Raw genomic sequence first — 111,237 nt, 5'->3', positions numbered from 1 at the left:
CCGCGGCACCTGGGGCAATGGCGGCATGCCGGCCGGCGTGTTCCGCTGCGCCGACGGCGAGTTGATGCTGGTGGTTGGCAATGACGGCCAGTTTCAGCGCACCTGCGCCGTGCTCGGCGAGCCCGAGCTCGCGAACGATCCGCGCTTCGTCAGGAACAACGACCGCGTCGTCCACGGCAAGGAGATCATGGCGATCTTCGCCGGCCTGTTCCTGAAGCAGCCGGTGGCCTACTGGCTGGAGAAGCTGGAGGAGGCGGGTGTGCCGTCAGGTCCGATCAACAATTTCGAGCAGGTGTTCTCCGACCCGCACGTCCAGTCGCGCGGCATGCGGGTGAAGGTCGAGCACCCCTTCAAGCCCGATCTTTCGCTGGTCCGCAACGCGCTGACCCTCTCGGAGACGCCGATCGAGACCTACCGCGCTCCGCCGCTGCTAGGGGAGCACACCGAGGAGGTGCTCGGCGGCAAGCTCGGCTATGATGCGGGCAAGATCGAGCAGCTGAAGCAGCAGGGCATCATCTAGCCGGAGGGAGCGCGAGCCTCGGCGCGACCGTGCGACAGCCGAGGACGCACGTGCGATGCCGGGGCTTGCCTGAAGCTTGCCCGCAATCCCCAGATAATCCCGATCCGTAGTCGCACAGGCTTCCGCTTTGCGTCCGACTCTGATTCGATCTCTCCACTTGAGTTCGGGAGGGAAGCGAATGTCCTACACGATCGGGTTCCAGGCCAAGGACCAGAACGCGATTCTGGCGACCGAGGCGGCCACCGCCAATCAGGCCATCGCCATCATTGCCGCGCTGCGGCAGAGCGCCGACGAGATAAAGTTCATCCGATCGCCGCAGGAAGGCGAGATGGGTATCGAGATGCTGCTGCTGCTCGCCAAGGAAGAGGCCGAGGAGATGCCGCAGCGGGTGTAACCGCTGTCGCTGCTGAATTAGACGCGGAACTCCGAAGGTCCTGCCGCGCAAGCGGGACCGAGCTCGGCTCCCGACCGATATTCATTGATCAGCGCGCATCCCGCGCCAGTGCGCGCGGCTTTGCCTCGACCTTTCCCGCCGTCAGCGCCATCGTCGCGACGCTGACCACGCGCGCGACCACGTCCTCGACGTCGTCGAGATCGCATTTGCCTTCCGACAGCTTCGTCAGCCGCTCGCTCTCGCGGATGGTGTGGTGCGCCATCGCGAGCGCGAAGTTGAGGCCCCAGTAGATGTCGACGTCGCTGCGCTCGGGCAGGGCGCGGCGCATCGCGCCGGCGAATTTCCGCAAATGGTCGATCTCGCGGTTCTTGATGCGGCGGATCGGCGGCACGGATTCGATCGAAGCGCGGATCATGAAGCGCGCTGCGGTGGAGCGCTGGTTCTGCGGGCCAAGGCAGCCGCGCAAGGTCGGGCCGACCAGGGCCCGCAAGATCACCTCGATTGGGGCGCGGCCGCCGCCTTGCTCTTCCGCCGCCTTCAATTCGCGCAGGCGCTCGCGGTTGGTGGCGATCGAGCGTGTGACGAACAGCTCCGCGATCAGCTCGTCCTTCGAGCCGAAATGATAGTTCACTGCCGCCAGGTTGACATTGGCCTCCGCGACGATGTCGCGCAGCGTCACGTCGCCGAAGCCGCGGTCGGCATAGAGCCGTTCGGCGGCGGCGAGAATGGCAGACCTCGTATGATCGCTGGCCATGGAAGCCCTCAGGGAGGGGAGTTGCAATTCAAACAGTTGTATGAAACTATCGTTTGAAGGCCGGGAAAAGTCAATCCGCAATCAGGACTCATTCGCAACTGCGATGGGTTCCGGTGCACCTCGCAAGTTTGCGCATTCGCGCTTGCGGGCCGCGCGCGGCGGGAGGACAGTCCGGCGCAAAACGGTTTGCGAGAGAGAAACGAGGAGCGTCCCATGGATTTTGATCTGTCCACCAAGCAGAAGGAATGGCTTGACCGCGTGCGGTCCTTCATGGCCAAGCACGTGCGCCCGGCGGTGCCGGTCTACGATCAGCAGGACAAGAGCGGCGACCGCTGGAAGGTCATCCCGGTCCTGGAAGACCTCAAGAAGAAGGCGAAGGCCGAAGGCCTCTGGAACATGTTCATGCCGCCGAACGAGCATGAAGATGATGAATTCCGTGGTGCGGGATTGACCAATCTCGAATACGCGCTCCTGTCCGAAGAGATGGGTCGCATCACCTGGGCCTCGGAGGTGTTCAACTGCTCGGCGCCGGACACGGGCAACATGGAAGTGTTCATGCGCTACGGCACCAAGGAGCAGAAGCGCAAATGGCTACGCCCGTTGATGGACGGCGAGATCCGCTCCGCCTTCCTGATGACGGAACCGGCGGTTGCCTCGTCCGACGCCACCAACATCGAGACCCGCATCGAGCGTGACGGCGACCACTACGTCATCAACGGCCGCAAATGGTGGTCATCGGGCGTCGGCGATCCCCGTTGCAAGATCGCGATCCTGATGGGCAAGTCCGATTTCAAGGCGGCCAAGCACCAGCAGCAGTCGCAGATCCTGGTTCCACTCGACACCCCCGGCATCAAGGTCGAGAAGATGCTCCCGGTGTTCGGCTTCGACGACGCGCCGCACGGCCATGCCCAGGTGCTGCTCGAGAACGTGCGGGTGCCGAAGGAGAACATCCTGCTCGGCGAGGGTCGCGGCTTCGAGATCGCGCAGGGCCGCCTCGGTCCGGGCCGTATCCATCACTGCATGCGCACCATCGGCAAGGCCGAGGAGGCGCTGGAGAAGATGGTGAAGCGGCTCGGCTCGCGTACTGCGTTCGGCAAGAAGATCGTCGAGCATTCGGTGTGGGAGCAGCGCATCGGCGAAGCCCGTACCAACATCGAGATGACCCGCCTTCTGTGCCTCAAGGCCGCCGACATGATGGACAAGGTCGGCAACAAGACCGCGCAGGCCGAGATCGCCATGATCAAGGTCGCCGCGCCCAACATGGCGCTGAAGATCATCGACGAGGCGATCCAGGCCTTTGGCGGTGCCGGCGTGTCGGACGAGGCGGGCCTTGCCAAGGACTACGCCCACATCCGCACGCTTCGTCTTGCCGACGGTCCGGACGAGGTGCACAACCGCGCCATTGCCAGGCTCGAGGTTCGGAAGTATGCAAACTCTCCCGGTCATTAGGCGGGAGAGCCTGGAGGCGCTCCCGGCTTGACGAAATGAGGGGCATGATCCGGTGACCGCTTGACGCAAGTGCGTCAGCGGTTACCGACTAGGATCATGCTCGACCTGAAATGGTCAGGACTGAAGAGGGAGCGTCACTGTGGCGGACGGCGTCAGGAAAGACGAAGAGTTCTCGGGTACCAAGCCGGTCGAGGAGCGGCATCGTTTCGACGAGCTGCGCCTCGAAGCCTGGATGCGCGAGCATGTCGAAGGTTTTGAAGGCCCGCTGGTCGTGCTCCAGTTCAAGGGCGGCCAATCCAACCCGACCTATCGCCTCAACACGCCGAACCGCTCCTACGTGATGCGCAGAAAGCCGTTCGGCAAGCTGCTGCCGTCGGCGCATGCGGTCGATCGCGAGTATCGCGTGATCGCAGCGCTCGGCAAACAGGGCTTTCCGGTCGCGCGTGCCTACGCGCTGTGCCAGGACGACGGCATCATCGGTGCCGCCTTCTACATCATGTCGATGGAGGAGGGCCGCGTGTTCTGGGATCCGACGCTGCCGAGCCAGGCGCCGGACGACCGGCGCAAGATTTTCACCAGCAAGATCGAGACGCTGGCGAAGCTCCACATGTTCGATCCTGTTACCATCGGCCTCGGCGACTTCGGCAAGCCCGGCAACTACTTTGCACGCCAGATCGACCGCTGGACCAAGCAATATCGCGCCTCCGAGACGCAGCACATTCCTGAATTCGAGAAAGTCGCCGAATGGCTGCCGAAGACGGTGCCGGAGCAGGCGCGCGTCTCCATCGTCCATGGCGATTATCGCCTCGACAACATGATCTTCCACGCGACGGAACCGCGCGTGCAGGCCGTGCTGGACTGGGAACTGTCGACCCTCGGCGATCCCATGGCCGACTTCACTTATCTGTTGATGCAGTGGATCATGCCGGGACTCGAGGGTGCCGACCTCAAGGCACTCAACATCCCAAGCGTGGAAGAGGCTGCGCAGATCTATTGCAACGTCACCAAGATGACGGTGCCTGATCTCAACTGGTATTTTGCCTACAATCTGTTCCGTCTCGCCGGCATCACCCAGGGCATCGCCGGCCGCGTCCGCGACGGCACCGCCGCCAACGCCAAGGCGCTCGAATCCGCCAAGCGCACCGTGCCGCTGTCGAAGGCCTCATGGGAATACGCGCAGAAGGCGGGCGCGGTGTAGGTAGAACGAAGGCGCGGCTGATGGCCGCGCCTTTTTGTTCTGGGGGGCGGCGTCATTCCCACTCGTTCGCTGTCATTGCCCGCGAAGGCGGGCAATCCAGTATTCCAGAGACGCCAGTGCTTGAATCGAGAAGCCGCGGCGTACTGGATGCCCCGGTCAACCCGGGCATGACAGCGGTGATGAGGCGACTCATTCCACCGTCATTGCGAGCCAACGGGTCCGCGCGAAGCGCGGCCCGATGACAGGCTCCGCGAAGCAATCCAGTGTGCCCTCCGCAGTGGCAGTCTGGATTGTTTCGTCGCAAGAGCTCCTCGCAATGACGAGGAGGCACCTCAGCCCTTCGCGCAATGCGCGATCAGCTTCTCCACGAAGCCTGCGCATTTCTCCAGCTCCGCCATCTCCACGAACTCATCCGGCGTATGCGCCTGCGCGATCGAGCCCGGGCCAATCACCACCGACGGGATATCGGTCATGCTGGAGAACAGGCTCGCCTCGGTGCCGAACGCGACCTTGGCATGGTCGTTGCGCCCCGCCAGGCTTTTGGCAAGCGTGACGATCGCGGCATCCGCTGGCGTGTCGAGCGCGGGATAGTCGAGGATCTCCTCGAAATCGATGCCGCACTCAGGATGTCTCGCTTTCATCGCCGGCTCGATCTCGGCCTTGGCCCAGGCGACGATCGCATCCGTCACCTCTCTGGATTCGGTGATGCCGATGCCGCGGCATTCGAAATCCACCGTGCAGGTGTCAGGGACGATGTTCAGTGCCGCGCCGCCGTGCACGATGCTGGTGAGCAGCGTCGAATGCGGAACGTCGTAGAGGCTGTCCGTCGATCGCGCGGCCGCAAGCTTCTCGGCGCGGCGGCGGATCTCGACGATCAACTCGGCTGCATATTCGATCGCGTTGACACCCTCAGGCGCGATCGAGGAGTGACGGGCGAGACCATGGAATGTCGCGCGCACGCCGTGCTTGCCCTTGTGGCCGATGATCACCTGCATCTGCGTCGGCTCGCCGATGATGGCGCCGAGCGGCTTGACCTTCTTCTTCGCGACCTCGCGCAGCATCGGCCGGACGCCGACGCAGCCGATCTCCTCATCATAGGAGATCGCCAGATGAATCGGTGTCGTCAGCTTCGCCTCCATCATCTCCGGCACCATGGCGAGACACACTGCGACGAATCCCTTCATGTCGGTGGTGCCGCGGCCATAGAGCTTGCCCTCGCGCTCGATCAGCCTGAACGGATCATGGCTCCAGTCCTGGCCCACGACGGGCACCACGTCGGTATGGCCCGACAGCACCAGGCCGGGACGATCCTCCGGCCCGATGGTGACCCACAGCGCGGCCTTCTGCCCGGTCTCGTCGACGATGCGGTCACCCTTGATGCCGAACGCGGCGAGATAGCTTTCGATATGGGCAATCAGGGGGAGATTGGTGCGATCGCTGACGGTGTCGAAGGCGACAAGGTCGGCGAGGAGATTTCGGATGCGATCGGGTCTAGAGCTTGGCATTGTCACGTTTTTGTCGGAGGAAGATGGAGGCTGAGGTGCCTGCACGAACCATACCAACGTGAGGCCGCCTCGGGCAAATCAACACCGCAGCCGTCATTCCGGGGCGATGCGCAGCATCGAGCCCGGAATCCATCGACCCGCAACACGCGCGGTGAAATGGGTTCCGGGTTCGCGACGTCGTCGCGCCCCGGAATGACGCGGGAGGTCTACCAAACCTTGCGCTGCCCGACGGGCGAAACACCCCAGATGTCGGTCAACGCGCCTCGCCAAAAACATTCCGCTTTACCGAAATTCGGAAACGGCGTATGTAACGCCCACTCCGGCCCAAGGAAGAGGGGCGTATCGCGATCGTCACGAACGCGGGCCGGACGGCGGTGGACGCAGGTGACATCGGCGCGAATGGCTTTCGCAGGGCGGGCGACCGTGAGCGGAGGCGTCGCGCACACGACCGGTGTTATCGGCGTACGGCAAAATCGTGTCGTCCTGGCGCCCGGGGTCTGTGCGCCAAGTCTTGCGGTGATGTGCGCTGCCCGACCGGGCACGCGCGTCAGCCATCCGCAAGGCGACGGGGGCAATAGTGCATCGCTCCCCGGGGAGAGCACGACATAAGCCGTCAAACCACTGCGCAGGGAAGGCCGGATGTTTGGCTCCACCTGTATGCCGCTGTGCAGCTTCTCGTAGCGCAACCTTCGCACAGTGGACCGTGGGTGCCCGGCCGGCACCCGGTCTTCCCTGTGCCCTTTCACTTGAGGGTGAGGCGACGAAACAAAGCTCGGGCGGGATGCGCCGCGAGGATGCGATCCCATGTCAGTCATTCAACAACAAGGTCGTGCCCCGAATGTTGCGCAGCAACGCCAAGAGCGTTGCAACGCGTCCGGGACACGAGAGCGTCCGTGCTAAACCGGCTTGCCCGTATACGGCATCGAGGCGGTGAGGCCTCCGTCCACCGGGAACGCCTGGCCGTTGACATACGATGCCTCGTCACTTGCCAGGAACAGTCCCATCGCCGCGAGCTCGTGCGGCTGGCCGGGGCGCTTGAGCGGATTGAGCTGGCCGATCTTGTCCTGGGTGCCGCGCTCCTTGGCGCGGTCGAAGATCGGCTTGGTCATGCCGGTTTCGATCAGGCCGGGGCAGACCGCGTTGATGCGCACGCCGGTGCCGGTGAGCGAATAGGCCGTGGTCTGAACCAGGCTGATCACGCCGGCCTTGCTGGCGGCATAGGGATGGCCGCTGGCGCCCGCTTTCAGGCCCGCAACCGACGCGGTCAGCACGATCGCGCCGGACTGCTGCTTGACCATATGCGGCATCGCGTATTTCACCGCGAGGAACGGCCCGATCAGGTTGACGCGCAAGATCTCCTGCCAGTGCTCCACCGTCTGCTCGGCGATCGGAATGAGACCGCCGGAAATGCCGGCATTGGCCCAGATCACGTCGAGCCGGCCGTGCGTCTTCACCGCCTTGTCGATGACGGCGATGACGTCCTTCTCGGAGCCGGCATCGGCGATCATGGCTTCCGCGATGCCGCCGGCCTTCTTCACCTCGTCGACGGTCTCCTTCACGGCCTCGGTGCGGTCGACCGCGATCAGCCTGGCGCCTTCCCGAGTGAACAGCAGCGCAGCGGCGCGCCCGATGCCGCTGCCGGCGCCGGTGATGATGACGGATTTGCCCTGCAGGCGGCCCATGCGTTGCTCCCTTTTGCTCGCGCGCGACGCTTGCCGCGCGACGGAATTTCAAACAAGATTTCAAACGGTAAAGTGTCTTGAGACACGTTCGCTACTGACGTACAGCGACATCAAACGAGATGGAAGGGTTTCGATGGCAGGTGCAGACAAGCCCAATGTGGTCGTCACGCGGTGGTGGTGGGTCCGTCACGCGCCGGTGCGCAATGACGGGGGCAACATCTACGGGCAGAGCGATATCGCCTGCGACACCAGCGATACCTATGTGTTCAATGCTGTTGCCAAGGTGCTGCCACGCACGGCGGTCTGGTATTCGAGCAATCTGATGCGCACCCACCAGACCGCCGAGGCGATCTGGGCCGCCGGCTTCCAAAGGCCTGCGTCGATGAAGTGGGAAGCGGATCTCGCCGAGCAAAACCTCGGCCGCTGGCAGGGTATGAACCGAGCCCAGTTCATCGCCAGCCGCCCCGTTGGTACGAGCTGGTTCGCCGACATCAACGAGCCCGCGCCCGGCGGCGAAAGCTTCATGGATCTCTACAACCGCACGCGCCGCACCATCGAGCGGATCAACAATGAGGCGGCAGGACAGGACATCATCGCTGTCGCGCATGGCGGCACGATCAAGGCGGCACTGGGTCTCGCGCTCGACGGCCAGCCGGAGCGCGGGCTCTCGTTCGACATCGACAATTGCTCGGTGACGCGGCTGGACCATTTTGCGAGTCCCGAGCGCACCGTCTGGCGGCTGCCGATGGTGAACCAGCAGCCGTGGATTGCGGATGCCGCGCATGCGGCGATGCACCAGCCGGCGGGGCCGGAAGTCAAGAAGCTCGCCTAAGTAACCTGTCATTCCGGGTTCGATGCTTCGCGTCGCTCCGGAATGACATGGAATTCGAAGATCAATCAGGGAGAGAAACATGACCTTGTTCGACATGAAGGGGAAAGTCGCCGTCATCACCGGCTCGACGCGCGGCATCGGGCTCGCGATCGCCGAGCGCATGGCCGAGCACGGTGCCAAGGTGGTGATCTCCTCGCGCAAGGCCGATGTCTGCGACCAGGTGGCGAAGGGCATCAACGACAAGTACGGCAAGGGCACCGCGGTCGCGATCGCCGCCAACATTTCCTCGAAGGAAAATCTGCAAAACCTGATCGACGAGAGCAACCGCGCCTTCGGCAAGATCGACGTGCTGGTGTGCAACGCCGCATCGAACCCGTATTACGGTCCGCTCGCCGGCATCTCCGACGATCAGTTCCGCAAGATTCTCGACAACAACATCGTCGCCAACAACTGGCTGATCTCGATGGTGGTGCCGCAGATGATCGAGCGCAAGGACGGCTCCATCATCATCGTCTCCTCGATCGGCGGCCTCAAGGGCTCGACCATCCTCGGCGCCTACGCGATCTCGAAGGCCGCCGACATGCAGCTCGCGCGCAACCTCGCTTGCGAATACGGCAAGCACAACATCCGCGTGAACTGCATCGCGCCCGGCCTGATCAAGACTGATTTCGCCAAAGCGCTGTGGGACAATCCGGAGAATTTGAAAGCCTCGACCTCCCGGTCGCCGCTGGAGCGCATCGGCATCCCCGACGAGATCGCCGGCGCCGCGGTGTTCCTGGGATCGAAGGCCGGCGACTTCATGACCGGCCAGACCATGGTGATCGACGGCGGCGCGACGATCAGTTGAGCGATAGAGCGTAGAAGAGGCACGCAGCCCACCCAATAACCGGTGTCATCGCCCGCGGAGGCGGGCGATCCAGTATTCCAGAGGCCTTCATTGGAGAGCTCGCTCTTACCACATCCGCCGCGGCGTACTGGATGCCCCGGTCAAGCCGGGGCATGACGGCGAATGTGAAGATGCAGCGTCACCGTGCGAGATTATGCGGACGCCGCCTCACTCCACCGCCGCGTAAACCAGATCCCGCACCAAGGTCCGCGTGTAGTCGCGCTGTCCGGGGCCCTGGCTCATGAACACCGCGAACAGATCCTCCTTCGGATCGATCCAGAAGAACGTGCCGGCAATGCCGCTCCAGAAATACTGGCCGACGCTGCCGGGGAAGGGCGCGATGCCGGCCTCCTTGCGCACGGCGAAGCCGAGGCCAAAGCCGTGGCCGGGCGAGAGCAGGGTGCCGTTGATCGCAACGCCTGGTCCGAGGTGGTCGGCGGCCATCAGCTCCAGCGTCTTGCGGCCGATGACCCTGTTGCCGTCGAGCGTGCCGCCGTTGCGTAGCATCAGGCAGAAGCGGGCATAGTCCATCGTGGTCGAGACCAGGCCGCCGCCGCCGGACTCCATCACCGGCTGCTCGAGCATGTTGAACAGCGCGACCTTGTCGCCGGTCCAGGGATCGGTCGCGAACGGCTCGGCGAGCCGGCCGGCATTGGCCTCCGGTGTCGAGAAGCCGGTCTCGGCCATCTGGAGCGGCGCGAGCACGCGCTCGGTGAGGAAGGTACCGAGCGTCTTGCCGCTGACGACCTCGATGATGCGGCCGAGGATGTCGGTGGAGCGGCTGTAGTTGAACGCCGCGCCGGGCTGGCAGACCAGCGGAAAGCTCGCCACCAGCGCGGCGTGCTCGGCGTTGCTGATCTTGCGGCTGCGGACGCGGGACTCCTGGTAGAGCTTGTGCACGGGGCCGTCGCCCTGGTGCTCGTAGGTGAGGCCGGAGGTGTGGCGGAGCAGGTCCTGCACGGTCATGGGCCGTGTCGGCGGCGCCAGCTCCAACTTGCCGTCCTTGACGACGCCGACCTGCTGGCTCGCAAATTCCGGGATGAATTTTGCGACGGCGTCGCTGAGCAGGAGCTGGCCATCCTCGACCAGGGCCATGATGCCGACCGAGACGATCGGCTTGGTCATCGAGAAGATGCGGAAGATCGAATCGCGCACCATCGGTGCGCCTGCCGGGCCTTGCTTGCCGAGCGCCTCGAACCAACCGATCTGGCCGCGCCGGGCCACCAGCACGGTGACGCCGGGAACGGTTCCCTTGTCGATCTCGCGCTTGAACGCGTCCGACATGGCCTGGAGACGGGGACGCGACAGCCCGAGCGTCTCGGGGCGGGCTTCCGGCACAGGCGGGGTCTGGAGCGCGGTCGTGGCCTGTGGGGCGGCTGTGGCGGTCGCTGTAGCGGTCATGGGCACTCCCGGTTGCTTTTCGTTATCGTCAACGGACTGTGGCCCAGAAACCCCGGCACAAACAAGCGAAGCCGGCGCGGTTCACCCTTGCAAACCGGCCGTCCCCTGTGCTTGAAAGCGCCCCTGATCCGCGGTGACGCGGGTTCGTAGGAGTGTAGCTCAATTGGTAGAGCACCGGTCTCCAAAACCGGGGGTCGCAGGTTCGAGCCCTGCCACTCCTGCCAGTAAAATCAGTTACTTAGATTAGATGCTGGCGGGATAGGGACAAGGCGTCCCACGTACGAGCAGCCAAGAGCCGGCCCAAATGTCCGAAGTCCCGCGCCGAGCCTGCGGGGCGTCGCTTAACGTGCGGGGGTCCGTTCCGCGTCGAGCGGAATCTGACTGAAATCGACGTTCCGGATGGGAACGCGGCGCAGCAGCGAAACGATGGTCCCGCCGAGCTCGAAATAGGTGCGCAGCCGCAGCGCGCGGGACGATCCCTTCAGCTCCGCATTCAGGCTCACGGGGACCTGGACGTAGGTGAGGCCGAGCTGGAGCAGGGAGATCAACGCACAGATCTGATAGCCATAGCCGTCGGCCTTGACCGCGATCTGGCGCAGCCATTTCACGGGATAGACGATCATGCTGTGGTAGTCGGACAGCCAGAAGCCGAACAGGCAGTTCAGGATGAACCGCAGCGAATGCGACTGGAGGGAGCGGTTGATGGAGCGGTCCGACTGGTTGTCACGATAGGTGATGACGATGTCGGCGGCGCCCGCCGCCTTGAACATCCGGGCGATCCCTTCGTTGTGAAAGGCGTGGTCGCCGGGGATGAGCGTGATGGCATCGAACTTCGCGCGCGACAGGGCGAATTCGAAGCCGGCACCGACACCCCGCCGCTCGGCGTTGTGATGCACGATGATGCGTGGCTCGCCGGCCGCGAACTCTTCCATGATTGCGCCGGTGGCGTCGGTGCTGCCGTCGTCGATCAGGAAGATCTCGAAATCATCGAGCAGCTCACGGGCGAGCGGCAGCACGCCGTCGATGGTGTCGGCGATTTTGTCCTGCTCGTTCAGTGCAGGGATGACGATCGTAAGCTTTTTTGCCGCCCTGGAAGGTGTCATCTTATGCCGCCGTTGCCGGCTACCCTTGACTGGTAGAACCCCGGCGCAACTCTAGGTCATCTGAGCCGGGCGAACAATGTGGCTCCCGGACATGATCCACACAACCCGACACGAAACCCGAGATGTGTGTGTTTCGCGCAACTAGTCGGAAAAATCGTAGAGACCGGTATCGCCAATGCCGAAGGCGCGGCGCAGCCGTCCGATGCGGCCTGCCATGTTCCGGCCCTCCGTCGTCGCCCTGAAGTGCGAATCGACCGGTTCGACCAGGCCGCCATCGACCAGGTTCCCAATTCGTCCCCGGAACAGATCTGGAACCTGCCTTTCAGCGATCTCCAAAACCGGGGCTCTCCGATCGGGCCGGTCGACGAGGCCGCGCAGGATGTCCAGGGAAACCGATTTATACACTGCGCCAAAGGCGAAAACGTAAGCCATGACGCAAAATCCGAATATCGACGCGGCGTCCCAATACTGAAATTGCGGGACGGCGAAAATTCCGAGCATCACGCTGAGACCATGCGAAATGACTGCGGCGATCGCGAGCAGGATCACGGGTCCGAGCGACCATGCGCGAGCGCGGGCCATGAGTTGCACGGCAGGCGCCAGCAGGGCGAAGACGACGGCGGCGACGAGTCCGACAGCGAAGGACATTGTGCCGCTCACCCAAGGCCCGTCGACAGACGAACAAGCTTGACGAGATGCGCGACCGCTACCCCCTTGGCCGTCGGGGCCAGCCGGCCGTCTGCCGTCACCACCAGCCCCGAGCTGATCAGGAGTTTCAGGCGGTTGTACGTGAAGGTGTCGAGATCGCCGCCCTGCATGTAGGCCGCAGCCCATTGCTCCAAGGTGAGGGGACGTCCGGTCTTGACCAGTGCCGTGAGCAGCGTCACGGTAAAGCCCCAGGCCAGCAGGCTGAAAAGGATGTAGCAAAACATCATCGCCGTCGCCAACAGGAGCAGACCGCCAAGCACGTCGTCGAGGTGGCGTCGACCTGGAAGCGCAATACAGGCGATCGCGAAAAGCACGACGACGCTGACGCAGCCCAGCCGGAAGCGGCGGCCAGATCCGCCGGTGGCGGCGATGCGCGCGTAACACAGCAACAGCAATGGAAAGGCGATGCTGAGACCAATCGCAGCGGCCTGCGCCGGGCCCGGTAGCATGTTCATTGCGTAAATCGCCCCGGACGCCTCTCAGGCCCAGCCAGAGCAAAAGTCTATAGGAGGTCGTATTTTTCCGGTCAAGAGAGCCCGGCGCCGATGCTCCTGAACCAGAGCCTCTTCAGGGACGTGGTGCCCAGCAGCGGCCAGGATTATTTCGTCGTCTCGATTTCCTGCTGAATGGCACCGATCATCCGCTCGACGGCGCGAGCAAGGCTGCCGCGGCTATAGCGCGAGGAGATCGGGATGAATCGCTATCGCGCTTCAGGTTGTTGCTTGAGTATGATCATTGGAGACGGCTGCGCGCTTTTCCGGATCATGCTCTGCCGCTAGCTCGCCGCTTCCAGACCGTCTCTGCAAGTGAGATGTCGGTCACCGAGTCGGCGCCGGAAGCCAGGGGCATTCTTCGTTCGACGATATCGGTGACGAAAGCGTCGGCCTGCCGCCTAAATGCCCAGCTGGCTGCGCGCACCAGCCGAGTGGATTGGCCGTTATGACCGACGATGACTTGTGCCTCCTGTTCGGCGAAGGGAGCGGGCAATTCAATGGTCACCGCACCGCGCTCAAAATCGATCGTGAGTCCCTCGCGCCAGGCACCTTCGGCTCCGTTCACGAGATCCAGCGTGCAAGCGATGCCGTCGAAGTCGAGGGTTATGCGCGCGGCTCCGGTGGTCTCGATCGAGCTTTCGGCGACCCTCGGCGATGGTCCGAGCACGTAGCGCGCCAGATTGATGATATGGCTGAAGACATTCAGAAAACTGTCGTAGCCGGGGCGCATCGCACGCGGCATCCAGTCGGGACCATCCTCCCAGAGTTCTAACCCGTCCGGCCGTGCTTCGCCGGTCATCACGAAATTGTCCTGCGCTCGGCCCGTGTCGCCGCCGAAGCACCAGCCTCGCGCGGCGACGATGCGTCCGAGCGACTGGTCTGCGCGGATGCGCGCCAGCTCGACCAGCGCGCGTGCCACGCCGGCGTCGTGTCGCTTCATATAACCGATGCTGTAGATGAGGTCCTGTCGCCGTGCGGCTTCGACCAGCGTCTCGGCATGAACCGTCGTGTAGGCCATCGGCTTTTCCGACAGCACGTGGCGGCCGCTGTTCAACGCGTCCAGGACGATCGGCCCGGTCGCGCGCCGCTTCGTCACGATGACCACGGCGGACACCTCGCTGTCCGCAAGCAGCTCCCGGTGCGTGCCGTACACCCGCGAGACGCCGAACTTCTGCGCCGCGGCGGCAGCGAGATCCGGCCGGAGATCGGCAATTGCGACGACGCGGCAGGCGGGATTGGCGGCGAAATTGGCGAGGTGGCACATCTGGCCGACCATGCCCGTCCCGATGATGCCAATGCCTGGCTTCACTGGCTATGATCCCTTGGAGCGCTTTCGGATGACGAGGAAATGCGCCGGCTGTCCCCAGGTGTTGATGAACGCTGGATCCGTCTGGGTGAGGGCGGTGACCGCGGACGCATCCCGTCGCCCGATCGCGCCAAAGATGCGATGGAAACTGTCGAGCGTTGCCGAGATGGATTCGATGTCGGCAGCATCGTCGGCGAGAATGTCCGCCGTCCGGATCGTCTCGCGCAGGGACGCGAGGCTCGCGACCACCCGCGGCAGGCTCTCGCCGAAGGGATCGTCGATCATCGCATCAACGTCGAGAACCAGCGCCTCGATCGATGCCGTGATCGCCTCCACTGCATCGGCCTTGCCGACCAGATAGAGCTTTCGTCCGCCAAGGAAGCTCAGGCGGCTGCGGTCGAGATGGCGTGCCGTGCGCCGCAGCTTCTCGTCGCCGGACAGAACCTTTTTGTGCCAGTAGACGTCCAAGCTGTCGCGATAGGCTGGCCATGCCGAATGGACGTCGAATCCCTGTTCATGCGCCGCCGTGCACAAGGCCGCCGCGTCGAGGAAGTACCGATGCCGGACGAAGGGATTTTCGAGCACGTCCATCAGCCAGGATTCGAAGCTGCGGGTGTGCGGGATGCTGTTCCATTTCGCATCGAACAGCATCGTCGCCGTTTCGCGCGCAGGGCGGCCTGTCAGTGCCTTGCCGGCCGCATGGATCGCCTTGAGCGCGAGCTCGAAGAAGCCGCCATGGCGCTCGTAATAGGACACGACGGCGTAACCGTCGGCGTTGAGCAGCCGGTGGAAGATGCCAAGCCAATTCTCGGTTGGCTGCACCGTGTAGATGAATCCTTCGGCATCGATGATGTCGAACCCGCGGTCGCTGCGGAATCCCTCGACATCCGCCAGTGCGAGCTCGCGGAGACGTTCGGTCAGGCCGAAATGCGCGAAATAGGCCTGGATCTTCGGGTGTGCATGCCGGTTCGGCTCGGCGAGCGTCATATTCGCGCCCCAGCCAGCAAACACCAGAGCGTTCTCGCCGGAATCAGGACCGAATTCGAGCACCTCGGCATTGCGGAACAGCCGCGGCGGCAGCACCAGCTTGTCCGAGAACAGTTCGCGCCGCTGGCTCGCGTAGGCTTCGAGCTCGGCGGACGACTTGAAATTTCCGAACGTCGGCAGAACGTCCTGACGTTCGTAGTAGTTGAAGAGCTTGTCCTCAGCCATGCCGCGACCCTGCGGCCGCCTCGAGACGATCGAGCTCGCTCCAGATGTCGGAGGGCGCGAAGATCGAAACGATGTGCAGCGGTCGCTTCACGTTCTCGCGCAGCCGGCTACTGACCTTGGCTTCGTTCTCCTCGTTCACGGCGAGCAGACAGACGAGCGGATCCGATTTGCCGGCGAGATCCTCCGGCGAGCGGATCGGAATGCCGGTGCCGGGCAGGAACAAGCCCTGGCGCTCCTTCTGGTCGTCGACCGAGAGGTCGACGAGATCCGCCAGCTCGTGGGCGTTGGTGAAGGTGCAGGCGCGGCAGCCGGCGCCATAGATGGCGATCTCGGCACCATTGGCCCGGGCCTTGGCGAGGATCGGACGGAGGCGCGCGCCATATTCCCGTGCGCGCTGACCGAATTTCTCGCCGACGCCGGACGGCGCAGGCGGCGGCGTCACGCGGCCCGCGGCACGACGGGCTGCGATCGCGAGGCTGCCGCCGCTGAAATTGTACTTCTTCACTGAAACCGCCTCGAAGCCGTGGCGCGCCAGCAGAGCGAGCAGGGTCGGTTCGGTGAAATAGCTGACGTGCTCCTCCCAGAGGACGGAAAGATCGCCCGCCGTCGACCCGGGCGCGAAATCAGGCACGTCGATGAACAGCAGCCCGTCGTCGCGCAGCGCGATCTTCACGCAGTCGAAGAAGTTCTCGAAATCGACGATGTGCTCCAGCACCTGGCGCGAGACGACGAGGTCGAACTTGCCGGCCTGGGCAACGGCGTCGTGACACAGCTCCGGGCTGATCATGTCGGAGTAGACCTTGATGCCGCGCTCGCGGGCGATCTTGCCCGACACGGGGTTGGGCTCCACGCCCACCAAGACCTTCGCGCCGCGCTCGCGCAGCTTGTCCATGAACAGGCCATCGTTGCATCCGATCTCGAACACGGACTGGGGCGTCGAGAATTTCGCGATGGTATCGAGCTCGTCGACCTGGTGCGGCTCCGGCTTCCAGCTGCTGAAATTGTAGTTGAACTGCCGATACAGGATGTCGGGATCGATCGGCTTGACGATCTGCGGCAGGCCGCACTCGCCGCACGCCAGCACCTCGAACGGATACCGCTCCTCCTGCTCGTTCCGGCTGTGCCGAAGCCGATGCGCAATCGGCATCAGGCCGAGGTCGATCACCGGTCGCAGGTTGGTCGAATGGCAGAGGCGGCAATGATCGGTCACTGATTATTCTCGCATTTGGGCAGGTCTGACGAGGCGACCTTCAATGGAAACCGGCGCGGCCGGCAACGAGACGGTCCCGGATACATCATATCCGGGTTGCGCGGAGCATTCCTCCGGCCGATGCGTCCTCGGCCAAAGCAGGTAGCAGCCGTCGATAGGTCTTGCAAGACGTGCCGCCGCCCATCAATCGGAGGTAGATGCGGCCGGCTATGTGCGCTCTCAACGGCCGCGAGCACGGCCGAGGTCAATGCCGTCGCTCATAGAGTGTCAAATTACCCCTGGTCTCCACTGCCACGAAATCCCGCTTGATCCGCTTCATGACCTCTTGGACGTAGGGATACTCCGGCCTGCGCTCCACCATGCTATCGTAAAACAGCCGGTCCGCCGGGTTCATCGAGCGATCCAGGAACCGCGCGTCAAAGGACACCAGGAACGGCATGAAATAGGCCAGTGGCGCCCGATGGGCCTGCGCCAGATAGGCCCAATCCCTGAGGGCAATGACCAGGACCCTCTCGTCTGGCCTGGTTTTGTCCTGGATGAATTTGGTATCAGCCTCGGTGATCTGGTCCAAGTCCTCCTGCCACGTGACTGGTGGGCTCGAGACGAATGGCCACCTCAGAAGGCTGGGATAAGTTGCATACGATCTCAGTCCGTACAGGTGTGGGTTATTCTTGTCCTGCACGAACAGCAGCGCAAGAATGGTAGCAACGGCCGCTGTTGCGCCGGCGGCTCTCTGGAACGACGGTTGCCACCCGGCTGAAAATTGACGGATCCACCAAGCCGAGACGATCACCAGCGGCAACGCGTTCTGGTGCCAGACAGCGTCCAGCGTTCGATTGACCCATTTGATCATCAGCGCGATGCCGATCATCGACAGTGTCAGAAGAAGCCCTGTCACGAACCGGTCCCGCGCGGACTCAGAGGGCCGTGACAGCCGAATTGAGGCCCAGCCGACGGTGATGCATCCGACGATTTGTAGCGGCAGATTGTAGATGATGCCCCAACCGAAGTCCCATTTGATGGGCGTGCTTCCCCAACCCGTCCCGTAGAGTACGAGGGGGCGGAAGCATTCGATCAGAAAGTCCAGGGAGAAGGCTCTCAAACCGAACAGCACCAGGCACATCAAGATTGCGGCGGCAATCGATGTGACCGCGAACACAAGTGCATTGCGATAGCTCGGAAAACCTCCGGCGATCGCGGCGACAAAGGTACCTGTCACAAGGAAGAACAGTCCGATCTCGGTCTGCCAGAGCAGCGAGAGGGCGCACATGATGGCCGATACGATCAGCCATGTGAGGCGCCCGGGAGCGGTACAGTGCAGGCTGATCGCGAGCGCAAAGACGATCAATAGAGGAAATCGCGTTGGGTAGGCAGACGGCGAGTAGAACTGATTGCCGGTGGAGAAAGCCAGCACGGCGAGAGCCGTGATGATAGCGATCGCGGCGAGTCTCGATCGGATCAGGTAGTTCAGAAGAAAGTAGGCCTGGATGTACGTCGCAAGCGTGATCGCGATGTTCAATCCGACCGCTCGCATGGCCGCCGATTTCCAGCCATCTCCCATGATGAGATGAAAGAACCAGCCGAGCGCGGGGCCATAATGCGAATGGAAGTCCAATCCCGGAACGAGACCGGGGGCGTAGCCATAGAGCGCCGGACCGATGAAGTAACTCACCTTATGCGCTTCGTCCCTCACGGCCGCCGTTACGCCTTCAAGGTCGGAGGGGATCAGCAGCAGGGCTAGGAATACGATCACGAGCAGATCGGCCACCCCCACGCTGAACCGGGTGTCGGTCGAGGGTTTTGCGGGAGGAAAGTAATTGTTGGCGCCTCGATTGAGGCCGACGGTGATGGCCGCGGCCGCCAGCAAGGCGATCGCGATCCCGGTCCTGCCCGCATCGTTGGCGGCGTGGAGTGCAAGGTAGACGAGACTCGCCGTGATGGCGCTCAGTGTGAGCGAGCCCGATGATCGATGCGTCGCATACAATGCAGCTGCGGCCGCAATCGGCCCGGACAGGAAGAACGAGCCGTAGAACGCCTTCTTGCAGAAGTCGCAATTCCTATCTGCCAAGGCCATATCGAAGCCTTCGACGAAATTCGATTGAAACGACGGAAGGTGACTTTTCAACAGCAGCAGCACCACGTAGGCGACGGCGCATCCCAGCAGGGCGGCCACGACGGCTCTGGCGGCGATCGAGTATTCCCTTGTGTATTGCACTAGGAGGTCTCGAGGCTGGCTACGATCGAAGTCGGGGAGCAGGCTGCGTCGAACACAGCCGAAAATCTAACTCTCTCTGAAATCACGTCCAGTCCCCATGCCTCAACTTCCCCTTGCGCCGCGCTTCTACCACCACAGCGTTCCTTGAACAATCCCGCGAAGCCCGTGGTTGCCTCCGGCACGGCATGTTCGCGGCCGGAATGACGGCCGCTGGAACTCTCCATGGCTGACGGCATGCCTGTTCATCTCGGACCAAAAGTCCGGGACGCGCGTGCCGGCTCGATCATCGTGACGCGTGGTCTAGCGAACTCCAGAGGCGGCACTTTCACATGCGGGGGCGGGGAGAGCCAGCAACCAGGCCGACGCACGGACGCCGGATCGGTTGCAAGGTGGCCGATACTCGGCTCTCGCCAAAGGCGCCGGCTCTCCGTCCTTCAGCTGCATCAGTTCACCGCGGCCTTCCGTGGCCGAGAGGCTGTTTCCGAGGACCGCTGTCAGCAACGCGACGAAGCCAATGTCGTCGGGCCGCGGAAGTCCCGGTGCGGCGCGATAACGCCAGGTCTCGCGACGGGGCGGACAAGGAAAGGTCTCGAGATAGGAAACCGGGCAGTTGCCGTTCACGACGAAATGAGGATCGGTGAAATCCCCGCAGTAATCCGTGTAGACAAACGACCGCTCGCGATTTTCGTCGCGCAAGATCATCTGTGCCACGTTCATATCATTGGCGCCAAGGCATCGTGAGCGGAACGAGAACACGTGCGAATTCTCGACCTGGAGCTTCACCACCTTTGGCTCGGGATCCGCGAGCAAAGCTGCTCGAACTTGCCGCAGCATGTCGCTACTGAACAATCCGTCGTAGAGCAACCATTTGGAATCGTGAGCCAACGAGAATGCGAAGATCGCGATCAAGCCCCCCGCGACCGCCGCGCGTACGCGCAATCCCGGAATTGCCTGTACAATAGTCGCCATCAGGATCAAGACGCCAAACTGCGAGGGAAAGAGCAGCCTCGACTCGCCCCGCGTCACGTCGCCATAGATTCCGGTAAGTGCGTAGGGCAGCGCGCCAATAAGGGCAATCGCGGCTCCCAACATCAGCAGCAGAAGTGTCGCGATCCTGGTCGAGCGGCTGTTCAGCACCCAGGGCGTCCACAATGCGGTCGAAGAGAACAGAGCAAACACGGTGATCGCGGCCAATGTCAGTACCGCGGAAACAGGACGCCCCAGCAGCGCGAACCCGTGAGAGTAGGCGTAGCTCAGGCCGCGCGGGAAGGCCATGAGATGAGCATAAAGCGCATTGCCTATGATCGTGAAATCGTTCGCGAAGCTATATTGTCCGGCGTAGTGACCGCTCTTCCCCAGAATTGTCAGTCGCAGAACGATCATGGCCGCAACAGCCAGCCAGAACGGTACAAGACGCGCGAGCTTCTGCCTCCAATGCTCGGAGCTGGACCACGCAAGCACGACGCGGAGCGGTTCGAGGGCGATCAGAGTCTCGAGCGACAACGAGAAAAGCAGACTAAATGGCGCGGCCCATCGAAACGCGCGGACTTTCGAATAGGACAGCTCATAAGACAGCAGATAGAAGAGCAGGAAGAAATCATAGACCGCATTTTGAGTCAGGCGAATTGCATAGAACGGGCTGAGCAAGAACAGAGCGGTAACGAGTGCCGCGATCATTCTTGTGAGAGCTGACCGCGATAGGACGGAATAGAGCAATACGCCGTTCACAAGATGGCAAGCGAGTCCAGCGAAGCGTGCGGCGACGTCGGGAGTATCGTTCAGGAGCCAGACGAACAGCGTCATGGGAATCGCGAAGCCGGCGTGTGCCGACTCCCACAGCACGCGGGCAACGCCGGCTGGACCCTGGGTCCAGTAGATGTAGTACACAGTCCAGTCGTCGCCGAAGACCTCACGCGCGAACAGCGCGGGCACGCTCATGACAAAGGCGAGAGCCAGAGCCACGTAGACATATCCAGCGCCCGCTCGCTCCCGTTCTCGGAGAGCCGCTGCTCTTGGACCTGCATTCACTCGAGAATCATCGAACCCGGCGGAATTGGCCATGGTCCTAAGCTTTGGCTCGTTTGTTCAGATATTCCGCGGCGAGCGCGCCGATCTTCGTGACATAGTCCTGGACCGCGGCAGCGTCGCTGCCGTCCGGGGCCCAGTCGGGAAATGCGGTGCGGGAGGGATCGAAAGGGCCGGCGGTGGTTTCGTGAAACACCAGCCACTCCGAGGTGATCAGGATCGAGTGGTAGACCTTCTCGGGCATCCGGTAATAGCAGAGGGCGCCCTGGCCGTAGGGGGCCATCTCGAGCACGTGGCGAATTCGGCCGTCGTCCTCGAAGATCACGACCTGCGCAGTACCCTCGATCAGGTGAAACGATTCAGGTTTGCCAAAGTGCTTGTGCGGCCGGACATAGGCCTCGCGATGATGCACGATCAGCATCTCGTGCAGGCCGGACGAGGGATCAGGATGCGTGCACAGCCGGCTGCGCAGACGCGGGTTGCCGGCGGCGATACGCTTCAGCTCCGCGATCGTGGTGTCGTCTGCCGTGACGATGGCGTCGTCCGAATAGTACACTTCCGGATTTTGCGCGCGCAACGAGGTCGGCCGGCGCTGGCCTGCTTCATTCGAAGAAGATGAACCCATGGTCGCCTCGATACCCGCATTTGTCGTAGATCCAGGCCCATGTTTCCGGACCGTGGAAGCTCAGGCAGGTGAGCTGCCAGTAAAGCAGATTTGCCTTCTCGCGCTCGTTGCGGAAGGACTCGACCATCAGATATTTCGAGGCGCCGCGTCCGACGCGCTCGATCTCCGACACGGCGCGAAAGACGTCCTCGAGCGGAAGATTGTGCAGCACGCCGAGCGACACCACGAGATCGAAGCTGTGATCGGGATAGGGGAGCTCGACGGCGCTGCCGACCGTCAACAGCGGCCGCACCTCTTCCTTGGCATTGGCGATGCCGTAGTCGGAGATGTCGATGCCGGCGATCCTGAGGTTGGGGACGAGCTGGGTGAATTCGTAGAGCAGGTAGCCCTTGCCGCAGCCGACGTCGAGCACGCTCATGCCGGGCTTGATGCCGTAGCGATCGATCAGGGTCTGGGCCAGCGGGCGCCACCGACCGTCATAGCTGTAGCCGCCATAGCCGTAGCGCCGGTCGCCATCCCAGTAGTCGCGTCCCCATTGCCGCGCCACGGTGGCGGATTCCGCCTTGTCGTGCTCGACCACGCGCTGGACGTAGTTCCGCTTTGTCGATGCGTGCATCGGCTGGAGCAGGTTGATCGCGGTCATGGGGGCCAACCGGTCCGCGGCATCGTCACAGGATCGTCGCGAACTTATTGACGAGCAGGATGTCCTCGACGGCCTGGATGTCTTTCTGCGACGACAGCGTGATCTCCTCGACCGCTGCGTGAAGGTCGCAGCCCTCGCGCAGCACGCGGTCGTAGATCTGCCGCCGCCGTGCCTCGTCGGGCGGCAGCATGAAAATGCTGTAGAGAATCAGACCATGCAGCCGCGGCAGCTCGTCCAGGATGTCCTCGAGCACCATGTAGCTGCCGGGCATGGTGTGCTCGGCGGCGCTGAGCAGATAATGCAGGTTCTTGCGCCGCGCGTAGTCGCGGATCACGATGTTCTGGACGTGCTGCGGTGTGCGGCTGCCGTTCAGCGGCCGGGCGCCGATATAGCCGCGATGGCCGGCTCTCTCAGCCATGGAAGCCTCCCGGCAGCTTGTATTGCATGCCGACCCGCGTCGCCGGCCGCAGCAGGATCGGCTCGAAGAACTCGCCGAAGCGCTTGTCCGCGTAGGGCGACATGATGCTCTTGAAGCGGCAGTTCATGCTCCAGCGCGTGCCGGCTTCCTCGTTGACGCGATTGCCGTGCATCAGGGTTTGGTTGAACAGCATCACGTGACCGTAGGGGATCTCGATGAAGGTCGCGTGCGGCTTGATCGTCTTGTACAGCTCTTCGGCGCTGCGCAGGCTGGCCATCCGGTCCTGCATGTCACTGTTGAGGGACGGCGGCAGCAGATACATCGATTTGGTGCGGCGGACATCGACCAGCGGCACCCACACCACGACCTCGAACGGCGAGTCGCCCGACCACACGTCGGAATGAGTTGCGAGCAGCGACGAGCTGTCTCCGGGGAGCTGGATGCTGAGATTGACGCGGCGCTGCATGCAGAGTTCGTTGCCGACGATGGTCTCGATCGTCGAGCGCGCCAGACGAAAGTAGGTCGGCCGGAACCACGGTTCGGCGTTGAGGCCATTGAAGACGTGTAGCCGCAGGCCGTTGAGATCATCCACGCTCACCCGCGTGTGAATGGTGTCGAGCATCGCGTAGGGATCGTTGCTGTGCGGCAGCTTGAGATAGTCCGCCGCGAGTTCGGCGGCACGACGCTGGATCCGGTCGAGCCCGGCCCGATCGTCGGCCGGCGTGGTGACGAAGCCATCGTCGATGAAGCGCTGCGCCAGCGCCTGCTCGTCGGCGTGCAGGAAGTCCGTGTCCGTCATGCAAAATACTCCCGGGCGGTCGCGCAAATATAGCTGATGTCGGAGGCCGAGAGGAACTGGTTGATGGGGAGGGTGAGGATCTGGTCCGCCTGCCGTTCCGTCACCGGGAACGCGCCGCGGCCATGACCCAGCTGCGCCGCTGCCGGCTGCAGGTGGATCGGGACCGGATAGTGGATCGCGGTCTCGATGCCCTTGTCGGCAAGATATTTCTGGAAATCGTTGCGACGGTCGGTCTGCACGACGAAGGTGTGGAAGGTGTTGAACTCGATGTTGCGGCAGGGCGGAATGAACAGCGGCAGGCCGGCGAGCTCGGTGCGGTATTGCGCGGCGTTGCGCCGCCGGCGTTCGATCACCGACGGCAGGTGGCGCAGTCGAATGCGCAGCACCTCGGCCTGAAGCGTATCGAGCCGGGACACGATCCCCCATTCCTGGACGTCACTGCGGTTGATGAGGCCGTGATTGCGCAGCCGGCGGATTCGCGCGGCGAGCTCCGCGTCGGCGGTGACGAGGAAGCCGGCATCGCCTGCGGCGTTGAGATTCTTCAACGGGTGGGCGGAGAAGCAGCCGAACGTGCCGACGGTGCCGCTCATCCGGCCGTCATAGGTCGAGCCGATCGCCTGGGCGCTGTCCTCGATCACGGCGAGCGCGTGCTTGTCCGCGATCGCCATCAGCGGGGTCATGTCGGCCATGCGCCCGGTCAGATGCACCGGCATGATTGCCTTGGTGCGCGAAGTGACGGCAGCCTCGACCGCGGCAGGATCGATGTTCTGGTCCGGTAGCACGTCCGCAAACACCGGCGTGGCGCCGACCGCGATGATCGCGGCGGTCGATGCCACGAACGAATTCGGCGGGGTGATCACCTCGTCGCCGGGGCCGATGTTGAGCGCCCGCATGGCGAGGATCAGCGCGTCGGTGCCGGAATTCAGCGTCACGACATGCGACGAGCCGAGATAGGCGGACAATTCCTCCTCGAGCTTCGCAACCGCCGCCCCGCCGATGAAATCGCCACGCTGGAAGACGCCCTCGACCGCCTGCATGATCTCGGCGCGTTCTTCCTCGAATTGCGCGGGAAGATTGACGTAACCGATGCGCCGGCGGGCGGTGTCAGCGTCCATGGCAGAACTTCCGGACGGTCTCGATGACGCGGTCCTGCTGGGCGCGCGTCAGATGCTGGTCGACGGGGAAGCTGATGACCTCCTTTGCGTGGCGGTCGGTGACCGGGAAGGTGCCGGGCGCGTAGCCGAGATGCTTGAGGCCTTCCTGCTGATACAGCGGGATCGGATAGTGGATCTTGGCTTCGATGCCGTTGTCCAGGCAGTATTTGTAGAGCTCGTCGCGGCGCTCGGCGAACACCATGTAGAGATGGTAGACGTGCTTCACGTTGGGCCGGCGCTGCGGAACGCGCAAGCCGGGCAGGCCGGCAAGGCCCGCGTCGTAGTAGGCCGCGTTCTCGATCCGGCGGCGCGTGATCTCGCCGGTCTGGCCGATGAGCCAGTTGCCGACCACGGCCTGAAGGGAATCGAGCCGCGAGTTGCAGCCGAGGATCGCGATCTCGTCGCGGTTCTTCATGCCGTGGTTGCGGATCAGCCGGAGCTTCTCGTTCATGCCGTCGTCATTGGTGACGACGACGCCGGCATCGCCCCAGACGTTGAGGTTCTTGAGCGGGTGCAGGGAGAAGCCGGCGGCGATGCCGTGGGTGCCGGAGCGCTTGCCGGCGAATTCCGACAGGATACCCTGGCAGGCGTCCTCGACCACAGGCAAATTGTGGCGCTGCGCGATCGGCATCAGCTTGCCCATGTCGGTGACCTCGCCGGTCAGCTGGACCGGCATGATCGCCTTGGTCTTCCCGGTGATGGCGGCCTCGACCTGGTCGACGTTCATGCAGAAGGAATCGTCGCAGTCGACCAGCACCGGGGTGGCGCCGGTTTCCGCGATCGCGCCGACGGTGGCGATGAAGGTGTTGGCGGCGGTGATGACCTCGTCGCCATGACCGATGCCGAGCGCCTTGAGCGGCAGCTTCAGCGCGTCGGTGCCCGATCCGACGCCGATGGCGTGGCGCACGCCGATCAGCTCGGCAAAGCGCTTCTCGAATTCGGCGACGGGCTTGCCAAGGGTGAAGTCACCGGTCGCCACCAGCCGGCCGATCTCGGCCAGGATCGGAGCGGGGTCGGAGAATTGCTCGAGCAGATATGAATATCGAACGTCGTACATGTGACCCGTCAGGTGGAATGAAGTTGAGGAGAGGAGGTGTGCGAGGCGGCGAGCGCATGCTCGATCGAGGTCGCAATGGCGCCAGCGGAAAGGCCATGCTTCTTCAACAGCGAGTCCTGCGAGCCGTAATTGTGCATGAAGCGATCCGGCAGCGACAGCCGCAGCATTGCGGGCAGGCCGGAGCCGAGCTTGTCGATCAGCGTTTCGGCGACCGCGCTGCCGAGGCCGCCGGAGGGCACGTGCTCCTCCAGAGTGGCCAGGAGCTTGATGCCGCGAATGGCCTGCAGCAGCGCGTCGGTGTCGAGCGGCTTCACCGTATGCATGTGCAGGATGCCGGCGCGAATGCCTTGCGCGGCCAGCAGGTCGGTCGCAGCGAGGGCGCGCTGGAGCATGATGCCGGTGGTCACCATGAGCACCTCGCCCGGCGGGCGCATCAGGATGGCCTTGCCGATCTCGAAGCCGTGCTCGGCCTTGGAGACGATGGCGTCACCGCCCTTTCCGAGCCGGATGTAGATCGGACCTTTCCAGTCGGGCGTCTGCTCCATCATGCGCGCCGCCTCGTCGGCGTCGCACGGGCAGACCACCGTCATGTTCGGCAGTGCCCGCATGATGGCGATGTCCTCGATCGCCTGGTGGGTGGGACCGAGCGGCGCGTAGACGAGCCCGCCGCCATTGGCGATCAGCCGCACCGGCAGATTGTGCAGGCAGAGGTCGACGGCCACCTGTTCGTAGCAGCGCCGGGTGAGGAAGGTCGCGATGGTGTTGACGTAGGGCACGAAGCCCTCCATCGCGAGACCGGCCGACATGCCGATGATGTGCGCTTCCGAGATACCCTCGATCAGATGGCGCTTGGGAAACTCCTTGCTCATCGCGCGCAAGGTGCCCGCGCCGGGATCGGAGCCGATGTAAAGCACACGCTCGTCGCGCGCGGCGAGCTTGTGGACCATGTTCATGGCGGTGTTGCGCATGGGGAGCCGATCAAAAATCGCCGACGGCGACGCGGATGGCGTCGAGCTCGCTGTCGGTCAGCTTGTTCTTGTGATGCCAATCGGCGTTGGATTCCGCAGCCGGCAGACCCTTGCCCTTGACGGTATGGCAGATGATCGCGGTGGGTTTGCCCGGAACGGGCGGGACCTGCTTCAGGACGGTGCGCAGGGCGCCGACGTCGTGGCCGTTGAGCTCCTGCACGGCGAAGCCGAAGCTGCGCCATTTGTCCGCAAGCGGCTCCAGTGGCAGCACGTAGTCGGTGGGCCCGTAACTCTGGAGCTTGTTGTAGTCGATCATCGCGATCAGATTGTCGAGCCCGTGCTTGGCCGCGCCCATGGCGGCTTCCCACACCGATCCCTCGTTGATCTCGCCGTCGCCGAGCAGCACGAAGGTCCGGTAGCTGCGCTCGCGCATGCGCGCGGCAAGCGCGAGGCCGACACCGATCGACAGGCCATGGCCGAGCGCGCCGGTCGAGGCCTCGACCCCCGGCACCATGCCGTATTCGGGATGTCCGCCCAGGATACTGTCGGTACCGCAGAAGCCGTCCAGCTCCGACAGAGGGAAGAAGCCGCGATCGGCCAAGAGCGCATAGAGCGCCAGACAACCGTGTCCCTTGCTGAGGATCGCGCGGTCGCGATTGGGATCGCGCGGATTCTTCGGATCAATCCGCAACACGTCGTCGTAGAGCACGCGGACCATCTCGATCAGCGACAGGGCCGGACCGACATGTCCGCGTCCGGCCGAGCGGACAGAACCGAGGACCAGGCGGCGCAAATAAAGGCTGCGCTCGTCCAGCGTGCAGGTGAGAGCGGCTTCAGCGTGGGGTGAGATCTGGATCACGTTGGCAAATCGTTTGATGGAGCCGGCGGGCTTTGTCGAGCTGGCCGGCAAGGCGGACCGTCAGATCGCCACCTTGCGCAACCAGAGCGCGCCGGGAGCGGCTTTCCGGCAAATAGGCATTCAGGACAATCAGGCACCAAATCGCCCCGAACACAGGATACAGTACGTCACGGCGGATCGCAAACGCGTCATCCCCAGCTTCGAAGGCGCGCGAAAGCCGTTCAATCAATCGGTTGGCGCCGGCCTCGGGCAGATCGCTGCCGGGATGTATCGCGGTGTCGGACACGAGCTTGACCGGATCGTCCCAGCCGAAATATTCGAAGTCGATAAATCGCAGTCTGCCGTCGTCGGCGCGCAGCGCGTTGTGCAGCCCGAAATCCGACGGGCTCAATGCGCGATGGGCGGGTGCGAGGTCCGTTGCGGGATCCAGGCCCAGTTCCGCATAGCGTCGACGGAGCTGCCGGATCGCGACGGCGGTGCTGGGAACCAGGCTGCCGTCCATGAACGCGCGCAGGTCCGGATGATCCTGCGATGCGCGCCGTAGTCCGTCCAGGCGCTGCTCGTACTGCGCGATGGCTTCCTCGGGCGAAAAGATGCTGGCTGACGCGTTCCGCAAATTCTGCGCGCCGTCCGCGTTGCGCAGCTTTTGCAACTCGATCAGGAAATCGGCCAGCTGGTCGGCATCATCGTCCTGGGGATGCAGGACCGCCGCATCACCGTCGAACCATTGATACAACGCGGAGAACGCAGCCGGATCTTTCGCGATCGGCCGAGGCGTCGACATGATGCCGTGGCGCGACAGAAACGAGAGCGCGTCATATTCCTGTCCCAGGCGATCACGTCCGTCGGACGGATAGTGCTTGAGGGCGAGGGGTGGTCCCTCCGCCATCTCCAGCCGAAACACCCGGTTGTTGCCGCCGGACCGCGCCGGTTGGGCGGCCGCGACCCGCGCGCCAGAGAGGCGGCTTCCGATCGAGGCCGCATCCTGGACGCTGATGTCCGGCTCGCTCATTGCGCGAACACTCCGCGGTGGATATCGGCCCAGCTCGCAATCGGCTCGCAATGATCAGGATGGGGAGGCCGCGACTGCGTGAACAGGATCGATCGCGTCGTCTTCGGAAAATGCGGCTGCTCGAACACATCGACGAGATCGTCAATGAAGATATCGAGCTGCAGGCTCGCAAGCCGCTCGACCTTGGCCGCCAGCGTGTCCTCGAAGTAGATATTGCCCACGGCCAGCGCCGCACCGGCGGCGTCGATGAGACCCGCACCCCTCAACCAGCCGCGCGCGGCCTCGCGCAGGTCGACACGGTCGGGATCCTGATGGCCGAACTGCGTCTTGTGGCTGACGATATAGACGCTCGTGCCGGCCTTGCGACACGTTGCGAGGAACTCGCGGACTCCAGGATAGATCTCAGCGCCGCCAATTCCCTTGCCATAGACGAAGCCTTGCAGTCCTTGCCAGGCAAGCTCGCCGCCCGCGCGGGAGCGCAGATAGTCCCGCACCTCGGTCTTCAGCCCGTCCCAGCTCTCCGGCACCAGCCCACGCTGCCGCGCGACGGCGGCAAAGACCTTGTCGTAGCAGATGATCGTGTTGTCGAAGTCGATGCCGATCCGCACGCCGCTCACTTCAGGCTGATGTTCTGCATCATCTTGATGTTGAAATACCTGGGATCGTTGAGCGAGTTCGGCAGGCGGCCGGCCTTGAAGGCGTCCACGAGGCCAGACACGGCCTGTTCGATCGTGTGCGTCGGCGCAAATCCGAGCTCGCGGCGGATCTTCTCCGAGGAGACGTGATAGGAGCGCAGGTCGTCGGTCGGCTCGACGGCCACGTCGACATTGTCTCCGACCACCGTTTTGACGATGTCGGCGATCTTCATCAGCGAGTGGTTCTCGTAGCCGATGTTATAGGTCTTGCCGTCGATCTTCGCGTCATCCTGCTGAAGCAGGAACAGATAGGCCGCGGACATGTCCTCGATGTGCAGATTGGGCCGTTTCTGCGTTCCGCCGAACACGCGGATGCGGCCGGTGTTGACCGCAAGATTGGTCAGGATGTTGACGACGACGTCGAGCCGCTGCCGCGGTGCGTAGCCGCAGACGGTGGCGGGACGAACCGTACAGGTGACGAAGCCGGATGCGGCCTCGTCGGCAAGATCGGTCTCGCACATCGCCTTGAACTTCGAGTAATCGGTGAGCGGCTCGCAGGACAGCTCCTCGGTCACCTCGGCCTCGTCCTTGATGCCGTAGACGCTCGAGGAGGAGGCGTAGATGAAGCGCTTGATGCCGGCCTTCTTCGCGGCGCGCACCATCGGACGGAAGCAGTCGTAGTTGATGGACTTGCCGAGCCCCGGATCCAGCTCGAACGAGGGGTCGTTGGAGATGCAGGCGAGGTGGATCACCGCGTCGTTGCCGCGCAGGGCCTCGTTGATCGCGGCCTCATCGCGGATGTCGCCCTTGATCAGGCGCAGATTCGGATTGTCGCGAACGGCGTCGAAGACGTCGTCGCCGTACATGAAGAGGTCGAGCACCGTGACCTTGTGGCCGGCCGCCAGCAACTGGGGAACCAGCACGCTGCCGACATAGCCGGCGCCACCGGTGACCATCACGTTCCATTTCCGATCAATCACTGTCGTTCTCCAGATTTTTTAGATCGCGCTACTTCAACAACGCGGTGACAAACTTGACCAGCGGCGCCTTTTCGACCGAGCTTCGGTGACCGACGATGCCCACTTTGATCGCGCCCGCCGCGTTGCCGATGAAGGCGACGTCCTCGATGTTTCCGCCGGCTGCCACCAGCGGCGCCGTAATCGTCAGGAAGGCATCGCCGGCACCGACCGTATCCACGACGGTCTTGGTGAAGGCGGGCACGCGCGCGACGCCGGTCTTCGACGAGAAGGGGTAGCAGCCGAAGGAGCCGTGCGTGATGATCATGTTGTCGCAATCGATCTTGCGGTGCAGGCGGTCCTGGATCACCGACGCTATGTCGTTGAACTTGTCGGTGGCCGCAAGGCGCGCTTCCGGCGCGTCGATGCAGACGTAGTCGGCGCGCGGATACTTCGTGATCAGATTGTAGCCGTGGTTTCCGCTGTTGCTCTGGGCGTTGACCGCCAGGAACTTGGAGTTCGCGATCAGCGTGTCGATCGTGCTGGGTGCGATCATGCCGTGACCGAAATCGGTGACGATGACCACGTCACCGCCGCGCACGCGCTCGGCGGTGACACGGTCGATCTCCTTGCGCTCGGCCTCGTCGAGCGGCGTGTCGTCCATGGTGTAGACTTCGAACAGCTTGTGCAGATAGCCCATCTCGACGTACCGCAATTTGCGGGTGGTCGGGCGGCCCTGAATGCGGATCGGGGTGAGCGTGACATTCGGGCGGACATGCGCGCGGATGAACTCTTCAGGGTAGTCGTTGCCGCCCAGTGTCGTGACGATCTCCACCGACTTGCAGAAGCTCGCCACGTGATTGGCCGCGGCAATGACGCCGCCGGCAAATTGCTCGCCATTCTTGAACAGAGTGGCGACAATGTTCTCCTTCGAGGCCTTTCCGAGCGCCGTGACGTACTGGTATTCGTCGATGATGGTATCGCCGACCAGCACGACATGCATGTCCTGGATCTTGTCGATCAGCTTCAGCAGGCGTTCGGCGCCACCGCCCTCGCGCACCTTCTGGAGGTAATCGCGCAGAGGAGGATCGTAGATGTCGAAATAGCGGTTCATCAGCGACGACGAGCTGAAGGTCACGTCGCGCGTGAAGACGACGCGGCCGCCATGGCGTTCGACGACCTCCCGCTCGACGGCGATCTTGCCGGTGACGTCATCGTCGGGATTCTCGTAATCGGAGCCCTTCACGTAGATGTCGGGGCGCACGGTATCGAGGATCGGCTCGGCGCTCGATGTCCGGTTGATGCCGACCCAGTCGACGGTGCCGAGCGCGGCGAGCATCTCGGCGCGCATGTTCTCCGGAAAGATCGGCCGTCCCGGGCCCTTGTTGACGAAGCGGTCCGCCGTGACGGTCACGATGACCACATCGGCCTCGTTGCGTGCCGCCAGGATGTGCCGGACGTGGCCGAGATGCACAAGATCGAACACGCCGTGGCAGAGCGCAACGCTCCGGCCCTCGGCCTGAGCGGCCCGCGCGATCTCGCCCAGTTCCTCGATCGTCTTGATCTTCTGGTGCGGTGCCGGATGGACTGTCGGCTTGTCGGTCGGAGTATTACCCATGTGAATTATCCAAAGCGCAGGTCGGTCTGGCCGGCCCGGAAATGATCGGTCGGCGGCGCGGATGTCGAGGTCGAACGAGTCTGCTCAACGGCCCGCCTTCTGCGGAGTGCCGGACGCCGCATCGCCGCCGTCACCGAGATATTTGAACCAGTCCTTGGTGGCATCGGCGATCTTGTCCACAGTCCACAGGGGCGCGTCCCTGTACTGGTCCATCGACCTCAGCATCGTCGCGACGCCGTCCTCGAACTTCACCTTAGGCGTCCATTTCAGGACCCGCTTGATCTTGGTGATGTCGGCGTAGGTGCAGTCGGGCTCGCCGGGACGCTTGGGAATGTGGACCTTGTCGCCGCCGAGAAGCTCGACCAGCCGGTTGACGCTGTAGGTGTTGTCCGAACCGACGTTGAATATTTCGTGCGAGACATCGGAGCGCGCGGCGGTCACGAAGGCATCGGCGACATCGCTGACGAAGGTGAAGTCGCGGGTCTGCTCGCCATCGCCGACCACAGTGAAGGGCTTGCCCGCGAGCTTCTGCGCCATGAACACGCCGAACACGGCACCGTAGGTGCCGGTGGTGCGATGGCGTGGTCCGAACACGTTGAACAGGCGCAGCGCGACAGCGGGCAGCTTGTAGACCTGGCACCAGTGCATGACGCACTGCTCGCCGAGATTCTTTGTGAGCGCGTAGGGATACATCGGCCGGATCTCGGCGCTCTCCGGCGTCGGATAGACGTCGGGAATACCGTAGCAGGACGATGATGCCGCATAGACGAAGCGGCTGACGCCCGCATGCCGTGCAGCCTCGAGAACGTTGACCGTGCCGTCGACGTTGGCCCGGTGATACGGGATTGGGGACTCGATCGAGGGAACGATGTCCGCCAGCGCCGCGAGATGGAAGACCCAGTCGACACCGTGGAAATACGGTTTGATCGAGTCGAGGTCGGTGACGTCCGCCCGCACGACCTTCAACTGGCTTGAATTGGCGCGTCCGGCCAGATTTTCGGCGCGTCCGATTACGAAATTATCGAGCGCAATGACCTCGTGGCCGTCATCGAGCAGCCGATCGACGAGGTGACTTCCGATGAAACCGGCGCCGCCAGTAACGATGCATTTCATGGGGAACATCCGTGACGCGAATGCCCAGCGAAACAGGCTCGCCAATGTTGAGTGAAACCCGAAAGCCGACTACCAGCCGCTCGCAAACTTTGCAAGTATTATACCTTTGCAATCCTTGGTAATAGTCGGTATCACCCAGACATGTTGCAATCGAGCCGCCAGCCCATGCCTGCCGAGTCCGTCGATCCCGCTCACAAGGCCTTCCTCGACGACTACGTGGGGCGCCTGCATCGCGCGACGGCGATCGACGACGCTATCTTCGCCAGGATCTCCGCCACGCGCGCGTCCTGGTTGCGCACGCGAGAGCAGGGCGGTCGCGTCATCTTCATCGGTAATGGCGGTTCGGCCGGCATCGCCTCGCATCTGGCGATCGATCTGGCGAAGAACGCGTCGGTGCCTGCGCTCTGCTTCAGCGATGCAAGCATGATGTCGTGCCTTGCCAACGATTACGGCTTCGAGGACTGGATCGCGCACGCAGTACGGCTGAATGCCCGCGCCGGCGATTGCCTCGTCGCGATCAGCTCGTCGGGACGTTCGAAGAACATTCTGAATGCGGTTGCGCAGGCGCGCAGGATGAAGCTCGACGTGATCACGCTGTCGGGCATGAATGCGGACAATCCGCTGCGCAACCTCGGCGACGTCAATTTCTGGGTCGACAGCCGCAGCTACAACATTGTCGAGACCACGCACCAGTTCTGGATGATGGCCGCAATCGACCTCGTCATCGGTCGTGCGGAATATCCGGCGGCCTGAGGCGGGCATCCGATGCAGTTGCGATTCAAGCATGCGGCCCTGTTTTCGGTGAAGCTGCTGCTGTCGGTCGCGGTGCTGGTCTACATCGCGCGTGGCCTCGACCTGGGCCAATTGCGAACTCGTCTCGTCTCCGTCGATCCCGTCCTGTTCGTCGTCGCCCTGGCGCTGATCTTCTTTCAGACCTTCGTGCTCAACGGCCGGTGGGAGCTGATCATGCGCGCGCTCGGCGTGTCGCTGGACTGGCTCGCTGGCTGGCGGATCCTCATGATCAGCCTCTGGTTCAATCAGGTGTTGCCCTCGTCGGTCGGCGGGGACGCGGTGCGGATGTGGCTGCTCCGCCAACGTGGCGTGCAGTGGTCGGGGGCGGTCAAGGGCGTTGCAGCAGACCGCTTCACGGCGTTGATCGGGCTGATCGTGCTGATGGTGGCCGGATTGCCGTTTCTGCTGTCACGCGTGTCCAATCCGGCCGCGATCCTGGCGATCGGCGGACTGACGCTGGCGGGCGTCGCCGGCACCGTGGTCCTGTTGACGCTCGACCGTCTGCCGAAGCGCCTCATCGCGCTTCCCGCGATCGCAAGCTTCGTCCGGTTCGGAACGCTCGTCAGGTTTCTTCTCCTGCAATCCGAGCGCCGCGGTTTGCTGTTCGGATCGGCGCTCCTCATCCATCTCGTGACGGCGGCGGCCTGCTACGCCTTGGCGCGCGGCGTCGGAGCGCAGCTTTCCGTGCTGGACGCGGGCATCTTGATCCCGCCGGTCGTGCTGTTGACGGCCGTTCCGATCTCGATCAGCGGCTGGGGCGTGCGCGAGGGGGCGATGGTCGCCTGCCTCGGTCTGGCAGGTGTGCCGTCCGAGGAGGCGCTGTCGGTTTCGCTTCTGCTGGGTGCCATCAGCGTGATCATTGGGCTCCTCGGCGGCGTGATCTGGCTGGCCAGTCCGGAGCGCGGGTCGTATTCCGCGGACAAGGCCGCCAAGGCGGCGGAGGAAGGGCCCGGCTTCGCGCTGGGGCAGGGCACCGAAGTCTCGAGCCACTCATGACCTGCTTGAGCCCGTTGCCGATCTGGTCTTCACAGGGTGGGATTGTCTCACTCGCTCGCGTATCTCATATCTCGGTTCCACGATGAAAAACCTGTTCTACGTCCGCCATACTTGCCGCCTCTGTCATTCGGACAAGCAGGAGTTGGTCGTCCCGATGGCAGGCATGCCCATCGGCACGCCGAACTTCCAGGTGCCGAACGCCAGCGTCGACGATCCTGTTTTCCGGGCTGCGGTACCGATGGCGCTGCATCTGTGCAGGGACTGCGGCCACCTCCAGATTCTCCATGTTGGCAATCCGGAGATCCAGTACCGCAACTACGTCTATACCACCTCGCTCTCGCTCGGCCTGCGGGAGCATTTCGCAGGCTATGCCAACGACGTCGTCAGTCGCTTCGGCGTCGCGCCGGGCTCGCTGGTCGTCGAGCTCGGCAGCAACGATGGATCGCTGCTCGGCTTCTTCAAGGAGCGTGGCATGCGGGTGCTCGGCGTCGATCCCGCCGTCGACATTGCGCGGCGTGCGACGGAAGCCGGGATCGAGACCATCGGCGATTTCTTCACCGATGCCATCGGGCACCGCATCCTGCAGAGCCATGGTGCGGCGAGCGTCGTGATCGCCAACAACATGATCGCCAATGTCGACAATCTCGATCCGCTGGTGATCGGGGTTCGCGACGTGCTCGCGCCGGACGGATTGTTCGTCTTCGAGACGCAGTACGGCGTCGATGTCACCGAGAAGAACCTGCTCGACACCGTCTATCACGAGCATCTGTCGTATTTTAACATCAAGCCGTTGACGCGCTTCTTCGCGCGGCTCGGCATGGAAGTGATCGACGTCCAGCACATCTGGACCAAGGGCGGCTCGATCCGCGTGACGGTCCAGCGCGCCGGCGGTGCAAAGAAGCCGTCCGCGGAGGTCGCGAAGTTCATCGCCGAGGAAGACCGGCTCGGCGTCGATCAGCCGGCCTATTATGCGCCCTATGTGAAGAGGATCGCGGCCATCCGCGACGAGCTGGTCGCGATGGCCGATGCCGCCCATGCGCGGGGGCAGCTGGTCGCCGGCTACGGTGTCTCGGTCGGCACTACGACGCTGCTGCCGCAGTTCGGTCTGGAGAACAAGATCGACTTCTTGGTGGACGACGACCCCAAGAAGGGGAACGTGATGGCGGGCCCGGGTTACGACATTCCGATCCTGCCCCCGGCCGCCCTCTACGAGCGCAAGCCCGCGTTCGTCGTGGTCTTCGCCTGGCGCTATGTCGACCCGATCAGAGCCAAGCACGCCCGCTATTTCGCCGAGGGTGGAAAATTCGTGGTGCCGCTCCCGGGTGTTTCCATGGTCGACCGGGCCGACTGACCCGGGCGGCGGGTTGGCCGGGGAGGGCCCGGGCGGACGCTGATCTCGCCTCCGCTGGGACGGGGAAATAAGCCCTCGATCCTCCTTGGGCTGGGCACGGGCGCCGAGCACGCCGGCTTGCCCGTACCAGCCCCGATACCTTGACCTTTGGCCCCATCCGCAGTATCTACCCCGCACTCGCAGCCGGCCCGTTAGACGCGGATCTCCGGCGCGGCTTTGAAATCCCCGAACAATCGAGCCCGATTTCCGGCTCATCCTTCGAGATAGAGGGCTGGGCCAACGGCGGCTGTTCGGATCCCCGAAATTCATTCGCGTCTGTCGACGGACGTTGGACATCAAACGATGGCAGTCAGCCCGTTCAAGTTCTTGCAGGAAGTGCGCTCGGAGACCGCCAAGGTCACCTGGCCGACCCGTCGTGAGACCACGATCACCACCATCATGGTGTTCGTCATGGTCGCCGTCGCCTCGATCTTCTTCTTCGCCGCCGACCAGATCATCCGCTACCTCATCACCTTCCTCCTGGGCATTCACTGATGGCAACAGCAACCGCTCAAGTGTCCGACAAGCGCTGGTACATCGTTCACGCCTATTCGAACTTCGAGAAGAAGGTCGCCGAATCGATCCGCGAGCAAGCGAAGCAGCGCGGGCTCGAGGAACTGTTCGAGCTGGTGCTGGTTCCGACCGAGAAGGTCACGGAGGTGCGCCGCGGCCGCAAGATCGATGCCGAGCGCAAGTTCTTCCCGGGCTATGTGCTGGTGAAGATGAAGCTGACCGACGAGGCGTTCCATCTGATCAAGAACACGCCGAAGGTGACGGGCTTCCTCGGCGCGGAAAACAAGCCGATGCCGATCTCGGAAGCCGAGGCCATGCGCATCCTGCACCAGGTGCAGGAGGGCGTGGAACGCCCGAAGGCGTCGGTGTCGTTCGAGATCGGCGAGAATGTGCGCGTGGCCGACGGCCCGTTCGCCTCGTTCTCGGGTGTGGTCGAGGAAATCGACGAGGCGCGCTCGCGCGTGAAGGTCGCCGTGTCGATCTTCGGCCGCGCTACGCCCGTCGAGCTGGAATTCGGTCAGGTCGAGAAGGTCTGACCGGGTAGCGCGTGAAGCCGAGAGGTTTCGCGCAAAGTGAGGCCGTGGGAGGGAGAGAGCGGTTGCCAGCCGCATCCGACCCAGACCACGAACCTGAAACCGCCGGCGGCATGCCGGCACAACAGGAGTGATACATGGCAAAGAAAGTGACCGGATACCTGAAGCTTCAGGTCCCGGCCGGTGCGGCGAACCCTTCGCCCCCGATCGGCCCCGCGCTCGGTCAGCGCGGTCTCAACATCATGGAGTTCTGCAAGGCGTTCAACGCCCAGACCCAGAAGGAAGAGAAGAACACTCCGATTCCCGTCGTGATCACGATCTACGCCGATCGTTCGTTCACGTTCGAGATGAAGACCCCCCCGATGTCCTTCTTCCTCAAGCAGGCTGCCAAGATCCAGTCCGGCTCGAAGGCGCCGGGCCGTGACAAGGCCGGCAAGGTGACCAAGGCGCAGGTGCGCGAGATCGCCGAGAAGAAGATGAAGGACTTGAATTGCGACACCATCGAATCGGCCATGAAGATGGTCGAGGGCTCTGCCCGTTCGATGGGTCTGGAAGTTGCGGGGTAAGCGGTCATGGCAATCGGAAAGCGTTTGAACAAAGCCCGCGAAGGCATTGATCGCGAAAAGCTATACCCGCTCGCGGACGCCATCAAGATGGTCAAGGAGCGCGCGAAGGCGAAGTTCGACGAGACCATCGAGGTCGCGATCAATCTCGGTGTCGATCCGCGTCACGCCGACCAGATGGTCCGCGGCGTCGTGACCCTGCCGAACGGCACCGGCCGTACGCTCCGCGTCGGCGTGTTCGCCCGGGGCGCCAAGGCCGACGAGGCCAAGGCGGCCGGTGCTGACGTCGTCGGCGCCGAGGACCTGGTCGAGAAGGTGCAGAACGGCTCGATCGATTTCGACCGCTGCATCGCCACCCCCGACATGATGCCGCTGGTCGGCCGGTTGGGTAAGGTGCTCGGCCCGCGCGGCCTGATGCCGAACCCGAAGATCGGCACCGTGACCATGGACGTCACCGGCGCGGTGAAGGGTGCCAAGGGCGGCTCGGTCGAGTTCCGCGTCGAGAAGGCCGGCATCCTGCAGGCCGGCGTCGGCAAGGCCTCGTTCTCCGAGGAGAAGCTGGTCGAGAACATCAAGGCTCTGGCTGACGCCGTCGCCAAGGCAAAGCCGGCGGGCTCCAAGGGCACTTACATCCAGCGCGTTGCGGTGTCCTCGACGATGGGCCCCGGCGTGAAGGTCGAGCCGGGCACCATTCTCGGCTAAGGCTTGGAAATTGCATGAGGCGAGGGGCGGAATCGGGTGACCGATTCCGCCCCTCGTCATTTGTGGCGGCGCTCACCGGAAACAAGAACAATGGCTGACAAGGTCCTGATCTACTCGCGCTTTCCGAAAACGATGATGGCGCGTTTCGCCGAGCGGTTCGAGCTGCTCGACACCGCTGGCAAGCCCGCGCGCGAGGTGTTTCCGCCGGATGCGCTCAGCGGCGTCCGCGCGATGCTGACCGCGGGCGGCACCTCGCTCGGTGCGGAGGCGATGGACCTGCTTCCAAAGCTCGGCGCCATCGTCTGCTACGGCACCGGTTATGACGGCGTCGATCTGAAGGCGGCTGCCGCGCGCAACATCGCCGTCGGCCACAGTCCGGGCGCCAATGCAGCCTCGGTCGCCGATATCGCGATGACTCTGATGCTCGCGGCGACGCGACGGCTCCTGGTCGCCGACCAATATGTCCGCAGTGGCGACTGGGCGGCGTCAAAGCAGTCGCCGCTGATGCGGCCCCAGGCCGGCATGCCCGGCCGCCGCATCGGCGTCTACGGCATGGGCGAGATCGGCCGCAAGATCGCCGTGCGCTGCGCGGCTTTCGAAAGCGAGGTCGGCTATTTCAGCCGCACTCAATACGATCTGCCCTATCGATATTTCCCGTCTCTGGAGGCGCTGGCCGACTGGTGCAGCGTGCTGATGATCGCGGTCCGGGCAGGGGCCGAGACTCAGCATGTCGTCAATGCCGATATTCTTCGGCGACTAGGCGCGGACGGCTATGTCGTCAACGTCTCCCGCGGCTCTGTCGTCGACGAGAAAGCCCTGGTCGCGGCGCTCGCCGACAAGGCCATCGCCGGCGCCGGCCTCGACGTCTTTGAGAAGGAACCGCACACCCCCGATGCGCTGACGGCGCTGCCGAACGTGGTATTCGCCCCGCATATCGGCGGCCACACCCTGGATTCGCACGTTGCCATGCAGAACTGCGTCCTGGCGAACCTGATCGCGTTCTTCGAGGGCAAACCGCTTCCTTACGCGGTCAAATCGGCCTGAATCGGGCCTTGTCGGTCGAGATCAAGCCCGGTTGGCAATCGATTGGAACTGGTGTGAATTTTGCTCTTGGCAAGCCGGCTCCGAGCGGTTAAAGAACCGCCTCCGGACGTGCCGGCCTCGGCTGGCGCGTTCGTGCACGCATTCCGAAAACCTGACACGACGGGAGATCATTCCTTTTCAGGACGTCCGCAAGGATTTGCCGGAAAAGGAAGGAAAACCCATCGGTTGGTGGAGTGCGGGCAGAGGTCGGGCGGTTCGCCGGCTGGCCTCGTCCTGTCCAAGACTGCAGGCGCCTGCGGGAAATTTCGATTTCTCAATGGCTTAATCGCATGGCCTGCATAGACGGGTGAAGACCGGATTTCACTTCGCGCCCAGCTTTAACGACTGGGTTCGCGAAACGGGTCTGGTTCGGACCTCGACACGCCGTGGGCCTCCAAGGGGGCTCCCGGAGGGCAGGCTTTGAATTGTCGTCTTGCCCGGCGTGTCCGATGGGTTTTTAGCCCGGAGGTTCAGGTTCGGGCGGGGCGATGGGTGCAACCCGGCGGTCCCGCTTCTCGCGATGACCGCCAACCGGAGAGAGCTTGCTGTGGAACGAGCGGCAAAAAAAGAAGCGGTCGAACAGCTCAACGAGGTCTTCAAGACCACGAGCGTCGCGATCGTTGCTCAATATTCCGGCCTGACCGTCGCCCAGATGCAGAAGCTGCGCACGCAGATGAAGCAGGCTGGCGCCTCGGTGAAGGTCTCGAAGAACCGTCTCGCCAAAATTGCTCTTGAAGGCACCGACGTCGTTGCCATCGGCCCCATGTTGAAGGGGCCGACCGTGATCGCGACTTCCAACGATCCGGTAGCGGCGCCGAAGGTCGCCATCGAATTCGCCAAGGCGAACGAAAAGTTCGTCATCATCGGCGGCTCGATGGGAAAGACCGTCCTGAATGTCGACGGCGTGAAGGCGCTTGCCTCGCTGCCGTCGCTTGACGAACTGCGCGGCAAGATCGTTGGCCTCATCGTGGCCCCGGCGACCAAGCTGGCCCAGCTCGCCAACGCGCCCGCGGGCAAGCTCGCGCGCGTCATCCAGGCTCATGCCTCAAAGGGCGAAGCGGCCTGACGCCCTTCGCAAAACTCAAACCCGAACCAGACTTACACTCAAGGAAACTGAACAATGGCTGACTTGCAGAAGATCGTTGACGACCTCTCGAGCCTCACCGTGCTCGAAGCTGCCGAACTCGCGAAGCTCCTCGAAGAGAAGTGGGGCGTTTCGGCTGCCGCGGCTGTCGCCGTGGCCGGCCCGGCTGGTGGTGGCGCTGCCGCCGCTCCGGTGGAAGAGAAGACCGAGTTCACGGTCGTTCTCGCCAGCGCCGGCGAAAAGAAGATCGAGGTCATCAAGGAAGTCCGCGCCATCACCGGTCTCGGCCTGAAGGAAGCAAAGGACCTCGTCGAGGGTGCTCCGAAGCCGCTGAAGGAAGGCGTGAACAAGGAAGAAGCCGAGAAGATCAAGGCGCAGATCGAGAAGGCCGGCGCCAAGGTCGAGCTCAAGTAAGCAACGCTTGCTGGCGGGATTCCGGCCGCGCATCGGCGAGGTCCGGGATCCCGGTCCGCTCCTCAAGAGGGTGGGCCAGATGCAAAAGGCGTGCGACGGAACCTCCCGACGCAGGCCGAACACGAAAAAGTGTGGGGATTTGAGGGTCTAACCCTCGAATCTACACTATTGTCGCCCCATATCGGGTCGGCAGCACGAAAGCGCGGTGGGCAGGGATGTCGGATTTCCCTGTAAGCCGTTGGGAGAGCAAGCTATTTCGGGCTTTTTCAGTCCGTGAAGACGATCGTTGTGACGGGCGGGCGCGCTCTTGCGCCCCGCGCGTCGTTTTGCGTTTTGAAGGTCTGAAGAACGGATTCAGGACATTCGCACCTGAAACTGCGCCTCCGGCCCCCAAGACGGGTTCGAAAATTCAACCCGGAGAGCGGTGGCAGCCGCGTTCCGGACGGCGCGCCCAGAGCGGGCGACGAAAATGAGAGGCCACGATGGCGCAGCAGACATTCACCGGTCGCAAACGCGTTCGCAAGTTCTTTGGACACATCAAGGAAGTCGCCGAGATGCCGAACCTGATCGAGGTTCAGAAGGCGTCCTATGACCAATTCCTGATGGTCGACGAACCCCAGGGTGGCCGTCTCGACGAAGGTCTGCAGGCGGTGTTCCGCTCGGTGTTTCCGATCTCCGATTTTTCGGGCACCTCGATGCTGGAATTCGTCCGCTACGAGTTCGAGCAGCCCAAATACGACGTCGACGAGTGCCGCCAGCGCGGCATGACCTTTGCTGCGCCCCTCAAGGTGACGCTTCGCCTCATCGTGTTCGATATCGACGAGGAAACCGGCGCCAAGTCGGTGAAGGACATCAAGGAGCAGGACGTCTACATGGGCGACATCCCGCTCATGACGATGAACGGCACCTTCATCGTCAACGGTACCGAGCGCGTCATCGTCTCGCAGATGCACCGGTCGCCCGGCGTGTTCTTCGACCACGACAAGGGCAAGACCCATTCCTCGGGCAAGCTGCTGTTCGCCGCCCGCGTCATTCCGTATCGCGGCTCCTGGCTCGACATCGAGTTCGACGCCAAGGACATCGTCTATGCGCGTATCGACCGTCGCCGCAAGATTCCGGTGACGTCGCTGATGTTCGCCCTCGGCCTCGACGGCGAGGCGATCCTGTCCACGTTCTACAAGAAGATTCTCTACAAGCGGACCAAGGAAGGCTGGCGCGTTCCGTTCGACGCCAACCGTTTCCGCGGCTACTCGACGGTCAACGATTTGATCGACGCCGACACCGGCAAGGTCGTGCTCGAGGCCGGCAAGAAGCTAACCGTCCGCGCCGCCCGCCAGCTCCAGGAGAAGGGGCTGAAGGCGCTGCGCATGGCTGACGAGGAACTGGTCGGCAATTACGTCGCCGAGGATCTCGTCAACCCGAAGACCGGCGAGATCCACGCCGAGGCCGGTGAGGAAATCACCGACAAGCTGATGAAGGCGCTCAACGAGCAGGGTTACAAGGAGCTGCCGCTGCTCGACATCGACCACGTCAATGTCGGCCCTTACATCCGCAACACGCTGTCGGCCGACAAGAACATGACGCGTGAGGATGCGCTGTTCGACATCTACCGCGTGATGCGTCCGGGCGAGCCGCCGACGCTGGAATCGGCGCAGGCCATGTTCCAGTCGCTGTTCTTCGACGCCGAACGCTACGACCTCTCCGCGGTCGGTCGCGTCAAGATGAACATGCGCCTCGACCTCGATGCGCCCGACACCCAGCGCACGCTGCGCAAGGAAGACATCCTCTCCGTCATCAAGACGCTGGTGGATCTGCGCGACGGCAAGGGCGAGATCGACGACATCGACCATCTCGGCAACCGCCGTGTGCGTTCGGTCGGCGAGCTCATGGAGAACCAGTACCGCATCGGCCTGCTGCGCATGGAGCGCGCGATCAAGGAGCGCATGTCCTCGGTCGATATCGACACGGTGATGCCGCAGGATCTGATCAACGCCAAGCCCGCGGCCGCCGCCGTGCGCGAGTTCTTCGGTTCCTCGCAGCTGTCGCAGTTCATGGACCAGACCAACCCGCTGTCGGAGATCACCCACAAGCGGCGCCTCTCGGCGCTCGGACCGGGCGGTCTGACCCGCGAGCGCGCCGGCTTCGAGGTGCGCGACGTGCATCCGACGCATTACGGTCGCATCTGCCCGATCGAGACGCCGGAAGGTCCGAACATCGGCCTGATCAACTCGCTCGCGACCTTCGCGCGCGTGAACAAGTACGGCTTCGTCGAGACGCCGTATCGCAAGGTCAAAGATGGTCGTGTCACCGACGAGGTCGTGTACCTGTCGGCGATGGAAGAGGGGCGCTATTCGGTGGCTCAGGCCAACGTGCCCATCGACGCCAAGGGCCGCTTCACCGAAGACCTCGTGGTCTGCCGCTCGAGCGGGACCCGCGACGTCGTGCCGATGACGCCCGACAAGGTCGACTACATGGACGTGTCGCCGAAGCAGCTCGTTTCGGTCGCCGCGGCACTGATCCCGTTCCTCGAGAACGACGACGCCAACCGCGCGCTGATGGGCTCGAACATGCAGCGCCAGGCGGTGCCGCTGGTTCGCGCCGAGGCGCCGTTCGTCGGCACCGGCATGGAGGGCGTCGTTGCCCGTGACTCGGGTGCCGCGATTGCGGCGCGCCGCTCGGGCGTGATCGACCAGATCGACGCCACCCGCGTCGTCATCCGTGCCACGGAAGATCTCGATCCCACCAAGTCGGGCGTCGATATCTATCGTCTCATGAAGTACCAGCGCTCCAACCAGTCGACCTGCATCAACCAGCGTCCGCTGGTGAAGGTCGGCGACATCGTCAAGAAGGGCGACATCATCGCCGACGGTCCGTCGACCGATCTCGGCGAGCTCGCGCTCGGCCGCAACGTGCTGGTCGCGTTCATGCCGTGGAACGGCTACAACTTCGAAGACTCGATCCTGCTCTCCGAGCGGATCGTGAAGGAGGACGTCTTCACCTCGATCCATATCGAGGAGTTCGAGGTGATGGCCCGCGACACCAAGCTCGGACCTGAGGAAATCACCCGCGACATTCCGAACGTTTCGGAAGAAGCGCTGAAGAATCTCGACGAAGCCGGTATCGTCTACATCGGCGCGGAAGTGCGCGCCGGCGACATCCTGGTCGGCAAGATCACGCCGAAGGGTGAAAGCCCGATGACGCCGGAAGAGAAGCTCCTGCGCGCCATCTTCGGCGAGAAGGCCTCCGACGTCCGCGACACCTCGCTGCGCGTTCCTCCGGGCGTGCAGGGCACGATCGTGGAAGTGCGCGTGTTCAACCGTCACGGCGTCGACAAGGACGAGCGTGCGCTGGCGATCGAGCGGGAAGAGATCGAGCGCCTCGCCAAGGACCGTGACGACGAGCAGGCGATCCTGGACCGCAATGTCTACAACCGTCTCGCCGAGCTCCTCGAGGGGCGGCAGGGCATTGCGGGTCCGAAGGGCTTCAAGAAGGACACCAAGATCACCCGTGCGGTGCTCGAGGAGTACCCGAAGTCGCAGTGGTGGCTGTTCGCTTCGCCCAACGACAAGCTGATGGCCGAGATCGAGGCCATGCGGAAGCAGTACGACGAGTCGAAGAAGGGGCTTGAACAGCGCTTCCTCGACAAGGTCGAGAAGCTTCAGCGTGGTGACGAATTGCCGCCCGGCGTGATGAAGATGGTCAAGGTCTTCGTCGCGGTGAAGCGCAAGATCCAGCCCGGCGACAAGATGGCCGGCCGTCACGGCAACAAGGGCGTGGTGTCGAAGATCGTGCCGATCGAGGACATGCCGTTCCTCGAAGACGGTACGCATGCCGACATCGTGCTCAATCCGCTAGGTGTGCCCTCGCGCATGAACGTCGGACAGATCCTCGAGACCCATCTCGGCTGGGCCTGCGCCGGTCTCGGCAAGCGTATCGGCCAGACGGTCGATGCGTACCTGTCGAAGCAGGACATCAAGCCGCTGAAGGAAACCTTGAAGAAGGTCTACGGCGAGGACGAGACGATCAAGTCGCTCAACGACAACGAGCTGCTCGAACTCGGCCATAACCTCAGCCGCGGCGTGCCGATCGCGACGCCGGTGTTCGACGGGGCCAAGGAAGCCGACATCGAGGAGATGCTGAAGCTTGCCGGTCTCGACGCTTCGGGTCAGTCGACCGTCTATGACGGCCGCACCGGCGATCCGTTCGATCGCAAGGTGACGGTGGGCTACATCTACATGCTCAAGCTGCACCATCTGGTCGACGACAAGATCCATGCGCGTTCGATCGGTCCGTACTCGCTCGTCACCCAGCAGCCGCTGGGCGGCAAGGCGCAGTTCGGCGGCCAGCGCTTTGGCGAAATGGAGGTGTGGGCGCTCGAGGCTTACGGCGCGGCGTACACGCTCCAGGAGATGCTGACGGTGAAGTCGGACGACGTCGCCGGCCGTACCAAGGTGTACGAGGCGATCGTGCGCGGCGACGACACGTTCGAGGCCGGTATTCCGGAATCGTTCAACGTGCTGGTCAAGGAAATGCGCTCGCTCGGCCTCAACGTCGACCTGCACAACTCCAAGATGGGACCGGCGCCGACGTCGGAAGCGGCCGAGTAATTCGACCTTTCATGCCCGGCCGTCACGGCCGGGTATCGGCGCCCCGCCTGAGGCCTTGAGGGCAGGGCGCCCCGCTTGAGTGATTTTCGAATTTGCGGCCGGAGGCGACCGGCACGCGAGGAGAAGACGATGAACCAAGAAATTATGAATCTCTTCAATCCGACGACGCCGGCTCAGGTCTTCGACCAGATCCGGATCTCGATCGCGTCCCCAGAGAAGATTCTGTCCTGGTCCTACGGCGAGATCAAGAAGCCGGAGACCATCAACTACCGGACCTTCAAGCCCGAGCGCGACGGCCTGTTCTGCGCCCGCATCTTCGGGCCGATCAAGGACTACGAGTGCCTGTGCGGCAAGTACAAGCGCATGAAGTACAAGGGCATCATCTGCGAGAAGTGCTCGGTCGAGGTCACGCTGTCGCGCGTCCGGCGCGAGCGCATGGGCCATATCGAGCTCGCAGCTCCCGTCGCCCACATCTGGTTCCTGAAGTCGCTGCCCTCGCGCATCGGCCTCCTGCTCGACATGACGCTGAAGGATCTCGAGCGGATCCTCTACTTCGAATATTACGTCGTGCTGGAGCCGGGCCTCACCGCGCTGAAGGACCGTCAGCTGCTGTCGGAAGACGAGTATCTGAAGGCGCAGGACGAGTACGGCCAGGATTCCTTCACCGCCATGATCGGCGCCGAAGCGATCCGCGAGCTGCTCAAGGGCATGGACCTCGAGAAGCTCGAGGCCACGCTGCGTGTCGAGATGCAGGAGACCGACTCCGACATCAAGCACAAGAAGCTCGCCAAGCGCCTGAAGATCGTGGAAGCGTTCCGCCACTCCGGCAACAAGCCGGAATGGATGATCATGACCGTGGTGCCGGTGATCCCGCCGGACCTGCGTCCGCTGGTGCCGCTGGACGGCGGCCGCTTCGCGACCTCGGACCTCAACGACCTCTACCGCCGCGTCATCAACCGCAACAATCGATTGAAGCGGCTGATGGAGCTGCGCGCGCCCGACATCATCATCCGCAACGAGAAGCGCATGCTTCAGGAGGCCGTCGACGCGCTGTTCGACAACGGCCGCCGCGGCCGCGTCATCACGGGCGCCAACAAGCGCCCGCTGAAGTCGCTCGCCGACATGCTCAAGGGCAAGCAGGGCCGCTTCCGCCAGAACCTCCTCGGCAAGCGCGTCGACTATTCGGGCCGTTCGGTGATCGTGGTCGGTCCCGAGCTGCGCCTGCATCAGTGCGGCCTGCCGAAGAAGATGGCGCTCGAGCTGTTCAAGCCGTTCATCTATTCGCGGCTTGACGCCAAGGGCCTATCCACCACCGTGAAGCAGGCCAAGAAGCTGGTCGAGAAGGAGCGGCCCGAGGTCTGGGACATCCTGGACGAGGTCATCCGCGAGCATCCGGTGCTGCTCAACCGCGCGCCGACGCTGCATCGCCTCGGCATCCAGGCGTTCGAACCCGTGCTGATCGAGGGCAAGGCGATCCAGCTTCATCCGCTGGTCTGCTCCGCGTTCAACGCCGACTTCGACGGCGATCAGATGGCCGTGCACGTTCCGCTGTCGCTCGAAGCGCAGCTGGAAGCGCGCGTCCTGATGATGTCGACCAATAACATCCTGCATCCGGCGAACGGCCAGCCGATCATCGTGCCGTCGCAGGACATCGTACTCGGCCTGTACTACGTCTCGATCATGCGCGAAGGCCTGCCCGGCGAGGGCAAGGTGTTCGGCGACATGGCCGAGCTCGAGCACGCGCTGCATGCGAAGGTCATCCACCTCCACACCAAGATCAAGTACCGGTGGGAAGGCATGGACGAGACCGGCAAGGTCTCCAGGCGCTGGATCGAGACCACTGCCGGACGCGTCATGCTCGGCAACCTGCTGCCGAAGAACCCGCGGATCTCGTACGAGATCATCAACAAGCTGATGACCAAGCGCGAGATCTCCGGCGTCATCGACCAAGTCTACCGTCACTGCGGACAGAAGGAGACGGTGATCTTCTGCGACCGCATCATGGCGCTCGGCTTCTACAACGCGTTCAAGGCCGGTATCTCGTTCGGCAAGGACGACATGGTCGTGCCGCACGGCAAGTGGAAGATCGTCGATACCACCCGTACGCTGGCGAAGGATTTCGAGCAGCAGTACAACGACGGTCTGATCACGCATGGCGAGAAGTACAACAAGGTCGTCGACGCCTGGTCGAAGGCCACGGAAGAAATCGCCAAGGCGATGATGAAGGAGATCTCCGCCACCAAGAAGACGGCGAGCGGAGCCGAAGCCGACATCAACTCGATCTACATGATGGCTCACTCCGGTGCCCGCGGTTCGCCGGCCCAGATGCGCCAGCTCGCCGGCATGCGCGGCCTGATGGCCAAGCCGTCGGGCGAGATCATCGAGACGCCGATCATCTCGAACTTCAAGGAAGGCCTCTCGGTGCTCGAGTACTTCAACTCGACCCACGGCGCCCGCAAGGGCCTCGCGGACACCGCGTTGAAGACCGCGAACTCCGGCTACCTGACGCGTCGTCTGGTCGACGTGGCGCAGGACTGCATCATCACGCAGAGCGACTGCGGCACCAAGCTCGGCATCAAGATGCGCGCCATCGTCGATGCCGGCACCGTGGTTGCTTCGCTCGGCTCGCGCATCCTCGGACGCACGGCCTGCGAAGACGTGCGTGACAGCTCGGGCAAGGTGATCATCAAGCGCGATACGCTGATGGAAGAGAGCCATCTGGAGGCCATTCAGCAGGGTGGCGTGCAGGAGGTGAAGATCCGCTCGGCACTGACCTGCGAGCTCGTCAACGGCATCTGCGGCAAGTGCTACGGGCGCGACCTCGCCCGCGGCACGCCGGTCAACCACGGCGAAGCGGTCGGCGTCATCGCGGCGCAGTCGATCGGCGAGCCGGGCACCCAGCTCACCATGCGCACCTTCCACATCGGTGGTGCGGCGCAGCTCAACGAGCAGTCTTTCGTCGAAGCCAACTTCGACGGCAAGATCGTGATCAGGAACAAGGCCATCGCCCGCAACAGCGAAGGTCACCTGATCGCGATGGTGCGCAACATGGTTGTCGCGATCGTCGATGCCGACGGCACCGAGCGTGCGACGCACCGTATCCAGTACGGTTCGCGCCTGCACGTCGACGAGGGCGACATGGTCAAGCGTGGCCAGCGCATCGTCGAGTGGGATCCCTACACCCGTCCGCTGCTCACCGAAGTCGAAGGAACCATCGGCTTCGAGGATCTGGTCGAGGGGCAGTCGATCTCGGAAACGCTCGACGAAGCCACCGGTATCGCCAAGCGCGTGGTCATCGACTGGCGCTCGACGCGCGGCGGCTCGGACCTGCGTCCGGCCATCGTGGTGAAGGGCAAGGACGGCAAGGTGCTCAAGCTCGCCCGTGGTGGCGATGCCCGCTACATGCTGTCGGTCGACGCCATTCTCTCGGTCGACATCGGAGCCAAGGTACAGCCAGGCGATATCCTCGCCCGTGTCTCGACCGAAAGCGCCAAGACGCGTGACATCACCGGCGGTCTGCCGCGGGTGGCGGAACTGTTCGAGGCTCGGCGGCCGAAGGATGCGGCGATCATCGCCGAAATCGCGGGCACCATCCGGTTCGGGCGCGACTACAAGAACAAGCGCCGCATCTCGATCGAGCCGATGGACAAGACCGACGAGCCGCGCGAGTACCTGATCCCGAAGGGCAAGCACATCCACCTTCAGGACGGCGACGTCGTCGAAAAGGGCGACTTCATCGTGGAGGGCAATCCGGCGCCGCACGACATCCTTGCGGTGAAGGGCATCGAGGAACTCGCGGCCTATCTGGTCAACGAGATCCAGGAGGTCTACCGGCTGCAGGGCGTGCTCATCAACGACAAGCACATCGAGGTGATTGTCCGTCAGATGCTCCAGAAGGTGGAAGTCACCGATCAGGGCGATACGGACATGATCTCCGGCGAGCAGGTCGACAAGATCGAGTTCGACGCGCTGAACGTGAAGGCCAAGGAGGAGGGCAAGAAGCCCGCCACGGGAACGCCGGTTCTGCTCGGCATCACCAAGGCGAGTCTCCAGACGCGGTCCTTCTTCTCGGCGGCATCGTTCCAGGAGACCACACGCGTCCTCACCGAAGCGGCGGTCAACGGCAAGATCGATCCGCTCGAAGGCCTCAAGGAGAACGTCATCGTCGGCCGGCTGATCCCGGCGGGCACCGGCGCCTCCATGGCCAAGATCCGCGAAGTCGCCATGAAGCGCGACAAGCTGATCCTGGACGAGCGCGAGAAGCAGGCGGCCGTCGTGTCGCCCGCGCCGGAAGCCGAGCTTCCTGCGCTGCCGCCTGCGGAATGATCGTTCATCCGTAGGAATACCGAGGACAATGAAAAGGCCGGCTTTTTGCCGGCCTTTTTGCTGCTTTGTTTCCTTGTTGCGATGCGTGATCAGCCTTTGTTCATCTTTCCTTCAGCCGTAAAAGCGCTTCTGCTAGGAGAGCTTAGACCGGTGGTCCCGTGATGGGGGGCAGCGCCGGAGGACCACGGAACTCACATGCTTGATCTCGCAATCGTAGGCGGCGGCCCCGGCGGGCTGATGAGCGCCTGGTATCTGAAGCGTAAGCTCGGCGATCTCTGTCGCGTCACCATCTACGAGGCCTCCGACCGGCTGGGTGGCAAGATCGCCACGCGCAAATTCGATTCGGCGCCCGCGATGTACGAAGCCGGGGTTGCCGAGATCTACGACTACTCGATGACGGGGCCGGATCCGCTGCGCGAGCTGATCCAGCATTTCGGCCTCCAGACCATTCCGATGGACGCCGAGCAGGTGCAGTTCGGCGGCGAGCTCCTCAATGACGTGCCGGGCATGCGCCGCAAATACGGCGCCAAGACCGCGGCCGCGATCGAGGCATTCCGCAAGCGATGCGCCGAGATGATGTCGCCGATCGAATATTACGAGGGCGTCGGCGCGCACGACAACGAGAATCCCTGGGCCTACAAGACCGCCGAGCAGGTGCTCGACGAGGAGGTCGAGGACGAGACGGCAAAGCGTTTCTTCAAGGTGATGGCGCGCTCCGACATTGCGACCGAGAGCCACAACACCAACGGTCTCAACGCGCTCAAGAACTATCTGATGGACGTCGACGGCTATATCGGCCTCTATTCCATCCAGAACGGCAACGAGCAGCTGATCGAATGCCTGCAATCGGAGGTCAATGCTGACATCCAGCTCAATCACCGCGTGCTCACCGTCGGCAAGGCGCCGACCGGCCGCTATCAGCTCAAGATGATGAACGGCAAGGGGCCGGAGACCCGCGACTTCGATCTCGTGCTGGTCTGCCTGCCGCATTCCTGGCTCGCCACCCTCAGTTGGGAGGGCGAGCAGCTGCGCAAGTCGATGGTCAAGCACGTTGCCTATTTCGACCGCCCCGCGCACTATTTGCGCGTCTCGATCCTGTTTGACGAGCCGTTCTGGGGCGAGAAGATTCCGGGCGCCTGGTTCATGTCGGACGCTTTCGGCGGCTGCTGCGTCTACAACGAGGGCGCACGCCACGACGTCGGCAAGCATGGCGTTCTGAACTGGCTCATTCCCGGGTCCGACGCGCTGGCTTTTGCCAATCTGTCGGATCAGGAGCTGATCGATGCCGCCCTGAAATCGCTGCCGGCTTCTCTCGGCGATGCGCGTTTGCATTTCATGGAAGGCAAGATCCACCGCTGGCTGTCGTCGGTGAACGCGATTCCGGGCGGCTTGCCCGTGCGCGACGTCATGACCAACCACCGGCCGGAGCCGAAGGAGCATCCGGGCGTCGTCGTGGTCGGCGACTACCTGTTCGACTCGACGCTGAACGGACTGCTCGACTCCTCGGACGCCGCCACAGACATCATCCTCACCGAGATGATGCGTCTGCGCCGGCAGCGCGCGCAGGGGGACAAGCCGCTCTCCGACAAGATCGATCGCGATTACTTCGAGAACTACCGCGGCCTCGGTCCCTATCACGAGGCTTGGCGCCACTTCACCGATCCCGACTATCTCGCCAAGCTGATCAGCATCGTCTGGAACAAGGCCGAAGGCACCAAGCTGCTGGTCGCGGGCTCCGCCAGCGGCGAACTGGTCGGTGCGCTGCGCGAGCGCGGCATAGATGCATGGGGAATCGAGAACAACCGCGCCATCCATGCCAAGACGCCGAAAGCGCTGCAGAAGTACAACAAGCTCGGCTCGATCACGGACATGCCGTTCAAGGACGGTGCCTTCGACTTCGTGTTCGAGACCAGCCTCTGCCATCTTTCCCCGAAGCAGGTGGCCCGTGCGATCCGCGAGCTCAACCGCGTGGTCAAAACCGGCCTCGTATTCGGCTCGATCACCTCGGACATGGCACCGGCACTGATCGACCGCTACGACCTCCTGCGCGGGGTCAAGAAGCTCGGCACCTGGTGGGAATGGTCCGAGCTGTTCTTCGGCAACGGCTTCGACCTGTCGATGCACCGCAAGGATTGCACCGATGCGCTCTGGGAGGCGACGCTCGCCGCCAACAAGGGGCCGGGGCAGTGGTACGCCGACGCCGACAGCTTGCGCTATTCCTTCTTCGACAAGGTCGAAGATGAGGACGAGGACTAGCCGCACGGTGCGCATCGGATTCGCCAATTGTTTTGCCGAATTCATCTTGATCGCATAGAATCAGTGCAATAGCGGTTGCCGCTATTCCTGCATTCTCTGCGGTCATGCCGGCCGTCGGCATCGGTTGGTTTCATGGCGTCCAAGCCTCTCTCGCCCGACAAACAGAAGCTCGCCGCGGAAGAGGCGGCCGAGCTCGACGACAAGCTCGCCTCCGCTGCCAAGCCGGACCTCGAGGAGGACGAGGACGGCAAAGACGAGGGAGATGGCGAGCTGGAGCTCGACGATGACGATGAGGACGAGGATCTCGTCGTCTTTACCGCGCGCGAAGCGGCCGGCGCGCTCGCGACAATCGTCGGGTTCGTCAAACCTTATCTGACGAACTACAAGCGGATGCTGTCATTCGTGGCGTTCGGCGTTTTCGTGGAGACGCTGTTCAACGTCATCATGCCGCTCAGCCTCAAGTTCCTGATCGACGAGGCGCTCGGGGAGGAGGATTTCCAGGCGCTGTACAAGATCCTCGGCGTGCTTGCGGTCGCCGGCATCTTCACCTCGATCGTGGCGGTCTGGTACGAGCGCTGGGACGCGCGGCTTGCCGCCTGCATCATCTCCGATGTCCGCAAGCGCCTGTTCGAGCACGTCCAGGACCTGCCGGCGGCCTATTTCGGGCGCACCAAGCGCGGCGAGATCCTGTCGCGCTTCTCCGTCGACCTCTCGGCTTTCGAAGGCTCGGTCAAGACCTTTGCAAACAGCGCCGCGCTGCCATTTCTGGAACTGATCGCAGGCATTATCCTGATGTTGTTCTTGAACTGGCAGCTTGCGGTGGTCGCGTTGCTCGTGTTCCCGATCACGCTGATCGGCCCGCGGATCCTGACGCCCAAGGCGGTGCAGGCCAATTACGAGCAGAAGCTCAACGAGAGCGCGCTGCTCGGCATGGTGCAGGAGAACGTGGCCGCCCAGGCTGTGATCAAGGCGTTCAGCCTGCAACGCAAGATGTTCGGCTTCTTCACCTTGCGCAACGACGAGACCCGCAGCAAGATCGCCTCGGCCGCGTTCCTCTCGACCATGGTGGAGCGGACGGTCACCATCTCGGTGCTCCTCCTGCACCTCGTGGTGCTCGCGATCGGCGCGTATCTCGCGACCAAGGGCCAGATCACCATCGGCACCTTCGTGACCTTCGAGAGCGCGTTCTGGGAGGTTTCCTACAACATCGCTCATGTGATGCATTTCATTCCGGTGTCGATCTCCTCGGCCGCCGCGATCCGCCACATCCAGGAACTGCTCGACGAGCCGACCCGGGGCGCCGATCGCCCCGGCGCGCCCGATCTGCCGCGCATCACCCACGACATTACGTTCGATCACGTCACCTTTCAGTACGAGGGCAGTCAGACGCCGGTGCTGGACAATCTCAGCCTCAAGCTCAATGCCGGCAAGCGCATCGCGATCGTCGGTCCGAGCGGCTCCGGCAAGAGTACGCTGCTCAACCTGATCCTGCGGCTTTACGTGCCCGACGAAGGCCGCGTCACCATCGATGGCGTCGACGTCCGCAAGGTGACGCTGGATTCGCTGCGCCGGAGCATGGCCGTGGTGTTCCAGGAAAACATGCTGTTCAACATGTCGATCCGCGAGAACATCCGGCTGGGCAAGGAGGGGGCGACCGACGAGGAGGTGGAGGAGGCGGCCAAGAAGGCCGAGATCCACCGCTACATCATGAGCCTGCCGCAGCGATACGACACGCCGGTCGGCGAGCGTGGAGACACGCTGTCCGGCGGCCAGCGCCAGCGCATCGCGATCGCGCGCGCAATCATCCGTAACCCGTCCGTACTGCTGCTGGACGAAGCCACCTCGGCGCTCGACCAGACCACGGAGGCCGCGATCAACCGCACGCTGCTCAAGATCGCCAAGGGCCGCACCATGATCTGGTCGACTCACCGTCTGACCTCGGTGGTCGAGATGGACGAGATCATCGTGATTTCAGGGGGCAGGGCGATCGAGCGCGGCTCCCACGCCGAATTACTCGCCAAGAACGGCACCTATCGCAAGCTGTGGAACGACCAGATCCATCAGCCGTATGGCGCGTCGGCTCACGACGACGACAGAGGCGATGAAGACGATCGCGATGACGAAGAGGACGAGGAGTGACCGCGGGGCCGGGCGTTCAGTTCCGGAAGAAGCCCGCCCTGTCCGATCGATGCCTTCCCGCAGGACCGCGCAGTGCAGCTCCGGCTCGGTGATTCCCGGACGTAAATCGTTCGGCTGGCGCGGAGCCGCTGATTTTTGGGCCTCCTTGGGTTGGTCGCATCGGCTCTCTCGCCAGTCGATTGGCGCTGCCGGAGATCGCTGGCCTGACCGGGTGTTGCGGCAGGCGATCGCGCTGGACCCCCCGCAGACAGCGGATTTGTTCATAGGCGGGTGAAAAGAGCTCAGTTTGGGAATAAAAGTATATTTAATCCGGGTATAATCTTGCCGGAGCTGACTGCACAGGCCCTTCGTTCCCCGATCGGGCTGGCGCGGTGAGGGCGCCGAAGAGGCTATTTCTGCAGGCGCATGAAGCGCTTTGTGACTGTCGTTTCGCCTTGACTGGACCGATTCTCGCCTATAGAAAGCGCCTCACTTAACGACAGGCGGTGAGCATCGCCAGAGTCGGAACGGGCCACCCGTTGATCCCAAAGGACCAAGTCCACGAGGGATCGCGAAAGACGGGCACCAACCTCGACGAATGCCGCTCAAACGCTGTCGATCATAGCTAGGCAATGCCAGTGCGACTTTAGTTCTCTTGAGCAAGTTCTCTTGAGATCGAATTCGGATGCATGACCTCAGTGCGCGGGCCGCGGCTTTACGCCGAATGGCCTCATTACTGCGGTCCTCTGTGGCGTCGAAGCGCTTTCCGCTCGCTGATGGAGCGGTTGGCGCAATTTCGCTTTGTGTGGATTGTTCCGCATGAGGCGGCCTCGTCGGGCGGGTGGCTCGAAAGAATTTGCGGTTCCGGCAACGGGCCGCGGCAAGACAGCGGGCCCGGAAGGGGCCGCGGCAGAAACAAAGGGTAAGGCCAGGATGCCGACGATCAACCAGCTGATCGCTCAACCGCGTGAAGTGCAGAAGTCGCGCAAGAAGGTGCCGGCGCTGCAGCAGTCGCCGCAGAAGCGTGGTGTTTGCACCCGCGTCTACACCACGACCCCGAAGAAGCCGAACTCGGCGCTTCGTAAGGTCGCCAAGGTGCGCCTGACCAACGGCTTCGAGGTGATCGGCTACATCCCCGGCGAGGGCCATAACCTCCAGGAGCACTCGGTGGTCATGATCCGCGGTGGCCGCGTCAAGGACTTGCCGGGCGTGCGCTATCACATCCTCCGCGGCGTTCTGGATACCCAGGGCGTCAAGAACCGTAAGCAGCGTCGTTCGAAGTACGGCGCCAAGCGTCCGAAGTAAGCGGGAACCAGGTCCATGTCTCGTCGCCATTCTGCTGAAAAGCGTGAAGTCCTTCCCGATCCGAAGTTCGGGAACATCATCGTCACGAAGTTCATGAACTCGGTGATGTACGCCGGCAAGAAGTCGGTCGCCGAAGGTATCGTCTACGGCGCGTTCGGTCTCATCGAAAGCAAGACCAAGCAGAGCCCGCTCGGCGTGTTCGAGCAGGCGCTCGAGAACGTCATGCCGACCATCGAAGTGCGCTCCCGCCGCGTCGGCGGCGCGACCTACCAGGTTCCGGTCGAGGTTCGTTCGACCCGCCGGCAAGCTCTGGGCATCCGCTGGCTGATCGCGGCTGCGCGCGAGCGCAACGAGAAGACGATGACCGAGCGGCTCTCGGCGGAGCTCTTGGATGCATCGAATAACCGGGGGAACGCCGTCAAGAAGCGCGAAGACGTGCACCGCATGGCGGAAGCCAACCGCGCCTTCTCGCACTATCGCTGGTAACGGCGACACACTCGGACTCGCAAGGAACGCCCATGCCCCGCCAACATGCCATCGAGGACTACCGTAACTTCGGTATCATGGCTCATATCGACGCCGGCAAGACCACGACGACCGAGCGCATCCTCTATTACACCGGCAAGAGCCACAAGATCGGCGAAGTGCACGAAGGTGCCGCGACGATGGACTGGATGGAGCAGGAGCAGGAGCGTGGCATCACGATCACTTCGGCTGCCACCACCGCGTTCTGGAACGGCAAGCGCCTGAACATCATCGACACGCCTGGCCACGTTGACTTCACCATCGAGGTCGAGCGTTCGCTGCGTGTGCTCGACGGCGCCGTCTGCGTTCTCGACTCGAACCAGGGCGTCGAGCCCCAGACCGAGACCGTCTGGCGCCAGGGCGACAAGTACAAGGTTCCGCGCATCGTCTTCGCCAACAAGATGGACAAGATCGGTGCGGACTTCTTCAAGTGTCTGTCCGACATCGTCGACCGTCTCGGCGCCAAGCCTGTCGCGATCCAGCTGCCGATCGGTGCCGAGAACAACTTCAAGGGTCTCATCGACCTCGTGAAGATGAAGGGCGTCGTCTGGAACGATGAAGCGCTCGGCGCCAAGTTCGACTATGTCGACATTCCGGAAGACCTTGTCGACCAGGCCAAGGAATATCGCGAGAAGATGGTGGAAGCGGCCGTCGAGCTCGACGACGACGCCATGGCCGCTTACCTCGACGGCAAGGAGCCGGACGAGGCGACGCTGAAGAGGCTGATCCGCAAGGCGGTGCTGACCGGCGCCTTCTATCCCGTGCTGTGCGGCTCGGCCTTCAAGAACAAGGGCGTGCAGCCGTTGCTCGACGCCGTCGTCGATTATCTGCCGTCGCCGCTCGACGTGCCTGCGATCAAGGGCACCGATGACAAGGGCAACGAAGTCGTGCGCAAGGCGGACGACAAGGAGCCCCTGGCGCTGCTCGCGTTCAAGATCATGGACGACCCGTTCGTCGGCACCATCACCTTCTGCCGCATCTACTCCGGCGTTCTGCAGAGCGGCACCGGCGTCGTGAACTCGACCCGCGAGAAGAAGGAGCGGATCGGGCGCATGCTGTTGATGCATGCGAACAACCGCGAGGACATCAAGGAAGCCTATGCCGGCGACATCGTCGCGCTGGCCGGCCTGAAGGAAGCGCGCACCGGCGACACGCTGTGCGATCCCGACAAGCAGGTGATCCTGGAGAAGATGGAATTCCCCGAGCCAGTCATCGAGATCGCGATCGAGCCGAAGTCCAAGGCCGACCAGGAGAAGCTGGGCGTGGCGCTGGCCAAGCTCGCTGCGGAGGATCCGTCTTTCCGCGTGTCGACCGATCACGAGTCCGGCCAGACCATCCTCAAGGGCATGGGCGAACTCCATCTCGACATCAAGGTCGACATCCTCAAGCGCACCTACAAGGTCGACGCCAACATCGGTGCGCCGCAGGTGGCGTTCCGTGAGCGCGTCACCAAGCGGGTGGAGCACAGCTACACCCACAAGAAGCAGACCGGCGGTACCGGCCAGTTCGCGGCCGTGTCGTTCATCGTCGAGCCGAACGAGGCCGGCAAGGGCTACGAGTTCGAATCGAAGATCGTCGGCGGCGCGGTGCCGAAGGAATACATCCCCGGCGTCGAGAAGGGCCTCGAGAGCGTGCTGTCGTCCGGCGTGGTCGCGGGCTTCCCCGTGGTCGACGTCAAGGTGACGCTCGTCGACGGCAAGTATCACGACGTCGACTCGTCGGCGCTCGCCTTCGAAATCGCCTCGCGCGCCTGCTTCCGCGAAGCGCTGCAGATGGGCAAGTCCGTCCTGCTCGAGCCGATCATGAAGGTCGAAGTGGTGACCCCGGAGGACTACACCGGCTCGGTCATCGGCGATCTGAATTCCCGGCGCGGTCAGATCCAGGGTCAGGACATGCGCGGCAACGCCAACGTCATCAACGCGATGGTGCCGCTCATGAACATGTTCGGTTACGTGAACAATCTGCGCTCGATGAGCCAGGGTCGCGCGACCTTCACCATGCAGTTCGACCACTACGCAGAAGCGCCGGCCAACGTGTCGGCAGAAGTCCAGAAGAAGTTTGCCTGATTGTCGTCGGTCTCAAGCTGACGATTGAACGGAGAGTCAAATGGCCAAAGCAAAGTTTGAACGTAACAAGCCGCACTGCAACATCGGCACCATCGGTCACGTCGACCATGGCAAGACGTCGCTGACCGCGGCGATCACCAAGATCCTCGCCGAGACCGGCGGTGCGACGTTCACCGCGTACGACCAGATCGACAAGGCGCCGGAAGAGAAGGCCCGCGGCATCACCATCTCGACCGCGCACGTCGAGTACGAGACGCAGAACCGCCACTACGCCCACGTCGACTGCCCCGGCCACGCCGACTACGTGAAGAACATGATCACCGGCGCCGCCCAGATGGACGGTGCGATCCTGGTCGTGTCGGCCGCTGACGGCCCGATGCCGCAGACCCGCGAGCACATCCTGCTCGCCCGCCAGGTCGGCGTCCCCGCGCTGGTCGTGTTCCTCAACAAGTGCGACATGGTCGACGATCCGGAGCTGCTCGAGCTCGTCGAGCTCGAAGTCCGCGAGCTGCTCTCGAAGTACGAATTCCCCGGCGACAAGATCCCGATCATCAAGGGTTCGGCGCTCGCCGCTCTCGAAGATTCCGACAAGAAGCTCGGCCACGACGCCATCCTCGAGCTGATGCGCAACGTCGACGAGTACATCCCGCAGCCGGAGCGTCCGATCGACCAGCCGTTCCTGATGCCGGTTGAAGACGTGTTCTCGATCTCCGGCCGCGGCACCGTGGTGACCGGCCGTGTCGAGCGCGGCGTCGTCAAGGTCGGCGAGGAAATCGAGATCGTCGGTCTCCGCGCCACCCAGAAGACCACCGTCACCGGCGTTGAAATGTTCCGCAAGCTGCTCGATCAGGGTCAGGCCGGCGACAACATCGGCGCGCTGCTTCGCGGCACCAAGCGTGAGGACGTCGAGCGCGGCCAGGTTCTGGCCAAGCCCGGTTCGGTCAAGCCGCACACCAAGTTCAAGGCTGAGGCCTACATCCTCACCAAGGAAGAGGGCGGTCGCCACACCCCGTTCTTCACCAACTACCGTCCGCAGTTCTACTTCCGCACCACCGACGTGACCGGTGTCGTGCATCTGCCGGAAGGCACCGAGATGGTGATGCCGGGCGACAACATCGCGATGGAAGTGCACCTGATCGTGCCGATCGCGATGGAAGAGAAGCTTCGCTTCGCGATCCGCGAAGGCGGCCGCACCGTCGGCGCCGGCGTCGTCGCCTCGATCATCGAGTAATTACGAGAAAAGGGACGGCGAGTAGCGAATGGGTGACATTCGCTATTCGCTATTCGCCACCCACTGAAGAGAGACCACGGCAATGAACGGCCAAAACATTCGTATCCGTCTCAAGGCGTTCGACCATCGTATCCTCGATACGTCGACCCGTGAGATCGTGAACACGGCGAAGCGCACCGGCGCGCAGGTCCGCGGACCCATTCCGCTGCCCACCCGCATCGAGAAGTTCACCGTCAACCGTTCGCCCCACGTCGACAAGAAGAGCCGCGAACAGTTCGAGATGCGCACTCACAAGCGCCTGCTCGACATCGTCGATCCGACCCCGCAGACCGTCGATGCTTTGATGAAGCTCGACCTGGCCGCCGGTGTCGACGTCGAGATCAAGCTCTAAGATTTTGGATCCCGTTCGCTCAAAGCGGACAGAAAGAACAGGAAGCAAGCCGATGCGCTCCGGAGTGATCGCACAAAAGGTCGGGATGACGCGGGTCTTCACGGAGGCCGGCGAACATATCCCCGTGACCGTGCTGAAGCTCGGCAATTGCCAGGTCGTAGGCCACCGTACCGAAGAGAAGAACGGTTACGTCGCGCTCCAGCTCGGTTCTGGCAGCCGCAAGACCGTTTACATGCCGAAGGCCGAGCGCGGCCAGTTCGCGGTCGCCAAGGTCGAGCCGAAGCGCCGGGTCGAGGAGTTCCGGGTCAGCGCAGATGCGATGATCCCCGTCGGCGCCGAGATCCAGGCGGATCACTTCGTCGTCGGTCAGTTCGTCGACGTCACCGGCACCTCGGTCGGTAAGGGCTTCGCCGGCGGCATGAAGCGCTGGAACTTCGGCGGTCTGCGCGCCACGCACGGTGTGTCGATCTCGCACCGCTCCATCGGTTCGACCGGTGGTCGTCAGGACCCCGGCAAGACCTGGAAGAACAAGAAGATGCCCGGCCACATGGGTGTCGACCGCATCACCACGCTCAACCTTCGCGTCGTCCAGACCGATGTCGAGCGCGGCCTGATCCTCGTCGAAGGCGCCGTTCCCGGCTCCAAGGGCGGCTGGATCCGCGTGCGCGACGCCGTCAAGAAGCCGTTGCCGAAGGAAGCTCCGAAGCCCGGCAAGTTCAAGGTTGCTGGCGACGCGGAAGCCGCTCCGGCTGCGCAGGAGGCGTGAGATGGAATTGAAAGTCACCACCCTCGAAGGTAAGGAAGCCGGCTCGGTCCAGCTCTCCGACGCCATTTTCGGTCTCGAGCCGCGCGAAGACATCATCGCGCGCTGCGTGCAGTGGCAGCTCAACAAGCGCCAGGCCGGCACGCACAAGGCCAAGGGCCGCGCCGAGATCTGGCGCACCGGCAAGAAGATGTACAAGCAGAAGGGCACCGGCGGTGCTCGTCACGGTTCGGCCCGCGTGCCGCAGTTCCGCGGCGGCGGCCGTGCCTTCGGTCCGGTGGTGCGTTCGCACGCCACCGATCTGCCGAAGAAGGTCCGCGCGCTCGCTCTGAAGCATGCGCTCTCGGCCAAGGCCAAGGACGGCGATCTCGTCGTGATCGAGAAGGCCGCGCTCGAGGCCGCCAAGACCAAGGCGCTGCTCGGTCACTTCTCAGGCCTCGGGCTCACCAACGCGCTGATCATCGACGGCGCCGAGCTCAACAACGGTTTCGCCGCTGCGGCCCGCAACATCCCGAACATGGACGTGCTGCCGATCCAGGGCATCAACGTCTATGACATCCTGCGCCGTCAGAAGCTTGTTCTGACCAAGGCCGCCATCGATGCGCTGGAGGCGCGCTTCAAATGACGAAGAACATCGAGCCTCGCCACTACGACGTGATCCTGTCGCCGGTCGTGACCGAAAAGGCGACGATCGCCTCGGAGCACAACAAGGTGCTGTTCAAGGTGGCCGCAAAGGCGACCAAGCCGCAGATCAAGGAAGCGATCGAGAAGCTGTTCGACGTCAAAGTCAAGAGCGTCAACACGCTGGTCCGCAAGGGTAAGACGAAGATTTTCCGCGGCAATCTCGGCTCGCAGTCGAACTCCAAGCGCGCGATCGTGACCCTCGAAGAGGGTCACCGGATCGACGTGACCACCGGTCTGTAAGGTCGTACGACGATGGCACTGAAGACATTCAATCCCACGACGCCGGGCCAGCGCCAGCTGGTCATGGTCGATCGTTCGGCCCTGTACAAGGGCAAGCCGGTCAAGGCGCTTACCGAGGGCAAGAAGTCCTCGGGCGGCCGCAACAACACCGGCCGCATCACCGTGCGCTTTCGCGGTGGCGGTCACAAGCAGACGCTGCGTACGGTCGACTTCAAGCGCGAGAAGATCGACGTCCCCGCGACCGTCGAGCGGCTGGAGTATGATCCGAACCGCACCGGCTTCATCGCCCTGATCAAGTATCAGGACGGCGAGCAGGCCTACATCCTGGCGCCGCAGCGCCTGGCCGTGGGTGACACGATCGTCGCCGGCAACTACGTCGACGTGAAGCCCGGCAACGTCATGCCGCTCGGCAACATGCCGGTCGGCACGATCATCCACAACATCGAGGTCAAGATCGGGAAGGGCGGTCAGCTCGCGCGTTCCGCAGGCACCTATGCCCAGCTCGTCGGCCGCGACCAGGACTACGTCATCATCCGCCTGAATTCGGGCGAGCAGCGCCTGGTTCACGGTCGTTGCCGCGGCACGATCGGCGCGGTGTCGAACCCGGATCACATGAACACCTCGATCGGCAAGGCCGGTCGCAAGCGTTGGATGGGCCGTCGCCCGCACAACCGCGGTGTCTCGATGAACCCGATCGACCATCCGCACGGCGGTGGTGAAGGTCGTACCTCGGGCGGTCGCCACCCGGTCACTCCGTGGGGCAAGCCGACCAAGGGCAAGAAGACCCGTACCAACAAGTCGACCAACAAATTCATTCTCCTAAGCCGCCACAAGCGGAAGAAGTAAGGAACGCCGGACATGGTTCGTTCAGTCTGGAAAGGCCCGTTCGTCGAGGGTTCTCTGCTCAAGAAGGCAGATGCCGCGCGCGCGTCCGGCCGTCATGACGTCATCAAGATCTGGAGCCGTCGCTCGACGATCCTGCCGCAGTTCGTCGGCCTGACCTTCGGCGTCTACAACGGTCAGAAGCACGTGCCGGTGGCCGTCAACGAGGAAATGGTCGGTCACAAGTTCGGCGAGTTCTCGCCGACCCGGACCTTCCATGGCCACTCCGGCGACAAGAAAGCCAAGAAGGCTTGAGGATTAAACGATGAGCAAACCTAAGCGCGAACGGAGCCTCGCCGAGAACGAGGCCAAGGCGGTCGCCCGGATGCTGCGGGTGAGCCCGCAGAAGCTCAACCTGGTCGCCCAGCTCATTCGCGGCCGGAAGGCGTCTGCCGCGCTCGCCGACCTGCAGTTTTCGCGCAAGCGGATCGCGGTCGACGTCAAGAAGTGTCTGGAATCGGCTATCGCCAACGCCGAGAACAACCATGACCTCGACGTCGACGATCTCGTCGTGGCGCAGGCCTTTGTCGGCAACGGCCTCGTGATGAAGCGCTTTGCCGCCCGCGGCCGCGGCCGCTCGGGCCGTGTCTACAAACCATTTTCGCAGCTGACGATCATCGTTCGTCAGGTCGAAGCCGAAGCAGCCGCTTAAGGGCGCAGGAGAACACGATGGGTCAAAAGATCAATCCGATCGGTCTGCGTCTCGGCATCAACCGGACCTGGGATTCCCGCTGGTTCGCCGGCAAGCAGGAGTACGGCAAGCTGCTGCACGAGGACGTCAAGATCCGTGAGATCCTGCACAAGGAGCTCAAGCAGGCGGCCGTTGCCCGCATCGTGATCGAGCGTCCGCACAAGAAGTGCCGCGTCACCATCCACTCGGCCCGTCCGGGCGTGGTGATCGGCAAGAAGGGCGCGGACATCGACAAGCTGCGCAAGAAGGTCGCGGACATCACTTCGTCCGACGTCGTCATCAACATCGTCGAGATCCGCAAGCCGGAGCTCGATGCGACGCTGGTGGCCGAGTCGATCGCGCAGCAGCTCGAGCGCCGTGTGGCGTTCCGCCGTGCCATGAAGCGCGCCGTGCAGTCGGCGATGCGCCTCGGCGCGGAGGGCATCCGCATCAACTGCTCGGGTCGTCTGGGCGGTGCGGAAATCGCGCGGATGGAGTGGTACCGTGAAGGCCGCGTGCCGCTGCACACGCTGCGTGCCGACATCGATTACGGCGTTGCGACCGCGTTCACCACCTTCGGCACCTGCGGCGTCAAGGTCTGGATCTTCAAGGGCGAGATCCTCGAGCACGATCCGATGGCCCAGGACAAGAGAATGGCCGAAGGCGAGACGGGTGGCAGTGGTGACCGTGGCCGTCAGCGCCGCGACACGGCTGCAGCCTAAAGCCGCACAGGAATTTGAGGGCTTAAAGCCATGATGCAACCTAAGAAAACGAAGTTCCGGAAAGCGCATAAGGGCCGCATCCACGGCGTTGCGTCTTCAGGCGCGACGTTGGCGTTCGGCCAGTTCGGCCTGAAGGCGACAGAGCCTGAGCGCGTTACCGCGCGCCAGATCGAAGCCGCCCGTCGCGCGCTGACCCGTCACATGAAGCGCGCCGGCCGCGTCTGGATCCGCGTGTTCCCCGACGTTCCGGTGTCCAAGAAGCCGGCCGAAGTCCGCATGGGCTCCGGCAAGGGTTCGCCGGAATTGTGGGTCGCGCGCGTCAAGCCGGGCCGGGTGCTGTTCGAGATCGACGGCGTCAACACCCAGACCGCGCGTGAGGCGCTGACCTTGGCGGCAGCCAAGCTGCCGATCAAGACGCGCTTCGTCGAGCGCATTGCGGAGTAATGGCCATGGCCCAGATGAAGATCGAAGACATCCGCGCGATGAGCTCCGACCAGCAGGATGACGCCATCCTGAACCTGAAGAAGGAGCGCTTCAACCTGCGCTTCCAGCGCGCCACCGGGCAGCTCGAGAACACCTCGCGCCTGCGCGAGGCTCGCCGTGACATCGCCCGGATCAAGACCGTCGCCGCGCAGACGCGCGCCAAGAAGAAGTAAGAGGCTTACGAAGATGCCGAAACGTACTTTGCAGGGCGTGGTCGTCAGCGACAAGCAAGCCAAGACCATCGTGGTGCGTGTCGATCGCCGCTTCACGCACCCGATCTACAAGAAGACCATCCGCCGGTCGAAGAACTACCACGCGCACGACGAGAGCAACGAGTTCAAGCCTGGCGACATGGTGTGGATCGAGGAAACGAAGCCGATTTCGAAGTTGAAGCGCTGGGTCGTGATCCGGGGCGAACACAAGAAAAGCGCCTGATCTGTTGGCTCTGGCCGACTGACTTCAGGGAAATGTTGAGCGCCGGCTGGGCTGGCGCAAAGAGAAAGAGGACGAGGTGCATCAATGATTCAGATGCAGACCAACCTCGACGTGGCCGACAATTCTGGCGCACGCCGTGTCATGTGTATCAAGGTGCTCGGGGGCTCCAAGCGCCGCTACGCCACGATCGGCGACATCATCGTCGTGTCGATCAAGGAAGCGATTCCGCGTGGCAAGGTGAAGAAGGGCGACGTGATGAAGGCCGTCGTGGTGCGCGTCCGCAAGGACATCCGCCGCGCTGACGGTTCGGTCATCCGCTTCGACCGCAACGCCGCCGTCCTGATCAACAACCAGTCCGAGCCGGTCGGCACCCGTATCTTCGGGCCCGTGCCGCGCGAGCTGCGCGCCAAGAACCACATGAAGATCATCTCGCTCGCGCCGGAGGTGCTGTGATGGCTGCGAAGATCCGCAAGGGCGACAAGGTCGTCGTGCTGACCGGCCGCGACAAAGGCCGCACCGGCGAAGTGTTCGAGGTGCGTCCCGACGCCGGTACCGCGCTGGTGCGCGGCATCAACGTGGTCAAGCGTCACCAGAAGCAGACGCAGGCCCAGGAGGGCGGCATCATCTCGAAAGAGGCGCCGATCCAACTGTCCAACATCGCGTATGTCGGGAAGGACGGAAAGCCGACCCGCATCGGATTCAAGATTCTGGCGGACGGCAAGAAGGTCCGCATCGCCAAGAGCTCGGGAGCTGAGATCGATGGCTGAGGCCGCTTACACGCCGCGCCTGCGCGCGGAATATGATGCGACGATCCGCACGGCCATGACCGAGAAATTCGGTTATGAGAACGTCATGCAGGTTCCGCGCCTGGACAAGGTCGTGCTGAACATGGGCGTCGGCGATTCCGTCAACGACCGGAAGAAGGCCGAGACCGCCGCTGCCGAGCTGACCCAGATCGCCGGCCAGAAGGCGATCGTGACCTACTCGCGTATCGCTATCGCGACGTTCAAGCTGCGTGAGAACCAGCCGATCGGCTGCAAGGTCACGCTGCGCAAGGCGCGCATGTACGAGTTCATCGATCGCCTGGTGACGGTCGCGCTGCCGCGCGTCCGCGACTTCCGCGGCCTGAACCCGAAGAGCTTCGACGGCCGCGGCAACTACTCGCTCGGCATCAAGGAGCACATCATTTTCCCCGAGATCGACTTCGACAAGGTCACGGAAGCCCGCGGTATGGACATCACCGTCTGCACCACGGCCAAGACCGACGAAGAGGCGAGGGCCTTGTTGACCGCTTTCAATTTCCCGTTCCGGCAGTGAGACGCTGACCTAAAGCCTCTCAAACGCGGATACCCAGGAGCCAAGCATGGCAAAGAAGAGTTCAATCGAGAAGAACAACAGGCGCAAGCGGATGGTGAAGAACGCCGCCGCCAAGCGCGAGCGGTTGAAGGCGATCATCGCCGACAAGACGCTGCCGATGGAGGAGCGGTTCGCCGCGACCCTGAAGCTGGCGGAAATGCCGCGCAATTCGTCGGCGACCCGCATCCGCCTGCGCTGCGAGCTGTCGGGCCGCCCGCGCTCGAACTACCGCAAGAACAAGCTGTCCCGTATCGCGCTGCGCGACCTTGGCTCCAAGGGCATGGTCCCGGGCCTCGTGAAGTCCAGCTGGTAAGGAGGGTCGTTTAGATGTCAACGCACGATCCAATCAGTGATCTGATCACCCGTATCCGCAACGCGCAGATGCGTTCGAAGACCAAGGTCTCCACGCCTGGCTCGAAGATGCGCGAGAACGTGCTCGAGGTTCTGAAGGCCGAGGGCTACATCCGCGGTTACGCCACGCTCGAGCATTCCTCGGGTCGCAGCGAGATCGAGATCGAGCTGAAGTATTTCGACGGCGAGCCCGTCATCCGCGAGATTGAGCGCGTTTCCAAGCCCGGGCGTCGCGTGTACGCCTCGGTGAAGGCTCTGCCGCGGGTCAACAACGGACTCGGCATTTCGGTGTTGTCGACGCCGAAGGGGATCATGGCCGACCACAGCGCGCGCGACGCGAATGTGGGCGGTGAAGTCCTCTTCACGGTGTTCTGAGAAGGATTTTTGATCAATGTCACGTGTTGGCAAAAGGCCTGTCCCGGTGCCGTCGGGTGTTACCGCGACCGTCGATGGGCAGACCGTCAAGATGAAGGGGCCGAAGGGCCAGCTTCAGTTCATCGTTCATGATGACGTCGAGGTGAAGCTCGAGGACGGCCAGGTCAAGGTCAAGCCGCGGACCGAGACCAACCGCGCGCGGGCGCTGTACGGTACCGCTCGCGCCCAGGTCGCGAATCTGGTCGAGGGTGTCACCAAGGGCTTCGAGAAGAAGCTCGAGATCACCGGCGTCGGCTATCGCGCCGCGATGCAGGGCAAGAACCTGCAGCTCGCGCTCGGCTACAGCCACGACGTGATCTATCCGATCCCCGAGGGGATCACGATCACGGTGCCGAAGCCGACCGAGATCACGGTGGCGGGCAGCGACGTCCAGCGCGTCGGCCAGGTCGCCGCCGAGATCCGCTCCTATCGTCCGCCGGAGCCCTACAAGGGCAAGGGCGTGAAGTATGTGGGCGAATTCATCTTCCGCAAGGAAGGCAAGAAGAAGTAACGGAGCCGGTCATGTCGAAAGCCAAGGTTACGAATGCCCGGCGCAAGCGGAGTGTGCGGCTGAAGCTGCGCCGTTCCGCCGGCGGCCGTCCGCGCCTGTCAGTGTTCCGCTCGTCCAAGCACATCTACGCCCAGGTCATCGACGACCTGAAGGGCGAGACGCTGGCCTCCGCCTCGTCGCTCGAGAAGTCGATGCGCGACGGCGGCAAGACCGGTGCTGACATCGATGCGGCGAAGGCGGTCGGCAAGTTGCTGGCCGAGCGCGCTGCCGAGAAGGGCGTCAAGGAAGTCGTGTTTGATCGCGGCAGCTATCTCTATCACGGGCGCGTCAAGGCTCTGGCCGACGCGGCGCGTGAGAGTGGGCTGAGCTTCTAACAGAATTTGAGGATTGGGGCGTAAGCCTCTGAAGGATTGGAAAAACCATGGCAGCTGAACGCGAACAACGTGGTGGACGCGATCAACGCGGCGGCGGACGTGAACGCAGGGAGCGCGAGGAGCGCGACAGCGAGTTCGTCGACAAGCTCGTCCACATCAACCGCGTGGCCAAGGTCGTCAAGGGCGGCAAGCGCTTCGGTTTCGCAGCGCTCGTCGTGATCGGCGACCAGAAGGGTCGTGCCGGCTTCGGTCACGGCAAGGCGCGCGAAGTGCCCGAGGCGATCCGCAAGGCGACCGAGTCCGCCAAGCGCAACCTGACGCGCGTGTCGCTGCGCGAGGGCCGCACGCTCCATCACGACATCGCCGGCCGTCATGGCGCGGGCCGTGTCTACCTGCGTGCAGCGCCGGCCGGTACCGGCATCATCGCCGGCGGTCCGATGCGCGCCGTGTTCGAAACGCTGGGCGTCCAGGACGTGGTGGCGAAGTCGATCGGCTCGTCGAACCCGTACAACATGGTGCGCGCGACCTTTGACGCGCTGAAGCACCAGGATTCGCCGCGGTCGGTCGCAGCCCGTCGCAACATCAAGGTGTCCACCCTCCAGTCCCGTCGTATCGGCGGCGACGCCGAGGCGGCTGCCGACTAACGGAAGCTTTTCGGAGTAGACTCCTATGGCCAACGCCGCAAAGACGATCAAGCTCGAGCAGACCGGCAGCGCGATCCGCCGCCATCACTCGCAGCGTTCGACGCTGATCGGGCTCAAGCTCAACAAGATCGGCCGAATCAGCGAACTGCCGGACACCCCGGCGGTCCGCGGCATGATCGAGAAGGTTCACCATCTCGTCCGCATCGTCGACGAGAAGTAAGCAAAGGCGCACGATCCCGAAGAGCGGGAAGCGGTTTTCGGTGAAGATCGTGCGCAAGACACAAGGAGAAGGGCGATGAAGCTCAGCGATATCGCCGACAACGCCGGCTCGCGCAAGAAGCGTATGCGCGTCGGCCGCGGCATCGGTTCCGGCAAGGGTAAGCAGTCCGGCCGCGGCGGCAAGGGCCAGACCGCGCGTTCGGGCGTGCGCATCAAGGGTTTCGAGGGCGGCCAGATGCCGATGCATCGCCGTTTGCCCAAGCGCGGCTTCAACAACATCTTCCGCATCGAGTTCGCCGAGATCAATCTCGACAGGCTCCAGGAAGCGGTCGATGCCAAGAAGATCGACACCGGCAGCGTCGTGAACGTCGAGGCCCTGGTGAAGGGCGGCGTGCTGCGCCGCGCCAAGGGCGGCCTGCGGCTGCTCGGCCGCGGCGAGCTCAAGTCCAAGCTCAACATCGAAGTGCATGGCGCCACTAAGACCGCAATCGCGGCGGTGGAGAAGGCCGGCGGCTCGGTGAAGATCCTCGCCCCTGCCAAGGAAGAAGGCGAGGCGGCGTAACAACTGCGTCATTGGCCCGCGGCTCGCGGGCCTTTACGCATGCGGGACGTGGACTTATCGAAGCCGAGCCCCAGATAATGTCCGGCGTCCGCTAAACTAGCCCGGCCGCGGGCATGACGGCGCAACAGGCGGCGGGAGAAAGTCCAAGATGGTCTCTGCAGCGGAACAACTGGCAGCCAATCTCAATTTCGGCGCGTTTGCCAAGGCCGACGAACTGAAGAAGCGCATCTGGTTCACCCTGGGTGCGCTGCTCGTTTATCGGCTCGGGACCTACATCCCGCTGCCCGGCATCGATCCGAACATCTGGGAGCAGGTGTTCCGGTCCCAGGCGGGGGGCATCCTCGGCATGTTCAACATGTTCGCCGGCGGCGGTATCCACCGCATGGCGATCTTCGCGCTGAACATCATGCCGTATATCTCGGCCTCGATCATCATCCAGCTCCTCACCACCGTCTCGCCACAGCTCGAGGCGCTGAAGAAGGAAGGCGAGGCCGGCCGCAAGACGCTGAATCAGTACACCCGTTATCTGACGGTCATCCTTGCCGCATTCCAGTCCTACGGGATCGCAGTAGGCCTCGAAGGCGCCGGCAACGTCGTCAGCGAGCCGGGCATGTTCTTCCGCCTGTCCACGGCGATCACGCTGACCGGCGGCACCATGTTCCTGATGTGGCTCGGCGAGCAGATCACCTCGCGCGGCATCGGTAACGGCATTTCGCTGATCATTCTCGCCGGCATCGTCGCCGAGCTGCCCGCGGCGCTCGCCAACATGCTCGAGCTCGGCCGTCAGGGCGCGATGTCGACCGGCCTCATCCTGGTCGTCATCATCATGGCCGTTGCCGTGATCGCCTTCATCGTGTTCATGGAGCGCGCGCAGCGCCGCCTCTTGATCCAGTATCCAAAGCGCCAGGTCGGCAACAAGATGTTCGAGGGCCAGTCCTCGCATCTGCCGCTCAAGCTCAACACCTCGGGCGTGATTCCGCCGATCTTCGCGTCGTCGCTGCTTTTGCTGCCGACCACGGTTGCGAACTTCAACGCGGGAAGTGGGCCGGAGTGGTTCCAGTGGATCACCACCCAGCTCGGCCACGGCCGTCCACTGTTCCTGATCATGTATCTCGCGCTGATCGTGTTCTTCGCCTTCTTCTACACCGCGATCGTGTTCAACCCGACCGAGACCGCAGACAATCTGAAGAAGCACGGCGGCTTCATTCCGGGCATCCGTCCGGGCGAGCGCACGGCGGAATATATCGACTACGTGCTGTCGCGCATTACAGTGCTCGGCGCGGTTTATCTGGCGATCGTCTGTCTGATTCCCGAGATCCTGATCTCCTACGCGTCGGTGCCATTCTATTTCGGCGGCACCTCGCTGCTGATCGTCGTCAGCGTCACCATGGACACGGTGGCGCAGGTCCAGGGCTATCTGCTGGCGCACCAGTACGAAGGCCTGATCCGGAAGTCCAAGCTGCGGGGCCGCCGCCGCTAAGTACGGAGTCGATCGAGAGGCGGCGCGACCGCGCCGCCGATTCGCCGCACGAGCAACACGCGGCGCCGCAGAGGCGATCAGTCAGCGGCTCGGTCGCATCGGCAGAGACGCTCCCACGTCGATGCAATCACTGATTTCAAAGGCCTTCTTGGCGTCCGGGCATTCGCTCCCCTATGATATGGGTAGCGGTGCCGCGCTGATTATGGTTTGCACTGTTCTTGATCTTCAAACGCAGGTGCGCGACGTATCGCTCACCAATCCGGGGGGGGCGTACGCCGATGAGAATTATACTTCTGGGACCGCCGGGGTCGGGCAAGGGGACCCAGGCGCAACTCTTGGTGCAGCGCTATGGCATCGTCCAGCTCTCGACCGGCGAGATGCTGCGTGCCGCGGTTGCGGCCGGAACGCCGGTCGGGCTGAAGGCCAAGGAGATCATGGCCAGCGGCGGCCTCGTGCCGGACGAGGTCGTGGTCGGAATCATCTCCGACCGCATCGACCAGCCGGACGCCAGGAATGGTTTCATCCTCGATGGTTTCCCGCGTACCGTGCCGCAGGCCGAGGCGCTGGATGAGCTGCTCAAGCAGAAGCATCTCAAGCTCGACGCCGTGATCGAGCTCCGCGTCAACGAGAGCGCGTTGCTGAACAGGGTCGAGACCCGCGTCGCCCAGATGCGCGAGCGTGGCGAGGAGGTTCGGGTCGACGACACCCCGGAGGTCCTGACCAAGCGGCTTGCCAGCTACCGCAGCCAGACGGAACCGCTGATTCACTACTATTCTGAGCGTCGGAAGCTCTCGACCATCGACGGCATGATGGCCATCGACGAGGTCACCCGAGCCATCCACCGCCAGCTTGTGGCGCTCGGCGCGGTCGAGCCCAAGACCCAGTCTAGAAGCGCGGCCAAGGCGGCGCCGGCCAAAAAGGCCAGGGCGGCGAAGAAATCGGCCAAAAGGCCGGCGAAGGCAGTCAAAAAGGCGGCCAAATCGGCCAAAGCCGCCAAAAAGACGGTCAAAAAAGCCGCGAAGGGCCCCAAGAAGGGGACCAAGAAATCGGCCAAGAAAGCGGCTAAAAAGGCAGCCAGAACGACCGCCAGGAAGGCCGTCAAAAAGGGTGCCAAAAAGTCCGCAAAAAAGGTCACGAAAAAGCGAGCCAAGCGCTAGCAGCGGTTGACGAAAGCCCCTGGAATCCCCTAATAAGCCCCGCATCCAAGTCGGATAGTTTCAGACGATGCCGGGCCCCAGGAAGACCGGGGGTGGGCGTCGTGTTCGCGTTTGTGAACACCTGCCCGAGAAAGCAAGCACTTAAAGCCCGATTCCTGACGAGGGGTCGGCAACAGGAGAGAAGGCCGTGGCCCGTATTGCCGGCGTGAACATTCCCACCAACAAGCGCGTGCTGATCGCGCTCCAGTACATCCATGGCATCGGCGCGAAGATCGCCGGCGAGATCATGGAGAAGGTGAAGATCCCCGAGGACCGTCGCGTCAATCAGCTCAGCGACGCCGAGGTGCTCCAGATCCGCGAAGTCATCGATCGCGACTACCTCGTCGAGGGCGATCTGCGTCGCGAGGTCGGTATCAACATCAAGCGTCTGATGGACCTCGGCTGCTATCGCGGCCTGCGTCATCGTCGCGGTCTGCCGGTACGCGGTCAGCGCACCCACACCAATGCGCGCACGCGCAAGGGCCCGGCCAAGGCGATCGCCGGCAAGAAGAAGTAAGTTTTCGAATCCAGTCGCGGCGTGTGGCGAAGAGGGGATGACCCGTTCGCCACGCGCTTTTCGTTCCACAGGTGTAGCCGCTGGCACTACGGCGGCGTTTGAGATCTTCAGGAAAGGGACCCAATGGGCAAGGAAGCCACCCGCGTTCGTCGTCGTGAGCGCAAGAACATCGCCTCCGGCGTTGCGCATGTGAATTCGTCGTTCAACAACACGACCATCACCATCACCGACGCGCAGGGCAACACGATTGCCTGGTCCTCGGCCGGCACGATGGGCTTCAAGGGCTCGCGCAAATCGACCCCGTACGCCGCTCAGGTCGCCGCCGAAGACGTCTCCAAGAAGGCGCAGGAGCACGGCATGCGCACGCTGGAAGTCGAAGTCGCCGGCCCCGGTTCGGGCCGCGAGTCGGCGCTCCGCGCGCTTCAGGCCGCGGGCTTCACCGTCACTTCGATCCGTGACGTGACCACGATCCCGCACAACGGTTGCCGTCCCCGTAAGCGTCGGCGCGTTTGATACCAAGTTGCGGGCGCATTGGCGCCCGCGATGACTTTACTAAGAAGCCGCGGGAATGATCTGCGGCCTTTCTCCAACGCCAGTATTTGAACTGTCAAATTGACTGGCCTGTATGGGTGAAACAGTGACGATCCAGAAAAATTGGCAAGAACTGATTCGGCCGAACAAGCTCCAGGTCACGCCCGGCAGCGATCCCTCGCGTTTCGCGACCATCGTCGCCGAGCCGCTCGAACGTGGCTTCGGCCAGACCCTCGGCAACGCGCTGCGCCGCATCCTGCTCTCCTCGCTCCAGGGCGCGGCGGTGCAGTCGGTGCACATCGACGGCGTGCTGCACGAGTTCTCCTCGATCGCGGGCGTCCGTGAGGACGTCACCGACATCGTGCTCAACATCAAGGACATCTCGATCAAGATGCAGGGCGAGGGCCCCAAGCGCATGGTCGTGAAGAAGCAGGGTCCGGGCGTCGTCACCGCCGGCGACATCCAGACCGTCGGCGATGTGGTCGTGCTGAACCCCGATCTGCAGATCTGCACGCTCGACGAGGGCGCCGAGATCCGCATGGAGTTCACGGTCTCGACCGGCAAGGGCTACGTGCCTGCCGAGCGCAACCGTCCCGAAGATGCTCCGATCGGCCTGATCCCGGTCGACAGCCTGTACTCGCCGGTCCGCAAGGTCTCCTACAAGGTCGAGAACACCCGCGAGGGCCAGATCCTCGACTACGACAAGCTGACCATGACGATCGAGACCAACGGCGCGCTCACGCCGGACGATTCGGTGGCCTACGCTGCGCGCATCCTGCAGGATCAGCTCAACGTGTTCGTCAACTTCGAAGAGCCGCGCAAGGAAGTCGCCCAGGAGATCATCCCGGACCTCGCCTTCAACCCGGCTTTCCTCAAGAAGGTGGACGAGCTCGAGCTGTCGGTGCGTTCGGCCAACTGCCTGAAGAACGACAACATCGTCTACATCGGCGACCTCGTGCAGAAGAGCGAAGCGGAAATGCTTCGCACCCCGAATTTCGGTCGCAAGTCGCTGAACGAGATCAAGGAAGTGCTGGCCCAGATGGGTCTGCACCTCGGCATGGAAGTGCCGGGCTGGCCGCCGGAGAACATCGACGAGCTCGCCAAGCGCTTCGAGGATCACTACTGAGCAATTGTCGTTCCGGGGCGATGCGCGAGCATCGAACCCGGAACCTCGAGATTCCGGATCGACGCTTTGCGCCGTCCGGAATGACTGACTGGGCGAACGCAGGCAGCCCACCTGAGCAACATGTCCGACGAACCGTCGCGGCAGTAACTATGTAGGGACTACACACATGCGTCACGGCAAGGTTCATCGCAAGCTCAACCGCACGGCCGAGCATCGCCGCGCGATGTTCGCAAACATGGCGGCCGCGCTGATCAAGCACGAGCAGATCGTCACCACGCTGCCGAAGGCGAAGGAATTGCGCCCCATCGTGGAGAAGCTGGTCACCCTCGGCAAGAAGGGCGGCCTCTCGATGCGCCGCCAGGCGATCTCCGAGATGCGCGACAAGGACCAGGTCAAGAAGCTGTTCGACGTGCTCGCGCCCCGCTACAAGGACCGCCAGGGCGGCTACACCCGCATCATCAAGGCCGGCTTCCGCTACGGCGACAATGCCGCGATGGCCGTGATCGAGTTCGTCGATCGCGACGTCGATGCCAAGGGCCAGGATTCCGGCCCGGTGCAGGAAAAGGAAGCCGAGGCGGCGTAAGCCAGTCAGCGGATATGAATTGAAGACGGCGCCTTTTGCGGGCGCCGTTTTTGTTTGGATACGAGGGGTGGCTTCGTCCTGTAGATGCGCTTCCTCACGCGTCAGTGAGACCGATTGCGGTGTCACGGGCCGCTCCCGATATCTCCACTTTCATCCATGGAGACATCGCATGAACATCGACCTTTCCGGAAAGACCGCCCTCGTGACCGGCTCGACCGCCGGCATCGGCTACGCCATCGCCAAGGGCCTCGCCGGCTCCGGCGCGAGCGTCGTGATCAACGGCCGCGGCCAGGACAAGGTCGAGGCCGCCGTGCGCAAGCTGGAGGGCGCGGGGGCCAAGGTGCGCGGCATCGCCGCCGACGTCTCGACCGCAGCGGGCTGCGAAGCACTCGTTGCCGCTCTGCCTGACGTCGACATCCTCATCAACAATACCGGCATCTACGAGCCCAAGGACTTCTTCGACATCCCGGATGAAGACTGGAGCCGCTTCTTCGAGGTCAACGTGATGAGCGGCGTGCGGCTGTCGCGCGCGTACATGAAGGGCATGCTGAAGCGCAATTGGGGCCGCATCGTTTTCATCTCCTCGGAGTCTGGGCTCAACATTCCCGTCGAGATGATCCACTACGGCATGACCAAGACGGCCCAGCTCTCGGTTGCGCGCGGTCTGGCGCAGCTCACCCGCGGCACCGGCGTCACGGTCAACTCCGTGCTGCCGGGCCCGACCATGTCGGAGGGCGTCGAGACCTTCGTCAAGGATCTCGCCAGGCAGAACGGCCAATCTGTCGATGCAGCCGCCGCCAGTTTCGTCAAACAACATCGCCCGAGCTCGCTGCTGCAGCGCTTTGCCAGCGTCGAGGAGATCGCCAACATGGTGGTCTATGTCGCATCCAAGGAAGCGTCCGCGACCAACGGCGCAGCGCTGCGCGCCGAGGGCGGCATCGTCAACACGATCGCCTGAGACGATGCGCATGGCGGCCTATGTGATCTCGGAGGTCGAGGTGCGCGACAGAGCCGCGATGGCGGCCTACCGCACGCTCGCGGCGCAGACCATTGCCCAATATGGCGGCCGCTATCTCGCGCGCGGTGGCGCTGCCGAAGTGGTGGAGGGTGGTCCGCCCGCCAAGACCATCATCGTCGAGTTTCCCTCGATGGCCCGCGCGCGCGAATGGTACGCATCGGCAGAATATGCCGATGCACTGAAGCTTCGGCAGACGGCGCTCGAGCGGCGGCTGCTATTCGTGGAAGGTGTAGTGCCAGCTTAGCTGACCTGCCTACTTGGTGCTTCAATTTGGCGCCCGGCAGGCTAAAATGAACTTCCATGCTCTGGCCCCTATCGACCCGCCATAGACGTCTGTTCAGGCTGACATCCGCGCGGTGGCGGCGGCAGGCGATCTTTCTGCTCGGTGGGATCGGAGTCGGCGCCACTGCGGTGGCGCTAGCGCAAGTTGCCGACCTCGCCCAGCACGCCTTTGCGCTGCTGCTCGCGAAGTCGCGCTATGCCGTGCTGGCGGTGACGCCGCTCGGCTTCATGCTGTCGGCCTATCTGACCATCCGTCTATTCCCGAACGCGCAGGGCAGCGGTATCCCGCAGGCAATTGCGGCGCGGCACCTGACCGATCAGGGCGCGCGAGAGAGCCTGGTCTCGATCCGGGTTGCGGTCGGAAAGGTGATCCTCACTCTATTCGGTCTGTTGTGTGGCGGCTCCGTTGGGCGGGAGGGGCCGACGGTGCAGGTCGGCGCTTCCATCATGTTCGCACTCGGCCGCGTCTCGCCGCGCCGCCAGCCCGGATTGATCCTGGCTGGTGCCGCCGCTGGCCTGGCCGCGGCGTTCAACACGCCGCTGGCCGGCATCGTCTTCGGCATCGAGGAGATGAGCCGCGCTTTTGAAACCCGGACGTCCAGCCTCATCATTGCGGCCGTCATCGCCGCCGGCCTGACCTCGCTCGCGCTCGCCGGCAATTACGCCTATTTTGGCAGCAGTGCGACGACGCTGGCGCGTGGAGCGGACTGGCTCGCCGTACCACTTTGCGGGGTGGCCGGTGGTCTCGCGGGCGGCCTGTTCAGCCGCACCGTCATCGCAATGGCGCGCGGCTTCAATAATCCCCTCGGACGCGCGATCAAGGGCCATCCGCTGTGGTTTGCATTCGCCTGCGGTCTCGCCGTCGCGATCTGCGGCCTGGTATCCGGCGATACGATCTATGGCACCGGTTACGAGCAGGTGAAGGCGGCGCTGGAACACAGCTCGCCGCTGCCGCACGATTTCGGCGCCCTCAAATTTCTTGCCACCACCTTTGCTGCGATCAGCGGCATACCGGGCGGCATTTTCTCTCCGTCGCTCGCCGTCGGTGCCGGCATTGGCAGCAACATCGCCTCGTTCTTCCACGATGCGCCGCTCGGCGCGATCATGCTGCTCGGCATGGTCTCGTATTTCGCGGGCGTGGTGCAGGCGCCGATTACCGCCTTCGTGATTGTGACGGAGATGACCGACAATCACGGCATGGTCGTGCCGTTGATGGCGGCGGCGCTGATCGCGCACGCGACCTCGCGAATGATCTGCGAGGAGGGCATCTATCACGCGCTCGCCAAGGGCTTCATCGAGCGGGCGACGCGTCCGCAGGAAAAGATACAGTAGGGTGGGCAAGGCGAAGCTTGCCCACCACTGACTTGTTTGCCCTACGAAGTTCGCCTACCACCCCTCCAGCACGATCTTGCCGCGCGACTTGCCGCTCTCGAGCAGCGCATGTGCGCGCTTGAGGTTGGCTGCGTTGATCGTGCCGAAGGTCTGGTCGAGCGTGGTACGCAGCACGCCCTTGTCGATGAGGTCGGCGACGTCGTTGAGCAGATGGTGCTGCGCGATCATGTCGGGCGTCTGGAACGAGGAGCGCGTGAACATCGATTCCCAGTGCACCGAGATCGCCTTGCCCTTGAACGTGCTCATGGCAAATTCCGGGGGATCGTCGATCAGGCCGAACCTTCCCTGCGGGGCCATGAACTCCGCAATCGCCTTGTAGTGCTGGTCGGTGAAGGTCAGGCTCGCCACCAGCGCGACTGGGGGCAGCTTCAGCTTCTCGATCTGCTCCTTCATCGGCTTGCCGTGGTCGATCACCGCATGGGCGCCGAGATCGAGGCACCATTTCTGCGACTCCGGCCGCGTCGCGGTGGCAAGGACCGTCAGTCCGGTAAGGCGGCGGGCAAGTTGGATCAGGATCGAGCCGACGCCGCCGGCGCCGCCCGTGATCAGGAGCGTGCGCGGATCGACGCTCTTGCCGGGGACCGCGCCGAGCCGGTCGAACAGCAATTCCCAGGCGGTGATGGAAGTGAGGGGAAGGGCGGCTCCTTGCGCGAACGACAGGCTCTTCGGCTTGTTGCCGACGATGCGCTCGTCGACCAGGTGGAACTCGGCGTTGGTGCCCTGGCGCAGGATCGAGCCGGCGTAGAACACCTCGTCGCCCGGCTTGAAGAGCGTCACGTCGGGGCCGACGGCATCGACCACGCCGGCCGCATCATAGCCGAGGATCTTCGTCTCGCCCTCGGGCGGAGCTGCGCGCTTGCGCACCTTGTAATCGACCGGATTGGCCGAGATCGCCTTCACGGCGACGCGGATGTCGCGCCCCTTGGGCTCGGGCTTGGCGGTCTCGAAATCGATCAGTGAATCCGCATCCTCGATCGGAAGCGATTTTTTGTAGCCGACGGCCTTCATGGCTTGTCTCCATCAGATGGGCTGTTCGCCTGCCGCTCTAACTGTCGCCCTGGCTTCAAATTGGCAAGTACTGTAAATTTGGGGATATAGTCCCTGTTTGGATACTATTGGGAAAACACGCATGAAGCGGCGCAATTTTGCCCGTCGTCCCGGCTGCTCGGTTGAGGCGACGCTGGACCTGATCGACGGCAAGTGGAAGGGCGTGATCCTTTACCACCTCCAGAGCGGCACCCAGCGCTTCGGCGAACTGCGCCGCCGGATGCCCGGCATCACCCAGCGCATGCTCACGAAACAGCTACGCGCGCTCGAGGAGGACAGGCTGGTCATCCGCAAGGTCTATGCCGAGGTGCCGCCGCGCGTGGAGTATTGCCTGTCCGAGCTTGGCGAGAGCCTCAGGCCGGTCATCGATATCCTGAAAGCCTGGGGCGAGAGCCATCAGGAGCGGCTGTCCTGCGCGCCGCCACCGGTGGTGGTGAGCAAGCCGAAGCGCGCGGCGTGAGTTTCCGGGAGCGGATCGTACCGCTCCCGGAAAAGGTGAGCGTCAGAACGCGAACTGTGTGCGCATCGCGACTGCGTCGAACTTCGAGCCGACATCGGCGGTCGAGATCGGCGAGGCCTGTCGCGATACCGTGCCGTGCAGATAGTCCAGCATGAAGCGGACATTGCCGTTGACGTACCAGTTGAGCGCGAGGGTGTAGACCGTCTGCCGGCCACCGGCGACACCGGTCGCGGTCGCGAGCTGATCGTTGAGGTCAATCGTCGAGAAGCGCCCCGCGATTTCCCACGCACCCCAGCCGCCGCCGTCCAGCGAGAACGGATGCGCCGGCTTGACGCCATTATAGGCCGCGGTCGCGGCGTTGTAGGTCCGGCCCTCGCCCGTCAGCACGTAGCCGGCCTGCGCATAGCCGCCCTGGAATTTCAGGCTCGGTGCGCCGACCAGCGGCACGCCGGTATTGGCGGTGCGATCGACGTTGTACCAGAAGTACTCGCCCTGGACGATGAACGGCCCGTAGGTCGCCGCCGCTTCGACGCTGTAGACCTGCGCCCCCGAGACATTGGCGATGGCGCCGGTGGAGATCAGGGTGGTCGGGTCGAGACGCAATTCCGGTCGATCGCTGAGCGCGAGCGTCTGCGTATTGGCGATCAGATTGCGCGGCGGCTGGATCAGCCATTGCGCGTCCGCGCCGATATGTACCGAGTAGTCCTTGCCGCTGATGGGATTACCGGCCACGCGGGCCACGGCGCCATATTGCTCGCTCGTACCCGGCGGCGAAGCGCTCGAGGCGGAATGGATCGCGCCGGTCGAGGGCCCCGTGACATAACCGCCGATCCAGAGCTGGTCGTTGAACCAGCGCGCACCGGCTGCAGAGCGGAAGTCGCCGGCGGCGATGTTGGTCGCGATCACACCGGGTGAGGCGCGCTCCATGAACATGATGTCGTTTGAGCTCGTCGCTTCGTCGAGCGTGTATGGCAGATCCATGATGCCGGCCTCGATCGCCATCTTGCCGCCGAACGGCTTCAAGCCGGTGTAGCTGAGATACGCGTTCTCGACGCCGGAGACGCCGCCGCCCGGCAGCGATCCCGGCGCGGCACCGCCAAATCCGTCGGACGAGCCGCCGAAATCGTAGACCAGCGCGAAGTTCCAGTCGTTGAAGAACTTGCCGGCGACGCCGATGCGCGCGCGACGGACGTTCTGGCCGCTGTCGAGCTTCTGCGGCACGGTGGCCGCGGTATTGGGACGATAGTCATAGCCGCCGACATCCCAATGCAGGCGGCTGGTGATGGCAACGCAGTTGGCCTGGTCGGCGGTGCAGATCGTCGGGCGATTGTTCGGCATCGTCACGACGACGCCGGATGCCGGGGCCGGTCCCTTGACGGGGATCGCCGCATTGGCGTTGGCAACGACGGCCTTTGCCTCCGAACGCGCCTCGGCCTTGGCCTCCGCCTTCGCTTCGGCCCTGGCTTTCGCCGTGGCCGCCGTGTTCGCCGCGGTCTGACTCTGGAGCTTGTCGAGCTTCTGCTCCAGCATCTTCAACTGCTGCTTCAGCAGCGCGATCTCCTGCTCGCTGCTGCTTGCCGATTGGGCTTGGGCCTGGGCCTGCGAGGCCGCCAGCGCACCGGCGAGACCAATCGCTGTTGCTGCAAGTCTTGTCCTGCTCACGTCATGACTCCATCGTTTGACGAACTTCCCCAAGTTGTTTGCGGAGCCTAGGTGTGATCGATGACTGCCCCGCGACGCTGCGCCCGGTTGCGCGGTTCCCACTGGTGCAAATTCGCCGCAACCGAACCCGCGTTACCCCACAATGCTGGATGACGCGCATCATGCCAATCCATCGCTCCGGCAGATTCCCGAATCGCACGCTGGGCATGCATTCGGGAGACACCGGAAGGAGACCGAATATTGCCGCCCCGCGCCCTTCTATTGAGGGGCGAACGCGCCTATATTCCGGCGTCTTTTCCAAGAGGTAGGAATGTTTCGATCGACCTGGACCGCCGTCGTCACGGCCTTGTGCATAGCCTTTTCGGCCCATTTCAATCCGGCCTCAGCGCAGGACCGCCGCGTCCCGTCATCGCCGGCCGAGCTGCGGCTGTCCTATGCGCCGATCGTGCAACGGGTGCAGCCCGCGGTCGTCAACGTCTATGCCGCCAAGGTGGTGCAGAACCGCAATCCGCTGCTGGACGACCCGATCTTCCGCCGCTTCTTCGGCGTGCCGGGTCAGCAGCCCGAACAGATGCAGCGCTCGCTCGGCTCCGGCGTCATCGTCGATGCCTCCGGTCTCGTCGTCACCAACGTCCACGTCATCGAAGGCGCGGACCAGGTGAAAGTGTCGCTGTCGGACAAGCGCGAGTTCGAGGCCGAGATCCTGCTGAAGGATTCGCGTACCGATCTCGCCGTGCTGCGCCTGAAAGACGCCAAGGAAAAATTCCCGACGCTCGATTTCACGAATTCCGATGAGCTGTTGGTCGGCGACGTCGTGCTGGCGATCGGCAATCCCTTCGGTGTCGGCCAGACCGTGACCCACGGCATCATCTCGGCGCTGGCGCGCACGCAAGTCGGCATCACCGACTACCAGTTCTTCATCCAGACCGATGCGCCGATCAATCCCGGCAATTCCGGCGGCGCGCTGGTCGACATGAGCGGCAAGCTCGCCGGCATCAACACCGCGATCTATTCGCGCTCCGGCGGCTCGCAAGGCATCGGCTTTGCGATTCCCGCCAACATGGTGCGCGTCGTCGTCGCCTCCGCCAAGAGCGGTGGCAAGGCGGTGAAGCGGCCGTGGCTGGGAGCAAAGTTGCAGGCGGTGACGCCCGACATCGCGGAGAGCCTCGGCCTGCGCTCGCCGACCGGTGCGTTGGTCGCAAGCGTGGTGCCCAATGGCCCCGCAGCGAAGGCCGGGCTGAAATCCTCCGACCTCATCACCGGGATCGACGGCCAGACCGTGGACGATCCCAACGCCTTCGACTACCGTTTCGCGACCCGTCCGCTCGGCGGCACCGCGCAGATCGACGTGCAGCGCGGCACCAGGCCGCTCAAGCTGACCGTGGCGCTGGAGACCGCGCCCGACACCGGCCGCAACGAGCTCGTCGTCACCGCGCGCTCGCCGTTCCAGGGCGCGAAGGTCTCGACCATCACGCCGGCCGTCGCTGACGAGCTGCATCTGGACGCCGACGCCGAAGGCGTCGTCATCACCAATGTCGGCGGCGATACCGCAGCCGCGAGCGTCGGCTTCCAGAAAGGCGACATCATCCTGGCCGTCAACAACCAGAAGATCAGCAAGACCGGCGACCTCGAGAAGGCCGCAAGCGAGCGGCCGCGCGTTTGGCGCATCACGCTGGTGCGCGGCGGCCAGCAGATCAACGTCACGTTGGGCGGATGAGTCCGAAGCGACCACAGCAGACGCCGACTCTCTTTGCCGCGGCGGGGCTCGACCACGAGGCGCCGCATCCGCTGCCGGACCGGCTGCGTCCGCGCGCGCTCTCGGAGGTCGTCGGCCAGGACCATATCCTCGGCCCCGACGGTGCGCTGACGCGCATGCTGGAAACGCGCACGCTCGGCTCGCTGGTGTTCTGGGGCCCGCCGGGCACCGGCAAGACCACGGTGGCACGGCTGCTGGCGGACGCGACGGATCTGCATTTTGAGCAGATTTCGGCCGTGTTCTCCGGCGTCGCCGATTTGAAGAAGGCTTTCGATGCCGCGCGCGCCCGCCGCGAGATGGGCAAGGGCACGCTGCTGTTCGTCGACGAGGTGCATCGCTTCAACCGTGCCCAGCAGGATTCCTTTCTGCCCGTCATGGAAGACGGCACCGTGGTGATGGTCGGCGCCACCACCGAGAACCCATCCTTCGAGCTCAACGCGGCGCTCCTGTCCCGCGCCCGCGTGCTGGTGTTTCGTTCGCTCGATGCCGCCGCGATCGAAAAGCTGTTCGCGCATGCCGAGGCGGTCGAGGGCCGCAAGCTGCCGCTCGATGCGGAGGCGCGCGCGGTGCTGGTGCGCATGGCCGACGGCGACGGCCGCGCCTCGCTGACGCTTGCCGAAGAGGTCTGGCGTTCGGCGCGGGCGGACGAGATTTTCAATGCCGCGCAGTTGCAGGACATCCTGCAGCGCCGCGCGCCGATCTACGACAAGTCGGCCGATGGCCATTACAACCTGATCTCCGCGCTGCATAAGTCCGTGCGCGGCTCCGATCCCGATGCCGCGCTGTATTACCTCGCCCGCATGCTCGATGCCGGCGAGGACCCGCTGTTCCTGGCCCGCCGCGTCGTGCGCATGGCGGTCGAGGACATCGGGCTTGCGGATCCGCAGGCGCTCGTCATCGCCAATGCCGCCAAGGATGCTTTCGACTTCCTCGGCCATCCCGAGGGCGAGCTCGCGATCGCGCAGGCCGTGGTCTATCTCGCCACCGCGCCGAAATCGAACGCGGTCTACACCGCGTTCGGCACGGCGATGCAGGTCGCCAAGCAGGCCGGCTCGCTGCTGCCGCCGAAGCACATCCTTAATTCCCCGACCAAGCTGATGAAGTCGGAAGGCTACGGTGCAGCTTACGAATACGACCACGACGCTCCCGACGCCTTCTCGGGCCAGGACTACTTCCCGGAAGCCCTGGGCCGCCAGACCTTCTACGACCCGCCCGAACGCGGCTTCGAGCGGGAGATCCGGAAGCGGCTGGATTACTGGGCCAAGCTGCGCAAGGAGCGGGGTGGGAAGTAGGACTTAGGCTCGCCGTAGGGCGTACCTTTACGGTTTACGTAACACGTAAATCTTGCTACTCGGCCAGGGAATTCCCATGTCCCAGACACCCATCCATCCCGGCGGGCATCTCGCCGAAGAGCTGCGCGAACTCGGCATTACAGCTGCAGAGCTGTCGCGTCAGATTGACGTGCCGGTCAATCGCATTACCGGCATCATCAACGGGCAACGCGGCATTACTGCCGATACGGCGCTGCGCCTTGGTCACTGGTTCGGCACGAGTCCGCAATTCTGGATGAACCTGCAACAGCAATATGAGCTGCGGCTGGCGGAGAAAGAGGTGGGCGCGCAGGTTGCGTCGCTACCCCGCCGCCCCAGCGTGCAGTCGACACGAAAGCTTGGAAAAACCGCATGAGCCGCCGCATCAAGAGAATGAACCCGAAATCTCGGGAGCGCGACGAGCGCAAGGAAGCGCGTCCGCATCAGGCGCGCGGCGCGAAGAAAGCGGGCCCGCGCCTGGGCGGCAAGCCCGGCGCGAAGCCGCCGCGGTTTGCAGCGGACCGCGCCGAGCGGCGTGCGCCCGAACGTCCCGAGCGGCGCGCACCAGAAGCACCGGCACAGCCGGTCGAAGCATTGCTGCCGACCAAGGTGCAGACCGTCACCGTGACGGCCGACGAGAACAACATGCGCGTCGACCGCTTCCTCGAAGCGCGCTTTCCCGGCCTGTCGTTCTCCCACATCCAGCGCGTCGTCCGCAAAGGCGAGCTGCGCGTCGACGGCAAGCGCGTCGACAGCAAGGACCGTCTGGAGGAGGGCCAGAGCGTTCGCATTCCGCCGCTCAAGCTCGACGCGCCGAAGACCGCCAACCCGCTCTCCGAGGCTGCGCAAAAAACGCTCAAGGCGCTGAAGGAGATGACGATCTACGAGGACGACGATGTCCTCGTGCTGAACAAGCCGGCCGGCCTTGCCGTGCAGGGTGGGTCGGGCATGACGCGGCACATCGACCAGATGCTGGAGGTGATGCGCGACGCCAAGGGCCAGAAGCCGCGCCTCGTGCACCGCATCGACAGGGAGACGTCGGGCTGTCTCCTGATCGCCAAGACGCGCTTCGCCGCCTCGCACCTGACCGGCGCATTCCGCTCGCGGTCGGCGCGAAAGGTGTATTGGGCTCTGGTACCGGGCCTGCCGAAGCCCAAGCAGGGCCGCATCTCGACCTTCCTGGCGAAAGATGAGAGCGAGGACGACACCATCATGCGCATCGCCCAGCATGGCGACGAGGGCGCGAGCCACGCAGTGACCTACTATGCGGTGGTCGAGACCGCCGGCAACAAGCTGACCTGGGTGTCGCTGAAGCCGGTGACGGGCCGCACCCACCAGCTGCGCGCCCACATGGCCCATATCGGCCATCCCATCGTTGGCGATCCCAAATATTTCAACATCGAGAATTGGCAGCTGCCGGGCGGCTTGCAGAACCGGCTGCATCTCTTGGCACGCCGCATCGTCATCCCGCATCCGCGCGGCGGCGTGATCGACGCCACCGCGCCGCTGCCGCCACATATGCAGCAGTCGTGGAACCTGCTCGGGCTGGATGCAACCCGGTTTGATCCGATCGAGAACGCGCCTGAAGAATAGTTAAGTCAGGTTGAACGGGGGCGATCGGAGCACAACATATCGCTCATGAAACGGCTCTCGATCTGTCTGATGGTTTTGACCGCATTGCTCATGGGGCAGGGGGCTCAGGCACAATTGGTGCTGCCGGGCCCCTCGCAGGTCGTTCCGCTGCCTTCGCCGCCACCGCCGCCGAAGCTCGAGGTGCCGAAGATGCCGCAACTCGATGCGCCGCCGAGCTACAATTACCGGCCGCTTCCGCGTAATTCGTTCGGTGATCGCTTTTCGAAGTGCCTCGAGGATGCCGCAGGCGCGGGGCTGAGCCCCGGTCACCGCGGCACCTATGCGCTCAGATGCGCGAACTAGAGCGCTTTCGAGCGAGGTGGTCACCGGTTTCGCGTCAAACGTGCCAAAAACAAGATTCTGGAGTCCCGTTCCGATTCCATCGGAACGGGAAAGGCTCGGGGGTCGATTGGGTCTCCTGTCCGCCCGGCGCACAGGGCCCCGATACCCGCAAGTTCCCTCATGCCCACCGCTCGCTTTATCGGCCGCCGGTCATATCGTAAAAGCCTGGCATTCAGCGGCAGGGACCGAAAAACGACATGCGCGAATTGTTCGATGAAGCTGCGGGGCAAAGCCCGCCCGATCCGCGCGAGGCGGCTCGTCAGTCGGCGCGCCCGCCCCAGCGCAAGCGCTTCTACAAGGAGGCGGGCGTGAGCGAGGCCGAGGGCGGGTATGCCATTGCGCTCGACGGCAGGCCGATCCGCACGCCGTCCGGTCGCCAGGTCGTGATCCCTTCGCGCGAACTCGCCGATGCGGTGGCCGCGGAATGGGCGGCCCAGGGCGAGACGATCGACCCCATGAGCATGCCCCTGACGCGGATGGCCAACAGCGTGGTGGAGGGTGTCGTCGATCGCGTCGAACTCGTCAGCGACGACCTCGCCAAATATTTCGAGTCCGACCTGTTGTTCTATCGTGCCGGCCATCCCCAGGGACTGGTCGCCCGCGAGGCCACGCATTGGGATCCCGTGCTGTTCTGGGCGGCGGAGACGCTGGGAGCGCATTTCATCCTGTCCGAGGGCATCATGCATGTGAAGCAGCCGGACGAAGCGCTTCGGGCGGCGCGCGACGCGCTGCCGCAGGATGCCTGGTCGGTCGCCGCCCTCCATGTGGTGACGACCCTGACAGGCTCGGCGTTGCTGGCACTGGCCCTCGCCCATGGCGCGCGGGACGCCGGCCAGGTCTGGGTCGCCGCCCATGTCGATGAGGACTGGAACGCCGAGCAATGGGGCGTGGACGAGGAAGCAGCTAGCCGCCGGGCCATCCGCCTCAGGGATTTCGAGGCCGCCGTCGCTGTGCTGGCAGCCGTAAATCCGGCCGCAACCACAGGTCCTTAACGAGAGGTTTACGACGCAGCGTTACGGTAGCCGGCGCTCCCTAAGGCCGCTGAGATGCCGACGCCGGTCACTTCCATTGCTCCCGTCAGCGCCGCCAGCCCCTCGGCTGATGCGGCAACACCCGATCTTTTGCTTCAAGCCGGCAGTGTCGTCGATGCCAGGGTCGTCAGCGTCCTCGCCGACAATCTGGTGCGGATCGCGATCGCAAATCTATCGCTCGACGTGATGTCGGAAGTCGCGCTGTCGCCCGGGCAAAATCTCCAGCTGGCGGTGTCGCAGAACGACAGCACCGTCCGCCTTGCCGTCGTGAGCGGGGCAGGCGAGGCGGCCGCCGACGTGGTGACGCTGACGCCGCGTGCTGCCTCTCTGGTGGAGAGCCCGCCGCTTGCCCCGTCGGCAGGCGCAGCGCGCGGCACGCTGACGTCTGCGGAGCAAGTCGCCGTCACGGTGGCTTCGGCCGAGGCCGTCACCAGGCAGGGCAGCCAGGCGCCGCTGTTTGCCAATCTGGCCGCCGTCGTCACCGGCAGCAATCTGCCCGCCGGCTTGAAGCAGGCGGTGCTGGACGTGCTGGCGCAGCAGACCCCGCTCAGTACCGGGCTCGCCGGCGACGATATTGAATCCGCCTTCCAGAAGTCAGGGCTGTTCCTCGAGGCTTCGCTCGCCGCAGGCGCGCCGCCGTCGTCCCGCGCAATGCCCGATTTGAAGGCCGCGCTGCTGGTGCTGCGCCAGACACTGGCCACGATTGAGCCGGCCGGGCCATCGACGCAAGGCGCCTCGCCGGCTCCGGCACCAGGTGGGGCGGCGCAGGCGGGATCGCCATCAACCGCGCAACAGCCGCAAACGCCGCGCAGCGCCAATCCTACGACGGTCGTGTTCGCCGACATCGCCGGCGCTTCGGCGGCGGCGATGTCGCGGACCATGTCCGCTGGCCTTGCCGCGAGCCTGCTGCAAGAGGTCACGCAAAACCTGCCGCGCCTGACCGGCAACGTGCCAGGGTCCAACAAGGCCGTGCCGGATGGCCACGTCTTCGAAGCTGCCGCACACGCGACGCCCCCGCCATTCCGCGGTGCGCTGCCGGCGCCGCAGTCCATCGCCGCGCCATCGCTCGCGCCGGATACGCCGCTCGCTGCCACCGTGCATCGCCTGCTCGACGACACCGATGCGGCGCTCGCGCGGCAGACGCTCTTGCAGATTGCTTCGCTCCCCGATCGCATCGACGCCAGCGGGCACCGCATCGATCCGGCCGTGCCGCAGTGGAATTTCGAGATTCCGTTCGCGACCCCGCAGGGCACTACGATGGCGCAGTTCGAGATCTCGCGCGATGGCGGCAACGAATCTGCCGATCCTGCCCAACGCACCTGGCGCGCGCGCTTCTCCCTTAATGTGGAGCCGGCCGGACCCGTGCATGCGTTGATCACGCTGAACGGCGACAAGACATTCGTACGGATGTGGGCGGAGCGGCCGGCGACGGCGCAGCAGCTTCGTGCCGGCGTCGGTGAGCTCAGCCAGGCATTGACGAGAGCCGAACTCAAGCCCGGCGACATCGTGGTCCGCGATGGCACGCCGCCGCAGCCGGCGCCGGCCCGCGCCGGGCACTTCCTGGATCGCGCGACATGAGCGATCCATCCAAGCTTGCGATCGCGCTGCATTACGAGAAGGGCACCAACGCCCCTGTCGTCGTCGCCAAGGGCAGGGGCACGATCGGCGATAAGATCGTCGAGATCGCCAAGGCCCACGACATCCCGATCGAGGAGAACGAGATCCTGGCGGGCGCGCTGTCCAAGGTCGAGATTGGTGAGGAGATCCCGCCCGATCTCTACAAGGCCGTCGCCGAGGTGCTGGTGTTCGTGCTGCGGCTGTCGGGCCGGGGGCGGTAAACATAACCTGTCATCGTTTCACCACGTAGCGGCTGCATGGTCGCGCGGCTTCTCACAGTTCACGGATATCGCTTTTGCTGACCCGTCGTTCCACCCTCGGTCTTCTCGCCGCAGCCGCGGTGCTGCCATCCCCCGCGCGCGCCCACGTCGCGCCGCCGCGCAATGAAATCCGTGACAGTCTTGCAAAACGCTTCACCGATCTCGGCACATCCGGCACCTTCGTCGGCTACAAGGTCGAGGACTATCTGATCGTCGCCAGCGACAAGGAGCGCTCGGGCGAGGGCAAGCTGCCGGCCTCGACCTTCAAGATTCCGAACGCGCTGATTGCGCTGGAGACCGGCGTGGTCGCTGACCCCGACAAGGACGTGTTTCCCTGGGACGGCGTCAAGCGCTCGATCGAACCCTGGAACAAGGATCTCACGCTGCGCAGCGCCATCGCGGTGAGCGCGGTGCCGGTCTTTCAGGAGATTGCACGCCGCATTGGCCAGGAGCGCATGCAGAAATATGTCGACGAGTTCGACTACGGCAATCGCGACATCGGCGGCGGCATCGACCAGTTCTGGCTCACCGGCGCCCTGCGCATCGATCCGGTCGAGCAGGTCGATTTCGTCGACCGGCTGCGCCGCCGCGTGCTGCCGATCTCAAAGCGCAGCCAGGATCTCGTCGCCGACATCCTGCCGGTGACCAAGGTGGGCGACAGCCTCATCCGCGCCAAGTCCGGATTGCTGGGTGCCGAGCGCGGCGAGCCGTCGCTCGGCTGGATGGTCGGCTGGGCCGAGAAGGGCGAGGCGCACACCGTGTTCGCGCTCAACATGGATTGTAAGGAGCCGCGTCTCGTCGGCGAGCGCATGCCGCTGACACAGGCCTGCCTTGCCGAGATCGGCGCGATCTAGCTCCAACGCCGTTGCCGCCCGACCTGGCTTGAAGAGCGCCTGCAAGAACTCCTCCACGGCGCCGGGGGACGACCGTCGCGAGCATCTCGGCGATGCTTGCGTGATGCGCGGGCCAAGGTGTCGTGATCGCCGCCGTGCCGATTGGGCCCACGCCACATTCGGCGCCAGCCCGTGAGCGCGAAGCAAGCCTGATTGGGCTGCCCGGTCAATCGGGCCGGAACACCGGGTTTTGCGAGGTCGCGCGCCGATCAGGCGGCCTTCTGGCGGCCGATCGCCCCCAGATGCGTGAAGCCGAATCCGGCGGAATATTTCAGGCCGTAGCCCAGTGCCCGGTCGAAGCCGATATGGGCGAGCCAGATCAAGGCGATGGACTGCGTAAGCGGCGAGGCGAGGCCGAAGCCCAACGTCAGCAGCGCCACCGGCGCCATGTAGCTGTGGGCGGCGTTGTAGACCATCGCGCCGAATTTGGCGTCGGCAAGATAGCCCAGAAAGCTCAAATCCGGGGCGAAGAAGAGCACGGCGAAGACCAACCAGGAGCCGTCCCAGGCCCAGTAGAGCGTCACCATCCCCGCAAACAAGGTCAGGCCCTCCAACCGCAGCAGGATGTTGACACCGCCTGTCGCCGCGCCGGTCCCTGCGGTTCCTTCGGTCATGCTCGTCTCCCAGGCAAAACTTTGTAATTCCTTGCGCTTTCACGCTGCGGCAGGACGGCCCTGCGACGCCGAAAGCCGCTTCCCGGCCCGCAAAATGCCGTGTTAGAACCCCCGGCGTCACTTAAGGCTTAAGAACTGGCGGGAGCAAATGAAACACATCCTGGACGCCCTCGAAGACCGTCGCGCCGCCGCAAAACTCGGCGGCGGGGAAAAGCGCATCGAGGCGCAGCACGCCCGCGGCAAGCTGACTGCGCGCGAGCGCATCGAACTGCTGCTCGACAAGGGGTCGTTCGAGGAGTTCGACATGTTCGTCGAGCACCGCTCCACCGAGTTCGGCATGGAGAAGACCAAGGTGCCCGGCGACGGTGTCGTCACCGGCTGGGGCACCGTCAACGGCCGCAAGACGTTTGTCTTCGCCAAGGATTTCACCGTGTTCGGCGGCTCGCTGTCCGAGACCCACGCGCTGAAAATCACAAAACTACAGGACATGGCGATGAAGGCGAGGGCGCCCATCATCGGCCTCTATGACGCTGGCGGCGCCCGCATCCAGGAAGGCGTCGCCGCGCTCGCCGGCTACTCCTACGTCTTCCGCCGCAACGTGCTGGCCTCGGGCGTGATCCCGCAGATCTCCGTCATCATGGGGCCCTGCGCCGGCGGCGACGTCTATTCGCCCGCCATGACCGACTTCATCTTCATGGTGAAGAACACCAGCTACATGTTCGTCACCGGCCCCGATGTCGTGAAGACCGTGACCAATGAGGTCGTCACGGCGGAGGAGCTTGGCGGCGCCTCGGTGCACGCCACGCGCTCCTCGATCGCCGACGGCGCCTTCGAGAACGACGTCGAGACGCTCTTGCAGATGCGTCGCCTGATCGACTTCCTGCCGTCCAACAATTCCGATGGCGTGCCGGAATGGCCGAGCTTCGACGACATCGAGCGGGTCGACATGTCGCTCGACACGCTGATCCCCGACAATCCGAACAAGCCCTACGACATGAAGGAATTGATCCTGAAGGTCGTGGACGAGGGCGACTTCTTCGAGATCGCGGAGAGCTTCGCCAAGAACATCGTGACAGGCTTCGGCCGCATCGCCGGCCGCACCGTCGGCTTCGTCGCCAACCAGCCGATGGTGCTCGCGGGCGTGCTCGACTCCGACGCATCACGCAAGGCGGCGCGCTTTGTTCGTTTTTGTGATGCCTTTAACATCCCGATCGTCACCTTCGTCGACGTGCCGGGCTTCCTGCCCGGTACCGCGCAGGAATATGGCGGCCTGATCAAGCATGGTGCGAAGCTGCTGTTCGCCTATTCGCAGTGCACCGTGCCGCTGGTGACCATCATCACCCGCAAGGCCTATGGCGGCGCCTTCGACGTCATGGCCTCCAAGGAGATCGGCGCCGACATGAACTACGCCTGGCCGACCGCCCAGATCGCGGTGATGGGCGCCAAGGGCGCTGTCGAGATCATCTTCCGCAGTGACATCGGCGACCCCGACAAGATTGCGGCCCGAACGAAGGAATACGAAGACCGCTTCCTGTCGCCCTTCATTGCGGCCGAGCGCGGCTACATCGACGACGTCATCATGCCGCACTCGACCCGCAAGCGCATCGCAAGGGCGCTGGCGATGCTGAAGGACAAGAAAACGGAAATGCCGGCGAAGAAGCACGACAATCTGCCGTTGTGAGGACGTGTAGCCCGGATGAGCGCAGCGACGTCCGGGTTCTTTGTCCAAGTCCCGCATGTCGCTTCGCTCATGCGGGCCACTGGTTCCTTCTGATTTGGCATCCTCGATCCAATGACCGAAGACGATCCGACCGACGAAATCTCCGATATCGAAGATCGGATCGAGGCGCTCGCCGAGATCGCCGAGCGGTGTCGGAAGTACATCCTGGCGTCCAAGATCGCCATCGGTGGGGGAGCAGCGCTACTGTTGGTGACGATCCTCGGCCTATTTGGCACAGGTCAGACCGCAGCGCTGGGATCAATCGCGCTGGTGCTCGGCGGGATCGTTTCGCTTGGCTCGAATGTCAGTACGCTGCGGCAGACGGACGATGCCATCAGCGCTGCGGAGGCGCGGCGTGCGGCGTTGATCGGACGCATCGACCTTCGCCTGGTCGCCGATGCTCCGTTGAAGCTGGTGTGACGCATCCAGCGCCACCACGCCTCACGCGGCCGTCTTGAGCGTCAGCACCGACAATTCTGTGCGGCATTCTGCGGCGAAGGCTTGAAGCCGCTCGGCCGTCTGCCGGTCGAGGATGGCTTTTGCCAACCGCTCGGCGCGGGCGATCTGTTGCTTGAGATATTCGATGCGAGCCATGTTCACCCTTTCGTGGAAATCATCGCAGGCGAATTGCTTCATTCCGGCGGCGGGGACTCTGGTGCAAGAGCCGGATTGAATGTGTGAGCCACATCACGCCTTGCGCACCGCATCCGCCGCGGCGAAATGGGCCATCTGGTCGGCGTGGGCCTTGACGAAAGCCGGGCGGGCGGTGGCGCGCGCCAGATAGGCGCGGCAGGCCGGATGGTCCGCGAGCCCATCGAAGCGATCGACGGGGCGCAGCACGTCCGCCATCAGGATGTCGGCGACGGAGAAGGAGCCCGCCAGCCATTCGCGCCCTGCCAGTACCGGCTCGAGATGTCTAAGGCGGATTTTCAGGAACCCATCCACGAATTTCCAGGCAGGCGTATCGTCCGCATTGCCCATGAACTTCAGCATCGCCCATGGCAGGCTCGCCATCTCCACCGAATTGAGCGCAGCGAACACCCATTTCGTCGCTTCACTGCGACCGCGCGGATCGGACGGCATCAGGGCCTCACTCAGTTCGCCCAGATGCAGCAGGATCGCGCCGCTCTCGAAGATCGAGAGGTCGCCGTCGGTCAGCCAGGGCACCTGGCCGAAGGGCTGGTGCGCGAGATGCGCCGCATCGCGGTCGCCGAACGGCACGCCGGCGACACGATAGGGCATGGCGGCCTCTTCGAGGGCCCAGCGCACGCGAAGGTCGCGCACGAAACCCCTGGGCATCTCGGGAACCCAGTCGAAGGTGGTCAGCGTGAGGTCGGCCATTCTGCATCTCCATGTCGCCGTTCGAAGCAAGGACGCGCGAGGGGCGCGCGTTCCGACACGGGTGCCGAATTTTTTGTCGCCGGCGACTGAAGCGGCTAGTCTCGCTCCACACAATGGGAGGAAACCCGATGCCATCAGCATTCTTCATCGTCCGCGCCATCGTCACCGATCCCGATAAGCGCGCTGCTTTCGACAGATGGTACGAGACGGAACACCTGCCCGATGCGGTGAAGGCGTTCGGCGTGAGCAAGGTCTTGCGGTTCTGGAGCCTTGACGATCCCTCGCTGCACGAGGCGATGTATCAGTTCGATGACGAAGCCAAGCTGAATGCGATGCTGAAAGGTGGCGCACTACAGAAGCTCGTCGCCGATTTCAATCGCGACTGGCCCGACGTGAAGCGCACGCGCGAAACGCTTGTGCTGGCGCAGGAGTTTGTGAAATAGGCGGGAGACATCCGCAGCTCAATAACTGAACGCGCGATTCAGCTTCGGTTCATGTCGTGAACGCGACACTTCCTCTGCATCACAGTCACGATGACCAAAGGAAGAAATGATGGAGCGCCGGAACTTTTTGAAACTTGCATTGGGGGTGACGGCGGGCGCCGCCGCCTTCGCAGCGACGGCCGCGCAGGCCGCGCCGCTGTCACCGCAGCCGGTCGGTGATCCCGCCCGTATTCCGCAGGGCAATTCCGACGCTCATCCCGCGGTCACCACCAGCGAGGAAGCCGCGAAGCTGGCGCCAGAGCAGGTTCACTACGGCCATCACCGCCACTGGGGCTGGCACCGCCGTCATTGGCGCCGGCATCGCCGACGCTGGCACCGCCGCCATCACTGATAAGCTCGCGAAGTCGCGGATTGGACGGGGATCGCCGCCGGCGGTCCCCGTTTCGATTCTGGAGGCGCTTCAGTTCCACGGCGGATGGATCGTTTGGTAGCAACCCCAAATAAAATGGCCGCGCAGGCTTCAGCCGCGCGGCCATTCAGTAACGCAAATGGACGAGATCAGAACGGACGGCAGCGGCCGGCGTACCAGCGGAAGCCGTAGGGGCACACGCGCGCGCGAGGCACAACGACGACCGGCGCCGGGGCGACCACCACCGGAGCGCGGCGGACGACGACCGGGCCGCGCATCGGACGGCAGCCGCCATAGGGGCCGCGATACCAACCCGGGCCGCAACCGCCGGCGGCGCTGGCCGCCTCGCTGAAACCGACGACCGCACTGGCGAGCATGACGGCGGCAAACAGGTATTTCATGTGGTCTTCCTTCTCGTCCTTAGGCAGGCTAGGGGAACGGCGCTTGCGGCGCACAATGAATCAAGAGACACGATTCGACACGTTAAATCCGGAGCGTGCCGACACGTCGCGATCCAAACCTGCCAATCATGACCTGAATGCGGCATGAACGGTCCGCGCATCCTGCCTCAGACGACACGCAAGTGTCGCTAGCGGCCGAGAAAACCAAGCACCAGCTCCTTGTACTTCTCGGGCGCCTCCAGAAAGACGAGATGTCCGGTGTTCGGGATCACTTCGGCCCGCGCATTCGGCATCTTGGCGGCAAGCGCCTTCGCCAGTTCGGCGTTCTGCCCCATCCTGGCCCGCAGCGCCTCGGGCGCGAGTGGCCGGCCCGGTGCGTTGTGGTCGTCGGCCCCCATGATGAACAACGTCGGCAGCGCGATGAGCGGAATCTCGTGCGCCACCGGCTCTCGGTAGATCATCTGGCCGGAGCTGACGAAAGCGCGCAGCCAGCGCGGATAATCGGGGCTGCCCTTGATGTTGAAGCGGGCATCGATGAACGGCGTGATCGCCTCGGCCGGCAGCTTGATCGCATAGTTGGTCTGGAGCTGCTTGCGATAGCCTTCCGGCGTGAGCTTGTCCTCGGTCTCGATCATCTTCCCGGTCGGCGTCGGCGGCACGTAGAGGCGGTAATCCTCGAGCCCGATCGGCGCGGTCAGCACCAGATGGGCGACGCGGTCCGGATAGGCGCGGGCGATGCGCACGCCCAGCATGCCGCCGAGCGAATGGGCGACGATCTCGGCCTTGTCGATCTTGAGATGATCGAGCAGCGCGATTGTGTTGCGCGCCAGCGTGTCGAAATGCAGTTCGCCCTGCGGCTTGGAGGATTTGCCGAAGCCGATCTGGTCCGGCACCACGACGCGGAAGCCGGCCTCGCTCAGCATCTTGATCACCGGCGCCCAGTAGCTCGACGGGAAATTGCGCCCGTGCAGCAGCACGACGGTGCGGCCGTTCGGCTGCGCGGGCGACACGTCCATGTAGGCCATGCTGAGCTGCTCGCCGTCGTTGACGACCGGCAGGAGGTGCACGGGGTAGGGATAGGCAAAGCCTTCGAGCGCGATGCCATAGGGCTCGCGCGGCGCGGTGTCGGCGGCCATGGCGAAGGTGAACGGAGAGACGAGAAGGGCGGCGGCGAGTGCGGCCGGGAGGATGCGGGTCATGGAGGGTCTCGTAATTGGAGCAGTCATTCCGGGGCGCGCGCAGCGCGAACCCGGAATCTCGAGATTCCGGGTCTGGTCCTTCGGACCATCCCGGAACGACTGTGCGCATAAAGACGTCAACGGCCGGGTCAAGCCCGGCCATGACCAGAGTGCGCATTCACACGCAAACGTGCGATCTCACGCGCGTTGCGTGATCAGTCCTGCCCGCTGCCGAACAACACGGCGAAATGCTTCTCGCCGGTGCGGGTGAAATTCACCACGCGGCTGCCGGGCGTGGCATCGCGCGAAGCCCATTTCAGCTCGGCGAAGCGCTGCATCATGGCGGCGCCCAGCGTGCCGGCGAGATGATGCCGCCGCTCGCTCCAGTCGAGGCAGGCCTTGCATACCGGGCGGCGCGGATGCGCCAGCATCTCGGGCGAGATCTGCAGATGCTTGGCGAGGAAGCGCTCGCCCTCGGCCGTCAGCTCGATGTCCTGCTTCTTCTGCCCGACCAGGTTTCGCTCGCGCATGGTGTCGAGCATCTGCACGCCGAGATCGCCGGCGAGATGGTCGTAACAGATCCGCGCCCGTCGCAGCGCCGGATCCTTCGGTCCGGTGCGCACGCGCATGTGGCCGGTCCGCGCGGCAAGGCCCGCGAGGCCCTCGAGCACGCCGGCGACGTCGTCATCGGTGAGGCGGTAATAGCGGTGCCGGCCCTGCTTCTCCGGCTCGACGAGGCCGCCGGCCTCGAGCTTCGAAAGATGCGAGCTTGCGGTCTGCGGTGTGATGCCGGCTTCCTGCGCCAGCTCGCTCGCGGTGAGCGCGCGGCCGTTCATCAGCGCGGTCAGCATGTTGGCGCGGGCGGGGTCGCCGACAAGGGAGGCGACCATCGCGATGTCGGGGCCCGATTTCATGCTTCGATGATAGCCGAAGCATCGTTGTGGTGCAAGCGCGTAGTCTTTCAACACGATTTTGAAAGAGCAGCCCATCATGCCCGTCACCGTCTTCATTCGTTACCAGCTCGATCCCTTCAAGCGCCCGCAGTTCGAGGAATACGCGAAGCGCTGGCTCACCATCATCCCGAGATGCGGCGGCGACCTGATCGGCTATTTCATGCCGCATGAGGGCACCAACAACATCGCGTCCGCCCTGATCTCGTTCGAGAGCCTGGCCGCCTACGAGGCCTATCGCAAACGGCTGCGGGCCGATCTCGACGGCATGGCAAACTTCAATTTTGCCGAGTCCGAGAAATTCATCCTCGCCGAAGAGCGCACCTTCCTGCGCAAGGTGGTATTGTAGGCCATCAACGCAAAAGGAGATGCTCATGATTACTGTGATCTTCGAGGTCTGGCCCAAGCCGGAACACCGCCAGGACTATTTCGACCTCGCGGCCGATCTGAAGCCGCTACTGCAGACCATCGACGGCTTCATCTCGGTCGAGCGCTTCGAGAGCCTGACGGAGAAGGGCAAGATCCTGTCGGTGTCGTTCTGGCGGGATGAGGCTGCCGTGCAAGCCTGGCGCAACACGATGGAGCATCGCCGCACGCAGGCGAAAGGCCGCGCAAAGATCTTCGCGGACTATCATCTGCGCATCGCCAGCGTGATCCGGGATTACAGCATGACCGACCGCGAGCAGGCTCCGAAGGATAGCCGCGCCGTACACGACGCGCACTAGCGCACTTGAAGATGCGCGCCTATCTCTGCGCAGCAACAACGGAGAGAAACATGCACGTGACGACCGCGGACAAGCGCGCGACGTTCAGGAAGATGCACCAGAGCGGCTGCTTCATCCTGCCCAATCCGGTCGATGTCGGCAGCGCGAAAGCCTTGCAGCATCTCGGCTTCAAGGCGATCGCGTCCTCGAGCGCAGGCTTTGCCTGGACCATCGGCAAGGCCGACAACCACGTCAGCGTCGAGGACGTCTGTCAGCACCTGGCAGCATTGAGCTCGGCCGTCGACATTCCCGTGAACGCCGATTTTGAGGGCGGCTTCGCCGTCGAGCCGGACAGGGTCGCCGACAATGTCGAGCGCTGTGTGCGTACCGGCGTCGCGGGTCTCTCGATCGAGGATTCCACCGGCGACAAGGACAAGCCGATCTACGACCGCGCGCTTGCGGTCGAGCGCATCAAGGCCTCGCGCAAGGCGATCGGCGACAGTGGCACGCTGCTGGTCGGCCGCTGCGAGGCTTACTTGTGGGGCGTCACCGACCTCAAGTTCGTCATCGATCGGCTCACCGCCTATGCCGATGCCGGCGCCGATTGCCTCTACGCGCCGGGCCTGAAGAGCCGCGAGGACATCGCCGCGGTGGTGAAGGCGGTGCATCCGAAGCCGTTCAATCTCCTGATCGGCGCGTCCGGCCTGTCGTTGCAGGAGGCCCAAGATCTCGGCGTGCGCCGCATCAGTGTGGGCGGCTCGCTCGCCCGCGCCGCCTGGGGCGGCTTCATGCGCGCTGCAAAGGAGATGGCGGAGAAGGGAACGTTCACAGAGCTTGCCGGCGGCTATCCCGGCGGCGAGCTCAACAAGATGTTCAGCTAGGCCAACGAAAAAGCGGCGGGATGTTGCATCCCGCCGCTCTCACGTCTCATTGCGAACTGTTACTTCGCGCCGTCAGACGGCGTCTGCGAACCCGGCGCCGGCTTTGCAGCAGGCGTATCGGGAGCCGGGGCAGCAGGCCTGCTCGGCGCCGCACCCGTGGTCACGCCCGGCTCGGTGTTGTTGCGCGGCGTCACGTCGCGCACGCCAGGAGGCGCCGCCGGATTGGTCGGCTGCGTCTGCGCAGTCTGCGAGGCCGGCGTGTTGCTGGCCTCGTTGGTCGTGGTGGTATTGTTCAAGCCGTAGAATACGGCGCCCAGCACCAGGGCGACCGCTACCGCAAATAGCGCGATCTTGCCGCTGGAGGCAGGGCCTTCCCCGAGCTCAGGATCGGCTTGAAGGTCGGCATCCCGGCGCGCCGCGCGAGAAAACTCATCGTCGGCGAGGTTCGGGCGATACGGATCGTTGGGAAAACGGTCGTCAGCCATCGATTGGATCTCCTCGGTTATGACGTCGGGACAACCCTCAGGTGCGAGATTCCGTTCCGCGCCACCCCATGCTTTCGTCGCATGTTGCCCTCGTGACGGGAATCGGGAACCTGTTCGCTCGGGAACTGGACGCGAGTTCCATGGCTGCGACGAGGGAACGAAACCGATGTGGAGTCTGCCGCCAACCGATAGCGTGCTGCACTTTCTGGCCCTCGTCGCCTTGACGGCAGAGGGCATGACGGCGGCACTGGCCGCGGGGCGGCGCAGCATGGATTATGTCGGCGTTTGTCTTCTCGCCTGCATCACCGCGCTTGGCGGCGGCACGCTGCGCGATCTGTTTCTCGGTCACTATCCGCTGGTGTGGGTGGCCAACCCGATTTACCTTGCACTGCCGGGCGGGGCGGCGCTGCTGACGATCCTGATCGCGCGCCTCGTGCATCGGCTGTATCTCGCCTTCATCGTGCTCGATGCGATCGGCCTTGTCGTCTTCACCATGATCGGCTGCAACGTCGGCTGGCAGATGGATGCCTCGCTGCCGATCGTGATCGTTTCGGGCATGGTGACGGGCTGTGCCGGTGGCGTGTTGCGCGATGTGCTCTGCAACGACGTGCCGCTGCTGTTTCGATCCGAGCTCTATGCCAGCGTCTCGGTCGTGACGGGCTTGTTCTACGCCACGGCGTTCGGCTTCAATCTCAATGCCGAGCTCTGGACGACCTTGACCTTCGTGCTCGGCCTCAGCTTCCGCCTGCTCGCGGTGCGCTACAAATGGGAGATGCCGAAATTCGTGTTCACCGGGGATGAGGAGCGCTGACTTCGTCCGGGTGAGGGGGAGTCTCCGCCGCTCGCAACGACAAAAGGGGGCTGAGGCGAGGGTCTTCCAATGTTACTACGGCTGCTTCCTCGCCCTCGCCACCTGGGCCGGCGTCACCAGCAGGCCCGCATTGCCCCAGGAATTGCGGATGTAATTCGTCACCGCCGCGATCTCGTCGTCGGACAGTTGCTTGGCATATCCCGGCATCTCGCCGGTGTTGGGCGCGCGCGGCGTGGTCACGGTGTGGGCGCCGTCGAGGATGATGCGCAACGTGGAGGATGGGTTGTTGGATTGCAGCAGCGCATTGCCTGGCAGCGGCGGGTAGATGCGCGGGGCGCCGGAGCCGTCGGCCTCATGGCAGGCGATGCAGAGTTTTGCGTAGACCGCCTGGCCGGCCTTCATCTCGGCATCATCAGGCGGCGTCACGATCGTCTCGCGCCGCGTCGGCGGCAGGCTCTTCAGATACTGCGCGATTGCGCGCACATCGGCATCGCTCATCTTCGCGGTCGAGTTGACGACGACCTCCGCCATCGGCCCGCCGGCATGGCTTTTGGCGTTGCGCCCGCTTTGCAGATACTCCGTGATGTCCTCCTCGCTCCACGATTTCAGCCCGGTGCGGACGGCGCCATCGAGGCGGGGGGCAAACCAGCCGCCGACCTCGTTGCCGGATAGCGCCTGCGTGTCCCTGTCGGCGCCGAGGTAGTTTTTCGGCGTGTGGCAGGCGCCGCAATGACCGAGCCCGGTGACGAGATAGCCGCCTCTGTTCCAGGCCGCGCTCTTGCTCTGGTCCGGCTCGAACAGGCCGGGCTTGAAGTACACGGCGTTCCAGAGCCGCATCAGGCCGCGATAGCCGAATGGCCAGCGCAGCTCCGGCGGCTTGTTGCGGCTCGCCACGGGCGCCAGCGTTCCGAGATAGGCGCGGATCGCCAGCACGTCGTCCTTCGTCATTTTGGTGAAGTAAGGATAGGGGAAGGCCGGGTAATAGTTCGAGCCGTCGGGCGCGATGCCGGTGCGCACCGCGCGCACGAAATCGGCATCCGTCCAGGCGCCGATGCCGGTGTCGCGGTCCGGCGTCAGGTTCGGCGCAAAGATCGCGCCGAAAGGCGTGTCGATCCGCTTGCCGCCCGCGAACGGCTTGGCCGGATCGGCGGTGTGGCAGCCCGCGCAGTCGCCGGCCTCGACCAGCGTCTTGCCATAGGCGATCAGTTCCGGTGATGGCTCGGCGGCAAGCGCCGCGCCGGCAACTGCACTGCACAACGCGATCAAAGCCAGAATCGTGCGCATGCTCGGCCTCTCCTGCGACCAATCGCCGTCATCGGCACCATGGGGGCGGCCATTCATTTCGCGACGGCGGGGGTATGGTGACACAAATTGAAAATGCCCGGCGTGTTTGAGGCCACGAAATTGCGATTTTTACCCGGCGCGCCCTTTCGTCCAGATTTGTGGTGCGGATCATGAAATATCCGACATAGAGTGGCGGTGATGGTCGGCGCGCCCTAGCTAAAAACGACGGGGAGGCAACGGCTTAAGCGACCTTAAGTAACAAAGGCCTGAGCAGGGCCAAACGAGGACAGCATGGGCATCAACCAGGGTCCGATCAGTCTCGATCAAAAATACACCCAGGAAACCGGTCACGTCTTCACCACGGGCATCCAGGCCCTGGTCCGCCTGCCGATGGCCCAGATCCGGCGCGACCGCGCCAACGGCCTCAATACCGCGGGCTTCATCTCCGGCTATCGCGGTTCGCCGCTCGGCGGCTACGACCAGCAGCTCTTCGCCGCCCGCAAGCATCTCGAACAGTACAACATCAAGTTCCAGCCTGGCGTGAACGAGGATCTGGCGGCCACCGCCGTCTGGGGCTCGCAGCAGCTCAACCTCTCGCCCGGTGCCAAATATGATGGCGTGGTCGGAATCTGGTACGGCAAGGGCCCGGGCGTCGACCGCTGCGGCGACGTGTTCCGCCACGGCAATGCCGCCGGCTCGGCCAAGAACGGCGGCGTGCTGTGCCTTGCCGGTGACGACCACGGCGCGAAATCCTCGACCGTACCGCATCAGTCCGACCACGCCTTCATCTCGGCGCTCATGCCCTATCTCTATCCCTCCAGCATCCACGAGATGATCGAGATGGGTCTGCTCGGCATCGCGATGTCGCGCTATTCCGGCTGCTGGGTCGGCATGAAGGTGATCACCGAGACGGTGGAGACCACCGCCGAGATCGACCTCACCGACGAGATGAAGCCTTTCATCATCCCCACCGATTTCGAGCTGCCGCCCGGCGGGCTCAATCTGCGCTGGCCCGACGACCGCTTCGAGCAGGACCGGCGCCTGCAGGACTACAAGGGCTTTGCCGCCATCGCCTTTGCGCGCGCCAACAAGGTCAACCGCGTCACCATGGATTCGCCGAACGCACGTTTCGGCATCATGGCGTCGGGCAAGAGCTATGAGGACGTGCGCCAGGCGCTGCGCGAGCTGGGGATCACCGAGGAGGTCGCCGCCAGGATCGGTCTACGTCTCTACAAGATCGGCATGCCCTGGCCGCTGGAGCCGGAAGGCGTGCGGCAGTTTGCTGTCGGCCTCGAGGAGATCTTCATCATCGAGGAGCGCCGCGAGATCGTCGAGAACCAGGTCAAGCAGGAGCTGTTCAACTGGCGCGACGACGTCCGCCCGCGCATCGTCGGCAAGATGGACGAGCACGACAAGCGCTTCCTGACCTTCTCCGCCGAGCTCAGCGTCGCCTCGCTCGCGACCTCGCTGACCGAACGACTTCTTCGACTTAACCTCAACCCCGAGATCGCGGAGATGCTCCGCGCCAAGGCCGACTGGTTCAACGGCCGCCAGGCGACCCAGATGCAGGCGGTCGCCCCTGTCTCCCGCACTCCCTACTTCTGCTCCGGCTGTCCCCACAACACTTCGACAAAAGTCCCCGAAGGCAGCCGCGCGCTCGCCGGCATCGGCTGTCACTTCATGGCGCTGTGGATGAACCGCTCGACCGAGACGTTCACGCATATGGGCGGCGAGGGCGTGCCGTGGGTCGGCATCGCGCCTTTCACCAACGAGAACCACATCTTCGCGAACCTCGGCGACGGCACTTACTTCCACTCCGGGCTTCTGGCGATCCGCCAGGCGGTCGCTTCCAAGACCAACATCACCTACAAGATCCTCTACAACGACGCGGTCGCCATGACCGGCGGCCAGCGTCATGACGGCGATCTCTCGCCGCAGCAGATCACCTTCCAGCTCCATGCCGAGGGCATCCGCGAGATCTACCTGGTCTCGGAGACCCCCGACGCCTATCCGGCCGACACCATCGCGCCCGGCGTGAAGAAATATCACCGCGACGAGCTCGACAGCGTCATGAAGATGTGCCGCGAGTACAAGGGCACCTCGGCGATCGTCTTCGTGCAGACCTGCGCCGCCGAAAAGCGCCGCCGCCGCAAGCGCGGCCTGATGGAGGATCCGGCGCGCCGCGTCATGATCAATCCTGCGGTCTGCGAAGGCTGCGGCGACTGCTCGGTGCAGTCCAACTGCATCTCGGTCGAGCCGCTCGAGACCGAATTCGGCCGCAAGCGCGCCATCAACCAGTCCTCGTGCAACAAGGACTATTCCTGCCTCAAGGGTTTCTGCCCGTCCTTCGTCACCGTCGACGGCGGCAAGCCGCGCCACCGGGCGCCGGCCGAGCTTGAAGAGATCGGTGCGCTGCCCGAGCCGGCCTCACGCCCGACACTCGACAAACCCTACAACATCGCCGTCGGCGGCGTCGGCGGCACCGGTGTGCTCACCATCGGCGCGCTGCTCGGCATGGCTGCCCATATCGAGGGCAAGGCCTCGATGATCCTCGACATGTCGGGTCTCGCGCAAAAGGGCGGGGCGGTGCTCAGCCATGTCCGTCTGTCGGATCATCCGGCCGAGGTGACCTGCTCGCGCATCGTCACCGGCACGGCTGATCTCGTGTTGGCCGCCGACGAGGTGGTCGCGGTCGCCAAGGACACGATCTCGCTCTGCGATTCCAGCCGCACCCGCGGCATCATCAACAGCCACGTCATTCCCACCGCCGACTTCGTCCTCAACCGCGACTTCAACTTCCAGACCCGCAAGCTGAACGGATTGCTTGAGACGGCGCTGCACAAGGACTCCGTCTTCTTCGATTTTACCAAGCCGGCCGAGCAGCTGCTCGGCGACAGCATCGCCACCAACATGATGATGATGGGCTATGCCTATCAGAAAGGCCTGTTCCCGCTGTCGGCGGAATCGATCGAGCAGGCGATCGAGGTCAACGGCGTCTCGATCAAGATGAACAAGGAGGCCTTCCGCCTGGGCCGCCTCGCGGTCGCAGACCCCAAGCGCCTCGCCGACATGCTGAAGGGGACCGACGAGGTCATCGCGCCGAAGACGCTGGATGCGATGACGCTCGACGAGGTGATCGAGCATCGCGTCAGGCACCTGACCGCCTATCAGAACGGCCGGCTGGCCAGACGTTATCGCAAGCTGGTCGACCAGGTTCGCGATGCCGCCAAGCAGGGCGGCTATGGCGATGCGCTGCCCCGGGCAGTCGCGGTGAACTACGCCAAGCTCCTGGCCTACAAGGACGAATACGAAGTTGCGCGCCTCTACACCAACGGTGCCTTCGAGCAGCAGCTCCGCGATCAATTCGAGGGCGATTTCAAGTTCAACTTCAACCTGGCACCGCCGATCCTCAGCCGAGGCGTCGATGCGCTCGGCCGCCCGAAAAAGCGCGCCTTCGGCCCGTGGATGCTGAACGTCTTCCGTGTGCTGGCAAAGTTCAAGTTCCTGCGCGGCACGCCGTTCGACATTTTCGGCCGCAGTGCCGATCGCAAGCTCGAACGCGATCTGATCACGGGCTACGAGAAGGATGTCGCGACCGTGCTCGGCCTATTGTCGCCGCTCACGATCGACACCGCTGTCGAACTGCTGTCGCTGCCCGACCGCATCCGCGGCTACGGCCCGGTGAAGGAGAAGGCGGTCGCGGATGCAAAAGCCCGCTACGCCCAGCTCGCCGCGGACCTCGCGAGCCCGCCGCCGGCGCCAAGGCAGATCGCGGCGGAGTAGGGCATTGATTTGCTCGTAGCCCGGGCGAGCGAAGCGAGACCCGGGATGTTGCTCATGAAATCCCGGATGTCGCTTCGCTCATCCGGGCCACAATCGACCTTACGATTTCCTCTTTGAAATCAACCACCCTTCTACTGTGCATGGGGTTGTTTTCGCGGAATTGAAATCGGCTTGTGTCGTCGGGCAAAACACCTTTAGGATTTTTTGCAGTCGAGCTCTCGTGCCCCCGGCTCTGCGCAGCAGCGCTGGAGCGTTGCAGCGCGTCCGGGACACAAGAACATCGTCCCACTTGTGCCAACCCGCCGCCCTCTCGCGGGGCGGAATATTTCCGCGCTTGCCAAGCAGGCCACCGCGGTTCAGAAAACCGGAGCAACAAGAAACGCGAGCGGAGACCTGAAGTTTGACCATCAAGGGCAAGGCCTACATTGCCGGGATCTACGAACACCCGACCCGGCATGCGCCGGATAAATCCACCGCCCAGCTCCATGCCGAGGTCGCCAAGGGGGCGATCGAGGATGCGGGGATTAGCAAGGACGACATCGACGGCTATTTCTGCGCGGGCGACGCGCCCGGCGGCGCCTGGCCGATGGTCGATTATCTCGGCCTGAACACCAAGAAGCTTCGCCACGTCGATTCCACCGAGACCGGCGGCTGTTCCTACATCATCCATCTCGGTCACGCCGCCGAGGCGATCGCGGCGGGCAAGTGCTCGATCGCGCTGATCACGCTCGCCGGCAAGCCGCGCACCGGGGCAATGCCCCCGCGCGCAGCCGGCGCGGAGGTCGATTTCGAAACCGCTTACGGCGCGACCACGCACAATGCGTACGGCATGTGTGCCATGCGCCACATGCACGACTATGGCACCACCTCGGAGCAGCTCGCCTGGATCAAGGTCGCGGCCTCGCACCACGCGCAATACAATCCGCATGCGATGCTCAAGGACGTCGTCACCGTCGAGGACGTGCTGAACTCGCCGATGATCTCCGATCCGCTGCATCGCATGGATTGCTGCGTCGTTTCCGACGGCGGCGGCGCGCTGATCGTGACGACGCCCGAGATAGCCAAGAGCCTGAAGAAGCCTCTCGTGCGCCTGATCGGCCATGGCGAGGCCATGAAGGGTCCGCGCGGCGGCAAGGATCTCGACCTCACGTATTCTGCCGGCGTCTGGTCCGGCCCGCGCGCGTTCGAGGAAGCCGGCATCACGCCGAAGGACATCAAATACGCCTCGATCTACGACAGCTTCACCATCACCGTGCTGATGCAGCTCGAAGACCTCGGCTTCTGCAAGAAGGGCGAGGGCGGCAAGTTCGTCGCCGACGGCAACCTCATCTCGGGCGTGGGCAAGCTGCCGTTCAACACCGACGGCGGTGGCCTCTGCAGCAACCATCCGGTCAACCGCGGCGGCATGACCAAGATCCTCGAAGCCGTCAGGCAGCTGCGCGGCGAGGCGCACCCGAAGGTGCAGGTCAAGAATTGCGATCTCGCCATCGCTCACGGCACCGGCGGTTTGCTCGGCGTCCGCCACGCCGCCTCGACCGCCATTCTGGAGCGCGTGTGATGAGTGAAGCAAAGAAGTATCCGGCACCGGTGACGAACCCGGAAACCGCGGCGTTCTGGGACGCGGCGAAGCAAGGCAAGTTCATGATCAAGCGTTGCACCGCCTGTGGCGAGGCGCACTATTTCCCGCGCTCGATCTGCCCGTTCTGCTACTCCGACAAGACGGTGTGGGAGGAGGCGTCGGGCGAAGGCACGATCTACACCTGGAGCCTGATGCGGAAGTCGCCGACCGGGCCTTACGCGATTGGCTATGTCACGCTGAAGGAGGGGCCGTCGGTGCAGACCAATTTCGTCGACTGCGATCTCGAGAAGCTGAAGATCGGCCAGAAGGTGAAAGTGGTGTTCAAACCGACCGACGGCGCGCCGCTGCCGTTCTTCACGCCGGCCTAGCATCTTCCCTTCTCCCCTTGTGGGAGAAGGTGGCGCGAAGCGCCGGATGAGGGGTTTCTCTCCACAGAGAGACTTTCACTGCGGAGCCAACCCCTCACCCAAACGAGTTTGCCGCACGGCTCTCGCAGCCCTCTCCCACAAGGGGAGAGGGCACTTCGACTGGCAGCGGCGCATAAGAATCCGGGAGGAAACAAACAAGATGTCCGCCAGATACGAAGAGCTCAAGGGCCTGAAGAACATCGGCCAGAAATACGCCTACACCGACCGCGAGGTGATGCTCTACGCCTACGGCATCGGCCTCGGCGCCGATCCCATGGACGAGAAGGAGCTCGCCTTCGTCAACGAGGGCACGCTGACGCCGCGGCCGCTGAAGGTGGTGCCGACCTTCGCCTCCGTCGCAGCCTGGGGTTCGGGGCCGGGCGAGATGAATCTCAACCGCGTGATGGTGGTGGACGGCGAGCGCGACATTACCTTCCACCAGCCGCTGCCGGTCGCCGCCAACATTACTGCCGATTCCTCCGTGCTCGAGGTCTACGACAAGGGCAAGGACAAGGGCGTCGTCATCGTTCACCAGACCGTGCTGAAGAACGAGAAAGGCGAGAAGCTGGCGACGCTGGTTGCCTCGCGCTTTGCCCGCGGCGACGGCGGCTTTGGCGGGCCGAACCTGACCCAACCCGATCCGCACAAGATCCCCTCGCGCGCCCCCGACAAGACCATCGATATCACGACGCGTCCGGATCAGGCGCTGGTCTATCGCCTCTGCGGCGACCGCAACCCGTTGCACTCCGATCCGGAGTTCGCGAAGAAGGCCGGCTTCCCGCGCCCGATCCTGCACGGCATGTGCACCTATGGCATCACCTGCCGCGGCGTGCTGCAGACCTATGCCGACTACGACGCGAGCGCCTTCCGCCAGCACGTCGCGCGGTTCTCCTCGCCGGTCTATCCCGGCGAGACCGTGACCATGGACCTCTGGAAGGACGGCAACGTGATCTCGTTCGAAGCCAAGGTGAAGTCGCGCGGCGTCACCGTGATCAAGAACGGCAAGACGGTGCTGGGGTGATGACGCCGCTCGGCGCGCTCTGAATTATCTCGTCATGCCCGGGCTTGTCCCGGGCATCCACGTTCTTTCGCGCAGTTCGCGACCAAGGTCGTGGATGGCCGGGTCAAGCCCGGCCATGACGGAGCAAGAAAAACAAACAGGGAGAAGCCACCATGGGACTGCTCGATGGCAAGGTTGCGCTGATCACCGGCGCGGGCGGGGGGCTCGGTGAGGCCTACGCAAAGCTGTTCGCCCGGGAAGGGGCCGCGGTCGTCGTCAACGATCTCGGCGGTCCTCGTGACGGCTCCGGCGCCGACAAATCCATGGCGCAGCAGGTGGTCGACGCGATCAAGGCCGAGGGCGGCAAGGCGATCGCCAATGGCGCGGACATTTCCACCATGGAAGGCGGCCAGTCGGTGTTCGACGACGCCATCAAGCACTTCGGCCGCGCCGACATCCTCGTCAACAACGCCGGCATTTTGCGCGACCAGACCTTCGCCAAGGCCTCGGAAGCCGATTGGGACAAGGTCATCAAGGTGCATCTGAAGGGCACCTTTTGTTGCACCCTGCCGGTGTTTCGCTGGATGCGGGAAAATGGCGGCGGCGTCATCGTCAACACCTCCTCGACATCAGGGCTGATCGGCAATTTCGGCCAGACCAATTACGGCGCGGCCAAGGGCGGTATCTGGGGCTTGTCCAACGTGCTGGCGATCGAGGGCCGCAAATACAACATCCGGATCTGGACGCTGGCTCCGGGCGCCCTGACCCGCATGACCGCAGACCTGCCCCGCTATAAGGAGAACCCCGGCGCGGCCCTGGGCCCGGACGGCATCGCGCCGGCCGTGCTATACATGGTCAGCGACTTGTCGGGCGACCAGACCGGCAAGGTGCTGGGCGTGTCCGGGCCCCGCGGCGTGCGCGAAATGCGGATGATGGAAATGGAAGGCTGGAAACCGTCGCACACGGGCTGGAAGGCCCAGGACATCGTCGATCACGCCAAGGAGATCTTCTTTTCCGAGGAGCAGATCAAGATGGGGGCGCGGCGGTTTTAGCCACACTGTCATTCCGGGGCGCGACGAAGTCGCGAGCCCGGAATCCATAACCAGCCGGGGTTATGGATTCCGGGCCTGGCCCTGCGGGCCATCCCGGAATGACGACAGAGAGACAAGGAAACACGATGAAACTCACCGCCGACGCCAAGGGCACCTTCGCAATCGCGCCGACGCCGTTCCACGACGACGGCCGGATCGACGAGCGCTCGATCGACCGCCTGACCGATTTCTACGAGGAGGTCGGCTGCGACGGCGTCACGGTGCTCGGCATCATGGGCGAGGCCCCCAAGCTCGATGCGGCCGAGGCCGAGCAGGTGGCGGTGCGCTTCATCAAGCGCGCCAAGAAGATGCAGGTCATCGTCGGCGTCTCCGCGCCGGGCTTTGCCACCATGCGCTCGCTGGCGAAGGCCTCGATGGATGCGGGCGCGGCCGGCGTGATGATCGCGCCGCCGCCCTCGCTGCGGACCGACGATCAGATTGTCGGTTATTTCAAGCAGGCGGCCGAAGCGATCGGCCCCGACGTGCCCTGGGTGCTCCAGGACTATCCGCTGACCTTGTCGGTGGTGTTTACGCCTGCCGTGATCCGCAAGATCGTCACCGACAATCCGAACTGCGTGATGCTCAAGCACGAGGACTGGCCGGGCCTGGAGAAGATCTCGGCACTGCGCAGCTTCCAGAAGGACGGCTCGCTGCGGCCGCTCTCGATCCTCTGCGGCAATGGCGGGCTCTTTCTGGATTTCGAGATGGAGCGCGGCGCCGATGGCGCCATGACCGGTTACGCCTTCCCCGAGCTTCTGATCGATGTCGTGCGCCTGTCGAAGCAAGGCAAGCGTGACGCCGCGCACGACCTGTTCGACGCGCATCTGCCGCTGATCCGCTACGAGCAGCAACCGGGCGCCGGCCTTGCCGTGCGCAAATACGTGCTCCAGAAGCGCGGTGTCATCGCTTCCAGCGCCCAGCGCAAGCCCGGCGCGACCATCACACCGGCGGCGAAAGCGGAGGTCGAGTACCTGCTGTCGCGCGTCGCCCGCGTCGACAAGCGCGCCAATCTCGGCCCGCAATCCAGTGCCGCGGGTTAGTTGAATGGCCGAGACATCAGCATCACGCCCCGCGTCGACGATCCTCCTGCTGCGTGACGGTGCCGCGCAGGAAGTCGAGGTCTTCATGATGGTTCGCCATCATCAGATCGAGTTCAACTCGGGTGCGCTGGTGTTTCCCGGCGGCAGCGTCGATGCCGGCGACAAGGAGATCGTCGCGCGCTCGGATCTGTATTCGGGCGGCGAGGGCCTCGGCGAAGCGGACCGCGGATTTCGTATCGCCGCGATCCGCGAGACCTTCGAGGAGAGCGGCATCCTGCTGGCGCGGTCGAAGGCAATAGGGACGCCGGTCGATGCCAGACGCGCCGGCGAGATCGCAGATCGGCACCGCGTCGCGCTCAACGAGCACAAGATCAGCTTCCTCGAGATTCTGGCCGACAACGGTCTTCAGCTCGCGCTCGACACTCTCGTGCCCTACGCGCACTGGATCACGCCGGAGGGCATGCCGAAGCGCTTCGACACTTGGTTCTTCCTCGCGGCAGCTCCGCCCGATCAACTGGGCGCTCATGACGGCCGCGAGTCCACGGATTCGATCTGGGTCTCGCCGCGCGAAGCGGTGGAGGGCGGTGAGACCGGCCGCTTCAAGTTGCCGTTTCCGACCACGCGCAATCTGATCCGGCTTGCGAAGCAGCCCAACGTGGGCGCGGCGCTCGATCACGCCCGCGGCCTGTCCATCGTCACGGTGATGCCGGTCATGACCAAGACCGAAACCGGCCGCCAGCTCCGCATCCCCCGCGAAGCCGGCTATGACGGCGAGGTGTTCGAGGTCGGAGCGGTCGGCTAGTACACTTCGATAGGCAACGAAGTATTTGCGATTGCGAACGCGCTAGGTTCCGTCCACCGAGAAGGACGGAATGCGCTTCGTGGACAACTGGCAGAACACCAACATCGCCGTCGAGCTGACACTGCTGGTCTTGCTCGCAACGCTCTGGGGCGGCTCCTACACCTTCATCAAGCTCGGCGTCGCCACCATTCCACCGATCACGCTGATCGCGGCGCGCACCGCGATCGCGGGGCTGCTGCTGCTCGGCGTCATGTGGGCGCGCGGCATCAAAATGCCGACGGATGCCGCGACCTGGCAGCGCTTCGCGTTCCAGGCCGTGCTCAACAGCGTCATCCCCTGGACGCTGATCGCCTGGGGCGAGCGTCACGTCGATGCCGCGCTCGCCACCATCCTCAACTCGGCCGGACCGATCTTCACCTTCCTGCTCACGGCGGTCGTCACCCGCCACGAGGCGACGACGCCGCGGAAGCTGTTCGGGGTCCTGGCGGGGATGGCCGGCATCCTGCTGATCGTCGGGGCCGATGCCTTTCATGGCATCGGCAGCGGCCTCCTCGCCGAGGCCGCCATCGTCGCCGCCACCATCTGCTACGCCTGCGCCGCGATCTTCGGCCGCAGCTTCAAGGACCTCGATCCTATGGCGCCGGCGGCCGGCTCGCTGCTGGCGGGCGCTGCGGTCCTGATCCCGGCTTCGCTGGTGCTCGAGCAGCCCTGGACGCTGTCGCCTTCGCTGAGTTCCGTGCTCGCACTGTCAGCGCTCGCGGTGTTCTCGACCGCGGCAGCGTTCGCGATCTATTTCCGCCTGATCCAGACCCTCGGCTCGGTCGGCACCACCGCGCAGGCCTATCTGCGTGTGCCGATCGGGGTCGCCATCAGCGTCGCGTTCCTCGGCGAGACCCTGAGCCGGACCGCCTGGATCGGCCTTGCCTGCGTCGTCCTCGGCGTCGCCGCCATGACCATCCCGGCCCGCAGGGCAGCCAGCGTCAAACTGTCGTAGGGCCGAGGCCGGAGAGGGCGGCAGGCCCCGATATTAAGGATATTCCGTGCCCCGAGGCATGTTCCCCCCGGGCGGCAATACGTCGTATATTGGGTCTTCAGCAGCCCCGGTCCTCAAACCACCAATGTCCGCCGAATTGACGCCGTCCCCTGAGAAAAGGCGAACATTTTCGCTCTCCATCGGCCAGCTCACCTTCGGCAGCTTTCTGTTGATGCTGGCGGTGATCATC

The 111,237-nt window shown here is 63.9% G+C and carries 116 protein-coding genes and 1 tRNA gene (2 of these 117 cut by a window edge); 82 read left to right on the top strand and 35 right to left on the bottom strand.

Features of this window, described 5'->3' with window-relative positions:
- Together ACSHT2_RS07890 and ACSHT2_RS07885 are read left to right on the top strand one after the other, a co-directional pair.
- Positions 1-520: the 3' portion of a CaiB/BaiF CoA transferase family protein gene (locus ACSHT2_RS07890; RefSeq protein WP_440641077.1), read on the top strand. 710 nt of this gene lie to the left of the window's left edge; the window shows 520 of its 1,230 coding nt (coding positions 711-1,230); its start codon lies beyond the left edge, outside the window; the stop codon is at positions 518-520.
- A gap of 178 nt (positions 521-698) precedes the next feature.
- Entirely contained in the window at positions 699-914 is a 216-nt protein-coding gene (locus tag ACSHT2_RS07885; RefSeq protein WP_440641076.1) for a hypothetical protein, read from the top strand.
- Between the two features lie 88 nt (positions 915-1,002).
- Here ACSHT2_RS07885 and ACSHT2_RS07880 read toward each other — a convergent pair whose 3' ends face one another.
- Entirely contained in the window at positions 1,003-1,668 is a 666-nt protein-coding gene (locus tag ACSHT2_RS07880) for a TetR/AcrR family transcriptional regulator (protein ID WP_440641075.1), read from the bottom strand.
- A gap of 213 nt (positions 1,669-1,881) precedes the next feature.
- Here ACSHT2_RS07880 and ACSHT2_RS07875 point away from each other — a divergent pair, with 213 nt between their 5' ends.
- Both ACSHT2_RS07875 and ACSHT2_RS07870 read left to right on the top strand, forming a co-directional pair.
- A complete protein-coding gene (locus tag ACSHT2_RS07875; protein ID WP_440641074.1) occupies positions 1,882-3,117 on the top strand; it encodes an acyl-CoA dehydrogenase family protein in 1,236 nt (411 codons plus the stop codon).
- Positions 3,118-3,256: 139 nt separating this feature from the next.
- The gene (locus ACSHT2_RS07870; protein ID WP_440641073.1) at positions 3,257-4,315 is read left to right on the top strand and encodes a phosphotransferase family protein; all 1,059 of its coding nucleotides are present in this window, start codon (positions 3,257-3,259) and stop codon (positions 4,313-4,315) included.
- 332 nt (positions 4,316-4,647) lie between these two features.
- Here the strand turns inward: ACSHT2_RS07870 and argE are convergent, their stop codons facing one another.
- Both argE and ACSHT2_RS07860 read right to left on the bottom strand, forming a co-directional pair.
- On the bottom strand, positions 4,648-5,820 hold the full coding sequence (argE, locus tag ACSHT2_RS07865) for an acetylornithine deacetylase (RefSeq protein WP_440641072.1): 1,173 nt from the start codon (positions 5,818-5,820) through the stop codon (positions 4,648-4,650).
- An 896-nt stretch (positions 5,821-6,716) separates the two neighbouring features.
- Positions 6,717-7,502, bottom strand: coding sequence for an SDR family NAD(P)-dependent oxidoreductase (locus ACSHT2_RS07860; RefSeq protein WP_440641071.1), 786 nt, complete (start codon positions 7,500-7,502; stop codon positions 6,717-6,719).
- Positions 7,503-7,635: 133 nt separating this feature from the next.
- On the opposite strand from ACSHT2_RS07860, the gene ACSHT2_RS07855 reads away from it, so the two are divergent.
- Both ACSHT2_RS07855 and ACSHT2_RS07850 read left to right on the top strand, forming a co-directional pair.
- The gene (locus ACSHT2_RS07855) at positions 7,636-8,334 is read left to right on the top strand and encodes a histidine phosphatase family protein (RefSeq protein WP_440641070.1); all 699 of its coding nucleotides are present in this window, start codon (positions 7,636-7,638) and stop codon (positions 8,332-8,334) included.
- A gap of 79 nt (positions 8,335-8,413) precedes the next feature.
- Positions 8,414-9,181 carry an SDR family NAD(P)-dependent oxidoreductase gene (locus ACSHT2_RS07850; RefSeq protein ID WP_440641069.1) on the top strand — a complete coding sequence of 256 codons (768 nt, stop codon included), beginning with the start codon at positions 8,414-8,416 and terminating at the stop codon, positions 9,179-9,181.
- A gap of 207 nt (positions 9,182-9,388) precedes the next feature.
- Here the strand turns inward: ACSHT2_RS07850 and ACSHT2_RS07845 are convergent, their stop codons facing one another.
- The gene (locus ACSHT2_RS07845) at positions 9,389-10,621 is read right to left on the bottom strand and encodes a serine hydrolase domain-containing protein (protein ID WP_440641068.1); all 1,233 of its coding nucleotides are present in this window, start codon (positions 10,619-10,621) and stop codon (positions 9,389-9,391) included.
- Between the two features lie 148 nt (positions 10,622-10,769).
- Here ACSHT2_RS07845 and ACSHT2_RS07840 point away from each other — a divergent pair.
- Positions 10,770-10,845, top strand: a tRNA-Trp gene (locus ACSHT2_RS07840).
- A 117-nt stretch (positions 10,846-10,962) separates the two neighbouring features.
- Here ACSHT2_RS07840 and ACSHT2_RS07835 read toward each other — a convergent pair.
- From ACSHT2_RS07835 to ACSHT2_RS07735, 21 genes are all read right to left on the bottom strand, one after another.
- Positions 10,963-11,724 carry a glycosyltransferase family 2 protein gene (locus ACSHT2_RS07835; protein WP_440641067.1) on the bottom strand — a complete coding sequence of 254 codons (762 nt, stop codon included), beginning with the start codon at positions 11,722-11,724 and terminating at the stop codon, positions 10,963-10,965.
- Between the two features lie 141 nt (positions 11,725-11,865).
- Positions 11,866-12,306 carry a hypothetical protein gene (locus ACSHT2_RS07830; protein WP_440642794.1) on the bottom strand — a complete coding sequence of 147 codons (441 nt, stop codon included), beginning with the start codon at positions 12,304-12,306 and terminating at the stop codon, positions 11,866-11,868.
- A 74-nt stretch (positions 12,307-12,380) separates the two neighbouring features.
- Positions 12,381-12,887 (bottom strand): hypothetical protein, encoded by a 507-nt coding sequence (locus ACSHT2_RS07825; protein WP_440641066.1) that lies wholly within the window; start codon positions 12,885-12,887, stop codon positions 12,381-12,383.
- Between the two features lie 307 nt (positions 12,888-13,194).
- Positions 13,195-14,235, bottom strand: coding sequence for a Gfo/Idh/MocA family protein (locus ACSHT2_RS07820; RefSeq protein WP_440641065.1), 1,041 nt, complete (start codon positions 14,233-14,235; stop codon positions 13,195-13,197).
- A gap of 3 nt (positions 14,236-14,238) precedes the next feature.
- Positions 14,239-15,444, bottom strand: coding sequence for a class I SAM-dependent methyltransferase (locus tag ACSHT2_RS07815; RefSeq protein ID WP_440641064.1), 1,206 nt, complete (start codon positions 15,442-15,444; stop codon positions 14,239-14,241).
- Complete coding sequence (locus ACSHT2_RS07810; protein ID WP_440641063.1) at positions 15,437-16,654, bottom strand: class I SAM-dependent methyltransferase; 1,218 nt, start codon at positions 16,652-16,654, stop codon at positions 15,437-15,439. Before ACSHT2_RS07810 ends, ACSHT2_RS07815 begins: the two co-directional genes overlap by 8 nt.
- Before the next feature lie 244 nt (positions 16,655-16,898).
- Positions 16,899-18,827: a hypothetical protein gene (locus ACSHT2_RS07805; protein ID WP_440641062.1), complete on the bottom strand. Its 1,929-nt coding sequence runs from the start codon at positions 18,825-18,827 to the stop codon at positions 16,899-16,901.
- 342 nt (positions 18,828-19,169) lie between these two features.
- Positions 19,170-20,831 (bottom strand): hypothetical protein, encoded by a 1,662-nt coding sequence (locus ACSHT2_RS07800; protein WP_440641061.1) that lies wholly within the window; start codon positions 20,829-20,831, stop codon positions 19,170-19,172.
- Positions 20,832-20,934: 103 nt separating this feature from the next.
- A complete protein-coding gene (locus tag ACSHT2_RS07795; protein WP_440641060.1) occupies positions 20,935-21,519 on the bottom strand; it encodes a WbuC family cupin fold metalloprotein in 585 nt (194 codons plus the stop codon).
- Entirely contained in the window at positions 21,497-22,162 is a 666-nt protein-coding gene (locus ACSHT2_RS07790) for a class I SAM-dependent methyltransferase (RefSeq protein WP_440641059.1), read from the bottom strand. The genes ACSHT2_RS07795 and ACSHT2_RS07790 overlap by 23 nt, the downstream gene beginning before the upstream one ends.
- Before the next feature lie 25 nt (positions 22,163-22,187).
- Positions 22,188-22,580, bottom strand: a complete 393-nt coding sequence (locus ACSHT2_RS07785) for an LIC12192 family sporadic carbohydrate cluster protein (RefSeq protein WP_239624486.1) — start codon at positions 22,578-22,580, stop codon at positions 22,188-22,190.
- On the bottom strand, positions 22,573-23,379 hold the full coding sequence (locus ACSHT2_RS07780; protein ID WP_440641058.1) for a sporadic carbohydrate cluster 2OG-Fe(II) oxygenase: 807 nt from the start codon (positions 23,377-23,379) through the stop codon (positions 22,573-22,575). The genes ACSHT2_RS07785 and ACSHT2_RS07780 overlap by 8 nt, the downstream gene beginning before the upstream one ends.
- The gene (locus ACSHT2_RS07775; protein WP_440641057.1) at positions 23,376-24,494 is read right to left on the bottom strand and encodes a DegT/DnrJ/EryC1/StrS family aminotransferase; all 1,119 of its coding nucleotides are present in this window, start codon (positions 24,492-24,494) and stop codon (positions 23,376-23,378) included. Before ACSHT2_RS07775 ends, ACSHT2_RS07780 begins: the two co-directional genes overlap by 4 nt.
- Positions 24,484-25,590, bottom strand: a complete 1,107-nt coding sequence (locus tag ACSHT2_RS07770) for a DegT/DnrJ/EryC1/StrS family aminotransferase (RefSeq protein WP_440641056.1) — start codon at positions 25,588-25,590, stop codon at positions 24,484-24,486. The genes ACSHT2_RS07775 and ACSHT2_RS07770 overlap by 11 nt, the downstream gene beginning before the upstream one ends.
- 8 nt (positions 25,591-25,598) lie before the next feature.
- Positions 25,599-26,558 (bottom strand): transketolase family protein, encoded by a 960-nt coding sequence (locus ACSHT2_RS07765; protein WP_440641055.1) that lies wholly within the window; start codon positions 26,556-26,558, stop codon positions 25,599-25,601.
- Positions 26,559-26,568: 10 nt separating this feature from the next.
- On the bottom strand, positions 26,569-27,417 hold the full coding sequence (locus tag ACSHT2_RS07760) for a transketolase (protein WP_440641054.1): 849 nt from the start codon (positions 27,415-27,417) through the stop codon (positions 26,569-26,571).
- On the bottom strand, positions 27,392-28,429 hold the full coding sequence (locus tag ACSHT2_RS07755) for a phosphotransferase family protein (RefSeq protein WP_440641053.1): 1,038 nt from the start codon (positions 28,427-28,429) through the stop codon (positions 27,392-27,394). Before ACSHT2_RS07755 ends, ACSHT2_RS07760 begins: the two co-directional genes overlap by 26 nt.
- Positions 28,426-29,046: a hypothetical protein gene (locus ACSHT2_RS07750; protein WP_440641052.1), complete on the bottom strand. Its 621-nt coding sequence runs from the start codon at positions 29,044-29,046 to the stop codon at positions 28,426-28,428. Before ACSHT2_RS07750 ends, ACSHT2_RS07755 begins: the two co-directional genes overlap by 4 nt.
- Positions 29,043-30,044 carry an NAD-dependent epimerase/dehydratase family protein gene (locus ACSHT2_RS07745; protein WP_440641051.1) on the bottom strand — a complete coding sequence of 334 codons (1,002 nt, stop codon included), beginning with the start codon at positions 30,042-30,044 and terminating at the stop codon, positions 29,043-29,045. Before ACSHT2_RS07745 ends, ACSHT2_RS07750 begins: the two co-directional genes overlap by 4 nt.
- 28 nt (positions 30,045-30,072) lie before the next feature.
- Entirely contained in the window at positions 30,073-31,638 is a 1,566-nt protein-coding gene (locus ACSHT2_RS07740; protein WP_440641050.1) for a PfkB family carbohydrate kinase, read from the bottom strand.
- An 84-nt stretch (positions 31,639-31,722) separates the two neighbouring features.
- Positions 31,723-32,751 (bottom strand): SDR family oxidoreductase, encoded by a 1,029-nt coding sequence (locus ACSHT2_RS07735; RefSeq protein WP_440641049.1) that lies wholly within the window; start codon positions 32,749-32,751, stop codon positions 31,723-31,725.
- 165 nt (positions 32,752-32,916) lie between these two features.
- Between ACSHT2_RS07735 and ACSHT2_RS07730 the strand changes: the two genes are divergently transcribed.
- The 48 genes from ACSHT2_RS07730 to ACSHT2_RS07495 all read left to right on the top strand — a co-directional run bounded on the left by ACSHT2_RS07730 (position 32,917) and on the right by ACSHT2_RS07495 (position 77,021).
- Positions 32,917-33,504, top strand: coding sequence for an SIS domain-containing protein (locus ACSHT2_RS07730; protein WP_440641048.1), 588 nt, complete (start codon positions 32,917-32,919; stop codon positions 33,502-33,504).
- Between the two features lie 12 nt (positions 33,505-33,516).
- Positions 33,517-34,539, top strand: a complete 1,023-nt coding sequence (locus ACSHT2_RS07725) for a lysylphosphatidylglycerol synthase transmembrane domain-containing protein (protein ID WP_440641047.1) — start codon at positions 33,517-33,519, stop codon at positions 34,537-34,539.
- A gap of 82 nt (positions 34,540-34,621) precedes the next feature.
- Positions 34,622-35,890 (top strand): methyltransferase domain-containing protein, encoded by a 1,269-nt coding sequence (locus tag ACSHT2_RS07720; RefSeq protein WP_440641046.1) that lies wholly within the window; start codon positions 34,622-34,624, stop codon positions 35,888-35,890.
- A 342-nt stretch (positions 35,891-36,232) separates the two neighbouring features.
- Positions 36,233-36,424, top strand: a complete 192-nt coding sequence (gene secE / locus ACSHT2_RS07715) for a preprotein translocase subunit SecE (RefSeq protein WP_007611620.1) — start codon at positions 36,233-36,235, stop codon at positions 36,422-36,424.
- Entirely contained in the window at positions 36,424-36,978 is a 555-nt protein-coding gene (gene nusG, locus ACSHT2_RS07710) for a transcription termination/antitermination protein NusG (protein WP_018647229.1), read from the top strand. The genes secE and nusG overlap by 1 nt, the downstream gene beginning before the upstream one ends.
- A 134-nt stretch (positions 36,979-37,112) precedes the next feature.
- Positions 37,113-37,541, top strand: a complete 429-nt coding sequence (rplK, locus tag ACSHT2_RS07705; protein ID WP_008136439.1) for a 50S ribosomal protein L11 — start codon at positions 37,113-37,115, stop codon at positions 37,539-37,541.
- Positions 37,542-37,547: 6 nt separating this feature from the next.
- On the top strand, positions 37,548-38,240 hold the full coding sequence (rplA, locus tag ACSHT2_RS07700; RefSeq protein ID WP_100234756.1) for a 50S ribosomal protein L1: 693 nt from the start codon (positions 37,548-37,550) through the stop codon (positions 38,238-38,240).
- A 90-nt stretch (positions 38,241-38,330) separates the two neighbouring features.
- Positions 38,331-39,284 (top strand): 2-hydroxyacid dehydrogenase, encoded by a 954-nt coding sequence (locus ACSHT2_RS07695; RefSeq protein ID WP_440641045.1) that lies wholly within the window; start codon positions 38,331-38,333, stop codon positions 39,282-39,284.
- A gap of 586 nt (positions 39,285-39,870) precedes the next feature.
- A complete protein-coding gene (gene rplJ / locus ACSHT2_RS07690; RefSeq protein WP_370140311.1) occupies positions 39,871-40,389 on the top strand; it encodes a 50S ribosomal protein L10 in 519 nt (172 codons plus the stop codon).
- Between the two features lie 54 nt (positions 40,390-40,443).
- A complete protein-coding gene (gene rplL, locus ACSHT2_RS07685) occupies positions 40,444-40,821 on the top strand; it encodes a 50S ribosomal protein L7/L12 (protein WP_440641044.1) in 378 nt (125 codons plus the stop codon).
- Positions 40,822-41,303: 482 nt separating this feature from the next.
- Positions 41,304-45,428 carry a DNA-directed RNA polymerase subunit beta gene (gene rpoB / locus ACSHT2_RS07680; protein ID WP_440641043.1) on the top strand — a complete coding sequence of 1,375 codons (4,125 nt, stop codon included), beginning with the start codon at positions 41,304-41,306 and terminating at the stop codon, positions 45,426-45,428.
- 129 nt (positions 45,429-45,557) lie between these two features.
- A complete protein-coding gene (rpoC, locus tag ACSHT2_RS07675) occupies positions 45,558-49,754 on the top strand; it encodes a DNA-directed RNA polymerase subunit beta' (protein WP_440641042.1) in 4,197 nt (1,398 codons plus the stop codon).
- Between the two features lie 195 nt (positions 49,755-49,949).
- The gene (locus tag ACSHT2_RS07670) at positions 49,950-52,010 is read left to right on the top strand and encodes an FAD-dependent oxidoreductase (protein WP_440641041.1); all 2,061 of its coding nucleotides are present in this window, start codon (positions 49,950-49,952) and stop codon (positions 52,008-52,010) included.
- A 132-nt stretch (positions 52,011-52,142) separates the two neighbouring features.
- On the top strand, positions 52,143-54,149 hold the full coding sequence (locus ACSHT2_RS07665) for an ABC transporter ATP-binding protein (RefSeq protein ID WP_440641040.1): 2,007 nt from the start codon (positions 52,143-52,145) through the stop codon (positions 54,147-54,149).
- Positions 54,150-55,061: 912 nt separating this feature from the next.
- Positions 55,062-55,433 (top strand): 30S ribosomal protein S12, encoded by a 372-nt coding sequence (gene rpsL / locus ACSHT2_RS07660; RefSeq protein ID WP_007603006.1) that lies wholly within the window; start codon positions 55,062-55,064, stop codon positions 55,431-55,433.
- Positions 55,434-55,448: 15 nt separating this feature from the next.
- Positions 55,449-55,919, top strand: coding sequence for a 30S ribosomal protein S7 (gene rpsG, locus ACSHT2_RS07655; RefSeq protein WP_194393362.1), 471 nt, complete (start codon positions 55,449-55,451; stop codon positions 55,917-55,919).
- 32 nt (positions 55,920-55,951) lie between these two features.
- Positions 55,952-58,024 (top strand): elongation factor G, encoded by a 2,073-nt coding sequence (fusA, locus tag ACSHT2_RS07650; protein WP_319327107.1) that lies wholly within the window; start codon positions 55,952-55,954, stop codon positions 58,022-58,024.
- Between the two features lie 40 nt (positions 58,025-58,064).
- The gene (tuf, locus tag ACSHT2_RS07645; RefSeq protein WP_028177965.1) at positions 58,065-59,255 is read left to right on the top strand and encodes an elongation factor Tu; all 1,191 of its coding nucleotides are present in this window, start codon (positions 58,065-58,067) and stop codon (positions 59,253-59,255) included.
- An 82-nt stretch (positions 59,256-59,337) separates the two neighbouring features.
- A complete protein-coding gene (gene rpsJ / locus ACSHT2_RS07640) occupies positions 59,338-59,646 on the top strand; it encodes a 30S ribosomal protein S10 (protein WP_002712302.1) in 309 nt (102 codons plus the stop codon).
- Between the two features lie 52 nt (positions 59,647-59,698).
- A complete protein-coding gene (gene rplC / locus ACSHT2_RS07635) occupies positions 59,699-60,412 on the top strand; it encodes a 50S ribosomal protein L3 (RefSeq protein ID WP_024342448.1) in 714 nt (237 codons plus the stop codon).
- 1 nt (position 60,413) lies between these two features.
- Positions 60,414-61,034: a 50S ribosomal protein L4 gene (rplD, locus tag ACSHT2_RS07630; RefSeq protein WP_018647243.1), complete on the top strand. Its 621-nt coding sequence runs from the start codon at positions 60,414-60,416 to the stop codon at positions 61,032-61,034.
- On the top strand, positions 61,031-61,333 hold the full coding sequence (locus tag ACSHT2_RS07625; RefSeq protein ID WP_007603019.1) for a 50S ribosomal protein L23: 303 nt from the start codon (positions 61,031-61,033) through the stop codon (positions 61,331-61,333). Before rplD ends, ACSHT2_RS07625 begins: the two co-directional genes overlap by 4 nt.
- A gap of 12 nt (positions 61,334-61,345) precedes the next feature.
- The gene (gene rplB / locus ACSHT2_RS07620) at positions 61,346-62,179 is read left to right on the top strand and encodes a 50S ribosomal protein L2 (RefSeq protein ID WP_440641039.1); all 834 of its coding nucleotides are present in this window, start codon (positions 61,346-61,348) and stop codon (positions 62,177-62,179) included.
- 12 nt (positions 62,180-62,191) lie between these two features.
- Positions 62,192-62,470, top strand: a complete 279-nt coding sequence (rpsS, locus tag ACSHT2_RS07615) for a 30S ribosomal protein S19 (RefSeq protein ID WP_008136357.1) — start codon at positions 62,192-62,194, stop codon at positions 62,468-62,470.
- 10 nt (positions 62,471-62,480) lie between these two features.
- The gene (gene rplV, locus ACSHT2_RS07610; RefSeq protein WP_024342451.1) at positions 62,481-62,867 is read left to right on the top strand and encodes a 50S ribosomal protein L22; all 387 of its coding nucleotides are present in this window, start codon (positions 62,481-62,483) and stop codon (positions 62,865-62,867) included.
- Positions 62,868-62,884: 17 nt separating this feature from the next.
- Positions 62,885-63,607 (top strand): 30S ribosomal protein S3, encoded by a 723-nt coding sequence (gene rpsC / locus ACSHT2_RS07605; RefSeq protein WP_028177968.1) that lies wholly within the window; start codon positions 62,885-62,887, stop codon positions 63,605-63,607.
- A 30-nt stretch (positions 63,608-63,637) separates the two neighbouring features.
- A complete protein-coding gene (rplP, locus tag ACSHT2_RS07600) occupies positions 63,638-64,051 on the top strand; it encodes a 50S ribosomal protein L16 (protein WP_008136349.1) in 414 nt (137 codons plus the stop codon).
- 5 nt (positions 64,052-64,056) lie between these two features.
- The gene (rpmC, locus tag ACSHT2_RS07595) at positions 64,057-64,263 is read left to right on the top strand and encodes a 50S ribosomal protein L29 (protein ID WP_270160725.1); all 207 of its coding nucleotides are present in this window, start codon (positions 64,057-64,059) and stop codon (positions 64,261-64,263) included.
- A gap of 13 nt (positions 64,264-64,276) precedes the next feature.
- A complete protein-coding gene (gene rpsQ, locus ACSHT2_RS07590) occupies positions 64,277-64,525 on the top strand; it encodes a 30S ribosomal protein S17 (protein WP_028177969.1) in 249 nt (82 codons plus the stop codon).
- Between the two features lie 84 nt (positions 64,526-64,609).
- Entirely contained in the window at positions 64,610-64,978 is a 369-nt protein-coding gene (gene rplN / locus ACSHT2_RS07585) for a 50S ribosomal protein L14 (RefSeq protein ID WP_007603030.1), read from the top strand.
- A complete protein-coding gene (gene rplX, locus ACSHT2_RS07580) occupies positions 64,978-65,292 on the top strand; it encodes a 50S ribosomal protein L24 (RefSeq protein ID WP_028177970.1) in 315 nt (104 codons plus the stop codon). Before rplN ends, rplX begins: the two co-directional genes overlap by 1 nt.
- Positions 65,285-65,842 carry a 50S ribosomal protein L5 gene (gene rplE / locus ACSHT2_RS07575; protein ID WP_440641038.1) on the top strand — a complete coding sequence of 186 codons (558 nt, stop codon included), beginning with the start codon at positions 65,285-65,287 and terminating at the stop codon, positions 65,840-65,842. The genes rplX and rplE overlap by 8 nt, the downstream gene beginning before the upstream one ends.
- Positions 65,843-65,888: 46 nt before the next feature.
- Entirely contained in the window at positions 65,889-66,194 is a 306-nt protein-coding gene (gene rpsN, locus ACSHT2_RS07570; RefSeq protein ID WP_440641037.1) for a 30S ribosomal protein S14, read from the top strand.
- Between the two features lie 14 nt (positions 66,195-66,208).
- Positions 66,209-66,607, top strand: coding sequence for a 30S ribosomal protein S8 (rpsH, locus tag ACSHT2_RS07565; protein ID WP_319327114.1), 399 nt, complete (start codon positions 66,209-66,211; stop codon positions 66,605-66,607).
- Between the two features lie 16 nt (positions 66,608-66,623).
- Positions 66,624-67,157: a 50S ribosomal protein L6 gene (gene rplF / locus ACSHT2_RS07560; RefSeq protein WP_440641036.1), complete on the top strand. Its 534-nt coding sequence runs from the start codon at positions 66,624-66,626 to the stop codon at positions 67,155-67,157.
- 11 nt (positions 67,158-67,168) lie between these two features.
- Positions 67,169-67,531, top strand: a complete 363-nt coding sequence (rplR, locus tag ACSHT2_RS07555; RefSeq protein ID WP_024342458.1) for a 50S ribosomal protein L18 — start codon at positions 67,169-67,171, stop codon at positions 67,529-67,531.
- Between the two features lie 47 nt (positions 67,532-67,578).
- Positions 67,579-68,175 carry a 30S ribosomal protein S5 gene (rpsE, locus tag ACSHT2_RS07550; RefSeq protein WP_014494507.1) on the top strand — a complete coding sequence of 199 codons (597 nt, stop codon included), beginning with the start codon at positions 67,579-67,581 and terminating at the stop codon, positions 68,173-68,175.
- 25 nt (positions 68,176-68,200) lie between these two features.
- Positions 68,201-68,395, top strand: a complete 195-nt coding sequence (gene rpmD / locus ACSHT2_RS07545) for a 50S ribosomal protein L30 (protein ID WP_319327118.1) — start codon at positions 68,201-68,203, stop codon at positions 68,393-68,395.
- Positions 68,396-68,470: 75 nt separating this feature from the next.
- Entirely contained in the window at positions 68,471-68,956 is a 486-nt protein-coding gene (gene rplO, locus ACSHT2_RS07540; RefSeq protein ID WP_271532407.1) for a 50S ribosomal protein L15, read from the top strand.
- A gap of 148 nt (positions 68,957-69,104) precedes the next feature.
- Positions 69,105-70,436, top strand: a complete 1,332-nt coding sequence (gene secY, locus ACSHT2_RS07535) for a preprotein translocase subunit SecY (protein WP_319327122.1) — start codon at positions 69,105-69,107, stop codon at positions 70,434-70,436.
- A 278-nt stretch (positions 70,437-70,714) separates the two neighbouring features.
- Positions 70,715-71,593, top strand: a complete 879-nt coding sequence (locus ACSHT2_RS07530; protein ID WP_440641035.1) for an adenylate kinase — start codon at positions 70,715-70,717, stop codon at positions 71,591-71,593.
- Positions 71,594-71,780: 187 nt separating this feature from the next.
- A complete protein-coding gene (rpsM, locus tag ACSHT2_RS07525; protein WP_035709590.1) occupies positions 71,781-72,149 on the top strand; it encodes a 30S ribosomal protein S13 in 369 nt (122 codons plus the stop codon).
- A 123-nt stretch (positions 72,150-72,272) separates the two neighbouring features.
- Positions 72,273-72,662 carry a 30S ribosomal protein S11 gene (gene rpsK, locus ACSHT2_RS07520; RefSeq protein WP_007603045.1) on the top strand — a complete coding sequence of 130 codons (390 nt, stop codon included), beginning with the start codon at positions 72,273-72,275 and terminating at the stop codon, positions 72,660-72,662.
- A 112-nt stretch (positions 72,663-72,774) separates the two neighbouring features.
- Entirely contained in the window at positions 72,775-73,806 is a 1,032-nt protein-coding gene (locus ACSHT2_RS07515; protein ID WP_124157683.1) for a DNA-directed RNA polymerase subunit alpha, read from the top strand.
- 166 nt (positions 73,807-73,972) lie between these two features.
- Positions 73,973-74,389 carry a 50S ribosomal protein L17 gene (rplQ, locus tag ACSHT2_RS07510; protein WP_035680050.1) on the top strand — a complete coding sequence of 139 codons (417 nt, stop codon included), beginning with the start codon at positions 73,973-73,975 and terminating at the stop codon, positions 74,387-74,389.
- A gap of 169 nt (positions 74,390-74,558) precedes the next feature.
- The gene (locus ACSHT2_RS07505) at positions 74,559-75,347 is read left to right on the top strand and encodes an SDR family NAD(P)-dependent oxidoreductase (protein ID WP_440641034.1); all 789 of its coding nucleotides are present in this window, start codon (positions 74,559-74,561) and stop codon (positions 75,345-75,347) included.
- 10 nt (positions 75,348-75,357) lie between these two features.
- Positions 75,358-75,651, top strand: coding sequence for a DUF1330 domain-containing protein (locus ACSHT2_RS07500; RefSeq protein ID WP_440641033.1), 294 nt, complete (start codon positions 75,358-75,360; stop codon positions 75,649-75,651).
- A gap of 56 nt (positions 75,652-75,707) precedes the next feature.
- On the top strand, positions 75,708-77,021 hold the full coding sequence (locus ACSHT2_RS07495; protein ID WP_440641032.1) for a chloride channel protein: 1,314 nt from the start codon (positions 75,708-75,710) through the stop codon (positions 77,019-77,021).
- A gap of 54 nt (positions 77,022-77,075) precedes the next feature.
- Here ACSHT2_RS07495 and ACSHT2_RS07490 read toward each other — a convergent pair whose 3' ends face one another.
- Positions 77,076-78,089, bottom strand: a complete 1,014-nt coding sequence (locus ACSHT2_RS07490) for a zinc-binding alcohol dehydrogenase family protein (RefSeq protein ID WP_440641031.1) — start codon at positions 78,087-78,089, stop codon at positions 77,076-77,078.
- 121 nt (positions 78,090-78,210) lie between these two features.
- On the opposite strand from ACSHT2_RS07490, the gene ACSHT2_RS07485 reads away from it, so the two are divergent.
- The gene (locus ACSHT2_RS07485; RefSeq protein WP_440641030.1) at positions 78,211-78,588 is read left to right on the top strand and encodes a winged helix-turn-helix transcriptional regulator; all 378 of its coding nucleotides are present in this window, start codon (positions 78,211-78,213) and stop codon (positions 78,586-78,588) included.
- A 42-nt stretch (positions 78,589-78,630) separates the two neighbouring features.
- Here the strand turns inward: ACSHT2_RS07485 and ACSHT2_RS07480 are convergent, their stop codons facing one another.
- Positions 78,631-80,250 carry an OprO/OprP family phosphate-selective porin gene (locus ACSHT2_RS07480; protein WP_440641029.1) on the bottom strand — a complete coding sequence of 540 codons (1,620 nt, stop codon included), beginning with the start codon at positions 80,248-80,250 and terminating at the stop codon, positions 78,631-78,633.
- Positions 80,251-80,560: 310 nt separating this feature from the next.
- Between ACSHT2_RS07480 and ACSHT2_RS07475 the strand changes: the two genes are divergently transcribed.
- The 9 genes from ACSHT2_RS07475 (at position 80,561) to ACSHT2_RS07435 (ending at position 89,052) form a co-directional block, all read left to right on the top strand.
- Positions 80,561-81,967, top strand: coding sequence for a DegQ family serine endoprotease (locus ACSHT2_RS07475; RefSeq protein ID WP_440641028.1), 1,407 nt, complete (start codon positions 80,561-80,563; stop codon positions 81,965-81,967).
- Positions 81,964-83,298, top strand: coding sequence for a replication-associated recombination protein A (locus ACSHT2_RS07470; RefSeq protein WP_440641027.1), 1,335 nt, complete (start codon positions 81,964-81,966; stop codon positions 83,296-83,298). The genes ACSHT2_RS07475 and ACSHT2_RS07470 overlap by 4 nt, the downstream gene beginning before the upstream one ends.
- 76 nt (positions 83,299-83,374) lie before the next feature.
- Positions 83,375-83,692: a HigA family addiction module antitoxin gene (locus ACSHT2_RS07465; RefSeq protein WP_440641026.1), complete on the top strand. Its 318-nt coding sequence runs from the start codon at positions 83,375-83,377 to the stop codon at positions 83,690-83,692.
- Positions 83,689-84,909, top strand: a complete 1,221-nt coding sequence (locus ACSHT2_RS07460) for an RluA family pseudouridine synthase (protein WP_440641025.1) — start codon at positions 83,689-83,691, stop codon at positions 84,907-84,909. Before ACSHT2_RS07465 ends, ACSHT2_RS07460 begins: the two co-directional genes overlap by 4 nt.
- Before the next feature lie 69 nt (positions 84,910-84,978).
- Positions 84,979-85,251 (top strand): hypothetical protein, encoded by a 273-nt coding sequence (locus tag ACSHT2_RS07455; protein ID WP_440641024.1) that lies wholly within the window; start codon positions 84,979-84,981, stop codon positions 85,249-85,251.
- A gap of 236 nt (positions 85,252-85,487) precedes the next feature.
- Positions 85,488-86,282: an ATP12 family chaperone protein gene (locus ACSHT2_RS07450; protein WP_440641023.1), complete on the top strand. Its 795-nt coding sequence runs from the start codon at positions 85,488-85,490 to the stop codon at positions 86,280-86,282.
- A 54-nt stretch (positions 86,283-86,336) separates the two neighbouring features.
- Positions 86,337-87,899: a flagellar hook-length control protein FliK gene (gene fliK, locus ACSHT2_RS07445; protein WP_440641022.1), complete on the top strand. Its 1,563-nt coding sequence runs from the start codon at positions 86,337-86,339 to the stop codon at positions 87,897-87,899.
- Entirely contained in the window at positions 87,896-88,159 is a 264-nt protein-coding gene (locus ACSHT2_RS07440) for an EscU/YscU/HrcU family type III secretion system export apparatus switch protein (protein WP_440641021.1), read from the top strand. Before fliK ends, ACSHT2_RS07440 begins: the two co-directional genes overlap by 4 nt.
- 74 nt (positions 88,160-88,233) lie before the next feature.
- Positions 88,234-89,052 carry a penicillin-binding transpeptidase domain-containing protein gene (locus tag ACSHT2_RS07435; protein ID WP_440641020.1) on the top strand — a complete coding sequence of 273 codons (819 nt, stop codon included), beginning with the start codon at positions 88,234-88,236 and terminating at the stop codon, positions 89,050-89,052.
- 248 nt (positions 89,053-89,300) lie between these two features.
- Here ACSHT2_RS07435 and ACSHT2_RS07430 read toward each other — a convergent pair whose 3' ends face one another.
- A complete protein-coding gene (locus ACSHT2_RS07430; protein ID WP_440641019.1) occupies positions 89,301-89,705 on the bottom strand; it encodes a DUF4260 domain-containing protein in 405 nt (134 codons plus the stop codon).
- 148 nt (positions 89,706-89,853) lie between these two features.
- On the opposite strand from ACSHT2_RS07430, the gene ACSHT2_RS07425 reads away from it, so the two are divergent.
- Together ACSHT2_RS07425 and ACSHT2_RS07420 are read left to right on the top strand one after the other, a co-directional pair.
- Complete coding sequence (locus ACSHT2_RS07425; RefSeq protein ID WP_440641018.1) at positions 89,854-91,386, top strand: acyl-CoA carboxylase subunit beta; 1,533 nt, start codon at positions 89,854-89,856, stop codon at positions 91,384-91,386.
- Between the two features lie 111 nt (positions 91,387-91,497).
- Positions 91,498-91,845 carry a hypothetical protein gene (locus ACSHT2_RS07420; protein ID WP_440641017.1) on the top strand — a complete coding sequence of 116 codons (348 nt, stop codon included), beginning with the start codon at positions 91,498-91,500 and terminating at the stop codon, positions 91,843-91,845.
- Between the two features lie 21 nt (positions 91,846-91,866).
- On the opposite strand, the gene ACSHT2_RS07415 is transcribed toward ACSHT2_RS07420, so the two are convergent.
- Complete coding sequence (locus ACSHT2_RS07415; protein WP_440641016.1) at positions 91,867-92,061, bottom strand: hypothetical protein; 195 nt, start codon at positions 92,059-92,061, stop codon at positions 91,867-91,869.
- A 51-nt stretch (positions 92,062-92,112) separates the two neighbouring features.
- Positions 92,113-92,766, bottom strand: coding sequence for a glutathione S-transferase family protein (locus ACSHT2_RS07410; protein ID WP_440641015.1), 654 nt, complete (start codon positions 92,764-92,766; stop codon positions 92,113-92,115).
- Positions 92,767-92,894: 128 nt separating this feature from the next.
- On the opposite strand from ACSHT2_RS07410, the gene ACSHT2_RS07405 reads away from it, so the two are divergent.
- Together ACSHT2_RS07405 and ACSHT2_RS07400 are read left to right on the top strand one after the other, a co-directional pair.
- Positions 92,895-93,209 (top strand): hypothetical protein, encoded by a 315-nt coding sequence (locus tag ACSHT2_RS07405; RefSeq protein WP_440641014.1) that lies wholly within the window; start codon positions 92,895-92,897, stop codon positions 93,207-93,209.
- Between the two features lie 109 nt (positions 93,210-93,318).
- Positions 93,319-93,600: a twin-arginine translocation signal domain-containing protein gene (locus tag ACSHT2_RS07400; RefSeq protein WP_440641013.1), complete on the top strand. Its 282-nt coding sequence runs from the start codon at positions 93,319-93,321 to the stop codon at positions 93,598-93,600.
- Positions 93,601-93,767: 167 nt separating this feature from the next.
- Here ACSHT2_RS07400 and ACSHT2_RS07395 read toward each other — a convergent pair whose 3' ends face one another.
- The 3 genes from ACSHT2_RS07395 to ACSHT2_RS07385 form a co-directional block, all read right to left on the bottom strand.
- Positions 93,768-94,019 (bottom strand): GCG_CRPN prefix-to-repeats domain-containing protein, encoded by a 252-nt coding sequence (locus ACSHT2_RS07395; protein WP_271532354.1) that lies wholly within the window; start codon positions 94,017-94,019, stop codon positions 93,768-93,770.
- 188 nt (positions 94,020-94,207) lie between these two features.
- Positions 94,208-95,218: an alpha/beta fold hydrolase gene (locus tag ACSHT2_RS07390; protein ID WP_440641012.1), complete on the bottom strand. Its 1,011-nt coding sequence runs from the start codon at positions 95,216-95,218 to the stop codon at positions 94,208-94,210.
- Positions 95,219-95,412: 194 nt separating this feature from the next.
- Entirely contained in the window at positions 95,413-96,111 is a 699-nt protein-coding gene (locus ACSHT2_RS07385) for an ArsR/SmtB family transcription factor (protein WP_440641011.1), read from the bottom strand.
- A gap of 76 nt (positions 96,112-96,187) precedes the next feature.
- Between ACSHT2_RS07385 and ACSHT2_RS07380 the strand changes: the two genes are divergently transcribed.
- The 3 genes from ACSHT2_RS07380 to ACSHT2_RS07370 are packed head-to-tail and all read left to right on the top strand — an operon-like array spanning position 96,188 to position 97,732.
- Entirely contained in the window at positions 96,188-96,496 is a 309-nt protein-coding gene (locus ACSHT2_RS07380; protein ID WP_440641010.1) for an NIPSNAP family protein, read from the top strand.
- 25 nt (positions 96,497-96,521) lie between these two features.
- Positions 96,522-96,872, top strand: a complete 351-nt coding sequence (locus ACSHT2_RS07375) for an antibiotic biosynthesis monooxygenase family protein (protein WP_440641009.1) — start codon at positions 96,522-96,524, stop codon at positions 96,870-96,872.
- 50 nt (positions 96,873-96,922) lie between these two features.
- Positions 96,923-97,732, top strand: a complete 810-nt coding sequence (locus ACSHT2_RS07370) for an isocitrate lyase/PEP mutase family protein (protein WP_440641008.1) — start codon at positions 96,923-96,925, stop codon at positions 97,730-97,732.
- Positions 97,733-97,791: 59 nt separating this feature from the next.
- Here the strand turns inward: ACSHT2_RS07370 and ACSHT2_RS07365 are convergent, their stop codons facing one another.
- Complete coding sequence (locus ACSHT2_RS07365; RefSeq protein WP_271532344.1) at positions 97,792-98,217, bottom strand: hypothetical protein; 426 nt, start codon at positions 98,215-98,217, stop codon at positions 97,792-97,794.
- 166 nt (positions 98,218-98,383) lie between these two features.
- Between ACSHT2_RS07365 and ACSHT2_RS07360 the strand changes: the two genes are divergently transcribed.
- Positions 98,384-99,028, top strand: coding sequence for a trimeric intracellular cation channel family protein (locus tag ACSHT2_RS07360; RefSeq protein WP_440641007.1), 645 nt, complete (start codon positions 98,384-98,386; stop codon positions 99,026-99,028).
- A gap of 75 nt (positions 99,029-99,103) precedes the next feature.
- Here the strand turns inward: ACSHT2_RS07360 and ACSHT2_RS07355 are convergent, their stop codons facing one another.
- The gene (locus tag ACSHT2_RS07355) at positions 99,104-100,312 is read right to left on the bottom strand and encodes a c-type cytochrome (protein ID WP_440641006.1); all 1,209 of its coding nucleotides are present in this window, start codon (positions 100,310-100,312) and stop codon (positions 99,104-99,106) included.
- Positions 100,313-100,603: 291 nt separating this feature from the next.
- On the opposite strand from ACSHT2_RS07355, the gene ACSHT2_RS07350 reads away from it, so the two are divergent.
- The 9 genes from ACSHT2_RS07350 to ACSHT2_RS07310 all read left to right on the top strand — a co-directional run.
- Positions 100,604-104,095, top strand: a complete 3,492-nt coding sequence (locus ACSHT2_RS07350; RefSeq protein WP_440641005.1) for an indolepyruvate ferredoxin oxidoreductase family protein — start codon at positions 100,604-100,606, stop codon at positions 104,093-104,095.
- 400 nt (positions 104,096-104,495) lie between these two features.
- Entirely contained in the window at positions 104,496-105,653 is a 1,158-nt protein-coding gene (locus ACSHT2_RS07345) for a thiolase domain-containing protein (RefSeq protein ID WP_440641004.1), read from the top strand.
- A complete protein-coding gene (locus tag ACSHT2_RS07340) occupies positions 105,653-106,042 on the top strand; it encodes a Zn-ribbon domain-containing OB-fold protein (protein ID WP_028154920.1) in 390 nt (129 codons plus the stop codon). The genes ACSHT2_RS07345 and ACSHT2_RS07340 overlap by 1 nt, the downstream gene beginning before the upstream one ends.
- A gap of 199 nt (positions 106,043-106,241) precedes the next feature.
- The gene (locus ACSHT2_RS07335; protein WP_061027166.1) at positions 106,242-107,102 is read left to right on the top strand and encodes a MaoC family dehydratase; all 861 of its coding nucleotides are present in this window, start codon (positions 106,242-106,244) and stop codon (positions 107,100-107,102) included.
- Between the two features lie 152 nt (positions 107,103-107,254).
- The gene (locus tag ACSHT2_RS07330; RefSeq protein ID WP_440641003.1) at positions 107,255-108,133 is read left to right on the top strand and encodes an SDR family oxidoreductase; all 879 of its coding nucleotides are present in this window, start codon (positions 107,255-107,257) and stop codon (positions 108,131-108,133) included.
- Positions 108,134-108,258: 125 nt separating this feature from the next.
- Positions 108,259-109,212 carry a dihydrodipicolinate synthase family protein gene (locus ACSHT2_RS07325; RefSeq protein ID WP_440641002.1) on the top strand — a complete coding sequence of 318 codons (954 nt, stop codon included), beginning with the start codon at positions 108,259-108,261 and terminating at the stop codon, positions 109,210-109,212.
- 4 nt (positions 109,213-109,216) lie between these two features.
- Positions 109,217-110,014 carry an NUDIX hydrolase gene (locus ACSHT2_RS07320; RefSeq protein ID WP_440641001.1) on the top strand — a complete coding sequence of 266 codons (798 nt, stop codon included), beginning with the start codon at positions 109,217-109,219 and terminating at the stop codon, positions 110,012-110,014.
- Between the two features lie 79 nt (positions 110,015-110,093).
- Complete coding sequence (locus ACSHT2_RS07315; protein WP_440642793.1) at positions 110,094-111,008, top strand: DMT family transporter; 915 nt, start codon at positions 110,094-110,096, stop codon at positions 111,006-111,008.
- 124 nt (positions 111,009-111,132) lie between these two features.
- Positions 111,133-111,237 carry the start of a PAS domain S-box protein gene (locus ACSHT2_RS07310; RefSeq protein ID WP_440641000.1) on the top strand. 2,583 nt of this gene lie beyond the right edge of the window, so only the first 105 of its 2,688 coding nucleotides appear in the window; the start codon lies at positions 111,133-111,135; its stop codon lies beyond the right edge, outside the window.

This window comes from Bradyrhizobium sp. PUT101, assembly GCF_052043945.1.
Taxonomy (GTDB): domain Bacteria; phylum Pseudomonadota; class Alphaproteobacteria; order Rhizobiales; family Xanthobacteraceae; genus Bradyrhizobium.
Note: the sequence above shows the minus strand (reverse complement) of the source record. Positions and strands in the feature narration are given on the sequence as shown.

Coding starts and splice junctions, on each gene's coding strand:
- ACSHT2_RS07885 (WP_440641076.1), top strand. CDS start 699: ATGTCCTACACGATCGGGTTCCAGGCCAAGGACCAGAACGCGATTCTG.
- ACSHT2_RS07880 (WP_440641075.1), bottom strand. CDS start 1,668: ATGGCCAGCGATCATACGAGGTCTGCCATTCTCGCCGCCGCCGAACGG.
- ACSHT2_RS07875 (WP_440641074.1), top strand. CDS start 1,882: ATGGATTTTGATCTGTCCACCAAGCAGAAGGAATGGCTTGACCGCGTG.
- argE (WP_440641072.1), bottom strand. CDS start 5,820: ATGCCAAGCTCTAGACCCGATCGCATCCGAAATCTCCTCGCCGACCTT.
- ACSHT2_RS07860 (WP_440641071.1), bottom strand. CDS start 7,502: ATGGGCCGCCTGCAGGGCAAATCCGTCATCATCACCGGCGCCGGCAGC.
- ACSHT2_RS07855 (WP_440641070.1), top strand. CDS start 7,636: ATGGCAGGTGCAGACAAGCCCAATGTGGTCGTCACGCGGTGGTGGTGG.
- ACSHT2_RS07850 (WP_440641069.1), top strand. CDS start 8,414: ATGACCTTGTTCGACATGAAGGGGAAAGTCGCCGTCATCACCGGCTCG.
- ACSHT2_RS07845 (WP_440641068.1), bottom strand. CDS start 10,621: ATGACCGCTACAGCGACCGCCACAGCCGCCCCACAGGCCACGACCGCG.
- ACSHT2_RS07835 (WP_440641067.1), bottom strand. CDS start 11,724: ATGACACCTTCCAGGGCGGCAAAAAAGCTTACGATCGTCATCCCTGCA.
- ACSHT2_RS07830 (WP_440642794.1), bottom strand. CDS start 12,306: ATGGCCCGCGCTCGCGCATGGTCGCTCGGACCCGTGATCCTGCTCGCG.
- ACSHT2_RS07825 (WP_440641066.1), bottom strand. CDS start 12,887: ATGAACATGCTACCGGGCCCGGCGCAGGCCGCTGCGATTGGTCTCAGC.
- ACSHT2_RS07815 (WP_440641064.1), bottom strand. CDS start 15,444: ATGGCTGAGGACAAGCTCTTCAACTACTACGAACGTCAGGACGTTCTG.
- ACSHT2_RS07795 (WP_440641060.1), bottom strand. CDS start 21,519: ATGGGTTCATCTTCTTCGAATGAAGCAGGCCAGCGCCGGCCGACCTCG.
- ACSHT2_RS07790 (WP_440641059.1), bottom strand. CDS start 22,162: ATGACCGCGATCAACCTGCTCCAGCCGATGCACGCATCGACAAAGCGG.
- ACSHT2_RS07785 (WP_239624486.1), bottom strand. CDS start 22,580: ATGGCTGAGAGAGCCGGCCATCGCGGCTATATCGGCGCCCGGCCGCTG.
- ACSHT2_RS07780 (WP_440641058.1), bottom strand. CDS start 23,379: ATGACGGACACGGACTTCCTGCACGCCGACGAGCAGGCGCTGGCGCAG.
- ACSHT2_RS07775 (WP_440641057.1), bottom strand. CDS start 24,494: ATGGACGCTGACACCGCCCGCCGGCGCATCGGTTACGTCAATCTTCCC.
- ACSHT2_RS07770 (WP_440641056.1), bottom strand. CDS start 25,590: ATGTACGACGTTCGATATTCATATCTGCTCGAGCAATTCTCCGACCCC.
- ACSHT2_RS07765 (WP_440641055.1), bottom strand. CDS start 26,558: ATGCGCAACACCGCCATGAACATGGTCCACAAGCTCGCCGCGCGCGAC.
- ACSHT2_RS07755 (WP_440641053.1), bottom strand. CDS start 28,429: ATGAGCGAGCCGGACATCAGCGTCCAGGATGCGGCCTCGATCGGAAGC.
- ACSHT2_RS07740 (WP_440641050.1), bottom strand. CDS start 31,638: ATGGGTAATACTCCGACCGACAAGCCGACAGTCCATCCGGCACCGCAC.
- ACSHT2_RS07735 (WP_440641049.1), bottom strand. CDS start 32,751: ATGAAATGCATCGTTACTGGCGGCGCCGGTTTCATCGGAAGTCACCTC.
- ACSHT2_RS07730 (WP_440641048.1), top strand. CDS start 32,917: ATGCCTGCCGAGTCCGTCGATCCCGCTCACAAGGCCTTCCTCGACGAC.
- ACSHT2_RS07725 (WP_440641047.1), top strand. CDS start 33,517: ATGCAGTTGCGATTCAAGCATGCGGCCCTGTTTTCGGTGAAGCTGCTG.
- ACSHT2_RS07720 (WP_440641046.1), top strand. CDS start 34,622: ATGAAAAACCTGTTCTACGTCCGCCATACTTGCCGCCTCTGTCATTCG.
- secE (WP_007611620.1), top strand. CDS start 36,233: ATGGCAGTCAGCCCGTTCAAGTTCTTGCAGGAAGTGCGCTCGGAGACC.
- nusG (WP_018647229.1), top strand. CDS start 36,424: ATGGCAACAGCAACCGCTCAAGTGTCCGACAAGCGCTGGTACATCGTT.
- rplK (WP_008136439.1), top strand. CDS start 37,113: ATGGCAAAGAAAGTGACCGGATACCTGAAGCTTCAGGTCCCGGCCGGT.
- rplA (WP_100234756.1), top strand. CDS start 37,548: ATGGCAATCGGAAAGCGTTTGAACAAAGCCCGCGAAGGCATTGATCGC.
- ACSHT2_RS07695 (WP_440641045.1), top strand. CDS start 38,331: ATGGCTGACAAGGTCCTGATCTACTCGCGCTTTCCGAAAACGATGATG.
- rplL (WP_440641044.1), top strand. CDS start 40,444: ATGGCTGACTTGCAGAAGATCGTTGACGACCTCTCGAGCCTCACCGTG.
- rpoB (WP_440641043.1), top strand. CDS start 41,304: ATGGCGCAGCAGACATTCACCGGTCGCAAACGCGTTCGCAAGTTCTTT.
- rpoC (WP_440641042.1), top strand. CDS start 45,558: ATGAACCAAGAAATTATGAATCTCTTCAATCCGACGACGCCGGCTCAG.
- ACSHT2_RS07670 (WP_440641041.1), top strand. CDS start 49,950: ATGCTTGATCTCGCAATCGTAGGCGGCGGCCCCGGCGGGCTGATGAGC.
- ACSHT2_RS07665 (WP_440641040.1), top strand. CDS start 52,143: ATGGCGTCCAAGCCTCTCTCGCCCGACAAACAGAAGCTCGCCGCGGAA.
- rpsL (WP_007603006.1), top strand. CDS start 55,062: ATGCCGACGATCAACCAGCTGATCGCTCAACCGCGTGAAGTGCAGAAG.
- rpsG (WP_194393362.1), top strand. CDS start 55,449: ATGTCTCGTCGCCATTCTGCTGAAAAGCGTGAAGTCCTTCCCGATCCG.
- fusA (WP_319327107.1), top strand. CDS start 55,952: ATGCCCCGCCAACATGCCATCGAGGACTACCGTAACTTCGGTATCATG.
- tuf (WP_028177965.1), top strand. CDS start 58,065: ATGGCCAAAGCAAAGTTTGAACGTAACAAGCCGCACTGCAACATCGGC.
- rpsJ (WP_002712302.1), top strand. CDS start 59,338: ATGAACGGCCAAAACATTCGTATCCGTCTCAAGGCGTTCGACCATCGT.
- rplC (WP_024342448.1), top strand. CDS start 59,699: ATGCGCTCCGGAGTGATCGCACAAAAGGTCGGGATGACGCGGGTCTTC.
- rplD (WP_018647243.1), top strand. CDS start 60,414: ATGGAATTGAAAGTCACCACCCTCGAAGGTAAGGAAGCCGGCTCGGTC.
- ACSHT2_RS07625 (WP_007603019.1), top strand. CDS start 61,031: ATGACGAAGAACATCGAGCCTCGCCACTACGACGTGATCCTGTCGCCG.
- rplB (WP_440641039.1), top strand. CDS start 61,346: ATGGCACTGAAGACATTCAATCCCACGACGCCGGGCCAGCGCCAGCTG.
- rpsS (WP_008136357.1), top strand. CDS start 62,192: ATGGTTCGTTCAGTCTGGAAAGGCCCGTTCGTCGAGGGTTCTCTGCTC.
- rplV (WP_024342451.1), top strand. CDS start 62,481: ATGAGCAAACCTAAGCGCGAACGGAGCCTCGCCGAGAACGAGGCCAAG.
- rpsC (WP_028177968.1), top strand. CDS start 62,885: ATGGGTCAAAAGATCAATCCGATCGGTCTGCGTCTCGGCATCAACCGG.
- rplP (WP_008136349.1), top strand. CDS start 63,638: ATGATGCAACCTAAGAAAACGAAGTTCCGGAAAGCGCATAAGGGCCGC.
- rpmC (WP_270160725.1), top strand. CDS start 64,057: ATGGCCCAGATGAAGATCGAAGACATCCGCGCGATGAGCTCCGACCAG.
- rpsQ (WP_028177969.1), top strand. CDS start 64,277: ATGCCGAAACGTACTTTGCAGGGCGTGGTCGTCAGCGACAAGCAAGCC.
- rplN (WP_007603030.1), top strand. CDS start 64,610: ATGATTCAGATGCAGACCAACCTCGACGTGGCCGACAATTCTGGCGCA.
- rplX (WP_028177970.1), top strand. CDS start 64,978: ATGGCTGCGAAGATCCGCAAGGGCGACAAGGTCGTCGTGCTGACCGGC.
- rplE (WP_440641038.1), top strand. CDS start 65,285: ATGGCTGAGGCCGCTTACACGCCGCGCCTGCGCGCGGAATATGATGCG.
- rpsN (WP_440641037.1), top strand. CDS start 65,889: ATGGCAAAGAAGAGTTCAATCGAGAAGAACAACAGGCGCAAGCGGATG.
- rpsH (WP_319327114.1), top strand. CDS start 66,209: ATGTCAACGCACGATCCAATCAGTGATCTGATCACCCGTATCCGCAAC.
- rplF (WP_440641036.1), top strand. CDS start 66,624: ATGTCACGTGTTGGCAAAAGGCCTGTCCCGGTGCCGTCGGGTGTTACC.
- rplR (WP_024342458.1), top strand. CDS start 67,169: ATGTCGAAAGCCAAGGTTACGAATGCCCGGCGCAAGCGGAGTGTGCGG.
- rpsE (WP_014494507.1), top strand. CDS start 67,579: ATGGCAGCTGAACGCGAACAACGTGGTGGACGCGATCAACGCGGCGGC.
- rpmD (WP_319327118.1), top strand. CDS start 68,201: ATGGCCAACGCCGCAAAGACGATCAAGCTCGAGCAGACCGGCAGCGCG.
- rplO (WP_271532407.1), top strand. CDS start 68,471: ATGAAGCTCAGCGATATCGCCGACAACGCCGGCTCGCGCAAGAAGCGT.
- secY (WP_319327122.1), top strand. CDS start 69,105: ATGGTCTCTGCAGCGGAACAACTGGCAGCCAATCTCAATTTCGGCGCG.
- ACSHT2_RS07530 (WP_440641035.1), top strand. CDS start 70,715: ATGAGAATTATACTTCTGGGACCGCCGGGGTCGGGCAAGGGGACCCAG.
- rpsK (WP_007603045.1), top strand. CDS start 72,273: ATGGGCAAGGAAGCCACCCGCGTTCGTCGTCGTGAGCGCAAGAACATC.
- ACSHT2_RS07515 (WP_124157683.1), top strand. CDS start 72,775: ATGGGTGAAACAGTGACGATCCAGAAAAATTGGCAAGAACTGATTCGG.
- rplQ (WP_035680050.1), top strand. CDS start 73,973: ATGCGTCACGGCAAGGTTCATCGCAAGCTCAACCGCACGGCCGAGCAT.
- ACSHT2_RS07505 (WP_440641034.1), top strand. CDS start 74,559: ATGAACATCGACCTTTCCGGAAAGACCGCCCTCGTGACCGGCTCGACC.
- ACSHT2_RS07500 (WP_440641033.1), top strand. CDS start 75,358: ATGGCGGCCTATGTGATCTCGGAGGTCGAGGTGCGCGACAGAGCCGCG.
- ACSHT2_RS07495 (WP_440641032.1), top strand. CDS start 75,708: ATGCTCTGGCCCCTATCGACCCGCCATAGACGTCTGTTCAGGCTGACA.
- ACSHT2_RS07490 (WP_440641031.1), bottom strand. CDS start 78,089: ATGAAGGCCGTCGGCTACAAAAAATCGCTTCCGATCGAGGATGCGGAT.
- ACSHT2_RS07485 (WP_440641030.1), top strand. CDS start 78,211: ATGAAGCGGCGCAATTTTGCCCGTCGTCCCGGCTGCTCGGTTGAGGCG.
- ACSHT2_RS07475 (WP_440641028.1), top strand. CDS start 80,561: ATGTTTCGATCGACCTGGACCGCCGTCGTCACGGCCTTGTGCATAGCC.
- ACSHT2_RS07470 (WP_440641027.1), top strand. CDS start 81,964: ATGAGTCCGAAGCGACCACAGCAGACGCCGACTCTCTTTGCCGCGGCG.
- ACSHT2_RS07465 (WP_440641026.1), top strand. CDS start 83,375: ATGTCCCAGACACCCATCCATCCCGGCGGGCATCTCGCCGAAGAGCTG.
- ACSHT2_RS07460 (WP_440641025.1), top strand. CDS start 83,689: ATGAGCCGCCGCATCAAGAGAATGAACCCGAAATCTCGGGAGCGCGAC.
- ACSHT2_RS07455 (WP_440641024.1), top strand. CDS start 84,979: ATGGTTTTGACCGCATTGCTCATGGGGCAGGGGGCTCAGGCACAATTG.
- ACSHT2_RS07450 (WP_440641023.1), top strand. CDS start 85,488: ATGCGCGAATTGTTCGATGAAGCTGCGGGGCAAAGCCCGCCCGATCCG.
- fliK (WP_440641022.1), top strand. CDS start 86,337: ATGCCGACGCCGGTCACTTCCATTGCTCCCGTCAGCGCCGCCAGCCCC.
- ACSHT2_RS07440 (WP_440641021.1), top strand. CDS start 87,896: ATGAGCGATCCATCCAAGCTTGCGATCGCGCTGCATTACGAGAAGGGC.
- ACSHT2_RS07430 (WP_440641019.1), bottom strand. CDS start 89,705: ATGACCGAAGGAACCGCAGGGACCGGCGCGGCGACAGGCGGTGTCAAC.
- ACSHT2_RS07425 (WP_440641018.1), top strand. CDS start 89,854: ATGAAACACATCCTGGACGCCCTCGAAGACCGTCGCGCCGCCGCAAAA.
- ACSHT2_RS07420 (WP_440641017.1), top strand. CDS start 91,498: ATGACCGAAGACGATCCGACCGACGAAATCTCCGATATCGAAGATCGG.
- ACSHT2_RS07415 (WP_440641016.1), bottom strand. CDS start 92,061: ATGAAGCAATTCGCCTGCGATGATTTCCACGAAAGGGTGAACATGGCT.
- ACSHT2_RS07410 (WP_440641015.1), bottom strand. CDS start 92,766: ATGGCCGACCTCACGCTGACCACCTTCGACTGGGTTCCCGAGATGCCC.
- ACSHT2_RS07405 (WP_440641014.1), top strand. CDS start 92,895: ATGCCATCAGCATTCTTCATCGTCCGCGCCATCGTCACCGATCCCGAT.
- ACSHT2_RS07400 (WP_440641013.1), top strand. CDS start 93,319: ATGGAGCGCCGGAACTTTTTGAAACTTGCATTGGGGGTGACGGCGGGC.
- ACSHT2_RS07395 (WP_271532354.1), bottom strand. CDS start 94,019: ATGAAATACCTGTTTGCCGCCGTCATGCTCGCCAGTGCGGTCGTCGGT.
- ACSHT2_RS07390 (WP_440641012.1), bottom strand. CDS start 95,218: ATGACCCGCATCCTCCCGGCCGCACTCGCCGCCGCCCTTCTCGTCTCT.
- ACSHT2_RS07385 (WP_440641011.1), bottom strand. CDS start 96,111: ATGAAATCGGGCCCCGACATCGCGATGGTCGCCTCCCTTGTCGGCGAC.
- ACSHT2_RS07380 (WP_440641010.1), top strand. CDS start 96,188: ATGCCCGTCACCGTCTTCATTCGTTACCAGCTCGATCCCTTCAAGCGC.
- ACSHT2_RS07375 (WP_440641009.1), top strand. CDS start 96,522: ATGATTACTGTGATCTTCGAGGTCTGGCCCAAGCCGGAACACCGCCAG.
- ACSHT2_RS07370 (WP_440641008.1), top strand. CDS start 96,923: ATGCACGTGACGACCGCGGACAAGCGCGCGACGTTCAGGAAGATGCAC.
- ACSHT2_RS07365 (WP_271532344.1), bottom strand. CDS start 98,217: ATGGCTGACGACCGTTTTCCCAACGATCCGTATCGCCCGAACCTCGCC.
- ACSHT2_RS07360 (WP_440641007.1), top strand. CDS start 98,384: ATGTGGAGTCTGCCGCCAACCGATAGCGTGCTGCACTTTCTGGCCCTC.
- ACSHT2_RS07355 (WP_440641006.1), bottom strand. CDS start 100,312: ATGCGCACGATTCTGGCTTTGATCGCGTTGTGCAGTGCAGTTGCCGGC.
- ACSHT2_RS07350 (WP_440641005.1), top strand. CDS start 100,604: ATGGGCATCAACCAGGGTCCGATCAGTCTCGATCAAAAATACACCCAG.
- ACSHT2_RS07340 (WP_028154920.1), top strand. CDS start 105,653: ATGAGTGAAGCAAAGAAGTATCCGGCACCGGTGACGAACCCGGAAACC.
- ACSHT2_RS07335 (WP_061027166.1), top strand. CDS start 106,242: ATGTCCGCCAGATACGAAGAGCTCAAGGGCCTGAAGAACATCGGCCAG.
- ACSHT2_RS07330 (WP_440641003.1), top strand. CDS start 107,255: ATGGGACTGCTCGATGGCAAGGTTGCGCTGATCACCGGCGCGGGCGGG.
- ACSHT2_RS07325 (WP_440641002.1), top strand. CDS start 108,259: ATGAAACTCACCGCCGACGCCAAGGGCACCTTCGCAATCGCGCCGACG.
- ACSHT2_RS07320 (WP_440641001.1), top strand. CDS start 109,217: ATGGCCGAGACATCAGCATCACGCCCCGCGTCGACGATCCTCCTGCTG.